At 67.3% G+C, this 114,960-nt stretch carries 97 protein-coding genes and 1 riboswitch (2 of these 98 running past the window's edge); of the genes, 45 read left to right on the top strand and 52 right to left on the bottom strand.

Annotated elements, in window-relative coordinates; genetic code table 11:
- The 8 genes from hflK to WFQ67_RS16830 form a co-directional block, all read right to left on the bottom strand.
- On the bottom strand, positions 1-225 hold the beginning of the coding sequence (gene hflK, locus WFQ67_RS16865; RefSeq protein WP_173171387.1) for an FtsH protease activity modulator HflK. It extends 933 nt beyond the left edge of the window; 225 of the gene's 1,158 nt are visible here — the first part of the coding sequence; its start codon is at positions 223-225; the stop codon falls past the left edge of the window.
- A 98-nt stretch (positions 226-323) separates the two neighbouring features.
- Entirely contained in the window at positions 324-1,625 is a 1,302-nt protein-coding gene (hflX, locus tag WFQ67_RS16860; protein WP_337057606.1) for a ribosome rescue GTPase HflX, read from the bottom strand.
- Positions 1,626-1,637: 12 nt separating this feature from the next.
- Positions 1,638-1,892 carry an RNA chaperone Hfq gene (gene hfq, locus WFQ67_RS16855; protein WP_111259888.1) on the bottom strand — a complete coding sequence of 85 codons (255 nt, stop codon included), beginning with the start codon at positions 1,890-1,892 and terminating at the stop codon, positions 1,638-1,640.
- Between the two features lie 98 nt (positions 1,893-1,990).
- The gene (gene miaA / locus WFQ67_RS16850; RefSeq protein WP_337057605.1) at positions 1,991-2,965 is read right to left on the bottom strand and encodes a tRNA (adenosine(37)-N6)-dimethylallyltransferase MiaA; all 975 of its coding nucleotides are present in this window, start codon (positions 2,963-2,965) and stop codon (positions 1,991-1,993) included.
- A gap of 1 nt (position 2,966) precedes the next feature.
- On the bottom strand, positions 2,967-4,853 hold the full coding sequence (mutL, locus tag WFQ67_RS16845) for a DNA mismatch repair endonuclease MutL (protein WP_263151430.1): 1,887 nt from the start codon (positions 4,851-4,853) through the stop codon (positions 2,967-2,969).
- Entirely contained in the window at positions 4,850-6,286 is a 1,437-nt protein-coding gene (locus WFQ67_RS16840) for an N-acetylmuramoyl-L-alanine amidase (protein ID WP_213626575.1), read from the bottom strand. Before WFQ67_RS16840 ends, mutL begins: the two co-directional genes overlap by 4 nt.
- A gap of 8 nt (positions 6,287-6,294) precedes the next feature.
- A complete protein-coding gene (gene tsaE, locus WFQ67_RS16835; protein ID WP_442969597.1) occupies positions 6,295-6,723 on the bottom strand; it encodes a tRNA (adenosine(37)-N6)-threonylcarbamoyltransferase complex ATPase subunit type 1 TsaE in 429 nt (142 codons plus the stop codon).
- Positions 6,724-6,749: 26 nt separating this feature from the next.
- Complete coding sequence (locus WFQ67_RS16830; protein WP_337057604.1) at positions 6,750-8,249, bottom strand: NAD(P)H-hydrate dehydratase; 1,500 nt, start codon at positions 8,247-8,249, stop codon at positions 6,750-6,752.
- A gap of 67 nt (positions 8,250-8,316) precedes the next feature.
- Here WFQ67_RS16830 and queG point away from each other — a divergent pair, with 67 nt between their 5' ends.
- The gene (queG, locus tag WFQ67_RS16825; RefSeq protein WP_337057603.1) at positions 8,317-9,381 is read left to right on the top strand and encodes a tRNA epoxyqueuosine(34) reductase QueG; all 1,065 of its coding nucleotides are present in this window, start codon (positions 8,317-8,319) and stop codon (positions 9,379-9,381) included.
- 5 nt (positions 9,382-9,386) lie between these two features.
- On the opposite strand, the gene orn is transcribed toward queG, so the two are convergent.
- A complete protein-coding gene (orn, locus tag WFQ67_RS16820; RefSeq protein ID WP_111259881.1) occupies positions 9,387-9,929 on the bottom strand; it encodes an oligoribonuclease in 543 nt (180 codons plus the stop codon).
- Positions 9,930-10,027: 98 nt separating this feature from the next.
- On the opposite strand from orn, the gene rsgA reads away from it, so the two are divergent.
- Positions 10,028-11,059, top strand: a complete 1,032-nt coding sequence (rsgA, locus tag WFQ67_RS16815) for a small ribosomal subunit biogenesis GTPase RsgA (RefSeq protein ID WP_213626583.1) — start codon at positions 10,028-10,030, stop codon at positions 11,057-11,059.
- A gap of 70 nt (positions 11,060-11,129) precedes the next feature.
- Here the strand turns inward: rsgA and motB are convergent, their stop codons facing one another.
- Together motB and motA are read right to left on the bottom strand one after the other, a co-directional pair.
- A complete protein-coding gene (gene motB, locus WFQ67_RS16810) occupies positions 11,130-12,191 on the bottom strand; it encodes a flagellar motor protein MotB (protein WP_213626585.1) in 1,062 nt (353 codons plus the stop codon).
- Between the two features lie 10 nt (positions 12,192-12,201).
- Entirely contained in the window at positions 12,202-13,053 is an 852-nt protein-coding gene (motA, locus tag WFQ67_RS16805; protein ID WP_173171367.1) for a flagellar motor stator protein MotA, read from the bottom strand.
- Between the two features lie 115 nt (positions 13,054-13,168).
- Between motA and WFQ67_RS16800 the strand changes: the two genes are divergently transcribed.
- From WFQ67_RS16800 to WFQ67_RS16780, 5 genes are all read left to right on the top strand, one after another.
- Positions 13,169-14,692, top strand: a complete 1,524-nt coding sequence (locus WFQ67_RS16800) for an HDOD domain-containing protein (protein WP_337057601.1) — start codon at positions 13,169-13,171, stop codon at positions 14,690-14,692.
- Positions 14,693-14,738: 46 nt separating this feature from the next.
- Positions 14,739-15,554: a thiosulfate sulfurtransferase gene (rhdA, locus tag WFQ67_RS16795; protein ID WP_213626589.1), complete on the top strand. Its 816-nt coding sequence runs from the start codon at positions 14,739-14,741 to the stop codon at positions 15,552-15,554.
- Positions 15,555-15,578: 24 nt separating this feature from the next.
- Positions 15,579-16,442, top strand: coding sequence for an archaetidylserine decarboxylase (gene asd, locus WFQ67_RS16790; protein WP_213626591.1), 864 nt, complete (start codon positions 15,579-15,581; stop codon positions 16,440-16,442).
- Positions 16,443-16,644: 202 nt separating this feature from the next.
- Positions 16,645-18,468: a molecular chaperone gene (locus WFQ67_RS16785; RefSeq protein ID WP_173171359.1), complete on the top strand. Its 1,824-nt coding sequence runs from the start codon at positions 16,645-16,647 to the stop codon at positions 18,466-18,468.
- Between the two features lie 63 nt (positions 18,469-18,531).
- Entirely contained in the window at positions 18,532-20,601 is a 2,070-nt protein-coding gene (locus WFQ67_RS16780) for an EAL domain-containing response regulator (protein WP_173171357.1), read from the top strand.
- A 64-nt stretch (positions 20,602-20,665) separates the two neighbouring features.
- On the opposite strand, the gene serB is transcribed toward WFQ67_RS16780, so the two are convergent.
- Positions 20,666-21,880 carry a phosphoserine phosphatase SerB gene (gene serB / locus WFQ67_RS16775; protein WP_337057600.1) on the bottom strand — a complete coding sequence of 405 codons (1,215 nt, stop codon included), beginning with the start codon at positions 21,878-21,880 and terminating at the stop codon, positions 20,666-20,668.
- Positions 21,881-22,013: 133 nt separating this feature from the next.
- Between serB and WFQ67_RS16770 the strand changes: the two genes are divergently transcribed.
- Positions 22,014-23,549 carry a histidine kinase gene (locus WFQ67_RS16770; protein ID WP_337057599.1) on the top strand — a complete coding sequence of 512 codons (1,536 nt, stop codon included), beginning with the start codon at positions 22,014-22,016 and terminating at the stop codon, positions 23,547-23,549.
- A 24-nt stretch (positions 23,550-23,573) separates the two neighbouring features.
- Positions 23,574-24,113, top strand: a complete 540-nt coding sequence (locus WFQ67_RS16765; protein ID WP_213626597.1) for a metal-dependent hydrolase — start codon at positions 23,574-23,576, stop codon at positions 24,111-24,113.
- 87 nt (positions 24,114-24,200) lie between these two features.
- Here the strand turns inward: WFQ67_RS16765 and WFQ67_RS16760 are convergent, their stop codons facing one another.
- The 9 genes from WFQ67_RS16760 to WFQ67_RS16720 all read right to left on the bottom strand — a co-directional run bounded on the left by WFQ67_RS16760 (position 24,201) and on the right by WFQ67_RS16720 (position 33,428).
- Positions 24,201-24,905: a PqiC family protein gene (locus WFQ67_RS16760; protein WP_173171349.1), complete on the bottom strand. Its 705-nt coding sequence runs from the start codon at positions 24,903-24,905 to the stop codon at positions 24,201-24,203.
- A 165-nt stretch (positions 24,906-25,070) separates the two neighbouring features.
- Positions 25,071-27,335 (bottom strand): DNA topoisomerase IV subunit A, encoded by a 2,265-nt coding sequence (gene parC, locus WFQ67_RS16755; protein WP_213626599.1) that lies wholly within the window; start codon positions 27,333-27,335, stop codon positions 25,071-25,073.
- A 7-nt stretch (positions 27,336-27,342) separates the two neighbouring features.
- Positions 27,343-27,867 (bottom strand): retropepsin-like aspartic protease family protein, encoded by a 525-nt coding sequence (locus tag WFQ67_RS16750; RefSeq protein ID WP_263151446.1) that lies wholly within the window; start codon positions 27,865-27,867, stop codon positions 27,343-27,345.
- Positions 27,864-28,847: an esterase-like activity of phytase family protein gene (locus tag WFQ67_RS16745; protein WP_337057598.1), complete on the bottom strand. Its 984-nt coding sequence runs from the start codon at positions 28,845-28,847 to the stop codon at positions 27,864-27,866. The genes WFQ67_RS16750 and WFQ67_RS16745 overlap by 4 nt, the downstream gene beginning before the upstream one ends.
- On the bottom strand, positions 28,844-30,742 hold the full coding sequence (gene parE / locus WFQ67_RS16740) for a DNA topoisomerase IV subunit B (RefSeq protein ID WP_111259866.1): 1,899 nt from the start codon (positions 30,740-30,742) through the stop codon (positions 28,844-28,846). The genes WFQ67_RS16745 and parE overlap by 4 nt, the downstream gene beginning before the upstream one ends.
- 12 nt (positions 30,743-30,754) lie before the next feature.
- Positions 30,755-31,372 (bottom strand): YqiA/YcfP family alpha/beta fold hydrolase, encoded by a 618-nt coding sequence (locus WFQ67_RS16735; RefSeq protein WP_337057597.1) that lies wholly within the window; start codon positions 31,370-31,372, stop codon positions 30,755-30,757.
- 60 nt (positions 31,373-31,432) lie between these two features.
- The gene (gene cpdA, locus WFQ67_RS16730) at positions 31,433-32,248 is read right to left on the bottom strand and encodes a 3',5'-cyclic-AMP phosphodiesterase (protein WP_213626605.1); all 816 of its coding nucleotides are present in this window, start codon (positions 32,246-32,248) and stop codon (positions 31,433-31,435) included.
- A 119-nt stretch (positions 32,249-32,367) separates the two neighbouring features.
- Positions 32,368-32,820: a DUF1249 domain-containing protein gene (locus WFQ67_RS16725; protein ID WP_173171337.1), complete on the bottom strand. Its 453-nt coding sequence runs from the start codon at positions 32,818-32,820 to the stop codon at positions 32,368-32,370.
- Positions 32,811-33,428, bottom strand: a complete 618-nt coding sequence (locus tag WFQ67_RS16720; protein ID WP_337057596.1) for an NUDIX domain-containing protein — start codon at positions 33,426-33,428, stop codon at positions 32,811-32,813. The genes WFQ67_RS16725 and WFQ67_RS16720 overlap by 10 nt, the downstream gene beginning before the upstream one ends.
- A gap of 188 nt (positions 33,429-33,616) precedes the next feature.
- Between WFQ67_RS16720 and WFQ67_RS16715 the strand changes: the two genes are divergently transcribed.
- Positions 33,617-34,351, top strand: a complete 735-nt coding sequence (locus WFQ67_RS16715; protein WP_337057595.1) for an RsiV family protein — start codon at positions 33,617-33,619, stop codon at positions 34,349-34,351.
- On the opposite strand, the gene cytX is transcribed toward WFQ67_RS16715, so the two are convergent.
- Together cytX and thiC are read right to left on the bottom strand one after the other, a co-directional pair.
- Positions 34,308-35,606 carry a putative hydroxymethylpyrimidine transporter CytX gene (gene cytX, locus WFQ67_RS16710; protein ID WP_337057594.1) on the bottom strand — a complete coding sequence of 433 codons (1,299 nt, stop codon included), beginning with the start codon at positions 35,604-35,606 and terminating at the stop codon, positions 34,308-34,310. The two genes, WFQ67_RS16715 and cytX, sit on opposite strands and share 44 nt — an antisense overlap.
- A 75-nt stretch (positions 35,607-35,681) precedes the next feature.
- Positions 35,682-37,565, bottom strand: a complete 1,884-nt coding sequence (thiC, locus tag WFQ67_RS16705) for a phosphomethylpyrimidine synthase ThiC (protein WP_173171331.1) — start codon at positions 37,563-37,565, stop codon at positions 35,682-35,684.
- A 93-nt stretch (positions 37,566-37,658) separates the two neighbouring features.
- Positions 37,659-37,765, bottom strand: a riboswitch (TPP riboswitch).
- A 218-nt stretch (positions 37,766-37,983) separates the two neighbouring features.
- On the opposite strand from thiC, the gene WFQ67_RS16700 reads away from it, so the two are divergent.
- Positions 37,984-39,423, top strand: coding sequence for a TolC family outer membrane protein (locus tag WFQ67_RS16700; protein ID WP_213626611.1), 1,440 nt, complete (start codon positions 37,984-37,986; stop codon positions 39,421-39,423).
- A 151-nt stretch (positions 39,424-39,574) separates the two neighbouring features.
- Here WFQ67_RS16700 and WFQ67_RS16695 read toward each other — a convergent pair whose 3' ends face one another.
- Both WFQ67_RS16695 and WFQ67_RS16690 read right to left on the bottom strand, forming a co-directional pair.
- Entirely contained in the window at positions 39,575-40,366 is a 792-nt protein-coding gene (locus tag WFQ67_RS16695; RefSeq protein ID WP_213626613.1) for a class II aldolase/adducin family protein, read from the bottom strand.
- A 79-nt stretch (positions 40,367-40,445) separates the two neighbouring features.
- Complete coding sequence (locus WFQ67_RS16690) at positions 40,446-41,507, bottom strand: ABC transporter substrate-binding protein (protein ID WP_213626615.1); 1,062 nt, start codon at positions 41,505-41,507, stop codon at positions 40,446-40,448.
- Between the two features lie 154 nt (positions 41,508-41,661).
- On the opposite strand from WFQ67_RS16690, the gene WFQ67_RS16685 reads away from it, so the two are divergent.
- Both WFQ67_RS16685 and WFQ67_RS16680 read left to right on the top strand, forming a co-directional pair.
- Positions 41,662-43,611 carry an oxidoreductase gene (locus WFQ67_RS16685; RefSeq protein WP_213626617.1) on the top strand — a complete coding sequence of 650 codons (1,950 nt, stop codon included), beginning with the start codon at positions 41,662-41,664 and terminating at the stop codon, positions 43,609-43,611.
- Between the two features lie 84 nt (positions 43,612-43,695).
- Positions 43,696-44,292: a cupin domain-containing protein gene (locus WFQ67_RS16680; RefSeq protein ID WP_173171319.1), complete on the top strand. Its 597-nt coding sequence runs from the start codon at positions 43,696-43,698 to the stop codon at positions 44,290-44,292.
- A 30-nt stretch (positions 44,293-44,322) separates the two neighbouring features.
- Here the strand turns inward: WFQ67_RS16680 and waaA are convergent, their stop codons facing one another.
- Positions 44,323-45,591: a lipid IV(A) 3-deoxy-D-manno-octulosonic acid transferase gene (gene waaA, locus WFQ67_RS16675; RefSeq protein ID WP_337057593.1), complete on the bottom strand. Its 1,269-nt coding sequence runs from the start codon at positions 45,589-45,591 to the stop codon at positions 44,323-44,325.
- A 33-nt stretch (positions 45,592-45,624) separates the two neighbouring features.
- Complete coding sequence (locus tag WFQ67_RS16670; RefSeq protein WP_213626621.1) at positions 45,625-46,509, bottom strand: LysR family transcriptional regulator; 885 nt, start codon at positions 46,507-46,509, stop codon at positions 45,625-45,627.
- An 86-nt stretch (positions 46,510-46,595) separates the two neighbouring features.
- Here WFQ67_RS16670 and WFQ67_RS16665 point away from each other — a divergent pair, with 86 nt between their 5' ends.
- The 4 genes from WFQ67_RS16665 to WFQ67_RS16650 all read left to right on the top strand — a co-directional run bounded on the left by WFQ67_RS16665 (position 46,596) and on the right by WFQ67_RS16650 (position 49,923).
- On the top strand, positions 46,596-46,928 hold the full coding sequence (locus tag WFQ67_RS16665) for a DMT family transporter (protein WP_213626623.1): 333 nt from the start codon (positions 46,596-46,598) through the stop codon (positions 46,926-46,928).
- 65 nt (positions 46,929-46,993) lie between these two features.
- Positions 46,994-48,166 (top strand): NAD(P)/FAD-dependent oxidoreductase, encoded by a 1,173-nt coding sequence (locus WFQ67_RS16660; protein ID WP_337057592.1) that lies wholly within the window; start codon positions 46,994-46,996, stop codon positions 48,164-48,166.
- Positions 48,163-48,975, top strand: a complete 813-nt coding sequence (locus WFQ67_RS16655; RefSeq protein WP_173171309.1) for an aldo/keto reductase — start codon at positions 48,163-48,165, stop codon at positions 48,973-48,975. The genes WFQ67_RS16660 and WFQ67_RS16655 overlap by 4 nt, the downstream gene beginning before the upstream one ends.
- A gap of 42 nt (positions 48,976-49,017) precedes the next feature.
- A complete protein-coding gene (locus WFQ67_RS16650; RefSeq protein WP_173171307.1) occupies positions 49,018-49,923 on the top strand; it encodes a metal ABC transporter ATPase in 906 nt (301 codons plus the stop codon).
- 110 nt (positions 49,924-50,033) lie between these two features.
- Here WFQ67_RS16650 and WFQ67_RS16645 read toward each other — a convergent pair whose 3' ends face one another.
- The 6 genes from WFQ67_RS16645 to msbA all read right to left on the bottom strand — a co-directional run bounded on the left by WFQ67_RS16645 (position 50,034) and on the right by msbA (position 58,483).
- Complete coding sequence (locus tag WFQ67_RS16645; RefSeq protein WP_173171305.1) at positions 50,034-51,242, bottom strand: acyl-CoA dehydrogenase family protein; 1,209 nt, start codon at positions 51,240-51,242, stop codon at positions 50,034-50,036.
- 152 nt (positions 51,243-51,394) lie between these two features.
- Complete coding sequence (locus tag WFQ67_RS16640; RefSeq protein ID WP_337057590.1) at positions 51,395-52,684, bottom strand: acyl-CoA dehydrogenase family protein; 1,290 nt, start codon at positions 52,682-52,684, stop codon at positions 51,395-51,397.
- Positions 52,685-52,795: 111 nt separating this feature from the next.
- Complete coding sequence (gene hldE, locus WFQ67_RS16635) at positions 52,796-54,217, bottom strand: bifunctional D-glycero-beta-D-manno-heptose-7-phosphate kinase/D-glycero-beta-D-manno-heptose 1-phosphate adenylyltransferase HldE (protein ID WP_213626631.1); 1,422 nt, start codon at positions 54,215-54,217, stop codon at positions 52,796-52,798.
- 72 nt (positions 54,218-54,289) lie between these two features.
- Entirely contained in the window at positions 54,290-55,708 is a 1,419-nt protein-coding gene (locus WFQ67_RS16630) for a PIG-L deacetylase family protein (protein WP_337057589.1), read from the bottom strand.
- Positions 55,709-55,712: 4 nt separating this feature from the next.
- Positions 55,713-56,609, bottom strand: coding sequence for a GNAT family N-acetyltransferase (locus WFQ67_RS16625; RefSeq protein ID WP_337057588.1), 897 nt, complete (start codon positions 56,607-56,609; stop codon positions 55,713-55,715).
- A 59-nt stretch (positions 56,610-56,668) separates the two neighbouring features.
- On the bottom strand, positions 56,669-58,483 hold the full coding sequence (gene msbA, locus WFQ67_RS16620) for a lipid A export permease/ATP-binding protein MsbA (protein WP_213626637.1): 1,815 nt from the start codon (positions 58,481-58,483) through the stop codon (positions 56,669-56,671).
- Positions 58,484-58,605: 122 nt separating this feature from the next.
- On the opposite strand from msbA, the gene WFQ67_RS16615 reads away from it, so the two are divergent.
- Together WFQ67_RS16615 and WFQ67_RS16610 are read left to right on the top strand one after the other, a co-directional pair.
- Positions 58,606-59,778: an O-antigen ligase family protein gene (locus WFQ67_RS16615; RefSeq protein WP_337057587.1), complete on the top strand. Its 1,173-nt coding sequence runs from the start codon at positions 58,606-58,608 to the stop codon at positions 59,776-59,778.
- Positions 59,775-60,437 (top strand): lipopolysaccharide kinase InaA family protein, encoded by a 663-nt coding sequence (locus WFQ67_RS16610; RefSeq protein WP_285960628.1) that lies wholly within the window; start codon positions 59,775-59,777, stop codon positions 60,435-60,437. The genes WFQ67_RS16615 and WFQ67_RS16610 overlap by 4 nt, the downstream gene beginning before the upstream one ends.
- Here the strand turns inward: WFQ67_RS16610 and WFQ67_RS16605 are convergent.
- From WFQ67_RS16605 to glnE, 13 genes are all read right to left on the bottom strand, one after another.
- A complete protein-coding gene (locus WFQ67_RS16605) occupies positions 60,434-61,303 on the bottom strand; it encodes a glycosyltransferase (RefSeq protein ID WP_337057586.1) in 870 nt (289 codons plus the stop codon). The genes WFQ67_RS16610 and WFQ67_RS16605 overlap by 4 nt on opposite strands.
- Positions 61,296-62,438, bottom strand: coding sequence for a glycosyltransferase (locus WFQ67_RS16600; protein ID WP_337057585.1), 1,143 nt, complete (start codon positions 62,436-62,438; stop codon positions 61,296-61,298). The genes WFQ67_RS16605 and WFQ67_RS16600 overlap by 8 nt, the downstream gene beginning before the upstream one ends.
- Positions 62,435-63,355 carry a glycosyltransferase family 2 protein gene (locus WFQ67_RS16595; protein WP_337057584.1) on the bottom strand — a complete coding sequence of 307 codons (921 nt, stop codon included), beginning with the start codon at positions 63,353-63,355 and terminating at the stop codon, positions 62,435-62,437. The genes WFQ67_RS16600 and WFQ67_RS16595 overlap by 4 nt, the downstream gene beginning before the upstream one ends.
- Complete coding sequence (locus WFQ67_RS16590; RefSeq protein ID WP_337057583.1) at positions 63,339-65,096, bottom strand: carbamoyltransferase family protein; 1,758 nt, start codon at positions 65,094-65,096, stop codon at positions 63,339-63,341. The genes WFQ67_RS16595 and WFQ67_RS16590 overlap by 17 nt, the downstream gene beginning before the upstream one ends.
- A gap of 113 nt (positions 65,097-65,209) precedes the next feature.
- Complete coding sequence (locus WFQ67_RS16585; protein ID WP_337057582.1) at positions 65,210-66,646, bottom strand: lipopolysaccharide kinase InaA family protein; 1,437 nt, start codon at positions 66,644-66,646, stop codon at positions 65,210-65,212.
- Positions 66,643-67,398 carry a lipopolysaccharide kinase InaA family protein gene (locus WFQ67_RS16580; RefSeq protein ID WP_173171280.1) on the bottom strand — a complete coding sequence of 252 codons (756 nt, stop codon included), beginning with the start codon at positions 67,396-67,398 and terminating at the stop codon, positions 66,643-66,645. Before WFQ67_RS16580 ends, WFQ67_RS16585 begins: the two co-directional genes overlap by 4 nt.
- A complete protein-coding gene (locus WFQ67_RS16575; protein WP_263151472.1) occupies positions 67,395-68,132 on the bottom strand; it encodes a lipopolysaccharide kinase InaA family protein in 738 nt (245 codons plus the stop codon). The genes WFQ67_RS16580 and WFQ67_RS16575 overlap by 4 nt, the downstream gene beginning before the upstream one ends.
- On the bottom strand, positions 68,129-68,944 hold the full coding sequence (gene rfaP, locus WFQ67_RS16570) for a lipopolysaccharide core heptose(I) kinase RfaP (protein ID WP_213626652.1): 816 nt from the start codon (positions 68,942-68,944) through the stop codon (positions 68,129-68,131). Before rfaP ends, WFQ67_RS16575 begins: the two co-directional genes overlap by 4 nt.
- Positions 68,941-70,062, bottom strand: a complete 1,122-nt coding sequence (locus WFQ67_RS16565) for a glycosyltransferase family 4 protein (protein ID WP_337057580.1) — start codon at positions 70,060-70,062, stop codon at positions 68,941-68,943. The genes rfaP and WFQ67_RS16565 overlap by 4 nt, the downstream gene beginning before the upstream one ends.
- Positions 70,062-71,123, bottom strand: coding sequence for a lipopolysaccharide heptosyltransferase I (gene waaC / locus WFQ67_RS16560; RefSeq protein ID WP_263151475.1), 1,062 nt, complete (start codon positions 71,121-71,123; stop codon positions 70,062-70,064). Before waaC ends, WFQ67_RS16565 begins: the two co-directional genes overlap by 1 nt.
- Positions 71,120-72,157, bottom strand: a complete 1,038-nt coding sequence (gene waaF, locus WFQ67_RS16555; protein ID WP_337057579.1) for a lipopolysaccharide heptosyltransferase II — start codon at positions 72,155-72,157, stop codon at positions 71,120-71,122. Before waaF ends, waaC begins: the two co-directional genes overlap by 4 nt.
- A gap of 94 nt (positions 72,158-72,251) precedes the next feature.
- Positions 72,252-73,175: a branched-chain-amino-acid transaminase gene (gene ilvE, locus WFQ67_RS16550; protein WP_213626660.1), complete on the bottom strand. Its 924-nt coding sequence runs from the start codon at positions 73,173-73,175 to the stop codon at positions 72,252-72,254.
- Between the two features lie 54 nt (positions 73,176-73,229).
- Positions 73,230-76,178, bottom strand: a complete 2,949-nt coding sequence (gene glnE, locus WFQ67_RS16545) for a bifunctional [glutamate--ammonia ligase]-adenylyl-L-tyrosine phosphorylase/[glutamate--ammonia-ligase] adenylyltransferase (protein ID WP_213626662.1) — start codon at positions 76,176-76,178, stop codon at positions 73,230-73,232.
- Between the two features lie 238 nt (positions 76,179-76,416).
- Here glnE and aceE point away from each other — a divergent pair, with 238 nt between their 5' ends.
- Complete coding sequence (gene aceE / locus WFQ67_RS16540; protein ID WP_263151477.1) at positions 76,417-79,062, top strand: pyruvate dehydrogenase (acetyl-transferring), homodimeric type; 2,646 nt, start codon at positions 76,417-76,419, stop codon at positions 79,060-79,062.
- A gap of 11 nt (positions 79,063-79,073) precedes the next feature.
- The gene (gene aceF, locus WFQ67_RS16535) at positions 79,074-81,053 is read left to right on the top strand and encodes a dihydrolipoyllysine-residue acetyltransferase (protein ID WP_337057577.1); all 1,980 of its coding nucleotides are present in this window, start codon (positions 79,074-79,076) and stop codon (positions 81,051-81,053) included.
- 203 nt (positions 81,054-81,256) lie between these two features.
- Here the strand turns inward: aceF and WFQ67_RS16530 are convergent, their stop codons facing one another.
- Positions 81,257-81,736 (bottom strand): hypothetical protein, encoded by a 480-nt coding sequence (locus WFQ67_RS16530; protein WP_228723506.1) that lies wholly within the window; start codon positions 81,734-81,736, stop codon positions 81,257-81,259.
- Between the two features lie 129 nt (positions 81,737-81,865).
- On the opposite strand from WFQ67_RS16530, the gene WFQ67_RS16525 reads away from it, so the two are divergent.
- Both WFQ67_RS16525 and msrA read left to right on the top strand, forming a co-directional pair.
- Positions 81,866-84,571, top strand: a complete 2,706-nt coding sequence (locus WFQ67_RS16525) for a putative bifunctional diguanylate cyclase/phosphodiesterase (RefSeq protein WP_337057575.1) — start codon at positions 81,866-81,868, stop codon at positions 84,569-84,571.
- Positions 84,572-84,659: 88 nt separating this feature from the next.
- Positions 84,660-85,307: a peptide-methionine (S)-S-oxide reductase MsrA gene (msrA, locus tag WFQ67_RS16520; RefSeq protein WP_337057573.1), complete on the top strand. Its 648-nt coding sequence runs from the start codon at positions 84,660-84,662 to the stop codon at positions 85,305-85,307.
- A 175-nt stretch (positions 85,308-85,482) separates the two neighbouring features.
- Here msrA and WFQ67_RS16515 read toward each other — a convergent pair whose 3' ends face one another.
- Complete coding sequence (locus WFQ67_RS16515) at positions 85,483-86,322, bottom strand: 23S rRNA (adenine(2030)-N(6))-methyltransferase RlmJ (RefSeq protein WP_285960616.1); 840 nt, start codon at positions 86,320-86,322, stop codon at positions 85,483-85,485.
- A 139-nt stretch (positions 86,323-86,461) separates the two neighbouring features.
- On the opposite strand from WFQ67_RS16515, the gene WFQ67_RS16510 reads away from it, so the two are divergent.
- The 4 genes from WFQ67_RS16510 (at position 86,462) to selO (ending at position 95,314) form a co-directional block, all read left to right on the top strand.
- The gene (locus WFQ67_RS16510; RefSeq protein WP_337057572.1) at positions 86,462-88,264 is read left to right on the top strand and encodes an acyl-CoA dehydrogenase; all 1,803 of its coding nucleotides are present in this window, start codon (positions 86,462-86,464) and stop codon (positions 88,262-88,264) included.
- A gap of 352 nt (positions 88,265-88,616) precedes the next feature.
- Complete coding sequence (locus tag WFQ67_RS16505) at positions 88,617-90,365, top strand: potassium/proton antiporter (RefSeq protein WP_213626678.1); 1,749 nt, start codon at positions 88,617-88,619, stop codon at positions 90,363-90,365.
- Positions 90,366-90,444: 79 nt separating this feature from the next.
- Entirely contained in the window at positions 90,445-93,783 is a 3,339-nt protein-coding gene (gene mscK / locus WFQ67_RS16500) for a mechanosensitive channel MscK (RefSeq protein ID WP_337057570.1), read from the top strand.
- A 70-nt stretch (positions 93,784-93,853) separates the two neighbouring features.
- Positions 93,854-95,314 (top strand): protein adenylyltransferase SelO, encoded by a 1,461-nt coding sequence (selO, locus tag WFQ67_RS16495; protein WP_337057568.1) that lies wholly within the window; start codon positions 93,854-93,856, stop codon positions 95,312-95,314.
- A gap of 22 nt (positions 95,315-95,336) precedes the next feature.
- On the opposite strand, the gene WFQ67_RS16490 is transcribed toward selO, so the two are convergent.
- Together WFQ67_RS16490 and WFQ67_RS16485 are read right to left on the bottom strand one after the other, a co-directional pair.
- Positions 95,337-96,794, bottom strand: coding sequence for an alpha/beta hydrolase (locus WFQ67_RS16490; RefSeq protein WP_337057565.1), 1,458 nt, complete (start codon positions 96,792-96,794; stop codon positions 95,337-95,339).
- A 27-nt stretch (positions 96,795-96,821) separates the two neighbouring features.
- Positions 96,822-97,520 (bottom strand): aspartate/glutamate racemase family protein, encoded by a 699-nt coding sequence (locus tag WFQ67_RS16485; RefSeq protein ID WP_213626686.1) that lies wholly within the window; start codon positions 97,518-97,520, stop codon positions 96,822-96,824.
- A gap of 243 nt (positions 97,521-97,763) precedes the next feature.
- Here WFQ67_RS16485 and WFQ67_RS16480 point away from each other — a divergent pair, with 243 nt between their 5' ends.
- The 3 genes from WFQ67_RS16480 (at position 97,764) to trxC (ending at position 100,647) form a co-directional block, all read left to right on the top strand.
- Positions 97,764-98,741, top strand: a complete 978-nt coding sequence (locus tag WFQ67_RS16480; protein WP_337057564.1) for a sulfite exporter TauE/SafE family protein — start codon at positions 97,764-97,766, stop codon at positions 98,739-98,741.
- A gap of 130 nt (positions 98,742-98,871) precedes the next feature.
- Complete coding sequence (locus tag WFQ67_RS16475) at positions 98,872-100,149, top strand: bifunctional O-acetylhomoserine aminocarboxypropyltransferase/cysteine synthase (RefSeq protein ID WP_337057563.1); 1,278 nt, start codon at positions 98,872-98,874, stop codon at positions 100,147-100,149.
- Between the two features lie 63 nt (positions 100,150-100,212).
- The gene (gene trxC, locus WFQ67_RS16470) at positions 100,213-100,647 is read left to right on the top strand and encodes a thioredoxin TrxC (RefSeq protein WP_337057561.1); all 435 of its coding nucleotides are present in this window, start codon (positions 100,213-100,215) and stop codon (positions 100,645-100,647) included.
- A gap of 24 nt (positions 100,648-100,671) precedes the next feature.
- On the opposite strand, the gene WFQ67_RS16465 is transcribed toward trxC, so the two are convergent.
- Positions 100,672-101,115 carry a VOC family protein gene (locus WFQ67_RS16465; RefSeq protein ID WP_337057560.1) on the bottom strand — a complete coding sequence of 148 codons (444 nt, stop codon included), beginning with the start codon at positions 101,113-101,115 and terminating at the stop codon, positions 100,672-100,674.
- 214 nt (positions 101,116-101,329) lie between these two features.
- On the opposite strand from WFQ67_RS16465, the gene WFQ67_RS16460 reads away from it, so the two are divergent.
- A complete protein-coding gene (locus tag WFQ67_RS16460) occupies positions 101,330-101,773 on the top strand; it encodes a YiiD C-terminal domain-containing protein (protein ID WP_173171232.1) in 444 nt (147 codons plus the stop codon).
- Positions 101,774-101,853: 80 nt separating this feature from the next.
- Positions 101,854-102,672, top strand: a complete 819-nt coding sequence (locus WFQ67_RS16455) for a universal stress protein (protein ID WP_337057558.1) — start codon at positions 101,854-101,856, stop codon at positions 102,670-102,672.
- 46 nt (positions 102,673-102,718) lie between these two features.
- Here WFQ67_RS16455 and WFQ67_RS16450 read toward each other — a convergent pair whose 3' ends face one another.
- Complete coding sequence (locus WFQ67_RS16450; protein ID WP_337057555.1) at positions 102,719-103,486, bottom strand: ParA family protein; 768 nt, start codon at positions 103,484-103,486, stop codon at positions 102,719-102,721.
- 254 nt (positions 103,487-103,740) lie between these two features.
- Between WFQ67_RS16450 and WFQ67_RS16445 the strand changes: the two genes are divergently transcribed.
- From WFQ67_RS16445 to WFQ67_RS16385, 13 genes are all read left to right on the top strand, one after another.
- Complete coding sequence (locus WFQ67_RS16445) at positions 103,741-104,463, top strand: beta-ketoacyl synthase chain length factor (protein WP_337057553.1); 723 nt, start codon at positions 103,741-103,743, stop codon at positions 104,461-104,463.
- Positions 104,436-105,248 carry a lysophospholipid acyltransferase family protein gene (locus tag WFQ67_RS16440; protein ID WP_337057551.1) on the top strand — a complete coding sequence of 271 codons (813 nt, stop codon included), beginning with the start codon at positions 104,436-104,438 and terminating at the stop codon, positions 105,246-105,248. Before WFQ67_RS16445 ends, WFQ67_RS16440 begins: the two co-directional genes overlap by 28 nt.
- Complete coding sequence (locus WFQ67_RS16435; protein ID WP_021219835.1) at positions 105,229-105,489, top strand: phosphopantetheine-binding protein; 261 nt, start codon at positions 105,229-105,231, stop codon at positions 105,487-105,489. The genes WFQ67_RS16440 and WFQ67_RS16435 overlap by 20 nt, the downstream gene beginning before the upstream one ends.
- Positions 105,490-105,502: 13 nt before the next feature.
- The gene (locus tag WFQ67_RS16430) at positions 105,503-105,757 is read left to right on the top strand and encodes an acyl carrier protein (protein ID WP_021219836.1); all 255 of its coding nucleotides are present in this window, start codon (positions 105,503-105,505) and stop codon (positions 105,755-105,757) included.
- Entirely contained in the window at positions 105,754-106,299 is a 546-nt protein-coding gene (locus WFQ67_RS16425) for a hypothetical protein (RefSeq protein WP_213626702.1), read from the top strand. Before WFQ67_RS16430 ends, WFQ67_RS16425 begins: the two co-directional genes overlap by 4 nt.
- Positions 106,296-107,957, top strand: a complete 1,662-nt coding sequence (locus WFQ67_RS16420; protein WP_337057544.1) for an AMP-binding protein — start codon at positions 106,296-106,298, stop codon at positions 107,955-107,957. The genes WFQ67_RS16425 and WFQ67_RS16420 overlap by 4 nt, the downstream gene beginning before the upstream one ends.
- A gap of 402 nt (positions 107,958-108,359) precedes the next feature.
- Positions 108,360-109,100 carry a glycosyltransferase family 2 protein gene (locus WFQ67_RS16415; RefSeq protein ID WP_337057542.1) on the top strand — a complete coding sequence of 247 codons (741 nt, stop codon included), beginning with the start codon at positions 108,360-108,362 and terminating at the stop codon, positions 109,098-109,100.
- On the top strand, positions 109,097-110,029 hold the full coding sequence (locus WFQ67_RS16410; RefSeq protein ID WP_337057541.1) for an LpxL/LpxP family acyltransferase: 933 nt from the start codon (positions 109,097-109,099) through the stop codon (positions 110,027-110,029). Before WFQ67_RS16415 ends, WFQ67_RS16410 begins: the two co-directional genes overlap by 4 nt.
- The gene (locus WFQ67_RS16405) at positions 110,010-111,551 is read left to right on the top strand and encodes an HAL/PAL/TAL family ammonia-lyase (RefSeq protein ID WP_337057539.1); all 1,542 of its coding nucleotides are present in this window, start codon (positions 110,010-110,012) and stop codon (positions 111,549-111,551) included. Before WFQ67_RS16410 ends, WFQ67_RS16405 begins: the two co-directional genes overlap by 20 nt.
- Positions 111,544-111,969 (top strand): acyl-CoA thioesterase, encoded by a 426-nt coding sequence (locus tag WFQ67_RS16400; RefSeq protein WP_337057537.1) that lies wholly within the window; start codon positions 111,544-111,546, stop codon positions 111,967-111,969. Before WFQ67_RS16405 ends, WFQ67_RS16400 begins: the two co-directional genes overlap by 8 nt.
- Positions 111,966-112,565, top strand: a complete 600-nt coding sequence (locus WFQ67_RS16395) for an outer membrane lipoprotein carrier protein LolA (RefSeq protein WP_337057535.1) — start codon at positions 111,966-111,968, stop codon at positions 112,563-112,565. The genes WFQ67_RS16400 and WFQ67_RS16395 overlap by 4 nt, the downstream gene beginning before the upstream one ends.
- Positions 112,525-114,885: an MMPL family transporter gene (locus tag WFQ67_RS16390; RefSeq protein ID WP_337057533.1), complete on the top strand. Its 2,361-nt coding sequence runs from the start codon at positions 112,525-112,527 to the stop codon at positions 114,883-114,885. Before WFQ67_RS16395 ends, WFQ67_RS16390 begins: the two co-directional genes overlap by 41 nt.
- A protein-coding gene (locus tag WFQ67_RS16385) for a sodium:proton antiporter (RefSeq protein ID WP_213626716.1) crosses the window boundary here: on the top strand, positions 114,882-114,960 show its beginning. The gene runs 1,079 nt beyond the window's last position; only the first 79 of its 1,158 coding nucleotides appear in the window; its start codon is at positions 114,882-114,884; the stop codon falls past the right edge of the window. Before WFQ67_RS16390 ends, WFQ67_RS16385 begins: the two co-directional genes overlap by 4 nt.

Below are 114,960 nucleotides of genomic sequence, written 5' to 3'. Positions count from 1 at the left end.
GACCATGGCGAGCAGGAAGAGAGCAATGCCGATCAGGCCGAAGCCGCCGCCTTTGCCACCACCATCGCCACCACCACGTTTCTTGCCGCCGAACAGCCCATTGAGACTGTCCTGCAGTTTGCGGAAGGCTTCGTCGAGATCCGGCGGTCCCTTGCGATCGCCACCACGGCGTCCACCCCAGGGGTCCTGATTGTTCGAGTTGCCACCCGGCTCATTCCAAGCCATAGCGCTCTCCATACTGATAAAGCAAAGACGCACCCACGGCACGCCCGCCAATGCTACCGAAAGCCCGCCACCCGCGGCAAAAAGCGCACCTGCGGGCTTTATTGCAAAGTGTGTTGCTCCAGGAACTCCTGCGGCTTCCAGCCTTCACGGCTGACCAGACGGTTGAGCTCCACACGCGGCAATCTGACGGCAAGGAGGAACTCCCCGGCCTCGTCATGCTTCTCGCTCTGCACGGCACCGAGGGCGAAGAACTGCGCTCTCAGCCTGCCAAGTTTCTGCGGCAACTTCAGGGTTCCCACGAAGAGATCATCCCCCAACAGCTCGGCGATCGCCTGCTTGAGCAGGTCGAGTCCGAGGCCGTCGCGGGCGGAAAGCCATACCCGCTCAGGCTTGCCCTGCTCGTTGCGCTGGATCTGTGGCTCCATGCCCTCGAGCAGGTCGATCTTGTTGTACACCTCGAGCATCGGCAAGCCATCTGCGCCGATTTCGTTCAGCACCGCCATGACCTGCTCCATCTGCGCCATGCGCTCAGGCTCATGGGCGTCGATCACATGCAGCAGCAGGTCGGAGTTGCTGGACTCCTCAAGGGTAGCCCGGAAGGCCTCGACAAGCTTGTGCGGCAGGTGCCGGATGAAGCCCACGGTATCGGCCAGGACGATAGGCCCGAGATCGTTGAGTTCGAGACGGCGCAAGGTCGGGTCCAGCGTGGCGAACAACTGGTCCGCAGCATAGACCTCGGACGAAGTCACGGCATTGAACAGCGTGGACTTGCCGGCGTTGGTGTAGCCGACCAGCGAAACGGAGGGAATATCGGCGCGCTTGCGGCCACGTCGAGCCTGCTCGCGCTGGCTACGCACCTTCTCGAGGCGCTGCTTGATCTGTCGGATGCGCACGCGCAGCAGGCGACGGTCTGTCTCGAGCTGGGTTTCACCCGGCCCACGCAAGCCGATACCACCCTTCTGCCGCTCGAGGTGAGTCCAGCCACGAACCAGCCGGGTGCTCATGTGTTCGAGCTGGGCGAGCTCCACCTGCAACTTGCCCTCATGGGTGCGGGCGCGCTGGGCGAAGATGTCGAGAATCAGCCCGGTGCGATCGAGAACACGGCATTCGAGCGCTCGCTCGAGGTTGCGTTCCTGACTGGGCGTGAGGGTGTGATTGAAGATGACCAACTCGGCCTGTTCAGCCTTGACGAGGTCGTGAAGCTCTTCGACCTTGCCGCTACCGATCAGATATCTCGCTGTTGGCTGGTGGCGCGACACGGAGATGAAAGCTGCCGTGTCGGCGCCAGCCGACCGAGCCAGTTCCTGGAATTCCTGCGGGTCTTCTCGCGCCTCGGGATCGTGGCCGTCCAGATGAACCAGGATGGCCCGTTCACCACCACCAGGGCGTTCGAAAAACAATGCAGACTCCTATCAGGCGTTACCAGGCTCGGGGGTTTCTTGCTCGGTGGCACTCGGCAGACGCACGGGGCGGCTCGGTACCACGGTGGAGATTGCGTGCTTGTAGACCATCTGGCTGACAGTGTTCTTCAGCAAAATCACGAACTGGTCGAAGGACTCGATCTGGCCCTGCAGCTTGATGCCGTTGACCAGATAGATGGAAACCGGTACGCGTTCCTTACGCAAGGTATTCAGGTAAGGGTCTTGTAGCGAATGCCCTTTTGACATATGCCGCACTCCTGTAGGGATATAAATCGTTTTAGTTGTCAAATGACGAGAAAGTTAGGCCGCCCTACCCCCAAGGATAGACGGTAACTGGTGAGGTCTCAGCCCAATATGGAGACCGACTCCAGGTATTTCAAGGTACGCGGCAGATTGTCGCAAGCCAGGCTGTCCAGCCAGTGTAAATCAGCCCAACCCCGTAACCAGGTGAATTGCCGCTTGGCCAATTGGCGCGTGGCGATGATGCCCCGCTCTTCCATTTCGACCCGCGTCAGGTCGCCGTCCAGGTATTCCCATACCTGGCGATAACCGACAGCTCTTATAGACGGCAGTCCGGCGTGCAAGTCACGTCTTTCGCGCAGAGCTTCGACCTCTTCGACAAAGCCCTGTTCCAGCATCAGATGAAATCGTTGCGCGATACGCGCGTGCAAAACCTGGCGTTGCGCCGGAGCGATCGCCAAGTGGGCGACAGTATAAGGCAAATGTCCCCGGCCAGAGGGCCCCGAGTCGGGATTTTGCAACGCCTGTCGCTGACGATGTGCAGTCATCGTCAAACCGCTCACGCGGTACACCTCGAGGGCGCGGGTGAGCCGCTGGGGGTCGTTGGGATGGATGCGCGCGGCCGACTCGGGGTCCACCTCCGCCAGCTCGCGATGCAGGACATCCCAGCCCTCGCGCTGCGCCCGCGCTTCCAGTTCCGCACGTACGGCCGGGTCGGCGCTGGGCATGTCCGCCAGGCCCTCCAGCAGCGCCTTGTAGTAGAGCATGGTGCCCCCGACCAGCAGCGGGATGCGGCCCCTGGCGGTGATCTCGGCCATGGCCTCCAGGGCGTCGGCGCGAAATTCAGCGGCGGAATAGCTCTGGGCCGGATCGCGGATGTCGATCAACCGATGCGGGAAGGCCTCGAGCACGGACTTGTCAGGCTTGGCGGTGCCGATGTCCATGCCGCGATAGACCAACGCCGAGTCGACGCTGATCAGATCGCAGGGCAGGTGGCGCGCCAGGTCCAGGGCGAGGTCGGTCTTGCCGGCAGCGGTGGGGCCCATCAGGAAGATGGCCGGTGGCAGGCGCTCGCCCATGTCAGCGGCCACGCAGGAACAGCTTGTCCAGGTCGTCCATGCCCAGTTGCGTCCAGGTCGGACGGCCATGGTTGCACTGGCCGCTGCGCTCGGTGTGCTCCATATCGCGCAGCAAGCCGTTCATTTCGGGCTGGGTGAGGCGGCGATTGGCCCGCACCGCACCGTGGCAGGCCATGGTGCCGAGCAGCTCGTTCAGATGGGCCTGGATGCGGTCGCTGGTGCCGTACTCCAGCAGGTCGGCCAGGACGTCACGCACCAGCTGGGTCGCTTCGGCCTGCTTGAGCAATGCCGGGATCTGGCGGATGGCCAGGGTTTCCGGACCGAGCCGCTGCAGCTCGAAGCCCAGGCGCTGGAACCAGCTCCCATGCTCTTCGGCACAATCGGCCTCGCGCTGGCTGACCGCCACCGACTCGGGCACCAGCAGCGGCTGTCCCTTGAGCCCCTCGCTGGCCATCGCCACCTTCAGGCGCTCGTAGGTGATGCGCTCGTGGGCCGCGTGCATGTCCACCAGCACCAACCCCTGGGCGTTCTCGGCGAGGATGTAGATCCCCTTGAGCTGCGCAAGGGCGTAGCCCAGCGGCGGGATATCCCCCTGGCTGTCCGGCAGCGCCGCCGCAGGCTGATTGGCCATCGGAGCGAAGTATTCGCGGTAGGCGCCCTGGGCCTCGGCGGTGGCGAGCACAGGAGATGGGCGCGGCGCCTGGTAGCCGGCACCGGCGCCGCCATGGGATGGCGTCCAGGCGGGCTGGCTGACGGGCTGCTCCAACACGGTCGCCGCCAGGCTCATTTCGCCCTGGGGCCCGAACTCGCCCGCCTCGATGCCGGTGGCGCGAACCATGCCGCCGACCGCGGCGGGAGCGGCGAGCTGGTCCTCGGGCCGCACCTCGCCAAGAGCGCGGTGCAGGGTGCCATAGAGGAAGTCGTGGACCATGCGGCTTTCGCGGAAGCGCACCTCGTGCTTGGTCGGGTGGACGTTGACGTCCACCACCGCCGGGTCCACTTCCAGGAACAGCACGAAGGTCGGGTGCCGGCCGTTGTAGAGCACGTCGCGGTAGGCCTGGCGCACCGCGTGCACCACCAGCTTGTCGCGCACCATGCGGCCGTTCACATAGAAATACTGCAGGTCTGCCTGGCTGCGGGAGAAGGTCGGCAACCCGACCCAGCCCCACAGGTGCAGGCCGTTGCGCTCCACCTCGATGGGCAGGGCCTGCTCCAGGAAGGCCGGGCCGCAGACGCTGGCCACGCGCCGCGCACGTGATATCTCGTCCTTCGCCTCATGCAGGGCGAAAACCGTCTTGTTGTTGTGGCGCAGGTGGAAGGCGACATCGAAGCGGGCCAGGGCCAGGCGCTTGATCACTTCCTGCAGGTGGTCGAATTCAGTCTTCTCCGCACGCAGGAACTTGCGCCGCGCCGGCGTATTGAAGAACAGGTCGCGGACCTCCACCGAGGTGCCCACGGGGTGGGCGGCGGGCTGCACCCGCGCCTCCATGTCACGCCCCTCGGTCTCGACCTGCCAGGCCTGCTCGGCATCAGGGGTACGCGAGGTCATGGTCAGGCGCGCGACGGAACTGATGGACGCCAGCGCCTCGCCCCGGAAGCCCAGGCTCATCACCCGCTCCAGGTCTTCGAGGTCGCGGATCTTGCTGGTGGCGTGGCGTGCCAGGGCGAGCGGCAGGTCGTCGGCCGGGATGCCGCCGCCGTCGTCACGGACACGCAGCAGCTTGATCCCCCCCTGCTCGACTTCGACGTCGATGCGCCGGGCGCCCGCGTCGAGGCTGTTCTCCAGCAGCTCCTTGATCACCGACGCGGGGCGTTCGACCACCTCGCCAGCGGCAATCTGGTTCGCTAGCCGGGGGCTGAGCAGCTGGATGCGACGCAACTCGGTCATGGCTGGGCTGCCAGGGCGGTCGCCGGGATATCGAGGGTCTGGCCGACCTTGATGTTGTCGTTCTTCAGGCCATTGGCGCTACGCAGAGCGGCCAGGCTGACCTGGTAGCGCTGCGCGATCAGCGCCAGGCTCTCGCCGGAGGTGACCAGATGCTCGCGCGGGCCAGCCGCGATCTTGCCCTGGTCACGCTGCGAGGCGATGTAGGTGCCGGGTGGCGGGTTCTGCTGGAAGAACTGCTTGATGCCGCCCTGGATGGAACGCGCCAGCGCCTGCTGGTGGCTCGCGCTGGCCAGCTTCTGCGACTCGTTGTGGTTGGAGATGAAGCCGGTCTCGACCAGGATCGACGGGATGTCCGGGGACTTCAGCACCATGAAGCCCGCCTGTTCCACGCGGCGCTTGTGCAGCGGCGTGACACGGCTGATGTTGGTCAGCACCTTCTGCCCGACGTTGAGGCTGGAGGACAGCGAAGCGGTCATCGACAAGTCCAGCAGCACACCGGCGAGCATGCGGTCCTTGTCGTCCAGGCTGACGCTGCCGACACCACCGATCAGGTCGGAGCGGTTCTCGTTGTCCGCCAGCCAGCGCGCGGTTTCCGAGGTGGCACCACGGTCCGACAGGGCGAACACCGAGGCGCCGAAGGCGCTGCGGCTGGGCGCGGCGTCCGCATGGATGGAAACGAACAGGTCGGCGCCCTTCTTGCGGGCGATCTCGGTGCGCTTGCGCAGCGGGATGAAGTAGTCGCCAGTGCGCACCAACTCGGCCCGGAACCCCTTCTCCTGGTTGATCTGGCGCTGCAGTTCCTTGGCGATCGCCAGGGTCACGTCCTTCTCATGCTGGCCCTTGGGCCCCAGCGCGCCCGGGTCTTCGCCACCGTGGCCGGCGTCGATGGCAACGATGATGTCGCGATTGCCACCCGGTACCGGCGGCAGCTTGTTGGTGGACGGCTGGGTCGGCGAGACCGGCGGCTGCGGCGAGCTCGGCGCTACCGCCACTTGAGGCGAGGAGGCTTCGTTGGCGGCGGCTTCCTGGTCGAACAGGTCGACCACCAGACGGTTGCCGTACTGCTGGTTGGGCGCCAGGGAGAAACTCTTGGGCACGACAGCAGCGGAAACGTCGATCACCACACGCAGCTCGGTCGGGCTGCGCTGGGCCGATCGCACGCTGGTGATGGGCGTATTGCTGAGCGACAGCTGCTCCAGCTTGGTGGCCAGTTGGGCACCAGTAATATCGATGACGATACGGTTGGGCGCGGCCAGGGTGAACACACTGTGCTGCACGGGGCCGGAGAGGTCGAACACCAGCCGGGTATTGTCGGGGGCGCGCCAAAGCCGAACGCCACGGACCTCCGCAGCGGCCAGGACATCGGCGGCAAACGCCGCAAGCAGAACCCCAATCCCGGCTAACAGCGCGCGCGAGCGCATACCCCACCCCATTCTCTTGTTCATACTCCCGTGGCCAAGGCGGCGCACCAGGACTCGCCGCGCTCGGAATGCGGCGACAGATGCAGCGTACGGCCGCCTGCATGGGGGCTAATGGTAATGTCCATGTCGGCCTTTGGCAAAATGCCGCTGCCCCTTTCCGGCCACTCGATCAGGCACAGGGCGTCGCCCTCGAAATAGTCGCGGATACCCAGGAATTCCAGCTCTTCGGGGTCGGCCAGGCGATAGAGATCGAAGTGGAAAGCACGCAGTTCACCGATCTCGTAGGGCTCGACCAGGGTGAAGGTCGGGCTCTTCACCGCCCCGCCGTGGCCCAGCCCGCGCAGGATCCCGCGCGACAACGTGGTCTTGCCCGCCCCCAGGTCACCGTGCAGGTAGATGACGCCGCGACCACCCGCGGCCTGCGCCAGGCGCGCGCCCAACGCCAGCATGGCGCCCTCCCCCTCGGCGAAAAGACTCAACTCCGGCACGGTGAACACTCCTCAAGCAGCTGACGAATGGTAGGAATAAGATCACTGGCCGCCAGCCCGCGCCCCTGGGCGCCGAGCTGCTGACCCGCACTGGCGTGCAGCCAGACGGCAAGGCAGGCCGCATCGAACGCCGCCATGCCCTGCGCCAACAGGGCGCCGATGACACCGGCCAGGACATCGCCCAGCCCGGCACCCGCCATAGCCGGATGCCCCCGGTCACAGAGCGCCAGGCGACCATCGGCACTCGCCACCAGGCTGCCGACCCCCTTGAGCACCACGGTCGCGTTGTAGCGACGGGCGAGCGCATGGGCCGCAGCGGGGCGATCCGCCTGGACCGCAGCGGTATCGATTCCCAGCAGGCGGGCGGCTTCTCCAGGATGCGGAGTGATGATGCAGCCGGCAGGCAGTGCCACCCGACCGGCCGCCAGCAGGTTCAGGGCATCGGCATCCCACACCTGCGGCACTTCGTGCGCCACCACCGCGCTCATCAGGCTGCGCCCCCAGGCGTTCTGCCCGAGCCCGGGGCCGACCACCAGCACACTGGAGGCGGCGGCCAAGCCACGCAATTGATTGGCGGACGCCACGCCGACGCTCATCACCTCGGGCATCCGCGCCAACGCCGCGGCGACGTGCTCGCCACGGGTCGCCAGTGAAACCATGCCGGCGCCACTGCGCAGGGCGCTTTCGGCACTCAGCAGGGCCGCGCCGCCGGTCCCGAGGTCACCGCCGACGACCAGCAGACGCCCGTAGCGCCCCTTGTGCGCGGTGGCCGGACGCGGCCCTGGAAGCGCCATGCCCTCGACGGCCAGGCGACGGGCGGCGACAGGATGGGCAGCGACCAGCCCGTGGTCCGCCTGCAGTCCGTCGAACGCCAGTTCGCCCACCAGCTCGGGCGCATCGCCCGTGAACAGGCCGAGCTTGAGGCCGATGAAGGTCACCGTCAGGTCGGCGCGCACCGCGACACCCAGTACAGCGCCGCTGTCCGCGCTCAGGCCGGACGGAATATCCACTGCCAGCACGGGCAGGCAACTGGCGTTGATGCAGCGGATGGCCTGCGCGTAAGGCTCGCGCACCGCCCCGGCAAGGCCCGTTCCCAGCAGTGCATCCACCACCACGCCGCGCAGCTCCGCGTCCTCGCTCCAGATCTGGATGGCCACGCCGGCCGCATGCGCCTCATCGCGGGCCAGGGCAGCGTCGCCCTGCAAGGCCGAACTGTCGCCGACCGCCAATACACTGGCCCGCCATCCGGCACGCAACGCGAGGGCGGCGATCAGGTAACCATCGCCAGCGTTGTTGCCGCGACCGGCGAGGACCGTGACTTCCCCCGCATTGGGCCAGCGGCGACGCAGCGCGCGCCACGCGGCGTGGGCGGCACGCTGCATCAGCTCGAAGCCCGGGGTTCCGGCAGCGATCAGGCGCGCATCCAGCTCGCGCACCTGGGCGGATGAATAAAGGGCGAGCGGCAGGTCATCGATTCGATCGGGCATGCGATTCGGTGTTCAGGGCTAGGTCTGGCAGAATTATACGCACCTCGTTTCCGGTTTCCCTCCCAGCATGTCCTTCTCCCCCGATCAACTCGCCACCCTCGCGCAGTCCATCAAGGACTGGGGCCGCGAACTCGGCTTCCAGCAGGTGGGCATCACCGGGGTGGATCTGGGCGAGCACGAGACGCACCTTCGACGCTGGCTGGAAGCGGGCTACCAGGGCGAGATGGACTACATGGCCGCCCACGGCAGCAAGCGCTCCCACCCGGACGAACTGGTCCCCGGCACGCTGCGGGTGGTATCGCTGCGCATGAACTACCTGCCCGGCGACACGCGCATGGCCCAGGTGCTGGGCCAACCGGAGAAGGCCTATGTCTCGCGCTATGCACTGGGCCGCGACTATCACAAGCTGATCCGCAAGCGCCTGCAGCAACTGGCCGAGCGCGTGCAGCAAGCCATCGGCCCCTTCGGCTACCGCGCCTTCGTCGACAGCGCGCCGGTACTGGAGAAAGCCATCGCCGAGCAGGCGGGCCTCGGCTGGATCGGCAAGAACACCCTGGTGCTCAACCGCAAGGCAGGCAGCTATTTCTTCCTCGGCGAACTGTTCGTCGACATGCCCTTGCCGGTGGATGCCCCGCACGGCACGGAACACTGCGGGCGCTGCACCGCATGCATGGACATCTGCCCCACCGCCGCCTTCGTCGCGCCCTACCAGTTGGACGCACGGCGCTGCATTTCCTACCTGACCATCGAGCTCAAGGGCTCGATTCCGGAAGAGCTGCGCCCGATGATCGGCAACCGGGTGTTCGGCTGCGACGACTGCCAGATGGTCTGCCCCTGGAACCGCTTCGCCCGCCCCACCGACCAGGGCGACTTCCAACCGCGCCATGGCCTGGATAACGCCGCCCTGGCAGAGCTCTTCGGCTGGAGCGAGGAGGAGTTCCTCACCCGCACCGAGGGCTCGCCGCTACGTCGCGCGGGCTACGAACGCTGGCTGCGCAACCTGGCGGTCGGCCTGGGCAACGCGCCCTCGACCATCCCTGTGGTGGAGGCCCTGCGCGCCCGGCGCGAGCACCCCTCGGCACTGGTGCGCGAGCATGTGGAGTGGGCGCTCGCCCGGCACCAGGCGGCCTGACGGGCTCAGGCCTTGATGAAGTGCTCGCGGTAGTGGCGCAGTTCGGCGATGGAGTCGCGGATATCGTCCAGGGCCAGGTGGGTGCTGCTCTTCTTCACACCGTCACGCACATGGGGTGCCCAGCGCGCGGCCAGCTCCTTGAGGGTGGAGACATCAAGGTTGCGGTAGTGGAAGTAACCTTCCAGCTTCGGCATATGGCGGTAGAGGAAGCGACGGTCCTGGCAGATGCTGTTGCCGCAGATCGGCGACTTGCCCTTCGGCACCCACTGCTCCAGGAAAGCCAGGGTCTGCGCCTCGGCCTCGGCCGCGCTGATGCGGCTTTCCCGCACGCGCTGGGTCAGGCCGCTCTGCCCGTGCTGGCGGGTATTCCACTCGTCCATGCCGGCGAGAATCTCGTCGCTCTGGTGCACGGCGATGGTCGGGCCCTCGGCGAGCACGTTGAGGTCGCTGTCGGTGACGATGGTGGCCATCTCGATGATGACGTCGTTATCAGGGTCAAGCCCGGTCATTTCCAGGTCGATCCAGATCAGGTTCTGTGCGTTCTGCATGTTCGCTCTCCAAGGCAAGGCGCGCATTCTAGCTTAGAGCCCGGCGCGCCGGGCCGCCCGTGCTAAACTCGCCGCCGTTTTCAACCAGTGGAAGTTCCATGGCCAAACGCCACCTCAGTCGCCGGCAAAGCTGGCGCATCGAGAAGATCCAGGAAGAGCGCGCCGCACGTGCGGCAAAGCGTGAATCGCGTGCGCTCGACGAGCTGGAAGGCGGCGACCTCGGCCCCGAACAGACAGGCCTGGTGATCGCCCACTTCGGTGTACAGGTCGAGGTCGAAGCGCTGGAGGGCGAGATCGCCGGCCAGGTATTCCGCTGCCACCTGCGCGCCAACCTGCCGGCGCTGGTCACCGGCGACCGCGTGGTCTGGCGCTCGGGCAACCAGGGCAGCGGGGTGATCGTCGCCCAGCTGCCACGTACCAGCGAGCTGTGCCGCCCGGACATGCGCGGCGTGCTCAAGCCGGTGGCGGCCAACGTCGACCTGATCGTCATCGTCTTCGCCCCCCTGCCCCATCCGCACGCCAATCTCATCGACCGCTACCTGGTGGCCGCCGAGCACGCCGGCATCCAACCGCTGCTGCTGCTCAACAAGGCCGACCTGGTGGACGAGGACAACAGCGCGATGCTCGACGCCCTGCTGGGCGTCTACCGCCAGCTCGGCTACCCGCTGCTGGAGGTCTCGGCCCACGGTGGCGGCGGCATGGAGGATCTGCAGATGCGCCTCGACGGCCACGTCAGCGTCTTCGTCGGCCAGTCGGGCGTCGGCAAGTCGTCGCTGGTCAACAGCCTGCTGCCTGGCGTCGACACCCGCGTCGGCCCGCTGTCGGAGCTGACCGGCAAGGGCACCCACACCACCACCACCGCGCGTCTGTTCCACTTCCCTGGCGGCGGCGAGCTGATCGACTCCCCCGGCATCCGCGAATTCGGCCTCGGCCATGTCAGCCGTGACGACGTGGAGGCGGGCTTCATCGAGTTCCGCGACCTGCTCGGCACCTGCCGCTTCCGCGATTGCAAGCATGACCGCGAACCCGGCTGTGCCCTGCTCAAGGCGCTTGAGGACGGACGCGTCCAGCCACAGCGCATGTCGAGCTACCGACACATCCTCGAAAGCCTGCCCGAACCCGACTACTGACAGGCAGGGCACCAACGAAAAGGCCACGCGATTGCGTGGCCTTTCTCATTACGGGCGGTTCTGCCGTCGATCAGGGCTGCTTGTTCTCTTCCATCTTCAGCACGCCGTCTTCGAAGATATTCAACTTCTGCTGCAACTCCTGGGGCTGCAGCGGTGCGGCGCCAGCGGGCGGCGTAGCCTGGGTGCCCGACACTGCACCGGGAAGGGCCGGCTGGGTGCCACTGGCGGGCAGGGCATCGCCTTCGGCAGGCGCATTCTGGTCGCCATGGGAGCCTTCGATGTCCCGCTGCGCCTTCTTGGTCAGCACGATGATGTCGATGCGGCGGTTCACCGGATTGAAGGGGTCCTCGCGATCGAACAGCGCCGAAGAGGCGTAGCCGACCACCCGCGCCACCTGATCGTCCGGGTAGCCACCGGCCACCAGTGTGCGACGCGCGGCGTTGGCGCGACTGGCGGAAAGCTCCCAGTTGCCGAAGTCCCCGGTGCCGGCGAACGGCTTGGCATCGGTGTGGCCGCTGATGCTGATCTTGTTCGGCACGGCCTTGATGGTCTCGGCCATGATCAGCAGGATGTCTTCGAAATAGGGCTGCAGGCGGGCGCTGCCGAGGTCGAACATGGGGCGGTTGGCAGCGTCCATGATCTGGATGCGCAGGCCGTCCTGGGTGATCTCGAAGAGGATCTGGTCCTTGAACTTGCGCAGCTCGGGGTTCTCGTCGACCTTGTTCTGCAGTTCCTGCAGCAGCATCTCGAGACGTTCCTTCTCGATCTGGTCGGCCAGGGTCTCGACCTGCTTGGCGTCGACCTGCTGGTTGGTCGAATCGATGGCCGCTTCCTGCGCGTCGGGTGCGTCCTTGAGTTCCGGATTGAGCGTACGGTCCGGTGCCGGCGTCGGCGTGCCGCCGAGGTCGATCACGTAGGGGCTTGCGCTTTCGGTGAACCCGATGGGGTCCTGGAAGTAGCCGGAAATGGCCTTCTTCTGCTCGGGCGTCGCCGAGGACATCAGCCAGAGCACCAGGAAGAACGCCATCATCGCCGTGGCGAAGTCGGCGAACGCGATCTTCCACGCACCGCCATGGTGCCCCGCAGCGTACTTCTTGACGCGTTTGACGATGATCGGCTGGTTGTTGTCCATGACTCAGTCTTCAGCTACCGCGCACGGCCTGCTCGAGCTCGCTGAAGCTCGGCCGGTGCGCAGGAAACAGGACCTTGCGCCCGAACTCCACCGCCAGCGAGGGCGGCATGCCGGAAGCCGACGCCACCAGGCAGGCCTTGATGGCTTCATAGACGTTGAGTTCTTCCTTGGCGTCGTGCTCCAGGGACACGGCAAGGGGGCCGAAGAAACCATAGGCCGCGAGAATACCGAGGAAGGTACCCACCAGGGCCGCACCCACGTGCTGCCCCAGTGCAGACTGCTCGACCTGGCCGAGCAGCGCCATGGTCACCACGATGCCCAGCACCGCCGCCACGATGCCGAAGCCCGGCAGGCCGTCGGCGATGCGGTTGACCGCATGGGCCGGGTGCTCGAACTCCTCCTTCAGGCTGCCCAGCTCCATGTCGAACAGGCCTTCCAGTTCGTGCGGCGCCATGTTGCCGGAGGACATGATGCGCAGGTAATCGCTGATGTAGGCGACCATGCCCGCGTCCTTGAGGATCGCCGGGTACTTGCTGAAGATCGGGCTGGCCGCCGGGTCCTCGATGTCGGCCTCGATGGCCATCATCCCTTCACGGCGGCTCTTGTTGAGGATTTCGTAAAGCAGGCGCAACACTTCCAGGTAGAACGCGTGGGTGAAACGCGAGCTGAACATCTTCAGCGACTTTTTCAGTACATGCATGAAGGTGCTGCCCGGGTTGGCCTGGAGGAAGGCCCCGAGCGCCGCGCCACCGATGATCAACACCTCGAAAGGCTGTATCAGGGCACCAATCTTGCCGTGGGAAAGGACATATCCGCCGAGAACGGTGGCGAATACGACGATGATGCCGATTATTTTTGCCATAAAGTGAGACTTGAAGGGTCAGTAATAGGGTTATGAAAACAACCCTTCTAATTATCGGAACTTATGCGCCAGACTATAGCCAGTTAAGGCGAAAAGCCAGTTTGGCTCAACCCGCATGAAGACGCAGATGGCCCTACCACGCACCCTCGACGCCTGGATCAAGCAACTGGATGGCGTCCGTCTACCGATCCCGGCCGAGAGCCACGAACGGGTGCGCAGGGCGCTGGGCGACAGCCGCCGTTCCATGCGCGAGATCGCCGACCTGATTCAGGATAGTCCCGCCCTGGCCCTGAGCATCATGCGCGAGGCGAACCGCTCCGGTTCTTCCCTCGACAGCCCGGCGGAAAGCCTCGAAGTGGCCCTCACCCGCCTTGGCCTGAAACGCTCGGAAGAGCTGCTTGCACGCCTGCCCGCCGTCGACGAAGCCAACATTCCCCTGGCACTGCGCCAGTTGCAGCTCATCAGCCAGCACGCCTCGCAGCAGGCCAGCGGCCTGTTCGCCGCCCGCCTCGCACGCCTCTGGCAGGAAATCCACTGGAACAGCCTGCTCTTCCTCTCACCGCTGTGGCCGCTGCTGGCGCTGCACCCGCAGTTGTTCGCCGCCTGGGAAACCCGCGTCATCGTCCGAGGCGAGCCGGCGCTCAAGGTGGAGGTCGAACTCCTCGGCGTGCCGCTGCTCAAGCTGTGCCAGGCCCTGGCCGAGCACTGGAAGCTGCCGGACTGGATCACCTACGGCTACCGCCTGCTCAATGCCGACCGGCGCATGCTGGTCAAGGCCCTGCACATCGCCCGCGACAACGAACACCCGTTGCACCAGCAGCAACTGCTCGACGCCGATCCAGCCCTGCGCCGCTGGCTCACCCAACCCGGCAACACGGTCCTGCTGGCCAACGGCCTGGCCGTCTCCGCCCACGACTCCTGGGCCTGCGACCACAGCCTGCGCTGGCAGCGACTGACCGGCCTCTATATGCAGCTGCCGCTGACCGAGCTGCAGCAGCTCATCCACCAGCACGCCGTGGACAGCGCCCGCAAGCACGCCCGCAGCGACCTCTGGCACCCCGCACAAGCGCTGATCTGGCCCTGGGACTGCAGCCGCTGGCCAACCGAGGAAGTGAAACCGACGCCGCCTCCTGCCGCCGCGCTCACCGAGTGGCGCCAGCATTGCGGCCTGTTGCTCAAGGAGCCCAGCGCCTTCGCCAACATCGTCCAGCTCACCGCCTGCGCCCGCGATGCGCTCGCTGCCTGCGGCATGCGCCGCAGCCTGATCCTCCTCGCCGACCGCACCCAGAGCAGGCTGATGGTGCAACAGAGCGCCGGCCTGCCCAAGGAAGCCGCCAGCCTGGCCCTGGACCCCGCGCAGAGCCAGGTGCTGCGCCGCCTGCTCGCGCAGCCCGGACAACTGCGTCTCACGCCGGAGAACGCCGCGCAGTACTCGGCGCTGTTTCCCGGCAACCTCAAGGCCTTGTTCCCCGCCGACCACCTGCTGCTGCGCTCCATCCCCGCCAATGGCCGGGTCGCGCTGCTGGTGATCGCCGACCAGGGCGGCCAGCCCTTCGCCGACGTGAGCCTCCAGGCATTCGGAAAGACGGTGCAATGCATCGAGCGCGCCCTGGCCAGCTTTGCCACGCGCGGCCGCTGACCTTTCCGCTACAATCCGCCTTTTTCACCCATCCCCGGAGTCTTCAATGTCCGCCTTTTCCGGCTTGCCGCTGGTCATCGAACCGGCCGACCTGGCAGCGCGACTCGATGCGCCCGACCTGATACTGGTGGACCTGACCAGCGCCGCGCGCTATGCCGAAGGCCACATCCCCGGAGCCCGCTTCGTCGACCCCAAGCGCACCCAGCTCGGCCAGCCCCCAGCGCCTGGCCTGCTGCCTGCCAAGGCCGACCTGGAGACCCTGTTCGGTGAACTGGGCCAGCGCACCGATGCCACCTACGTCGTCTATGACGACGAGGGCGGCGGCTGGGCCGGCCGCTTCATCTGGCTGCTGGATGTGATCGGCCACCGCCGCTACCACTACCTGAACGGTGGCTTGCACGCCTGGTTGGCCGATGGCCGCGAGACCTCCACCCAGGTCCCGGATGCGGCCGGTGGCCCGCTGCCGCTGGTGATCCACGACGAACCCACCGCCACCCGCGATTACCTGCAAGGCCGTCTCGGCGCCGCTGACCTCGCCATCTGGGACGCCCGCGGCCCCGGCGAATACGCCGGCACCAAGGTCCTGGCGGCCAAGGGTGGCCACATCCCGGGGGCGGTGAACTTCGAATGGACCGCCGGCATGGACCCGCAGCGCGCCCTGCGCATCCGCGAGGACATCGCCGAGATCCTGCAGTCGCTCGGCATCACCCCGGACAAGGAAATCGTCACCCACTGCCAGACCCATCATCGCTCCGGCTTCACCTACCTGGTGGCCAAGGCGCTGGGCTACCCCCGCGTGAAGGGCTACGCCGGCTCCTGGTCGGAGTGGGGCAACCACCCGGATACCCCTGTCGAGGCCTGAGCCTCCGGTAAACAAGGAACACCCATGAAAGAACGCCTGTTCATCATCAGCCAGTACCTGCTGCCCCATCACCTGCTCTCGCGCCTGGCCGGTTGCGTGGCGGAATGCCGCGTGCGCTGGTTCAAGAACGCCTTCACAGCCTGGTTCGCCCGCCGCTACCAGGTGAACATGAGCGAGGCCCTGGTCGAGGACCTCACCGCCTACGAGCACTTCAACGCCTTCTTCACCCGCGCCCTGAAAGACGGCGCCCGCCCGCTCGACCCGACCCCCGGCGCCATCCTCTGCCCCGCCGACGGTGCGGTCAGCCAGCTCGGCCCCATCGAGCACGGCCGCATCTTCCAGGCCAAGGGCCACAGCTTCAGCGTCCTCGAACTGCTGGGCGGCGACGCCGAGCGAGCGGCGCCCTTCATGGGCGGTGACTTCGCCACCATCTACCTGTCGCCGCGCGACTACCACCGTGTGCACGCCCCGCTCGGCGGCACCCTGCGCGAGATGGTCTACGTACCGGGCCGCCTGTTCTCGGTGAACCAGAGCACTGCCGAGAACGTGCCCGAGCTGTTCGCCCGCAACGAGCGCGTGGTCTGCCTGTTCGACACCGAGCGCGGCCCGATGGCCGTGGTGCTGGTGGGCGCGATGATCGTCGCCTCCATCGAGACCGTCTGGGCCGGCCTGGTGACACCACCCAAGCGCGAGCTGAAGACCTTCCGCTACGACGAGGCCGCACGGGCACCGATCAGCCTGGAAAAAGGCGCAGAACTGGGTCGATTCAAGCTGGGCTCCACCGCCATCGTGCTCTTCGGACCGCAGCAGATCCGCTGGGCCGAAGGCCTCGCAGCCGGCAGCGCGGTCAGCATGGGCGAGCTTCTCGCCCTGCCTGCAGAGGCCTGATGAACCGGGCGGGCCGGGTGGAACGCAAGTCTGCGACCGAATGTCCAACCGTGCAGGGCAGCCATCCCGGCCCGTCGCCCATCCACTGGCAGCACTTCGCCACACCAGCCCCGCGATGGGCTGCGATGGGCGAGGGATGCTGCTAGAGTGCGAGTGAATTTACCGTACGTCTCGCCCGGCGCAGTTGGAGCATTCGAGCTACATGGACAAACAGAGTCCCCACCTGTTATTGCGTGTTCCTACTCCGAACAAGCAGAACCTGTCCTTCTGCGACGCCACCCCGCGTGACCTAAAGCGTTGGATATCCGGCCTGCCCAAGGCCAACCTCGGCGAGACCGCACGCCAGCTCTACCAGGCCCTGGTGGAACTCAACCAGCTCGTCACCGCCAGCGACAACCGCCTGCAACTGCTCGAGTTGCTGCGCCCCGAGGTGTACTACGTCTGCCAGCACCTGGAGCGCCACTTCCTCAACCAGGCCATCGTCCTCGACGAACGCCCGCGCAAGGTCGCCAACCTCTGCCAGGCCCTGCAGAACCACCTCGCCATCGGCTACAAGCAGATCGTCGCCCATGAGTCGGCGCGCCAGTCGAAGGAAGGCGCGCAACTGCTGACCATCGCCCTGCAACGGGCCATGCACAGCCTCAATGGCGCACTGATCCGCGCCAGCCAGCTCTACTGCCCGGTGCCCGAGGGGCTATGGCTGGAGCTGCACCAGCTCTATCAGATCGCTGCATCCCGCCAGGCCCAGCGCGCCATCATCCGCGACAACCTCGCCCGCCACACCGACGGCCTCAGCGTCGAGCAGACCTACCTGGTCGCGCTGCTGCTGGGCTGTGCGCGCTGCAACCAGATGCGCCAGAACAACATCGCCCGCCTCGCCGAAGTGCTAGAGCCCTGGAGCAGCCTGGTGCGCCTGCAGCCCGGCGACGCCCCCTCGACGCTGTTCGCCGTCGCCACCCAGGTGGATGGTCCGCCGCGCTACAAGTCGCTGTTCCAGGACAACGAGCTGCACAACCTGCTGGGCATCGACCCGCTGCCGCTGGTGGATGCGATCAAGGAATACCTGCTGCTGCCCAGCGAGAACCGTGAAAAAGCCCGCCTGCTGCTGCCGGAAGGCATCAGCCTCGACCTGCTTCAGCACCTGAGTTCGGCCTGGGGCGATATCTCCGAGCGCACCTTCCAGCGCAACCCGGGCCGCGGCAACCTCACGCTGTGCATCGGCATGAGCGCCCTGCACTTCTTCATTTCCGGCAGCAAGCCGTTCAGCGAGATCCTCAAGCTGCCGGTCGAGATCGGCCAGGCCGTGTTCAAGCCGATCAACAAGGACGAGGGCGATGTCTGGGGCAATGCCTTCGACGCGCAGCCCAACCAGAACTGGGAAGCCGGCCTGCCCTACGAGGAAATCCAGTACAGCAAGCCCGTGGTCAGCGGCGACACGTCGCCGCAGCACGCGCCCGCCGCCCCCAGCGCGGAAAGCTACCCGACCTTCGCCCTGTCGATCGTCAACCACAGCCCCGGCGGCTACTGCCTGAGCTGGCCCAAGGAAGTCCCGAGCCAACTGCAGGCTGGTGAACTGCTGGGCATCCAGGACGGCCCCGGCCAGGGCTGGAGCGTCGCCGTGGTGCGCTGGATCCGCCAGGTACGCGGCGGCGGCACGCAGATGGGCATCGAGCTGATCGCCCCCCACGCCCAGGCCTGCGGCCTGCAGCTGCTGCGCAAGGCCGACCAGCACAGCCACTACCTGCGTGCCTTGCTGCTGCCTGAAATCAGCGCCATCTCGCGCCCCGCCACCCTGATCACGCCGCGCCTGCCTTTCCAGGAGGGCAACAAGGTGCAGATCAATATCCACGGCAAGGAGCGTCGCGCCGTGCTCACCAGCCGCCAGACCACCACCGGCAGTTTCAGCCAGTTCGAATACCGCGCGTTCGAGCAGGAAAACGAGAATCCCGGGAAGCCCGTCACAGCTTCCAGTGAGCAGAGCCCGGCTGGGGAGGAAGATTTTGACTCCCTCTGGAAGTCGCTGTAGATTCCCGTGCCATCACCATTTGTCGCCTATTAGCGCCCGTTCGGCGCGGTCTAAGCACACGCCATGGCAATCGAAAAGAAAACCATCCGTCTGCTGATCCTGGAAGACTCGCAGAACGAAGCCGAGCGCCTGGTCAGCCTGTTTCGCAACTCCGGTCGCGCGACCCGCGTTCACCGCCTCGTCTCCAGTGACGACCTCGCCGAGGTCCTCCAGCAGAGCTGGGATCTGCTCATCGCCGCCCCCGAGAGTGACAACCTCTCCCCTGGCGAAGCCCTCAACGCCATCCGCCGCCAAGCCAAGGACATTCCGTTCATCCAGCTGGTAGCGGAGAACGATTCCGACCTGATCACCGAAGCCCTCGCCCTCGGCGCCCAGGATGCATTGCCCCAGGGCGAGGACGAGCGCCTGGTGCTGGTGGCCAACCGCGAGCTGGCCAACCTCGAGGAACGCCGCTCCCGCCGCGCCGCCGAAGTCAGCCTGCGCGAGGCCGAGAAGCGTTGCCAGTTGCTGCTGGACAGCTCGGTGGACGCCATCACCTACGTCCACGACGGCATGCACATCTATGCCAACCGCGCCTATGTCGAGATGTTCGGCTACGAGGATGCGGAAGAACTGGAAGGCATGCCGATGATCGACCTGATCGCCGGCAGCGACCAGAGCGCGTTCAAGGACTTCCTGAAGAACTACCGCAGTGGCGACGGCAGCGCCGAACTGACCTGCTCCGGCGCCAAGGTCGACGGCCAGAGCTTCCAGGCGCGCATGAGCTTCTCGCCCGCCACCTATGACGGCGAGCCCTGCATCCAGGTGGTGATCCGTGCGGAAACCGCCAGCGCCGAGCTGGAAGAAAAGCTGCGCGAGATCAGCAGCCAGGACCTGGTCACAGGCCTCTACAACCGCAACCACTTCAGCGAGCTGATGGACGCCGCTGCCGACCGCGCGGTGAACGCCGGCCAGCCCGCCTCCCTCGCCTACATCCGCGTCGACCGCTATTCCGGCCTGCAGGCGGACGTCGGCATCGCCGGCAGCGACCTGCTGCTCACCGACCTGGCCAACCTGCTGCGCGCCCACTTCCCGGCCGATGCCCAGCTGGCTCGTTTCGGCGACGACGTGTTCAGCGTGCTGCAACCCGGCCAGACGCCGGAGCAGGCCCGCGAAGGCCTGAACACCCTGCTGAAGAAAGTCGAAGGCCACCTGTTCGACGTCAGTGGCCGCACCGTACAGATGAGCCTGTCCATCGGCGTCGCCGGCCTCAACGAGACCACGCCCAAGGCCCAGGAAGTGATCGATCGCGCCCATCGCTGCGCCGACGAAATCACCGACGGCAACGAGGTGCGCCTGTACAACCCGGCCAGCGAACTGGCCGCCGCCGCCAACCGCGGCAGCCTGGTGGCCATGGTCCAGCAGGCCCTGGAGAACAACAGCTTCCGCCTGCTGTTCCAGCCGATCATCAGCCTGCGCGGCGACAACTTCGAACATTACGAAGTCCTCCTGCGCCTGCTCAGCCCCCAGGGCGAGGAAGTGCCGCCGGCCGATTTCCTCGGTGCCGCCAAGGACGCCGGGCTGGCCGAGAAGATCGACCGCTGGGTGATCCTCAACTCCATCAAGCTGCTCTCCGAACACCGCTCGAAGGGCCACAGCACGCGCCTGTTCGTGCACCTGTCCGGCGCCAGCCTGCAGGACCAGACCCTGCTGCCGTGGCTCAGCGTCGCCCTCAAGGCCGCCCGTCTGCCGTCCGACGCGCTGGTCTTCCAGTTCAGCGAACCGGACGCCATCGCCTACCTGAAGCAGGCCAAGGCATTGACCCAAGGCCTCGCCGAGCTGCACTGCCAGGTCGCCCTGTGCCAGTTCGGCTGCGCGCTCAACCCGTTCAACACACTCAAGCACCTGACCATCGACTTCGTGAAGGTCGACGGTTCCTTCACCCAGGACCTGAGCAAGGCCGAAAGCCAGGAAGCCCTGAAGACCCTGCTTGCCAGCCTGCACTCCCAGGCCAAGCTGACCATCGTGCCCTACGTCGAGAGCGCCAGCGTGCTGGCCACCCTCTGGCAGGCCGGGGTCAACTACATCCAGGGCTACTACCTGCAGGGCCCGAGCCAGTCGATGGACTACGACTTCTCGTCAGGCGACGAGTAAGCCGCTCACGGCGCTCCAAAGAAAAAGCCGCCCTCGGGCGGCTTTCTCGTTTCCGACGTGCCGATCAGTCCTGGCCGTCGCGGTCGCGGAAGCCCAGCAGGTAGAGGATGCCGTCCAGGCCGAGCGTGGAAATGGCCTGCTTGGCCGATTGCTTGACCAGCGGCTTGGCGCGGAAGGCCACGCCCAGCCCGGCCAGGGCCAGCATCGGCAGGTCGTTGGCGCCATCCCCCACGGCGATGGTCTGCTCCAGGCGAAGCCCTTCCTTCTCCGCCAGCTCGCGCAGCAGGTCGGCCTTGCGCTGGGCGTCGACGATCGGCTCGACGGCGACGCCGGTCAGCTTGCCGTCCTCGATCTGCAGCTCGTTGGCGAACACGTAGTCGATGCCGAGCCTGGCTTGCAACTGCTTGGCGAAGTAGCTGAAGCCACCGGAGAGGATGGCGGTCTTGTAACCCAGGCGCTTGAGCTCGGCGAACAGGGTCTCGGCACCCTCGGTCAGGCGCAGGGAGGCACCGATCTCTTCCAGCACGTCTTCGGAGAGGCCCCGAAGCAGCGCCAGGCGCTCCTTGAAGCTGGCACGGAAATCCAGCTCGCCGCGCATCGCCCGCTCGGTGATCTCCGAGACCTGCTCGCCGACGCCGGCAGCCTTGGCCAGCTCGTCGATCACCTCGGCCTCGATCAGCGTGGAGTCCATGTCGAACACCGCCAGGCGGCGGTTGCGGCGGAACACCGAGTCGCGCTGGAAGGCGATGTCGACGTTCAGCTCCTGGGCCACGCTGAGGAACTCGGCCCGCAACGCCGCCGGGTCGGCCGGCTCGCCGCGCACGGAGAACTCGATGCAGCCCTTGCCCTGGCTGGCCGGCATATCGAGCGGCATGCGCCCGGAGAGACGATCGATGTGATCGATGTTCAGGCCGTACTTGGCGGTGATGGCGCTGACGCGCTGCAACTGCTCGGCGGTGACCTTGCGGGTCAGCAGGGTCACCATGTGGCGGGGCTTGCCCTGGCCACCGACCCACACCTGGTAATCGCTCTCGGAAACCGGGGTGAAACGCACCTGCTGGTCCAGCTTGTAGGCGGTGAAGAGCACGTCCTTGAGCACGGACGATGCCTGCTCGTTGTCCGGTATCTCCACCAGGATGCCGAAGGACAGCGTGTCGTGGATGACCGCCTGGCCGATGTCGAGGATGTTCACCCCGCCCTGTGCGAGAACACCGGTGATCGCGGCGGTGAGGCCGGGACGGTCTTCCCCAGTGATGTTGATCAGGACTATTTCGCGCAAGGCGCACCTCCCGCAGTGGAAAAGGCGCACATTCTACCCACTTTCACGGTCTGACGAGCATGCCGGGCGCTTTGCCCTGTTAGGGGGCGCCGTTATACTGCGCCACAATTCCGTCCGAGAAGAGCCGAGCTCTGTGAACCGGCCTACGCCCGTCAAACCCGACAACTTCTTCCTGCTGATCTACCACGCCCTGCGCCAGCGCCGTGTGCCGATCGCCTTGCGCATCGCCAGCCACAGCCTCCTGCTGGTCGCCCTGGCCCTGGTGATCTACGCCTGGGTGATGGGCATGCAGTTCAAGCAGGCGATGCAGCAGCAGGCCGACGCCCTGGGCCAGAGCCTGACCGCGCAGACCGCCGCGTCCGCCACCGAGTTGTTGGTGTCCAACGACATCCTCAGCCTCAACGTGCTGCTCAACAACCTCGTGAAGAACCCCCTGGTGGCCCATGCCGCCATCTACAGCGTGGACAACCGCATCCTCGCCGAAGCCGGGTCGCGCCCCAAGCAGGGCCTCCTGGGCGAAGTCGAAGGCCTGTACTCCACGCCCATCACCTTCCAGGAGGTGATCGCCGGGCACCTGCGCCTGAGCCTGGACATGCAGCAGTTCCAGCAGCCCATGACCATCAGCCTGCAGAGCATGGGCCTGCTCAGCCTGATCCTCCTCGCCCTGGCGCTGTCCCTCAGCCTGCGCCTCGGCCGCCACATCTCCACCCCGCTGCTGCAATTGCGGGTCTGGCTGCGCGATCCGGACGACCCCGCCCCCGGCGCCGGCCGCCAGGACGAGATCGGCGACCTCGCCCGCCAGTTGCAGGCGCGCCTGGTGCCGGAGAAGCCCGAACCTGAGCCCGAACCCGAGATCGAGGAGGCTTACCTGGACGAAGAAGAGGACTTCCTCGAAGACGACCAGGACCACGTGGAAGAAGGCTTCGAGATCCGCAACCTGCGCGATGACAGCTTCGACGGCGACAGCGCCGAGGAAAGCCCGAGCCGCCTGTTCACCCCGGACGAGGACGACCCCTTCGCCGACCTGCGCCCGCGCGAGGAAGAACCGCCCGCCGCAGCCCCGGCCCTCGTGCCCGAGGAGAACGAGGACGACCTGCACCGCAGCGCCGTGCTCGCCGTGCAGCTCGGCGCCCAGGACCAGCTGCGCCGCCTGCCCCGCAGCCGACTGCTGGACCTGCTGCAACGCTATCGCGACTGCCTCGACCAGGCCGCCGAGCTCTACCAGGGCGAGCTGCACACGCTCAACGACGGCAGCAGCCTGATGCTTTTCCACAGCGCCGACAGCGGCGAGGACCACCTGACCCATGCGCTCTGCTGCGGCGAGCTGCTGCGCGCACTCGGCCATGCCCTGCAGATCGAAGTGGCCGACAGCGGCATCACCCTGCAGCTGCAACTGGGCCTGACCCTCGGCGACAGCCTCGCCGGCCTGGGCCAGGGCGACCTGCTGCTGGACGACACCACCCAGAGCGCCCTGGCGCTGAGCCAGCACAGCCGCAACCTGTTGCTGGTGGAGCGCGCCATCGCCGACGACGCGCTGGTGCGTCAGCGCGCCCGCGTACGCCCCATCGCCAGCCCGGAAGGCGCCTGCTGCGTCGAGCGCCTGCTGGAACCCTACCCCTCGCTGCTGGAACGCCAGCTGGCCCACATGCACGACGCCGGGCGCCACTGAGCCCGGCAGCCAAGGACAGGCGCCATGACCACCCTCATCACCCATCCCCTGCCCGTCCTCGCGGTGGGCATCGCCCTGGGCAGCCGCGTCATCCCACCATGGCTGCTGCTGGCGGGGCTGTTCTTCGCCTGCCTGCCCGACGCCGATGTCGCCGCCTTCAAGCTCGGCATCGCCTACGCCGACGCCTTCGGCCACCGGGGCTTCAGCCATTCACTGCTGTTCGCCGCCTGCTGCGGCCTGTTCGGCGCCCTGGTCCATCCGCTGCTGCGCTGCGGCCCCCTGAAGGCGGGCCTGTTCATCGGCCTCGCTACCCTCAGCCACAGCCTGCTCGACGCCATGACCGATGGCGGCCTGGGCGTGGCCTGGTTCTGGCCCTGGGACATGCAGCGTCATTTCCTGCCCTGGCGCCCCATCGAGGTGTCCCCCTTCATTGGCGGCTTCTTCACCCAGCGCGGCATCGACGTGCTGCTCTCCGAAGCCCGCTGGGTCGGCCTGCCCTGCCTGCTGCTGGCACTCGGCGGCCTCAGCGTACGTCGCCTGCTCGCCAGGCGCGCGGCCACCTGAAGCGTCGCCACCCGCGCATCCGAAGGCGAATCGCGATACCAATGAAAAAGCCCGCATCAAGCGGGCTTTTTCGTCGATCGGCAGCGATCAGAAGCGGAACACTTCCACATCGGTACGCACCGGGGCGGCCAACGGGATCTTCGGAGGCGTCGGTCCGCGCGAGCGCGCCGGGGCGGCATTGGCCTTGCGCGGTTCCTCGGCGGCTGCCGTGGGCTGGCCGGCGAGCGGCTTGACCGCACCCGCCAGTTGCTCGGCCAGTTGCTGGAGCAGCTGGCTCTGGGCGCGGACCTGGTCGGCCGCAGTGCCGCTGTGGGGTTGTTCCAGGCGTACCAGGCGGCTGTCACGCAGCTGACCGGCCTTGTCCAGCAGGCGCCACTGGGCCTCCAGCACGGCAGGCCGCTGGGGGCCGGAGTCGAGGCGGCTGATGGTCAGCAGGACCTGGATCTCGGGGGTGAAGCCGGGGGTGGACGGCGCCAGCACCAGGCGCTGGCTGTCCAGGCGCCAGGACAATTGGCGCAGCAGCAGTTGATCGATATCGCCCGCCAGGCTGCCGGCCCAGCGGCCATCGGTGGAAGCCGTCAGGCTGCCGTCGGGCTGGCGCTGCAGCAGGGTTTCGCGCTGCAGGTAGTCGGCAACCGAAACCGGCCCCAGCAGGACGGCCATGCCGGCGGACTGGTCCGGCAGTTCGGCGGTGCCGCTATCGAGCTGGTACATGGGTACCGGTGCATTGTGAACGCAGCCACCCAGGCCCAGAAGGCTGGTGAACAGCGCCAACAAAGGAAGACGTTTCATCTCTCTCACCCAGGGCCGCCACACGGCAACCCGCAGTCGGATTCATTGATGTTCGGAGCGTTCGCCACAACCGCGCGCGGCCCGAGGGGACATATCATCCGCCAATGTGATGGATGACTCCAGCCTCGGGCGTCGAATGGCAACCAACGGGCGGCGAACGCCGATTCAGCCCTGGACTTCGACCAGCAGCGCGTCGACGCGCTGGAAACCGCGCGGCAGCTTGTTGCCACGTCGGCCCCGTTCGCCCTTGTAGTGCTCCAGGTCGTCGGCCTTGAGCGACAGGGTGCGCTTGCCGGCCTGGAGCACCAGGGTGGCACCGGCCGGCAACACGGCCAGGTCCGCCAGGTACTCCTCGCGGCTGGCGACGCGGTCGCCGGGGATGCCGATGATCTTGTTGCCCTTGCCCTTGGCCAGTTGCGGCAGGTCGGCCACCTTGAACAGCAGCAGTCGCCCTTCGGTGGTAACCGCCGCCAGCCAGTCCTCCTCCAGGCTCGACAGCGGCCTTGGCGGCACGACACGGGCGCCATTGGGCAGGCTGACCAGGGCCTTGCCGGCCTTGTTCTTGGCCTGCAGGTCCTCGCCCTTGACCACGAAACCGTAGCCGGCGTCCGAGGCGATCACATAGAGCGCATCGTCCTCGGGCAGCAGCACGCATTCGAAGGTCGCTCCCGGCGGCGGGGCCAGGCGGCCGGTCAGCGGCTCGCCCTGGCCACGGGCCGATGGCAGCGTGTGCGTCGCCAGCGAATAGCTGCGACCGGTGGAGTCGATGAACACGGCGTACTGGTTGGAACGGCCGGGCGCGGCGGCCTTGAACTCGTCGCCGGCCTTGTAGGAAAGGCTGGTGGCATCGATATCGTGGCCCTTGGCGGAACGCACCCAGCCCTTCTCCGACAGCACCACCGTGACCTTCTCGTTCGGCAGCAGGTCGTGTTCGGTCAGCGCCTTGGCCTCGGCACGCTCGACGATCGGCGAGCGGCGGTCGTCGCCGTATTTCTCGGCGTCCTCGAGGATTTCCTTGCGCACCAGCTTCTTCAGCTTGGCTTCGCTGCCCAGCAGCGCCAGCAGCTTCTCGCGCTCCTTGGCCAGCTCTTCCTGCTCGCCACGGATCTGCATCTCTTCCAGGCGGGCCAACTGGCGCAGGCGGGTCTCGAGGATGTACTCGGCCTGGACCTCGGTGAGGCCGAAGCGCTCCATCAGCACCGGTTTGGGCTGGTCCTCGGTGCGGATGATGCGGATCACCTCGTCGAGGTTGAGGAAGGCGATCAGCCGGCCTTCCAACAGGTGCAGGCGGTGCTCGACCTTGTCCAGGCGGAACTGCAGGCGGCGGCGCACGGTGCCGACGCGGAAGGTCAGCCACTCGGTGAGCAGGGTGCGCAGGTCCTTGACCTGGGGCTTGCCGTCCAGGCCGATGATGTTGATGTTCACCCGGTAGGTGGACTCGAGGTCGGTGCTGGCGAACAGGTGCTGCATCAGCGCCGCGTGGTCGACGCGGCTGCTGGTCGGGATGATCACGATGCGGCAGGGGTTCTCGTGGTCCGACTCGTCGCGCAGGTCGGCGATCTGCGGCGCCTTGGAAGGCTTGGCCTGCATCATCGCGGCGATCTGCTCCAGCACCTTGGCGCCGGAGACCTGGTGCGGCAGCGCGGTGACGACGATGTCGCCATCCTCGACGTGGTACACGGCGCGCATGCGCACCGAGCCACGGCCGGTCTCGTAGATCTTCAGCAGGTCGGCGCGCGGCGTGATGATCTCCGCCTCGGTCGGATAGTCCGGCCCCGGGATGTGCTCGCAGAGCTGCTCGACGGTCGCCTTGGGCTCGTCGAGCAGGCGCACGCAGGCGTTGGCGACCTCACGCAGGTTGTGCGGCGGCACGTCGGTGGCCATGCCCACGGCGATGCCGGTGGTGCCGTTGAGCAGGATGTTCGGCAGGCGCGCCGGCAGCACCAGCGGCTCTTCCAGGGTGCCGTCGAAGTTCGGGCCCCAGTCCGCGGTGCCCTGGCCCAGCTCGCTGAGCAGCACCTCGGAGTAGCGCGACAGGCGCGCCTCGGTGTAGCGCATGGCGGCGAAGGACTTGGGATCGTCCGGCGCGCCCCAGTTGCCCTGGCCGTCCACCAGCGTATAGCGGTAGCTGAAGGGCTGGGCCATCAGCACCATGGCTTCGTAGCACGCCGAGTCGCCATGGGGGTGGAACTTGCCGAGCACGTCGCCCACGGTGCGCGCGGACTTCTTGTGCTTGGAGTCGGCGTCCAGGCCGAGCTCGCTCATGGCGTAGACGATGCGCCGCTGCACGGGCTTGAGGCCGTCGCCGATATGCGGCAGGGCGCGGTCCATGATCACGTACATGGAATAGTTGAGATAGGCCTGTTCGGTGAACTCGGCGAGGGAGCGGCGCTCCACGCCTTCCAGGCTGAGATCGAGGGATTCGCTCATGCGTGCCTCACGGTGACATGTGTTGGCGCAGCACCAGGGTGCCGTCGCGCTGGGTGAATTCGAGTTGTTTGAGGGCGCTCATGCCGAGCAGCACCTCGTCGCCATCCATGCCGGGCGCGATGATCGCGGGCACGTCGGCGAGGACGATCTCCCCCAGCTGCAGCTCGCGCAGCCGGGTGCGATGGCCATTGCTGCGGCCATTAGCGGTACTCAAGGTAATGGGCTCGCCCGGTACCAGGCCCAGTTCGTCGGCCAGGGCATCGGGAACGGCCACGGCGGTGGCGCCGGTGTCCAGCAGGAAGGTCACCTGGCGGCCATCGATGCGCCCGTTCATCAGGTAGTGCCCCTGCCGGCTGCTGGCCAGGCGCACCTCCACGTAGCCGTCGCCGCGCCGGGATTCCGGCACCTGGTTGGGGTTGCGCTGGCCGTCCTCCCAGCGACCGAAGAAGTGCGTGGCCAGGAGCATGGCGATGCCCCAGGCGAGGATCAGCATGACCCTGCCCGCGCGCTTGCCCGGCGCCTGCTCGCTCATGGCTGCTCCCAGCCGCCGCTCGGTTTGGCGAAGCGCCAGACGATCGGTCGCAGCTCGCCATCGGCCCGGGCCTTGTTGCCGTTGTCGAGCACGATCCAGGCACCCTCGGCATCGACCCAGAGGCCTTCGGCCATGCCCCAGTCGACGTCGTAGCGACGCGGCTCGGCCAATGCCTCGGCGGCGAAGGACCAGCAACGCTCGACGCTGCCCTTGCTCGGGTCGCGACGGCAGATGCGGTGGGCATGACGCTCCAGGGTGTACAGCTTGCCGTTGTGGAAGGCCAGGTCGGAGAAATCCCTGGACATCGGCACGCCACGACCCAGGCCGGGCGGCGGGGCATCCTCGCCGGCTTCGCTGAAGAGCACGCAGCCGCCGGAGCAGCCCCAGGTGGACTGCTTGCGGTGCAGCACCATCAGGCCGCGCCGTTCGCGCTCGGCGCCGAGCCACAGGCGTTCGCCGGAGGGCTCGACGGCGATGCCTTCCAGCAGGGCGTTGAAGTGCAGCAGCATGCCGCTGGCGCGGGCCTGGCGGACCAGGCTCTCCGGCAGGCGCAACCAGTCGGCGCTGCCGGCGTGCGGTACCTGCAGCACCGCCGCATGGGTTTCGCTCACCAGGTAGCGGTTGCCGGCGGCGTCGCAGGTGATGCCTTCGAAGTCCAGTTCGTTGCCGCGCACCATGCTCATCGCCCAGTTGCGCACACGAACGCCCCACGGCAGGCCGCTGGGTGGCGGTGGCGGGGCAACGAAGCGCTCGGCCTCGGCCTTGAGCACGCCTTCCGACGGCACCAGGCGGAACAGGCGGTCATCGACCCGGTCGGAGACCACCAGCAGCTCCTTGCCACAGAGGGCGATGCCGGAGAGGTTGCCCTCGGCGACGCCGTCCACCGGGTACTCGGCGCCGAGCTTGAGTTCCTCGACCGGCGGGGCGGCCCACAGAGGCGAGGCGGTCAGCAGCAGGGCGAGAAGGACGCTCGCCCTCACACCAGGACCTCGGCCAGGTTGCCCTTGGACTCCAGCCAGGACTTGCGGTCGCCGGCGCGTTTCTTCGCCAGCAGCATGTCCATCATCTCGTGGGTGCCTTCGCCATCTTCCAGGGTCAGCTGCACCAGGCGCCGGGTGTTCGGGTCCATGGTGGTTTCGCGCAGTTGCAGCGGGTTCATCTCACCCAGGCCCTTGAAGCGGGTGACCTGCGGCTTGCCGCGCTTCTTCTCGGCCGCCAGGCGATCGAGGATGCCATCGCGCTCGGCGTCGTCGAGGGCGTAGTAGATCTCCTTGCCCAGGTCGATGCGGTACAGCGGCGGCATCGCAACGTAGACATGCCCGGCTTCCACCAGCGGGCGGAAGTGACGGACGAACAACGCGCACAGCAGGGTGGCGATGTGCAGGCCGTCGGAGTCGGCGTCGGCGAGGATGCAGATCTTGCCGTAGCGCAGTTGCGCCACGTCGGGGGTGCCCGGGTCGACGCCGATGGCGACGGCGATGTCGTGCACTTCCTGGCTGGCGAGCACTTCGCCGCCGTCCACTTCCCAGGTGTTCAGGATCTTCCCGCGCAGCGGCATGATCGCCTGGAACTCCTTGTCACGCGCCTGCTTGGCCGAACCGCCGGCGGAGTCACCCTCCACCAGGAACAGCTCGGAACGCATCGGGTCCTGACCCGCGCAGTCGGCCAGCTTGCCGGGCAGCGCCGGGCCCTGGGTGATCTTCTTGCGCTCGACCTTCTTGCCCGCCTTGAGGCGGCGGCCGGCGTTGCTGATGGCCAGCTCGGCCAGTTGCAGGCCCATGTCGGGGTGCGCGTTGAGCCAGAGGCTGAAGGCGTCCTTGGCGACGCCGGCGACGAAGGCGGCCGCCTCGCGGGAGGACAGGCGCTCCTTGGTCTGCCCGGAGAACTGCGGGTCCTGCATCTTCATCGAGAGGACGAAGGCGATGCGTTCCCAGACGTCTTCCGGAGCCAGCTTGACGCCACGGGGCAGCAGGTTGCGGAACTCGCAGAACTCGCGCATCGCATCCAGCAGGCCCTGGCGCAGGCCGTTGACGTGGGTGCCGCCCTGGGCGGTGGGGATCAGGTTGACGTAGCTTTCCTGCAGGGACTCGCCGCCCTCGGGCAGCCACAGCAGGGCCCAGTCGACGGCCTCCTTGTTGCCGGCCAGGCTGCCGACGAAGGGCTCGTCCGGCAGGCGCTGGAACTCGCTGACCGCGTCCACCAGGTAGGAACGCAGGCCATCCTCGTAGTGCCACTCGATGCGCTCGCCGCTGGCCTTGTCCTCGAAGCTGACCAGCAGCCCCGGGCAGAGCACGGCCTTGGCCTTGAGCACATGCTTGAGCCGACTGACGGAGAACTTGTGCGAGTCGAAGTACTTGGCGTCGGGCCAGAAATGCACGCTGGTGCCGGTGTTGCGCTTGCCGACGGTGCCGATCACTTCCAGGTCGCTGGACTTGAAGCCATCGGCGAAGGTCATGCGGTATTCGTTGCCATCGCGCTTGACGCGCACCTCGACCAGAGTCGAGAGGGCGTTCACCACCGAGATGCCCACGCCGTGCAGGCCGCCGGAGAACTGGTAGTTCTTGTTGGAGAACTTGCCGCCCGCGTGCAGCTTGGTGAGGATCAGCTCGACGCCGGGCACCCCCTCTTCGGGGTGGATGTCCACCGGCATGCCGCGGCCGTCGTCGATCACCTCCAGCGAATTGTCCTCGTGGAGGATCACCTGCACGCTCTTGGCATGGCCGGCCAGGGCTTCGTCGACGCTGTTGTCGATGACTTCCTGGGCCAGGTGGTTGGGCCGGCTGGTGTCGGTGTACATGCCCGGGCGCTTGCGCACCGGGTCGAGGCCGGAAAGGACTTCGATGGCGTCTGCGTTGTAAGCGTTCTGCTGGGCCATGGGGTCTCTTCGTCAAAGGGTGGAAAAGTCGATATCCTGCCACAGGCTGGCGGGAAAACCGGCGTACGCCAGCAGGGCCGGCAGGTGGGCAGGGAAATGCTGGAAACCATGGTCGCCACCGGCCTCGATGCGCAGGGCGCAGGCACGGTAGTAGCGCTCGGCGTGGCGGTAATCCAGGGTTTCATCGGCCGTCTGCAGCCAGACCTGGTAGCGGGCCGGGTCCTGCGGGGGCGGAACCTCCAGCTCGGCCAGGGCATCCACGTGCGCCTGCGTCAGCTCCCAGGTCTCGCCGCTGTAGTAGTTCTTCTGCGCTCCCAGTTGGCCGTCGAACAACCGGTGCGGGGCCACCGCAGGGTTGATCAGTACGGCCCTGAGCCCGTGCCGCTCGGCCAGGAGGGTCGCATAGTAGCCGCCCAGTGAGCTGCCGACCAGCACCGGCCGCCCCAGCTCGGCGAGGGCCGCTTCGAGCTGGGCGATAGCCTCACGCGGGTGGTGGTGCAGCGCCGGGACGAGCAGTCGCCCGGCCAGGCCCAGGCGCTGCATGAGCGCGGCGAGCTGGCGCGCCTTCTGCGATTCGGGCGAGCTGTTGAAGCCGTGGATATAGAGAAGGGAGGGCTGTTCGGTCGACACGCGGCATCCTGGCAAGTCTGGCGGGCAAGCTGTACTTCTTGCCGTGCCGCAACGCGAAGGTCAATAACCTTTGACGCTGTAATCCACTTCGAAGTCGATACCGGTGACCCGCGATACGCCGGTTTCCAGCGCGCCATCGGCTTGCAGGCGCAGCCAGCGGTAACCCGGCGCCTCGGTGTCGACCTGGAACTCCTCGCTGCCCGGCGCGAACTGCACGCAGGTGGAGGGCGAGGCCAGCAGGCGCACGCCATTGCGCATCTGGTCGAACTCCTGGTGCACATGGCCCCAGAGCACGGCGCGCACCTGGGGGAAACGGTCCAGCACGGTGAACAGGGCGTCCGGGTTGCGCACGCCGATGGGGTCCATCCAGCGGCAGCCGATCGGGACCGGATGATGGTGGAAGCTGATCAGCACGTGCTTGTCCGACGCCTCGCTCACCGCCTGCTCCAGCAGCGCCAGCTGTTCCGGCGGAAGGTGGCCGGGAACGGCGCCACCGATGGTGGAGTCCAGCAACACCACGCGCCAGGCGGGGAAATCGATGATCGGGTCGAGCAGCCCGGTGCCGGCACAGACCTGCTCCATCACCTGGACTTCGTCGTGGTTGCCCGGGAACCAGCGGCTCTCGGCGGGGATCACCGCGCAGAGGTCGCGGAAGCGCTCGTAGGACTCGACGCTGCCATCCTGGGACAGGTCCCCGGTGGCCAGCACCAGGTCGATATGCGGCTGCTCTTCCAGCACCCGCTCGATCACCCGCTGCAGGCTGTCGGCCGTGTTCATGCCCAGGAGTCGTCCGTCCTCTTCGGCAAATAGATGACTATCGGACAGCTGCACCAGCAGCACCGATGAATCAAAGGCGAGAGTGGACGCGCTCGACAAGGCGGTCTCCTTGGGCGGAATGAGATGAATTATGGTGGTTCAGGCGTGAAACGGTAAACCCGAGAAGCGGGACTGGATCACATTCGCGAGCGCCAGGAAATCGGCAGGAAGCGGATTTTCTAGAGCACGGGCTCCAGTTCGTGGCCACAGGCCAGGCAATGGCTCAGCCATTCGCCGAGGAAGACATTGAGCTGGCTCTTCTCGTCGGGCTGGTGCATGTCGGCGTTCGGATAGGGGTAGAAGCTGCGCAGCCGCCGTGCATTCTCGGCCCCGACCACCTCGGCCATGCGCGCATCGTGGTAGACGCGCACCTCCAGCTGCGGCGAGGGCAGCCAGGGCAGGCTGAGCTCCTGGCGCACCTTCAACGTGGTGGTGTACGGGCAGGCTTCGACCACGTCCAGCGCCAGCACGCCCACCAGGCGCTCGCCCTGGCTCAAGGCCACGCGGCGCGAGGACTGGACCTCGCGCATCTGCGGCAGCAATCGCATCAGCCGGGCGTAGTTCGCCTCGCAGGCCGCTTGCAGCCCGACGAGGTCCACCCGGTAGCGATCGCGCAACAGATTCACGTCCACATCCCCCGTACTTCATCCCGGTTCAGTGCCAGCCATTGCAGGGCGATGATGGCGGCGGCGTTGATGATGCGGCCGTCACGCAACGCAGCCAGCGCATCGGCGAAGGACAGCACGTGGACGCGGATGTCCTCGCCCTCCTCGGCCAGCCCGTGCACCCCACCGGCGCCGCCGCTGTCGCAACGTCCGACGTACAGGTGCACGTATTCGTCCGATCCCCCTGGAGAAGGATAATAGGCGGTGATCGGCCACAGCGACGTCAGCGTCAGGTCGGCCTCCTCGACGGCCTCACGGCGCGCCACCTCGTCCGGCTCCTCGTCCTTGTCGATCAGCCCGGCCACCAGCTCCAGCATCCAGGGGTTGGCGCTCTTGTGCATGGCACCGACGCGGAACTGCTCGATCAGCACCACCTGGTCGCGTTGCGGATCGTAGGGCAGCACGCACACGGCATCATGGCGCACGAACAGCTCGCGGCTGAGCGTCGGCCCCATCTCCCCGGAGAACTGGCGATGACGCAGGTGCAGGCGATCCAGGCGGTAGAAGCCACGGAAGCACTCCTCGCGCTCGATGATCTCGACCGCGTCCGGCCCGGGTTTGAAGGTATCTATCATCTACGCCTCACTCGATCTGATGGTCCCGCGTTTCGCGCATCCTACTCTGGCGATTCGCCTCGCGCAGCCTCTTTGCAGATGGATTTGCGGCTGGGATCATGCGCTTCTGCGAGCGAACTCGAACCGCCACCGGCAGTCGAAGCACGCAATCCATAACGACTCCCCACCCGATGACGAATTCAATCCCGATGCACAAGAAACTGCTCCTCCTCGGCTGCGCCCTCCTCCTCGGCGCCTGCCAGGCGCTTACGCCCGGCGACAAGGGCCTGGCCGTCAAGCGCGATGCCTGGGAACACCTCAAGCCCGGCTGCCAGGGCGATAGCTGCCCGTTGGTGAACATCGACGTCATCAGTTTTCCCGACCATCCGCAGCTCAGCGAACGGGTGACCCAGCGCCTGCTGCGCATGACCGCCGACGCACCGGACGCGCCGTTGCCGGCCTCGCTGCAGTCCTACGAGAAGGACTTCCTGCAGCGCGCCGAGCCCGGCTGGGCCAGCTACCTGCAGGCCAAGGTACGCGAGCAACGTGACCAATTGACCATCATCGAACTGTCCAGCTACCTGGCCACCGGCGGTGCCCACGGCATGCCCGGGCGCGGGCTGATCAACTACGACCGCACGCAGGACAAGGTGCTGACACTGCGCGACATGCTCATCCCCGGCCAGGAAGCCGAGTTCTGGAAGCTCGCCGAGCAGGCCCACCAGCGCTGGCTGGCCGCCAACAAGCTGGACCAGGACCCGGAGTACGCAAGCACCTGGCCCTTCCAGCGCACCGAGCACATCGCCCTCGGCCGTGGCGCGCTGCTGCTCAAGTACGACGTCTACAGCATCGCGCCCTACGCCGGCGGCCACCCCGAGCTGACCATCCCCTATCCGCAGCTCAACGGGATACTGAAGCCCCAATACTTCCCCGGCCGCGGCTGAGGGACCCCAGCAGCACCTGCAACCCGCCGGCCAGCAGCAGCGCCGGCAGGGTGGCGCCCACCTCGGGCATGAAGTTCGCCAGCAGGTGGTACACCGCGACGCCACAGAACCAGGCGGCCAGCGTGTCCCAGCGCAGTGCGCGGCGCGGCGCCAGCTCCTCGCGGCGGCGGCGCAGGACGAAGTGGTCCACCAGCACCACGCCGAACAGCGGTGCGAACACCGAGCCGATCAGCAGCAGGAAGTTCTGGTACTCGGCCAGCGGCGCGAACCAGGCGATCAGCGTGCACAGGGCGCCGATGGCCAGGGCCAGGCGCTCCACCTTCACCGACACCAGGATGCCGCTGGAAACCGCCGCCGAGTGGATGTCGGCGAAGGCGTTCTCCGACTCGTCCAGCAGGATCAGCAGCAGCGGGATACCGAGCCCGGCACCGGCCAGTGCCAGCAGCAATGCGTTGACCTCACCGCTCGGCGCGAAGGCCAGGGTGTAGGCGACGCCCAGGCTCATCAGCCAGAAATTGCCGAGGAAGAAACCCACCGCGGTGCCGCCGAACACGCTGCGCGCACGCTTGCCGAAGCGCGAGTAGTCGGCGATCAGCGGCAGCCAGGACAGCGGCATGGCGATGGCGATGTCGAAGCCCAGGGCGAAGGGCAGCGAGCCGTCGCCGTCACGGGCCCAGATCGCGCCCAGGTCGGCCTTGTCGAACAGGTTCCAGGTCAGCCAGATGCAGGCGCCCAGCAGCAGCCAGATGCCCCACTTGCGCAGCACGCGGCGCACGAAGGTGAGCGGGCCGGTCACCGCCAGCAGGGTCGCCAGCGCGCCGAAGAACAGGGTCCACAGCGCCGGCGAGGCCAGCGTGCTGCCTTCGCCCCAGGCACGGGTGGCCAGCAGGCTCGCGGCGTCACGCATGACGATGATCTCGAACGCGCCCCAGCCCACCAGTTGCAGGAGGTTGAGCAGCGCCGGCAGCACGGCGCCGCGCCGGCCCAGGGCCAGGCCGAGGGTGCCCATGGCCGAGAGGCCGGTGTCGCTGCCGATCACCGCCGCGGCGCCGAGCAGCAGCACGCCGACGGCGGTGCCGCAGGCGATGGCCGCCAGCGACCCGGCCAGGCCGAGCCCGGGCGCCAGCAGCGCACCGAGCTGCAGCACCATCAGGCCGACGCCGAGGGAGAACCAGAGGGAGAAGAGGTCGCGCGCGCCGAAAACGCGCTGGCCGGCGGGAACCGGCAGGGACGGCGAGTAGCTGGGGGTGGTCACGCTAAAGGCCCTGGAGAGTGGACGAAGAAGGCCCGGCGCAGTGCGCCGGGCCCGTGGGTGCAGCCGCGAGGCCGGTCAGACCTGCTTGTAGATCACCGAGCCTTCGTCCTTGAAGCGCGCCGCCTGCTCCTGGAAGCCGGCCTCGATGGCCTGGCTCTCCTCGGAGAGGCCGTTTTCCTTGGCGTAGTCGCGCACCTCCTGGGTGATCTTCATGGAGCAGAACTTCGGCCCGCACATGGAACAGAAGTGCGCCACCTTGGCCGAGTCCTTCGGCAGGGTCTCGTCGTGGAAGGCGCGGGCGGTGTCGGGGTCGAGGCCGAGGTTGAACTGGTCCTCCCAACGGAATTCGAAACGCGCCTTGGACAGGGCGTTGTCGCGGATCTGCGCCCCCGGGTGGCCCTTGGCAAGGTCGGCGGCGTGGGCGGCGATCTTGTAGGTGATGATCCCGGTCTTCACGTCATCCTTGTTCGGCAGGCCCAGGTGCTCCTTGGGCGTGACGTAGCAGAGCATGGCGCAGCCGAACCAGCCGATCATGGCGGCGCCGATGCCGCTGGTGATGTGGTCGTAGCCGGGGGCGATGTCGGTGGTCAGCGGGCCCAGGGTGTAGAACGGTGCCTCGTCGCAGCACTCCAGCTGCTTGTCCATGTTCTCCTTGATCAACTGCATGGGCACGTGGCCCGGGCCTTCGATCATGCACTGCACGTCGTGCTTCCAGGCGATCTTGGTCAGCTCGCCGAGGGTCTCCAGTTCACCGAACTGCGCAGCGTCGTTGGCGTCGGCGATGGAGCCCGGACGCAGGCCATCGCCCAGCGAGAAGCTGACGTCATAGGCCTTCATGATTTCGCAGATTTCCTCGAAGTGGGTGTAGAGGAAGTTCTCCTGGTGATGCGCCAGGCACCACTTGGCCATGATCGAACCGCCGCGGGAGACGATGCCGGTGACGCGCTTGGCGGTCAGCGGCACGTAGCGCAGCAGTACGCCGGCATGGATGGTGAAGTAGTCGACGCCCTGCTCGGCCTGCTCGATCAGCGTGTCGCGGAACAGCTCCCAGGTCAGGTTCTCGGCGATGCCGCCGACCTTCTCCAGCGCCTGGTAGATCGGCACGGTGCCGATGGGCACCGGCGAGTTGCGGATTATCCACTCGCGGGTCTCGTGGATGTGCTTGCCGGTGGACAGGTCCATCACCGTGTCCGAGCCCCAGCGGATGCCCCAGGTCAGCTTGGCCACCTCTTCCTCGATGGAGGAGCCCAGGGCCGAGTTGCCGATGTTGCCGTTGATCTTCACCAGGAAGTTGCGGCCGATGATCATCGGCTCCAGCTCGGTGTGGTTGATGTTGGCGGGGATGATGGCGCGGCCGCGGGCGATCTCGTCACGCACGAACTCGGGGGTGATCACCGCGGGGATGCTGGCGCCGAAGCTGTGCCCGGCGTGCTGCTCCTTGAGCAGGCCGGCGGCGCGCGCCTCGGCCAGCTTCATGTTCTCGCGGATGGCGACGAACTCCATCTCCGGGGTGATGATCCCCTGGCGGGCGTAGTGCATCTGGCTGACGTTGCGCCCGGGCTTGGCCCGGCGCGGGTTGCGCACGTGGGCGAAGCGCATGGCGGTCAGCTCGGGGTTGGCCAGGCGCTCCTGGCCGAAACTGGAGGACAGGCCGGCGAGCAGCTCGGTGTCGCCGCGGTCCTCGATCCACTGCGAGCGGATGTCGGCCAGGCCCTTGCGCACGTCGATGGTGACGCTCGGGTCGGTGTAGGGGCCGGAGGTGTCGTAGACCATCACCGGCGCGTTGATCTCGCCGCCGAAGGCGGTGGGGGTCACGTCCAGGCTGATCTCGCGCATCGGCACGCGGATGTCCGGGCGCGAGCCCTGCACGTAGACCTTCTGGGAACGGGGGAAAGGCTGGATGGATTGCTGATCGACCTGGGCGCTTTCGCTCAGGTTCGCTTGTTGTTTTGCAGTCATCGGCTAGCTCCTGGGTGATGTCGGAGCGAACCTGAGGGGCAGAGTGCACCGGGACCGGTGCCGAGAGGAGCCTCCCAGGAATGCCGCAAGGCGCGGGAGGCGCATCTTGTTCCCTACGCAGGCCTTAACCTGATCAGGTTCAACGGGATCCGGAACTTTCCGATCTCAGCCTCCGATTCGAGGCACCCCGACAAGAACGCGGCCAGTCTAAACAAGCCCCTTCCACAAAACCAACCCCAAGGTCAGAAATAAATGACCAGCCCGTCCGAAACCGACGCCCGGACCGCGTCATGCATTCATTGTTCCCGGCAAGCAACATAACGTGTTGCAAACTACACTGACCCCGCCATGGGCCCGTCTTGACCGCGTATCACGGCAGCCGTAGCCTTGCCCGACTTCACTGAATCTAGGATTGATCATGCTGCGCAGACTCTCACTGGCTGTTGCCGTGGCCTCCGCTTTCGCGGGTAGTGCCTGGGCAGCAGAGGCCCCGCTGTCAGCCAAGACGGATCTCGTGACCGTCTACAAGGACGCCGTAGACAACAACGCCGATCTCGCCGCCGCGCGCGCCAACTTCGAGGCCGTGCGCGAGGCCGTGCCCCAGGCCCGTTCCGGCCTGCTGCCGCAGATCAACGGCGGCGCCACCGCCAACGACACCCGCACCAAGCTCGACGAGCCGTCGGCCACCAGCTCCCGCAGCGGCATCGCCTACCAGGCCAGCCTGAGCCAGCCGATCTTCCGCGCCGACCGCTGGTTCCAGCTGCAGGCTGCCGAGGCCAGCACCGAGCAGGCCTCCCTGGAATTCTCCGCGACCCAGCAGAACCTGATCCTGCAGACCGCCGAAGGCTATTTCGCGGTACTCCGTGCCCAGGACAACCTGGCCTCCACCAAGGCCGAGGAAGCGGCATTCAAGCGCCAGCTCGACCAGGCCAACGAGCGCTTCGATGTCGGTCTCTCCGACAAGACCGATGTGCTGGAAGCCCAGGCCGGCTTCGACACCGCCCGCGCCAACCGCATCATCGCCGAGCGCAACGTTGATGACGCCTTCCAGGCACTGATCACCCTGACCAACCGCGAATACACCTCCATCGAAGGCATCCAGCACACCCTGCCGGTGGTCGTGCCCGCGCCGAACGACGCCAAGGCCTGGGTCGACACCGCCGCCCAGCAGAACCTCAACCTGCAGGCCAGCAACTACGCCGTCGACGCCGCCGAAGAAACCCTGCGCCAGCGCAAGGCCGGCCACGCGCCGACGCTGGACGCCGTCGCCCAGTACCAGAAGGGCGACAACGATAGCCTCGGCTTCAGCAATACCGGCGCAAGCCCCGTACGCTACGGTAGCGACGTCGAGCAGCGCACCATCGGCCTGCAGCTCAACATCCCGATCTACAGCGGCGGCCTGACCAGCTCCCAGGTGCGCGAGTCCTACCAGCGCCTCAACCAGACCGAGCAGCAGCGTGAAAGCCTGCGTCGCCAGGTGGTGCAGAACACCCGCAACTACCACCGTGCGGTGAACACCGACGTGGAGCAGGTGAAGGCTCGCAAGCAGTCGATCATCTCCAACCAGAGCGCCCTGGAAGCCACCGAGATCGGCTACCAGGTCGGTACCCGCAACATCGTCGACGTGCTCGATGCCCAGCGCCAGCTGTACAGCTCGGTGCGCGACTACAACAACGCGCGCTACGACTACATCCTCGACAACCTGCGCCTGAAGCAGGCGGCCGGCACCCTGAGCCCGTCGGATCTGGAAGCCCTCGCCAGCTTCCTCAAGTCCGACTACGACCCGGACAAGGACTTCCTGCCCCCGGACCTGGCCAAGGCTGCGGAAGCCAGCCTGAAGAACAAGAGCAACTACTGAGTAGTGCTCGCGACATGAAAAAGCCCGGCTCTTGCCGGGCTTTTTCATGCCTTTACAGGCGCATGCAGGGCGGGTGAAACCCGCCGAATGACGACGGAACGAGGGCACTGCGGGTTGCACTCGACCTACGGCTCACCCGTGCCGCATGCATTCAGTCCCGATAATCCGGCGCCACGCGCTGCAACAACCTCAATAGCGCCTGCCAGGCCAGGTCCATCGCATCCGGGTCGGTCAGTTCACCCTCCGCCACCGGCCGTGCGGGCTCGTTGAACTGGCGCTGGGTGTGCTCGCAGACCTCGTGGGGCGGCAGCAGCAGTTCGCCACCGGCCTGGGCCGCCACCTGGATGTCGCAGGCCTTCTCCAGGTAGTACATGCGCAGGAAGGCCTGGGCCGGCGTCTCACCGACCGTGAGCAGGCCGTGGTTGCGCAGGATCATCACCGGCTTGTCGCCCAGGTCCGCCACCAGGCGCTTCTGTTCGTCGAGGTTGAGCGCCACGCCCTCGTAGTCGTGGTAGGCGACGCGGCCGTAGAACTCCATGGATATCTGGTTCACCGGCAACAGCCCGGCCGGTTGTGCGGCCACCGCGCAACCGGCGCGGGTGTGGGTGTGCAGCACGCACCAGGCATCCTCGCGAGCGGCATGGATGGCACTGTGTATGACGAATCCTGCCGGGTTGACCTTGTAGCGGGTGGGCTCCACCGGCCGCCCCAGCAGGTCGATCTTCACCAGGTCGCTGGCGCGGATCTCGTCGAACATCAGCCCATAGGGATTGATCAGGAAATGGTGCTCCGGCCCCGGCAACCGCGCCGAGATGTGGGTGAAGATCAGGTCGGTCATGCGGAAATGGGCGATGAGCCTGTAGCAGGCTGCCAGCTCCTGGCGCAGGGCGCGCTCCTCTGGGGTGCAGGACGAAGGCGGAAGCGGGGCGTGCAGGGGCGTCATGGCGATCTCCGTGGGAACTGGCGCAGGTTCGGCCGCCAGCGATGGCGGCCGCGGGAATGCAGGCAAGTATCGCGCCGACCTAGCGCACCGCCCAGGCATTGAAACGCTCTTCGAGTTCCTCGCCGTGATCGACCCAGAACTCCACATCCATCGGCAGGCTCGCCGCCAGGGCCTGCGGGGTCGCCGGTATCCAGCGGGCCTGCTCCGCGTCCAGCGCGGCGGCGGCATCCCGGTTGGTCGGCCCGTAGGGAATGCGCTGGATGTACGCCAGCTGGGGCTCCTTGCGATTGGCGAAGGCGATCAGTCGCTCGGCCCGCTGCGCATGCCGGGAGCCCTTGATGATCGCCCAGTAGTCCATGCCGTAGAGGCTGCCCGGCAGGACCAGATCGAGGTTGCGTCCTGCCCGGTGAGCCGCCGCCACGCGTCCCGAGTAGGACGAGGTCATCACCACATCACCCGCTGCCAGCCACTGGGCGGGCTGGGCGCCGGCCTCCCACCACTGGATCTGCGACTTGATCTGGTCGAGCTTGGCGAAGGCCCGGTCGACGCCACCCGGGCTGGCCAGCACCTTGTAGACCTCCCCCACCGGCACGCCGTCGGCCAGCAGGGCGAACTCCAGGTTGTAGACCGCACGCTTGCGCAGCCCGCGCTTGCCGGGGAATTTCTCAAGGTCCCAGAAATCGGCCCAGGAGGTCGGTGGGGATTGCAGCCGGTCGGCGTCATAGGCCAGGGCGACACCCCACACCAGCGCGGCGGAACCACACTCCTGGGCGGCATCGTCGACCAGCCGGTCGCGCCCGCCGATACGCTGCCAGTCCAGGCGCTCGAACAGACCGCTCTCACAGCCCCGCACCAGGTCAGGCCCTTCGATCTGCACCAGGTCCCAGTCGACGTGGCCGGTATCGGCCATCACGCGGATGCGCGCCATCTCGCCGTTGTATTCGCTCTGGATGATCGGCTTGCCGTCCTCGGCCGCGAAGGGTTTGAAGAAAGCCTCGTCCTGGGCCTTCTGGCCATCACCGCCATAGCCGACCACCACCATGTCGGGGGCACCCTGAGCCACGAGGGCGGGCGCCAGCAGGGCGATGAGGAGGAAAAGGCGAGGCAGGCCGGTCGAGTGACGCGGAGAATCGTAGCGCATGGTGTTTCTCCCATTGTTCTTGTTGTACGGGGATGGCCCGTCGAGGGGCAGGGATCACGCTAGATGCGCATCAGTAAAAAAACAAGTTGATTTTTTACCATGGATAAACAAGTAATGAATTCATAAGAACTCCAGCAACCCTGCGAGGATTGCCATGCACGCCTTCCCCCACCTGTTCGAGCCCCTGCAGATCCGTGGCAAGCGCCTGAAGAACCGCATCATGTCCAGCGGGCACGACACCAGCCTGCCCACCGACAACCGGGTCAACGATGCCCTGATCGCCTACCAGCGCGCCCGCGCCGAGGGTGGCGTGGGCCTGATCGTGCTGCAGGTGGCGGGCGTTCATGACAGTGCCCGCTACACCTCGCACGTGCTGATGGCCACCGAGGACGCCTGCATCGCGGGCTATCGCGAACTGGCCGAAGCCTGCCATGCCCACGGCACCCTCGTGCTGTCGCAGCTGTTCCACCCGGGGCGCGAGATCATGGAGACCGCCAGCGGCCTGCTGGCGGTGGCCTACGCCCCTTCCGTCTCCCCGAACGAGCGCTTCCGCGTCATGCCCCGTGCGCTCGACCAGGGGATGATCGACGAGATAGTCGCAGGCTACGGCGCCGCCACCCGCCGCCTGCGCCAGGCCGGCCTGGACGGGGTGGAAGTGGTGGCCAGCCATGGCTACCTGCCCGCGCAGTTCCTCAACCCCCGGGTCAACCGCCGCGAGGACGGCTACAACGGCGACCTCGAGGCACGCCTGCGCTTTCTTCGCGAGATCCTCGCGGCAGTGCGCCTGGCCGGGGGCGAGGACTTCATCGTCGGCCTGCGCATCTCCGCCGACGAGCGCGACCCCCAGGGCCTCGGCGAAGACGAGACACTGCAGGCAGTGCTCGCCCTGGAGCCCGAACTGGACTACGTGCACCTGGTGGCCGGCACCTCCGCCTCCTTCGGCGGCGCCGTGCACATCGTCCCGCCCATGGCGGTGGAGCCGGCCTACCTGGCACCGACCGCCGGCGGGTTCAAGGCGCGCCTGGGCATCCCGCTGTTCGTCACCGGGCGCATCAACCAGCCCCAGGAGGCGGAACGGATCATCGCCAGCGGCCAGGCCGACGTCTGCGGCATGACCCGGGCACTGATCTGCGACCCACTGATGCCGGAGAAGAGCGCCAGCGGCCGGGTCGACGACGTGCGCGCCTGCATCGCCTGCAACCAGGCCTGCATCGGCCACTTCCACAAGGGCTACCCCATCTCCTGCATCCAGCACCCGGAAACGGGGCGCGAGCTGCGCTACGGCCAGCCAACCATCACCAGCCGGGCACAGCGGATCATGGTGGTCGGCGGCGGCCCGGCGGGCATGAAGGCCGCTGCAGTCGCCGCGCAACGGGGCCATCAGGTGACCCTCTACGAAGCGAGCGCGCAGCTCGGCGGCCAGGTGCTGCTGGCGCAACTGCTGCCCCGGCGCAGCGAGTTCGGCGGCGCGGCCACCAACCTGCAGCGGGAGATGGAGCTGGCGGGCGTGAAGGTGGTGCGCAACACCCGCGTCGACCGCGCGCTCGTGGAGCGCGAGCGGCCGGACCAGGTGATCATCGCCACCGGCGCACGGCCCTACTGGCCGGATATCGAGCGCGGCGGTGAACTGCAGGTGGTGGATGCCTGGCAGGTGCTGAAAGGTGAGGTGCAGGTCGGCCGCTCGGTGCTGGTGGCCGACTGGCGTTGCGACTGGATCGGCCCCGGCATCGCCGAGCGACTGACCCGCCTGGGCCACTCGGTGAGGCTGGCGGTGAATGGCACCCATTGCGGCGAAAGCCTGCCGCTCTACGTGCGCGACCAGATGGCCGGGGAACTGCACCGCCTCGGTATTCCGATCACCCCCTACGCGCGCCTCTACGGCCACGACGACAGCACGGTGTACATGCTGCACGCGGCCAGCGGCGAGCCGCTGCTGTTCGAGGATGTCGACACCCTGGTGCTGTGCCAGGGCCACCAGCCGCTGGACGAGCTGGGCGCGACGCTTGAAGGCCTGGTGCCCTTCCAGCGCATCGGCGACTGCCTGGCCGCGCGCACGGTGGAAGAGGCGATATTCGAGGGGCTGCAGGCGGCCTGGGAAATCTAGGGCGCGAGGGGGCACGCCGCTGCTTTACAATGCCGCGTTCGCGCGGGGCCAGCCCTCCGCCCAGCCCCAAGGACCGGAGGGATCATGAGCCCCAGCCTGCCGCCGCCCGGCACCGCCAATGCGCCCGAGAGCCAGTTCCTCGGCACGCGCATCCGCGCCTTGCGCAAACGTCGCGACATGACCCTCGCCGAGCTGGCCGAACAGAGTTCGCTGACCGCCGGCTACATCAGCCAGCTGGAACGCAACCTGGCCTACCCTTCGATCCCCGCGCTGTTCAACATCGCCCGCAGCCTGGGCGTCACCATCCAGTGGTTCTTCGCCAGCGAAGCGCCCACGGCAGAAGCGGACAAGGGCTACGTGGTGCGCAAGAACAGCCGCATGAGCGTGCACTACGATGACGGCATCATCGACGAGCTGCTCAGCCCGCAGCCGAGTCGCTCGCTGGAGATCCTCCATTCAAGATTCCCTCCCGGCACCTACAGCGAAGAGAGCTACAGCCACGAAGGCGAGGAAGCCGGCTACGTCCTCAGTGGCGAATTCGAGCTCTGGGTCGGTGAGCGGCATTTCCGGCTGGCCGAAGGCGACAGCTTCTCCTTCTCCAGCCAGGAACCCCACCGCTACGGCAACCCTGGCGACAGGGACACGCTGATCATCTGGATCATCACCCCGCCCACGTTCTGACCCCCTCCGGGCGATCGCCAGAGCCCCGAGTCACCCCAGCTCGCGCGCGAGCCCGGCGAGCAACCGCTCCAGGGCTCCCTGATTGGCCTCGAGCACGGCGAGCCCGGCATCGCGCATGCGGGCGGCAGTGGCGCTGTCGTGCCAGAGGCCGGCGACGGCGCCGCGCAACGCGCAGGCGTCGGCCACTTCGACCAGCGCACCGTTGTCGCGCAACTGCGCGGCGATATCGAGGAAGTTGAACAGGTGCGGGCCGCTCAGCACCGGCTTGCCCAGCGCGGCCGGTTCCAGCAGGTTGTGCCCACCGTTGGGCACCAGGCTGCCGCCGACGAAGGCGATGTCGGCCAGGGCGAAGAGGAACAGCAGCTCGCCCATGGTGTCCCCCACCAGCACCGAGTCGCTGGCCGTCACCGCCTCGCCGCTGGAGCGGCGCACGGCGGCGAAGCCCTCGCGGCGGCACAGCTCGAACACTGGGCTGAAGCGCTCCGGATGGCGCGGCACCAGGATCAGCAACGCGTCGGGGCGCTCGGCCAGCAACTGGCGGTGAGCCGCGAGGACGATCTCGTCTTCGCCCGCGTGGGTGCTGGCGGCGATCCAGACCGGGCGCTGCATCGCGCCCCACTGCTCACGCAGGGCGGCAGCACGGACGGGCAGCTCCGGGTCGATGCGCAGGTCGAACTTGATCGAGCCGGTCACCGTCACCGCCTCGGGGCGGGCGCCCAGGTTGCGGAAGCGCTCGGCCTCGGCCTCGGTCTGCACGGCCAGCCAGCTCAGCTCGGCAAGCATGGGCGCGGTCAGCTTGTGGAAGCGCGCGTAACCCCGTGCCGAACGCTCGGACAGCCGCGCATTGGCCAGCACCACCGGCACGCCGCGCACGTGGCACTGGTGGATGTGGTTGGGCCACAGCTCGGTTTCCATGATCACCGCGAGCTTCGGTTTCAGCAGGCGCTGGAAGCGCGCTGCCGCCCAGGGCAGGTCATAGGGCAGGTAGCAGTGCTGCACCTGGTCGCCGAACATCGCGCGTATGCGTTCGGACCCAGTGGGCGTCATGCAGGTGACGGTGATCGGCAGCATCGGGTGGCGCTCGCGCAGGGCACGGATCATCGGCGCGGCGGCGATGCTCTCGCCCACGGATACGGCATGCACCCAGATGCCGCCCGGCCGCAGCGGCGGCAAGCCGAAGGCGAAGCGCTCGGCGATGCGCCGTGCATAGGCCGGAGCGCGCCAGGCGCGCCAGGCCAGGCGCAGGGCGATGAGGGGCAGGCCGAGGTGGAACAGCAAGGTATAGAGGGTGCGATTCATGGGCGCGGAGCTTATCAGAGCGACGGCCCGGGATCAGCCGATCGCCTTGAGGTGCTCGGCGAAGCAGTCGGCCAGCCACAGCGCCGCCGGGCCCAGCGCCTCGTCGCGGCGGCAGACCAGCTCCACCACCAAGGGCGGCGGCGTCCAGTCGCTGCTCAGCTCCACCAGTTGGTTCTGGTAGGTCGGGTACTGCACTACATGGCGCGGCAACCAGGCCCAGCCCAGGTTGCGCATCAGCAGCTCGGCCATGGTGTAGAAACTGTCGGTGCGCCAGATCGAGGGGCTGATCTGCTCGCCGCCGGGGTAGCGGCTGTCCTGCGGCGCCATCAGCAACTGGCGGTGGCGGGCCAGCTCGCGACGGTCGACATGCGCCACACCCGACAGGGGATGGCCTACGCCGCAGACGGTGACCATCTCGATGGTGCCCAGGCGCTGGCGCTCCAGCGCCTCGGGCATCTGCTCGTGGTGGAACAGCAGGCCCAGGTCGGCGCGGCGCTCCAGCAGCTTGCGCGCCACGTCACCCTGGGCGCCGCTGGCCAGTTGCACTTCCAGCAGGGGGAACGCCTTGGCCAAGGCCTCCAGGCTGTCGAGCACCGGCTGGTAGGGCATGGCCTCGTCCTGGGCCAGGCGCAGGCGCACCTCTTCACCCCGCACCAGCCCGAGCGCGCGCCCCTCCAGGCGCTGGCACTGGCGCAACACCTCGCGGGCCTCCTCCAGAAGGGTGCCGCCGGCTGCGGTCAGGCGCGGCTGGCGGCCGCTGCTGCGCTCGAAAAGCGTCACCCCGAGATCGGCCTCCAGCATGGCGATGGAACTGCTGACCGCCGACTGCGCCCGGTTGAGCCGACGTGCCGCCGAGGAGAACGACTGGCCTTCGGCGACGCTGACGAATAGGCGGATCTGCTCAAGGTTCCACTGCATGACCTATCTCCACTACAGATGGGTAATCACTTTATCCCATCATTGCGACGGCTAGAATCGGCAGCCGGAAAACCCAGGAGGCCACCATGACCGGCTATCTCTACCTCGCTATCGCCATCACCGCCGAAGTGATCGCCACCACCTCGATGAAGGCCCTCGACGGCTTCAGCAAACCCCTTCCGCTGCTCCTTGTGGTGGTCGGCTACGGCATCTCCTTCTGGATGCTCAGCCTGGTGGTCAAGAGCATCCCGGTCGGTATCGCCTATGCGATCTGGGCGGGCCTGGGCATCGTCCTGGTGAGCATCGCCGCGGTCTTCCTCTACCAGCAGAAGCTGGACATCCCGGCCATGCTCGGCATGGGCCTGATCGTCTCGGGCGTCATGGTGATCCAGCTGTTCTCCAGCAGCACCGGCCACTGATCCACGTCAGCCCCGCCTCACCGCGCGCGTTATACTGCGCGCCGGTTTTCTTCGAGGCAGCTTCCATGTCCCAGGTTCTCAACACCGACGTCCTCATCGTGGGCGGCGGCGTCGCCGGCCTCTGGCTCGCGGCACGCCTGCGCAGCCAGGGCTTCGCCACCCTGCTGGTGGAGAGCGCCAGCCTCGGCGGCGGGCAGAGCGTGAAGTCCCAGGGCATCATCCACGGCGGCGCCAAGTACGCCCTGCACGGCGCGCTGACCGGCGCCTCCGAAGCCATCGCCGACATGCCGCGCCGCTGGCGCGAGGCCCTGGCCGGCAACGGCGAGCTGGACCTGCGCCCGGTGCGCCTGCTGTCCGACGCCCACTACCTGTGGTCGCCCGGCTCCCTGGCCGGCAACATCACCAGCTTCTTCGCCAGCAAGGCGGTGCGCGGCCGCGTCGACCAGGTCAAGGGCGACGCCCTGCCCCCGGCCCTGCAACACCCGAAATTCAAGGGCAAGGTCTATCGCCTCGCCGAACTGGTGCTGGATGTGCCGAGCCTGATCCAGCGCCTGGCCGACCTCGCCGGCGACGGCCTGCTGGCCGGGCGCAGCATCGAACCGCTGCGCGAGGGGGATGAGCTCGTCGGCCTGGTGGTCGACGGTCGCAGCATCCGCGCCCAGCGCATCGTGCTCAGCGCCGGCGCCGGCAACGAGGCGCTGCTGCAGGCCCTCGGCATCCAGCAACCGGCCATGCAGCGCCGCCCGCTGCACATGGTGATGGTCAAGGCGCCCGGGCTGAAACCGCTCTACGCCCACTGCCTCGACGGCGGGCCCAAGCCGCGCGTCACCGTCACCACCCATCCCGCCGCCGATGGCCAATGGGTCTGGTACCTGGGGGGCGAAATCGCCGAAGCCGATGGCGTGGCGCGCAACGAGGCGGAGCAGATCGCCGCGGCGGAGAAGGAACTGCGCGACCTGCTGCCCTGGATCGACCTGGCCGCCGCCCGATGGGCGACCCTGCGGGTGGACCGAGCGGAGCCGGTGCAGAACGGCCTGGCGCGCCCGGACAACGCCTTCCTCGCCGACCAGGGCCGCCTGCTGGTGGGCTGGCCGACCAAGCTGGCACTGGCCCCCGACTTCGCCGACCGGGTGATCACCGCCCTGGAACGCGACGGGATACGGCCGACGCAGCCGGCGCCCCTGCCCGAGCTGCCGCGCCCGAGCCTGGCGCAACCGGTCTGGGAGGAACTGCTGTGAGCCGGAGCCTGCACCACCTGCACCGCCCCCTGGGCGACACCGGCCTGATCGTCTCCCCCCTGGGCCTGGGCACCGTCAAGCTGGGCCGCGACCAGGGCGTCAAATACCCCTCGGGCTTCACCATCCCCGATGACGACGAAGCCGGCCGCCTGATCGGCCTGGCACATGAGCTGGGCATCAACCTGATCGACACCGCGCCGGCCTATGGGCGCAGCGAGGAGCGCCTCGGCCCGTTGCTGCGCGGCCGGCGCCAGGACTGGGTGATCGTCAGCAAGAGCGGCGAGGAGTTCGAGGCGGGCCGCTCCAGCCACGACTTCAGCCCGGCGCATACCCGCCGCTCCGTGGAGCGCAGCCTGAAGCGCCTGGAGACCGACTACATCGACCTGCTGCTGCTGCACTCCGATGGCGACGACCTGCGCATCCTGCGCGACAGCGGTGCCTACGAGACCCTCGCCGAGCTCAAGCGCGAGGGCAAGATCCGCGCCTTCGGCCTTTCCGGCAAGACCGTGGAAGGCGGCCTGCTGGCGCTGGAGCGCGGCGACTGCGCGATGGTCACCTACAACCTCGCCGAACAGGGCGAGAAGCCGGTGCTGGACTATGCTGCCAGTCACGCCAAGGGCATCCTGATCAAGAAGGGCCTGGCCAGCGGCCATGCCTGCCTGGGGGCCGGCGTCGACCCGGTGAAAGCGAGCTTCGAGCTGATCTTCGGCCACCCCGGAGTCGGCAGCGCCATCATCGGAACCATCAATCCGCTGCATCTGTCCCATAATGTCGCGACGGCCGCCGAGGTGCTGCAAGGCCGTCCCTGAGCGCCGCAACAGCGGCCGACCCCGACGCAAGAAGGAGCCGACATGCCGCGAATCCTGGCCCGTAAAGACCCGGGGGCCTTCAAGACCCTGCCCCTCCACGTGGAAGCCACCCCCGACGGCCTGACCTACCAGGCCCTTGGGTTGCCGCTGAACTTCACCCAGATGCTGGAACGCCGCCGACGCCCGGTGGAGGTCGCCGACAGCCAGCGCTTCGCCGTCGAGCTGGCCAACCTGGGCGTCTCCGTGCGCCTGACCCTGGAGCTGCAGGGGCGCGAGTACTGGGTGCTGGTGCGCCAGCGCCGGCTGGACCGCGGCGACACCGTGCTCAAGCTGATCTCCGGCTACGTACCGGCCCATGAACTCAACCTGCCGCTGCTCACCGCCATCCAGGAAGTGGCCGAGGAGTGCCTGATCGAGACGCCGGACGGCTGGCTCGGCGGGCGCTTCGCCGATACCTGGCTGCCCACGCCCTACCAGCGCCAGCTGCACTATCGCGAAGCCAGCCACTTCCGCCTGAGCCCCTTGTCAGGCGCAGCACGCCCGGTGCAGAGCGGCAGCCTGACGCTGCTGGAGCGCCCGCGTGCCTACGTGCACCTGCCCACCGCTTCGCTGCAGCTGGTGTACGACATGAGCCTGGAGCTGCCGCGCGATGCCCGCCAGGTGAGCTTCTTCCACGTTGACGAAAGCCTGCACGACGGCGAGCTGGTTGCCGCCCTCGAACGCCGCCGTCCGGACATCTACCTGCTGCCTCGCGACCATGGCAAGCCCACCGGCGAGCTGCTGACCCTGCGTAACGGCGAGTTCAAGCCGGCCAGTACGCGGGGCGTCTGGCTTTCGGAAAGCTTCGCCGAACAGGACGGCTGGCTGGTGCGTGACGAACGCATCCGCTGGAAGGACTGGCTGGCCCGTGTCGGCACCGCCGAACGGAGCAGGCGCCTGGCCTGCTGAAAGTCCGAAGAATGCCCCCGCGTAGGTGGGCGCGCGCACCGGGGCGGGTGTCGCAGGCGCCGCAAAAAAGAACCCCGCCGGAGCGGGGCCAATCGGGCACTACAACAGAATCACTTGAGTTCGCTGGAGCTCTTGCCGAGCAGGCGACGGGCGACGATCAGCAACTGGATCTGCTGCGTCCCCTCGAAGATGTCGAGGATCTTCGAATCCCGCGCCCACTTCTCGAGCAGCTCGTCCTCGCCATACCCCAGCGCGCCGACCAGCTCCACGCACTTGAGCGTCACCTCGTTGGCCACGCGCCCGGCCTTGGCCTTGGCGATGGAGGCCTCCTTGGAGTTGGGCAGCTTGTTGTCCGCCATCCAGGCAGCCTTGAGGGTCAGCAGGCGCGCCGCCTCCCACTCGGCCTCCAGCCGGTAGAGGGTGGCTTCGGCGTGGGTCACGCTGAGCAACGGCTTGCGGTAGTCGAACCTGCAACCGGCCTTCTTCAGCAGCTCACGGGTGCGATCCAGCGAAGCCTTGGCCACGCCGATGGCCATGCCGGCCACCAGCGGACGGGTGTTGTCGAAGGTCTCCATGACCCCGGCGAACCCCTTCTGTACATCGATCTCCGCGTTGCCCAGCAGGTTGGCCGCCGGCACCCGGCAATCGCTGAAGCTGATGGACGCCGTGTCGGACGCCTTGATGCCCAGCTTCTTCTCCAGGCGGGTGACGCTCATGCCCGGCGTGCCCTTCTCCACCACGAAGGACTTGATCGCCGCACGCCCCAGGCTCTTGTCCAGGGTCGCCCAGACCACCACCGCATCGGCGCGCTCGCCGGAGGTGACGAAGATCTTCTCGCCATTGAGCACGTAGTGGTCGCCATCCTTCACCGCCGTGGTGCGGATGGCGGCGGAGTCCGACCCGCAGCCCGGCTCGGTGATGGCCATGGCCGCCCAGGTGCTGCCGAAGCGCTTGAGCTGCTCCTCGTTGGCCACCGCCGCGATGGCGGCATTGCCCAGCCCCTGGCGCGGCATGCCCAGCAGCAGGCCGACATCGCCCCAGCAGAGTTCGATGACCCCGAGCAGCGCCGAGAGGTTGCCGCCGTTGCGCACGCCCTCCTCCACCTGGCCGCTGCCGCGCTTGCTGGCGGACGTGGCGCCGACGGCGTCGGGGGAACCGGCGTTCATGCCGTCCAGCAGGGCGGCGAGCAGGTCCAGCTCCTTGGGATAGGCGTGCTCGGCCTTGTCGTACTTGCGGGAAATGGGGCGGAAGTAGTTGGCCGCCACCTGGTGCGCCTGATTGGCCAGGCCACGGAATTTCTTCGGGGTTTCAAGGTTCATCACAAAGTCCTCAGAATCGGATTTCGATCGTGCGAGCTAGAGGCATGCAAGGCGAAAACCGGCGAGAAAGCGCAATTTACGCGCTGTAAATGAGCATTCCGAGCCGGCTTTCAACGCTGCAGGCCCGACGCGCAGCCGATCAAAACCGGTTCTCACAGGTGGAGGCCGCCGGACATAAGGGCCACGGCGCGGAGGTCGCGGTACCAGCGCTCGGCCGGGTGCTCCTTGGTGAAGCCATGGCCGCCCAGCAGTTGCACCGCGTCGGTGCCGATCTTCATCGCCTTCTCGGCGCAAAGGAGGCGCGCCAGGTAGGCCTCGCGCTGGAAGGGCTCGCCACGCTCGGCCCGGGCGCAGGCGCGCCAGACCATCATGCGCATGGCGTCCAGCTCGATGGCGATGTCCGAGACCATGAAGGCGACACCCTGGCGGTGGCTGATGGGCTCGCCAAAGGCGACGCGCTCGTTGCAGTAGGTGACGACGTAGTCCAGCGCCGCCTGGCCGGTGCCCAGGGCCAGGGCACACCAGGCGAGGATGGTGAAATCGAGGAAGCGTGGGTAATCGAAGTCGGCGGCGGCCAGGCGATTCTCCGTCGGCACCTTGACGCCCTTCAGCAGCACGCGCGCCGTCGAACAGGCCTTGAGTCCCATGGCGGGTTCGGCCTGGCGCTCCAGCCCCCTGGCACCGCCCTCGACGAGGAACAGCGCCGGGCCATTCTCGGCCTCGGCGGCGACGATCAGCTGGCTGGCATTGAGCCCCTCGAGCACCAGGCATTTCTCACCGGTGAGCTGGTAGTGCTTGCCCTTGCGCCGGGCCTTGGTGGCCAGGCGGTGGGGGTCGGCCAGCACGCCGGGTTCGCTGACGGCGATGGCCACCAGCGGTGGACGTTCCTCGCCGACGAAGGCCGGCAGCCAGCGCGCCTGCTGCTCGGGCGAGGCCCAGCGGCGGATGCAGTTGGCGGCGGACAGCGGCACCAGCAGCGAGGCGGCCAGGGACAGGTCGCCCTGGCCCAGCGCCTCGGCGATCAGCGCGTTGCTGACGGTGGTGCGCTCGCCGGCCATGCCGCCGTGCACCTCGCCGACGCCGTAGTGGGCGAGGCCCAGTTCCAGCGCCTGGTTGAGCAGGTCGGCGGGGATGGCACCGCGCGCATCGGCGTCGTGGGCGGCCGGGCGCAGCACTTCCAGGGCGAAGCCCTGGAGCATCTCCCTGATCATCTGCTGCTCGTCGCTCAGGGACAGGTCGAAGAGCGCATCCGGGTCAGCCTTGCGCGGCGTCTTGGCGGCCTTGCCGGAACGCTCGGCGACCATCTGGAAGCCGGCGCGGCTGCCGGTGTAGAGAAGCTTCTCGAAGGGCTTGCGCAGCTTGAACCGGTCCGGCCAGTCGGCCTGGGCGACGCGGTTCAGCATGGACAGGGCGCGTCCCTGTGCATCGGTACTCATGGGCATCTCGCTCCACGCGGGGTGAGGATGCCTGGATGATGCGCGCCGGAAACAAGCGCGCCTATGACCGACGGGACGCGGGCGAGTGGCACGACGGCCACCCGCTCGGGGGGAGGATCAGCGGCTGCGGATCTTCTCGACGATGGCGGTGGTGGAGCTGTTCTCCACGAGGCCGAGGACACGCACTTCGCCGCCGTAGGCCTTGACGATGTCGGCGCCCACCACCTGCTCGATGCCGTAGTCGCCGCCCTTGACCAGGATGTCCGGCTTGACCTGGCCGAGCAGGCGCTCGGGGGTGTCTTCGCTGAAGCTCACCACCCAGTCGACGGCGCCGAGGCCGGCGAGCACGGCCATGCGCCGGTCCACCGAGTTGATCGGACGGCCGGGGCCCTTGAGGCGGCTGACCGAGGCGTCGTCGTTGACCGCCAGCACCAGGCGGTCGCCCTGGGCGCGGGCCTGCTCGAGGTAGGTCACGTGGCCGGCATGGAGGATGTCGAAGCAGCCATTGGTGAAGACGATCTTCTCGCCATGGGCGCGGGCGTCCTCGATGGCCAGCAGCAGTTGGTCGAGGCTCAGCACCCCACGCTCGGAGCCCTGCTCGCGCTGCACGGCGCGGCGCAGTTCGGGGGCGCTGATGGCGGCGGTACCCAGCTTGCCGACCACGATGCCCGCGGCCAGGTTGGCCAGGGCCACGGCCTGGGGCAGCTCCTCGCCGGCAGCCAGGCTGGCGGCCAGGGTGGAGATCACGGTGTCGCCGGCACCGGTGACGTCGAACACCTCTCGGGCGCGCGCCGGCAGGTGCAGGGCGGGCTGGTCGGGACGCAGCAGGGTCATGCCGTGTTCGCCACGGGTCACCAGCAGGGCGCCGAGGTCCAGTTCGCGCATCAGTTGCGCGCCCTTGGCGACCAGGTCGGCCTCGTCGGCGCAGCGTCCGACTATGGTTTCGAATTCGTTGAGATTGGGGGTGATCAGGCTGGCGCCGCGGTAGATGCCGAAGTCCTTGCCCTTGGGGTCGGCGAGCACCGGGATGCCCTTGCGCCGGGCGGCCTGGATCAACGCCTGGTGGTTCTTCAGCGCGCCCTTGCCGTAGTCGGATAGCACCAGCACCTTGACCCCGCCGAGCAGGCGCTCGACCTCGACGGCCAGGGCCTCGGCATCGGTCTCGAAGGGCTCTTCGAAATCCATGCGCAGCAACTGCTGGTGGCGGCTCATGACCCGCAGCTTGACGATGGTCGGCTGCGTGGCGATGCGCTGGAAGCGTGCGTCGACGCCGGCAGCACCCAGGCTGGCGAGCAGGCTGGCGGCAGCCTCGTCTTCACCGGTCACTCCCACCAGGGCGGCGGGAGCGCCAAGGGCCGCGATGTTCAGCGCCACGTTGGCGGCACCGCCCGGGCGGTCTTCGATCTGGTCGACACGCACCACGGGCACCGGCGCCTCGGGGGAGATGCGCGAGGTGCCGCCATGCCAGTAACGGTCGAGCATGACGTCGCCCACCACCAGAACGGGGGCCAGATCGAAACGGGGCATGGTGAGCTTCATGAAGACTCCAGAGCATGAAAAAACGGCGCGGATCATAACATAGCAGCTGACCCGCCCCGTCGCCGGAGGCCGTCAATCGGAAAGGCGTCTCACCCAGAAAAGCTCGTGGCGGCGCACCGCCTTGCGGAAGAAGTCGTCCTCGCCACTCTCCGGCCAGCGACGGGCGGCGAGCAGCCACTGGATGGTCCGGCGCAGGCGCTTCTTGAACGACAGCGGCACCTGCAGGTCATGCTGCATGGCCAGCGCCTGGGCCTTGTCCAGGCGCGCCTGTTCGCACAACACGGGACTCCACAGGTCATCCGCCGGCAGCGGCTCGATGCACGGCGGCAGGGCGATGCCGCCCCCGGCCGGGCCCATGGGCCAGCGGTCGTTGTCGACAAGGTGGTTGGCATAGAGCAGTTGCACCGAAGGGGTCCAGCCACTCTTGCAGATGGCCTGGTCGAGGGCGCGACTGGCCTGGACGTGATCCGGATGCGGGTCGAGCTGCGGATGCGGCACCACCACCACGTCGGGCTGTAGGCGGGCCAGCAGGGCCGCCAGGTCACCCACCAGGTTGTCCCAGGTCGGTGCACCATCGAGATCGCCAGGCAGTGCCAGGGCGTTGAAGCGGCGGACGCTGCGGATGTCCGCCTCCCCGGATTCCAGCGAGGCGAAAGGCTTGTCCGGCTCGGCCTCCATGGCTTCCAGGCGCAGGCAGTAGTAGCCCAGCTGCAGGCACCGGGTAGCCGGTACGCCGCCCCAGAGCGGCACCGCCAGGCTGCTCCAGCTGCGCAGGCGCCCCTTGAGGCGTGCAGCGGCAGCGGCATCCAGCCCAAGGCGACGATAGACCTGGGCCTCGATCTCGCCCTGGGTCAGGGTGACGATGTGCACGTCGCTGCAGCGGCTGTAGAGCCCGAAGGCCGCCAACTCGGCATCGTCCGCATGAGGCGCGATGACCAGCACCTTCTTCCTGGCGTAGTCGGGGTTGCTGAAGGCATGCAGCGTGGCGGTCGGCGCCAGCCGGCAGAAACGCCCTCGCAGGCGCAACGTGCCGGCGGCCAGGGCCGCCTGAGCCCCGGAAAGGTTGATATAGCGGCGCCCGTTCACGCCCCGCTCGAAGTCCTGGCGGTCGATACCTTCGCCACATTCGACCAGCACATGCGGGTCGAGCCAGCGACCGAGCCAGCGGCTGCGGATCACCACTTCCAGCACCAGCGTCTCCGCGTCCTCGGGCCAGGCGGCGCCGCCCGGGTCCAGGCGCCCATCCACCAGGCTCACGGGCAACGCCCGGGCGCTGCCGGGGAAGCGGTACTGGTAGTCATCCCGCGGTGAATAGAAGAGATGATCGGCGAACCAGGCCTCGTGGGCGATCCAGCCGAGCACGAGGAGCACCGGGGTGGTGCTCCAGGAGCCGAACCAGTCCAGCGCCATGAGCACCAGCAAGGCACCGAGCATGAACAAACGCTTGTGGCGCCGATGGCGGCGCAGGAGCAGCTGCTTGCGTGTTTCCATTCACTCACACCCGAAAGACGGGAACCTTGTTGCACCAACGATCCTTGTATTCCACATCTGCGCGCCCGAACGAATAGCGCAGGGCCTTGCCTCTGGCCCGGGCATCTTCCCAGGCGGCCTGCGTATTGACGAAGCTGAGGACGCTGCCGGGGCTGAAGTCCCGGCTTTGTGGATCGACGCCGCCGTTGATGTATTCGGCGCTGATCCATTCTGGAGATTCGACCCTGTACACCACCTGAACGGCGATGGGTGCTCCCTCCAGCAACAACAGGCTGCCGCTGAGGAATTCCCGCAGCAGCCCGAACACTTCTTCCAGATGCCCCTTGCCGGGCACATCGAAGCCCCAGCGACGCTCGAACAGTTCGGTATAGACGGCCGCCAGTTCGGCGGGAGCGAGTTCCGCGATCGGCCTCAGGGTGCCACCGGCCTCTTCCAGCAGGCGCAGCTCGCGGCGCTGGTTGTAGCGGAACTTCTTGGAGAATTCCTCGGGCGCACGGCACAGCGCCAGCGCGTCCTTCTGCAGGCGCAGCCCCTGCAGGCGGCTCTGGTTGGGTTCGCCCAGGTAGGCGCCGCGATGGCGCAAGACCGCTCCACTGTCCGGTCGCGCCGGCAGGAGCACCTCGGCATTGCCGAGATCGAACAGATGCCGCTTGCCGGCACGCTTGAGGGCATCCCTCGACAAGGCGAGGTGGCGACCCCAGGTGGGAGCGGCGGCGACCGGCTCGTCACCCTCGAACCAGCCGAGGTAGCGCACCGGGATGCCGGCCATCGCGGACAGGCGCTCCACCACATCCGGGTGGGTCACCAGGCTGCCGCCGAAACGTGACCAGACGGCGGCATAGTCGGCGGCATTCAGTGGGCGCCAGCCGCGTTCTCGGCAGGCGCGTATCAGGTTCAGCACCGCCCGGTCCCTGGGATTGAACGTCTCATCGTCATGTACATATCAGGCACATGTACCGCTCAGCCGCGCTCCGCCACGTGGGCCTTGTCCTCGGCGAACTGGTTGGCGTGCAGGCGCGCGTAATAGCCATCCAGGGCGATCAGCTCGGCGTGGTTGCCGCGCTCGACGATGCGGCCCTGGTCCATCACCAGGATCAGGTCGGCCTTCTCGATGGTGGACAGACGATGGGCGATGACCAGCGTGGTGCGGCCATCCATCACCCGGTCCAGCGCCTTCTGGATGTGCCGTTCGGACTCGTTGTCCAGCGCCGAAGTGGCTTCGTCCAGCACCAGCAGCGGCGCGTTCTTCAGCAGCGCGCGGGCGATGGCCAGGCGCTGGCGCTGGCCGCCGGACAACAGCACGCCGTTCTCGCCGACCTCGGTGTCCAGGCCCTGGGGCAGCTTCTCGATGAATTCGCTGGCATAGGCGGCCTCGGCCGCTCGCTCGATGTCCGCGCGCGGCGCGCCGGCGAGGTCTCCATAGGCGATGTTGTTGGCCACCGAGTCATTGAACAGATTGACCTGCTGGGTCACCAGCGCGATGTGTCGGCGCAGGTTGCGCAGGCGGTAATCCTGGACCTCGACGCCATCGAGGAGGATCTGCCCTTCGCTGTGCTGGTAGAAGCGCGGGATCAGGTTGGCCAGCGTCGACTTGCCACTTCCGGAACGCCCCACCAGGGCAACCATCTGCCCGGGTTCGGCCGTGAAACTGATGCCATCGAGCACGGATTTTTCGGTACCGGGGTAGCGGAAGGTCAGGTCGCGCACCTCCAGCCTGCCCACCACCCGCTCACGCTCGACGGTGCCGGTATCGGTCTCCGGCACCTCGTCCAGCTGCTCGAAGATGCTCTCGGCACCCGCCACGCCCTTCTGCACCGTGGAGCTGACCTCCGACAACTGGCGGATGGGCTTGGGCAGCATGCCGGCCACGGTGATGTAGGCCACCAGCTCGCCCGCCGATGCATCACCGCGCAGGAACAGCACGAGGAACATCAGCACCGCCATGGCGGAGAAGATCACCAGTTGCAGCATCGGCGTGTAGACGGCACCGGTCTTGGTCATGCGCAGCTGCTTGTCGGTATTGCTCTGGCTGGCGTCGAGAAAGCGCGCTTCCTCGTAGGGCTCGCCACCGAAGCTGCGCACCACGCGATAGCCCTGGATGGTTTCGGACGCCACGTGGGTGACATCCCCCATGGCCACCTGGATCTTCTTGCTCTGCTTGCGGAACTTGCGGCTGGCCGTGGTCACCATGAATGCGATCAGCGGCAGGATCGCCACCATCACCAGGGTCAGGCGCCAGTTCATCCACAACAGGTAGGCGAACAGGCAGACCACCGTCATCCCCTCGCGGATCACCACCTTGATGGCATCGGTCGCGGCCCCCGTCACCATGGTGACGTTGAAGGTGATGCGCGAGATCAGGTGCCCCGAGTTGTGGTTGTCGAAATAGCGGTTGGGCAGCACCAGCAGGTTATTGAACAGCGCCACCCGCAGGTCATGAACGAGTCCGAGGGAGACCTTGGCCAGGTAGTAGTTGCCGAGGAAGGAACCAACGCCCTGCCAGGCGGCGATCAGCACGATCAGCAGCGGCACCATCTGCAGCAGCTGCAGGTCCCGCAGCACCGGCACATTGGGGAAGAGCACCACGCTCGGGTCGTTCAACCCATCGACGAAGTACTGCAGGATCGCACCCAGCATCGGCTGGGTCGTGGCGAAGATCACGAAGCCGACGATGCTCAGCACGAACTGCCAGATGTATGGGCGGACATAGCTCAGCAGCCGCAGATAGATCTTCAGGCTGGACGGCTGGGATTGCGTCGGATGTTGCTCGGTCATTCGCTCGGCCTGGGGGTGGCAGAAAAGGCGGAGAGCTTACCACAGCGTGCCTAGCCACCGTTGTTGGACTAAGATGCAGCCCTTTTCACGGATATAGACCTTCTCAGGTGCAGGCGTCTTTCATGCTCTCACAGTCCCGGTGGCAGTCTCTTAGCTTTTTCATCGTCAAGCGCTGGCTGGTGCTCGGCTATCTGGTACTGCTCACCGGGCTGTTCTGGCTGCCCAATGGCAGTGTCTACACCAAGGTGTTCTATGCCCTGGTCGCCTTCCCCGCGCTTCTGGCCCTGATTCTGGCGCCCCGTCGCTGCAAAGACCTGCTGCATGAACCCATGGTGCTTGTCTTCCTGGCCTTCTCGGCCTGGATGCTTATCACCCTCGGCTGGTCGGGTACTGACGATAGCGTTGGCGGGCTGGCCAAGCGGCCACTGTATCTGCTTCTGTTTATGGCTGCCTGCAGCCTGATCGCCCTGGAAAGCCGCGAATTATTGCTGCGCACCTTGCGCACCGCAGCCGTGCTCGCCGCCTTTGCCGCACTCGTGAACCTGGTCTTGTTCCTGCTGGACCCGCCCCCCGAGAACCGCCTGATAGGCAGCGGCGCCCTGCGCAACCCGCTGCTCACCTCTCATGTCCTGGGCATGTTCTGCACTTACTGGATCGCAACCTGGCTAAGCCGCGATATTCGCCAAGAGTGGCTAGCGCCACTCATGACTCTGCCGATATTGCTGGCCCTGCTCGCCACTGGCTCACGCACGCCACTGATGGCACTGGTTGTAACCAGCCTCTGGATGCTGCTTATAACACCCCGCCGCGCCACCTTGCTGATACTCACCATTGCAGTGACAGGTGGGCTCTGCCTGGCCTTTTTCCCCGATCTGCTGCTGCAGCGCGGTGGCTCCTTCCGCCCCCAAATCTGGGCAGACGCCCTGCGTCAGGCCCAAGATCACCTCTGGCTCGGACATGGCTACGACCACCGCTTCGTCTTCATAATCGAAGGTCTCAGCACCATACTGAGCGACCCACACAACGTTGAACTCGCGGTACTTCTCGAGTTGGGCCTCGTGGGGCTGGGTTTCTGGCTTGTGCTGCATGGCCTCGGCCTCTGGCACTGCCTGCGCCAACGCAACGACAAGGGCTTCCAGGTCGCCTCAGCGCTGGTGGTCTACGGCTTGGCAGCAGGCCTGACCGAAGGCAGCAGCTTCCTGTCTCGCCCTAACGAGAGCTGGTTCCTTATCTGGATTCCGCTGAGCCTGGTGATCGCCCTGGCTATCCAAAAGCGAGGCCTGGGTAAGGAATGAAAAACCTGAGCGCATCAGAACTGCAGGAACTACTGACCGACTCGACAGCCATTGAAGGTGATGGCCATGGCCTGAAGGTAGCACGCCTGAAAAACGGGGACTTCCTCAAGCTGTACCGACGCAAGCGCATGCTCAGTTCTGCACTCTGGTCTCCGCCATCTCGGCGTTTCGCGAACAATGCCGAGCGCCTTCGCGAACTCGGCATCGTCAGCCCGGAGATCCAACAACTGCTGCTGATCCCGGAACTGCAACTGAACGCCGTGATCTATCGCCCTTTGCCCGGAGATACGCTCAGGAACCGCTGGCGCCACCTTGATACGGCGAGCCGGGAGCAGGAAGTCGAGTTATTCGGCGCCTTCCTGGGCAAGCTGCACCAGTTGGGGGTGTACTTCCGATCCCTGCATCTGGGCAACGTGCTGCAACTGCCCGACGGCGAGTTGGGCCTGATAGATCTATCAGACATGAAGATTGCCAATCTACCGCTAGCGAGGTGGAAGCGCCGGCGTAACCTGCAACACATTCTTCGTTACAAGGAAGATGCCGGCTGGTTGCTTAGCGAACATCGCCAGGCCTGGATTCGTGGCTACGCGGCGAGCTGCGGCCAGACGGCCGCAGTACGTTTCGAACGTGACCTGTCCAAGGCGACTCTGCCCGGCTAGCCCAGGTACAGGCGGCCGAGTGCATTGAGGGTCTTGCCGTTCCAATAGCGCAACGGCAGGCGCCCCAGCAGTTCACGGGCCAGCGGCTTGTCATCACGCGCGGTCTTCAGCAGCATCGAGTTGATAAAGCGTGCACAAACCTCGGCATGGTTCGGGTGGTCACCAAAGTGGGCATAGGTGGCCATCACGGCGTCGATCATCATGCGCCGGTTCTTGTAGGTATTGGTGTCGTGCACCCGGTAGAGAGCCAGCACATCGGGCAAAATATCAATGAAGTAGCCTGCATGGGTAATCTTCAACTCGATCAGTAGGTCTTCCAGGCGTATCGCTGGATCGAACCCGCCTACCGCATCTAGCGCATCGCGACGAAACAGCAGTGTGGGTGCCGGAGCCCCGTCCTTCCTGGCGTTGAAAAGATCCTCGAAATCCAGGCGACGCAGGGGACGATTGCGATCCTTTCCAGGAATCGCTCGGCCCTGCTCATCGATGGTGCGTATATTGCCGGCGCAGATACCCACTTCCGGCTTGTCCTGCATGTAAGCCACCTGCAGCGCCAGACGCTCGGGCAGCATCACGTCATCGGAGCCGAAAGGAGCGACCAGGCTGCCCTTCGAACGCGCCACCAGCTCGTTGAGGGTACGGGCAAGCCCCCTGTTCTCACGAGCGACGAAGTCGAAGCCGTGCTCCTCTTGCATTCTGCGGATGCGTGCAACGCTGTCATCGCTAGAACCGTCATCTACTACCAGTAACTCGATGCCAGGGTAGGTCTGCGCCAGCACGCTATTGATACAGGCCTCGATGTACTGGCCATGGTTGTAGGAGGAAATGATCACACTGACCAGAGGCAAATCCTGGGTATCAGTCATGGCGATCCCCTTCCAGCAGCCCCGCCAACAACTCTCGATACTGGCGACGGAAGTCCTCGATCGAATGGGCGCGGCGGAGGTAGCCATAAGCCCGCTCGCCCTCCTCGATGCGTTCCGCGTCAGTGAGTGCCATCACCGCCCGCAAGTGTTTTGCCAGCGCAGCATGCTGACCTGATGGGAAAATGCGGCCACCACAGTCCTCCAGAATCGGCTTGAGGCTGGGAATATCCGAGCCAATAACGGGCAAGCGGCCACTCATGCCTTCCAACAGCGCCAAGGGTAGGCCTTCGCTGAGGGACGGCATGACAAAGCTGTCGAATGCCCGCACGTACTGCAGCGCATCGTCCTTGGCACCCAGCAGTCGAACGCACCCTTCAAGCTCCAGCTCCGCAATCACGGCCTCCAGGTCGGCACGCGAACGGCCTTCACCGATGATTGCCAGCAGCGCTACGGGCCATTCATCCTTGATTTCGGCGAAAGCGCGCAGCAAGTGGATATGGCCCTTGACCGGCACCAGACGACCAATGGCCCCGAACACAAAAGCGTCCGCCGGCAAGCCAAGCAGCTCGCGCGCACTCGCGCGGGGTAGCTGCAGACTTTCTGCACGGTCGATGTCGATGGCGTTGTTGATCTGGCAGGTGTTGGCCGAAGTGAAACCGGCACCGGCCTCGACCAGATAGTTGCGCACGGCACGAGATACGCCCACCAGGCGCCAGTTCGATGTCACCAACTGGCGCACAGTCCAGCAACGGAAGGAGCGGTCGTACTCGCCGAAGCCATGGGCGACGCCGATGCAGGCACGAAAGCCAAGCAGCTTGTTCAGCAGCATCAGCATATTCACCGGCTTGAAACGGTGGCCAATTACCGCGTCGTATTTCTCTTCACGACAGTGTTTGTAGAGCGCCCAGAGGGCACGCAGGCGCAGCCCGCTAACCTGAGACTGACGGTAGCCAAAATAGATGGAACGGCCGGCCTTGCTCACAGGCTCGCCGGGGCCAGGACGACCGCGCAGGAATGCTGTAGTGACCTCATAGCACTCGGCCGGCAAGGCCTGGACAATCTGCTCGGCAAGGTCCGAGGCGTTGACGTTGTAGTAGTTTTGCAACTGTAGAACTTTGATACGGCGCTGACTCATACCGACTTCTTGGCTCCCAGCCACAAGCGCAAGGCCTTGCGGCTGTATGAAAATTTGAACAGTACGCGCCAGTCGACTCGCAGCGCCTCACCATAGTAGTAGCGGGCACCGTCCTGGTCGCCGGCCAGCATGCAAGTACGAAACAACGACAGGCAGCGTTGCGCCTTGTAGCGGTGACGCAGCGCCTGCGCAGCGGCGGGCAGCCTGTCGAATACCTCGTCCACCAGCTTCAGATCCACCTTACGTGCGGCCTCGGCGTTGTGCCGCAAGCTGCCGGAGTGCTTGTGGACGCGCGCGAGGGAGAAATCCAGGCGACGTACCGGACCATGAGCCAGGGCGTAGGCGAACACGGGGATATCTTCGCTGTGGCGCAGGTGCTCCGGATAGGGCCGCTGGAGCAGCAGGTCGCGCCTGAATAAACAGGCGCCGTGGCTGATGGCGATGGTCTTGTCCAGCAAGTAGGCGGAAAGGCGCTCGGCAATACCGTCTGGAAGCGGTGAAGCGGGGTGTTCGCGCTCACGGCCGTCGGGCTGCACCGCGACATGTCCGGCCAGCCACAAACCGATGTCGGGCTCGGCACGCAACTGCTCGCACAGGCGGGGCAGCATGCCAGGTACCAGTTCATCATCGGCGTCCAGGAGCAACACATGGCGCCCGCCAGCCAGCCGCACACCGTGGTTGCGGGCGGCAGAGGGGCCGGCGTTGTCCTGGCGTACCCCCCGGAAGCGCTCGCCATGGCGGGCCGCCAGGGCTTCGAACACCGCAGGGGTGTCATCACTGGAGCCGTCGTCGACGACCCACAGCTCCACATCATCGCCGGCCTGGGAGAGCACCGACTCGACCGCCCGCGGCAGCACCCTGGCGTAGTTGTACGCCGGGATGACGACGCTGAGCAGCGGGCTATCCGACACTGTCATACCAGTCCACGCCATCCTTGACGACCAACACGTCTTCCATGATCAGGTACTGCAGGTCCGAGCCGTAGAACATGTTCAGCGCGTCGGTGGGCGAGCAGATCATCGGCTCGCCACGACGGTTGAGGGAGGTGTTCAGGGACACGCCGTTACCGGTCAGTTTCTCCAGTTCGAGCATCAGGTCGTACCAGCGCGGATTGTGGCGGCGCTCCAGGACCTGGGCGCGGGAGGTGCCGTCCTCGTGCACGACTTCGGAAACGCGCTCCTTCCACTCGTCGTTGACCTCGAAGGTGAAGGTCATGAACGGGCTCGGGTGATCCACCTTGAGCATCTTCGGCGCCACGGTGTCGAGCATCGACGGGCAGAAGGGCCTCCAGCGCTCGCGGAACTTGATCTGCTCGTTGATGCGGTCGGCGACGCCGGGGATGCTCGGGCAACCGATGATGGAGCGGCCACCCAGGGCGCGCGGACCGAATTCCATGCGGCCCTGGAACCAGGCCACCGGATTGCCGGCGACCATGATGCTGGCGATGCGCTGCGGGGTGTTCTCGATGCGCTTGAACACCGGCTTGTTCGGATGTCTGGCGCAGGCGGCGATGACGTCCTCGTTGGAGAACGACGGGCCGAGGTAGACGTGTTCCATCTTCTCCACCGGCACGCCGCGCTTATGCGAGACGTAGGCGGCGGCGCCGACGGCGGTGCCGGCGTCACCGGAGGCGGGCTGGACGAACAGCTCCTTCACGTCCGGGCGGGCGATGATCTTCTGGTTCAGCTTGACGTTCAGTGCGCAGCCGCCAGCGAAGGCGATCTTGCCGGTCTCGCGCAGGATGTCGCCGAGGTAGTACTCCATCATCTCCAGCGCCAGCTTCTCGAACAGCGCCTGCATGCTGGCGGCGTAATGGATGTAGGGGTCGTCGGCGATGTCGCCCTGGCGTTTCGGGCCGAGCCATTCGATCAGCTTGGGCGAGAAGTAGTAGCCCTTGCCGTTCTCCTTGTAGCGGCGGAAGCCGATGACGTTGGCGTACTCGGTGTTGATCACCAGCTCGCCGTTCTCGAACTTGGCCAGGCGGGAGAAATCGTACTTGGCGGCGTCACCGTAGGGCGCCATGCCCATGACCTTGAACTCGCCGTCGAGCATCTCGAAGCCGAGGTACTCGGTGATCGCGCCATAGAGGCCGCCGAGGGAGTCCGGGTCGAAGAATTCCTTGATCTTGTGGATCTTGCCGTTCTCGCCCCAGCCGAAGAAGGTGGTGGCGTACTCGCCCTTGCCGTCGATCCCGAGGATGGCGGTCTTTTCCTTGAAGCCGGAGCAGTGGTAGGCGCTGGAGGCGTGGGCCAGGTGGTGCTCGACCGGCTCGATCTTCACCTTCTTGGCGTCGAAGCCCAGTTGCTCCAGGCACCAGACGATCTTGTTGCGGTAGCGCTTGTAGCGACGGTTGCCCATGAGGATCGCGTCGAGGGCGCGGTCCGGTGCGTACCAGTAGCGCTTGGCGTACTGCCAGCGGGCCTTGCCGAAGAGGCTGATGGGCGCGAAGGGGATGGCCACCACGTCGACGTCGGACGGCTTGATGCCGGCCTGCTCCAGGCAGAACTTGGCCGATTCGTAGGGCATGCGGTTCTTCGCGTGCTTGTCGCGCACGAAGCGCTCTTCTTCAGCGGCCGCGATCAGCTTGCCGTCGATGTAGAGCGCAGCGGACGGATCATGGCTGAGGGCGCCGGAAAGGCCGAGAATCGTCAGTGCCACAGTGTTAAGCCTCTTCAAAGCAGCTGAAAGCCCGGAGCGGGAAGCGCAAGCCTGCAGCGGTCATAGGGTTCACGCCCCGTAGGGCTCTTTCTTCCAGCTTCAAGCTCACGGCTTCAAGCTGTCTTGGGTAAACGTCGGTCCAGCAACTGGTACAACGCCGAGTCGGCAGGCCAGTTGCGCAGGAAGCGGGTGCGATCACGGGCATAGGCCTTGGCGAAGCTGCGCTCGCTGCGGTGCTGCTGCACGGCGTCGAGATCGATGAGGCACCAGGCGCCGTCCTGCCAGAACAGGTTGTGTCCCTTGAGATCGCCATGGCTGATGCGCTCGCGGATCAACGCGGCGAACAAGCGGTCCAGCGCCTGCAGATCGGACTCTGCCGGCAGGCCATTGCCCTGCGGATCGACCTGGGCGTCTCGAAAACGGGCGATTATATCGTGCCCGGACAGATATTCGGTAATCAGGTAGGCACGGCCCCGTAGCCAGCACCAGCGGCGCTCGATCATCGCCAGCGGGCGCGGCGTGGCGATGCCGAGGAAGGCCAGGCGATTGCCCTCCTTCCAGCTGTGCCAGGCGCGGCTCGGGCGCCAGAAGCGCTTGAGCCAATGCAGCGGGCCCTTGATGTTGTAACGCTTGAGCAACACCGGCCGCCCATCGATTTCCACCTGCGCCACGGTGGCGGTGCCGCCGCCCTTGAGCAGGCGACCGGCGGCGATGGCCGCATCGGGATCGGCCAGCACCGGCGCCAGGGCATCCAGCGAATCACGCCGGGCAGCGCGCAAGCCGAAGGCCGAGCCGATCACGCTGAACAGGCTGCAATCGCGCCCGACCTTGCCGAGGAAGTCGCGCAGGCGCCAGCGGCGTACCCGGGCGATTTCCTGCTGCAGCATCTCCAGCGGCAGCGCATGTTCGCCGTTGGCCAGCAGGTAATGCACCAGCAGTTCTTCGAGGAAGGGGTCGAGGCTCGCCGGCAACTGGGCGAAGAACACGCCGAGATTGGCCAGTACCTTGTCCCGCGACAGGCTCTGCCCGGGGGACTCGCCACGCACGCCGCCGCCATCGATCAGTTGCAGCGCACCCTGGTGGCGGAGGATGTTGTCCAGGTGCAGGTCTTCCTGGACCAGGCCCTTGCCGTGCAGTTGGCCGACCAGCGCCAGGGCCTCGCCCAGCACGGCCTGCTGGCCATCGGAGAGCGGCGCCTCGGCTTCCACCGCGCGCCAGTCGTCCCACAGGCTGCGGGCACCTTCCAGGTAATCGAACAGCAGCCAGCCGCCCTGCCCTGCGGCAAAGCCTTCGGCCAGCAGCGCCGGCGTCGGCAGGCCCTGCTCGGCAAGCAGCCGCGCACCGGCCAGTTCGCGCTGGTAGTGACGCTCCGCCTTGGCGCCCACCACCAGCTTGACGAGCACGTCGCGCTCCTGCCAGCGGGCGCGCCCTACATAGCGCTGCCCGGGCAGCACGCGGAACAGCTGGATCAGCTCCAGGCCGCCCTCGGCGTCCACGAGCAGCGGCAGGGTCGGCGCACGACCGGCGCCCGTGAGTTCAGCCAGCTTCAAGCGCGGCGCTCCTTGTTGCGACGGCGCGCACCGAGGCGCCGGACCCAGGTGTCGACATCGCTGCTGGAGTGCCCGGCGCCCAGGTAGGCCACCAGCAGCTCGCGCAGCTCGCTCTCGCCCCAGGGGTTGGCCCGGCGCACCAGCGGCTCGAGGTCCTTGACCCGGTCACGACGGCCCAGCAGCAGCGGCCGGGTCTTCTCCAGGTCGATCAGGCAGCTCTCGTAATGCCCGCCGATCTCGCGCAGGAAGATGTGCTTGGGATAGAAGCAGCCATGCACCTGGCCGGCCGCATGCAGCCGGTGTGCAAGGGTGCCCACGGCGAGGATGATCGCCGCGCGCTGGTCCTCGCCCAGGGAGGGCCAGCGATCCAGCAACTCGGCCAGTTCGGTCCAGCCGTCCAGTGCGCGGGTCAGCAGGATGGCCCGGCGCTCGCCGTGCACCTCCCGCTCGGCGAAGAACGCGGCGCGCAGGGCCGGCACGTCCAGCGCCTGGTAGCGCTGGATATTGCGGAACTCACGGGCGAAGGTGGGCTCGCCGAAGGGCCGCGCCAGGCTGCGGCTGAGGTAGTTGCTCTGCCGCTTGAGGTAGTAGGCGGCATCGCCCAGGTCGAGGCGGAACACGCTGCTCCAGCCTCCCCGGCCGGTGTTGGGGGCGTCCACGGCCTCGAGCTGCAGGTTCCACAGCGCCTCGAAACTGTCGAGACCATGGCGGGCCAGGATGTCCCGGTCGCTGGTGGCGATGAAGTCGCTCATTCGCGTCCCTCGAAGAAACCGATGATCTGCCTGATCCGCCGCTTGTCGCCGACGTTCAGGCGCTGGCGCCCGCGGTACTGCAGGTAGAAGCGCAGGCGCTGGGTGCGGCTCAGCTTGTACTTGGCGACCTTGTCCAGGCAGGCCAGGTCCTTGACGATGCGGCGCCGCAGGAAGGGGCCGAACCAGAATGCGCCGGTGGGGCAGTCGATGAGGAACAGCTCGCCCTCGTCGTTGACCAGCAGGTTGCGCCACTTCAGGTCGTTGTGGGCGAAGTGATGGTCGTGCATGGCGCGGGTGGCACGGGCCAGCTGGCGGCTGACGCCATCGACCCAGGTCGCGTCTTCCAGGCGGGCGTCGTCGCGCTGCGCCAGGGCCGCCATGTCGGAGGTGCGCTCCAGCTCGCGGGTGATCAGCGCGCCACGGTGGAAGCGGCCGAAGCGGCGCTCCAGGCCCCAGCCCACCACCGGAGCCGTGGGGATGCCCCACTTGCTGAAGTTCTTGAGGTTCTGCCACTCGGCCTTGACCCGTGGCCGGCCGATCCAGCGGCGCAGGCCCTTGCCCGCGCCCCAGTAGCGCTTGACGTAGTAGCGGATGCCGGCGTGCTCGACCCGCAGCACCTCGGAGAGCGGGTCACCGGTGATCCAGTCCCCTTGCAGGGCGAACACCGCGTCGAGATCGGCGAACAGCCGGGCGACATCGGCGTCGAGCCCGGGCGCCAGTTTCCAGTCACTCAATCCGCTGCTCCTTCCACGTACTTGCGCTGGTAGCGCGCCAGCAGGCGTGCGGCCTTCTGCTCCATCCAGGCCAGCAGGCCGATCTCCTCACGCAGCACCTGGCGCAGGGGCTGCTGGAAGTAGACCTTGAGGAAGCGCAGCTTGTCGTGCCGGGTCAGGCCGATGTTCAGCGCGGAGAAGTACAGCGCCGCCAGGTCCTTGTCGCGCCAGCGGCGCGGCGTGCTCTCGCGCACCTGGGCGCGGTGCAAGTCGATCACCGAGAGACGGAAGTCCCCCGCCGTGACCGGCTTGTCGGTGTGCAGGAGGAAGTGGCAGATGTAGCAGTCGCGGTGGTTGACCCCGGCGCGGTGCATCTCGCGCACCATGCGCGCGACCTCGTCGATCAGGGCGCGCTTGAGCGCCGGGGCCGGCGGGTTCTGTACCCAGTCGAGGCTGAAGTCCTCGAGACTGATGGTCGGCGCCAGCTCCTCGGTGATGATGAAGGAATGCTGCTGCGCGGGGTTGCTGCCGCGCTCGCCGAAGGCCGCCGCGGTCATCGTCGGCACCCCGGCGCGCTGCAGGCGCTGGATGGCCGCCCACTCCAGGCCGGCGCCCAGCACCGGCGCCTTGGCGGTGACCAGGTTCTTGAAAATCTCGCCCCAGCCGATGCCACGGTGGATCTTCACGAAGTAGCCGCGCCCGTCGACCTCGGTGCGCAGGGTGCGCCGGGCCTCCAGCTCGCGGAACACCTCGCCCTGCAGCTTCTCCACCTCGGCGAACGGGTCACGCCCGGCCCAGAGGTCCTTGAAGGGTTGTTCCAGCATCAGCTTCATGGCCGTGCCTGCAGGATCACGTCGGCCGCGCGCTGCGGCATGCTGTAGAGGTCCGCCGTGTCGGCGAACGCCAGGCCGTTGCGGGCCCATTCGGTGCGGGCGTTATCGTCGTCGAGCATTTCGGCCAGCATGCGGTTCAGCTGCTCCTGTTCGAAGGGGCTCGGCACCACGCGGCCTGCCCTGGCCTCGTCGATGTAGTGGGCGTAGCCGCAGACGTCGGTCACCAGCACCGGCAGCCCGGCGACCAGCGCCTCCAGCAGCACGGTCCCGGTGTTTTCGTTGTAGGCGGGGTGGATCAGCAGGTCGGCACCCAGCAGGAAGCGCGGGATGTCGCTGCGCCCCTTGAGGATCTCGACCTGGTCGGAAATGCCCAGTGTCTTCATCTGCAGGATGAAGGGCTTGGGGTCGTCCTGGCCGATGACGATCAGCCGGGTACGCTTCTTCAGTGCCCTGGGCAGCGCGGCGAGCGCACGCAGGCTGCGGTCGAGGCCCTTGGTCTTGAAGCCGGAGCCGATCTGCACCAGCAGCAACTGGTCGTCCGCCAGCTTGAACTCGCGACGGAACTCGGCGCGGATCTCGGCGGCGTTGGCCGGGGCGCGGCGGTCAGGGGCGATGCCCGGCGGCAGCAGGTGGAAGCGCTCGGCCGGCGTGGCGTAGTGCTTCACGAACAACGGCTGCTGCACCTCGGAGATCATCAGCACCTCGGTCTTCGACTCGGGGGCGAACACCGCGCGCTCGTAGTCGGAGAAATGCTTGTAGCGACCCCACTTGCGATACAGGCCGTTGCGCAGGGTCTGCGCCTTGTCCTCGAAGCAGGGATCGGCGGCGTAGTAGACGTCCAGGCCCGGCATCTTGTTGAAGCCGACCACCCGGTCCACCGGGCGCCTGGCCAGGTCGGCCCCGACCCAGGCGGTGAATTTCTCGTTGCGCTTGTGGTTGAACAGCGCCTTGACCGGCGCGATCAGCACCTCGAAACCGTCCGGGATGTCGCCTTCCCAGATCATGGTGTAGACGCGGATGGCGTGCCCACGGCACTGGCAGTCCTGGGCGATGCGCATGAAGTCACGCTGCAGGCCACCGAACGGGAAGTACTTGTAGAGCACGAATGCCAGTTGCATCAGTGTGTGTCCTCGGTCAGCAGCAGGGCCTCCAGCTGGGTGGCCACGCGCTGCGGGTTCAGCCGGGTGAAGCACAGGGGCTGCTCGCGCTTGAGGTCGAAGCGACGCCTGTCGTCCTCGGTCGGCTGGTAGGTGCAGGTCTTCTTCAGGCACGGCGCGCAAGGGAAGTCGCTGCCCAGGTGCACCTGCGAACGCCCATAGGCACCGGTGAAGCCGGGATTGGTCGGCCCGTAGAGCGACAGGGTCGGCACATCCAGCGCCGCCGCCAGGTGGCCCAGGCCGGTGTCCACCGCCACGCAGGCACGCGCGCCGGCCAGTACCTTGGCCATCCCCGCCAGGGACAATCTGGGGAGCACCGCGGCGTTTTCCAAGCCCTCGGCGATGCGCTCGGCCCGCGCCTTCTCATTCGGGTTGCCCCAGGGCAGGCGCAAGTTCCAGCCGTGCTCGCAGACCCGCTCGGCGAGGTCGCGCCAGTAGGCTTCGGGCCAGTGCTTGGTATCCCAGGTGGTGCCGTGGAGGAACAGCAGGTACGGCGCGCCACCCGGCGCATCGGCCAGTTGCGCACGGTTGAGGCCGTAATCGCCGGTGGTCGCCGGCAGCGGGTAGTCCAGCGCCTTGGCGAACAGCTGGCGTACCCGTTCGACGGCGTGCTGCCCCCAGGCCACCGAGTGGGCCTGGTCGTAGAAGCGCGCGGCGACGGGCTCGCGGGCGGACTCGCGATCCAGCCCGGCCACCGGGGCCTTGGCGTAACGGGTCAGCCAGGCGCTCTTGAACAGCCCTTGTGCGTCGATCACCAGGTCGTAGCGGGTCTCGCGCAGGCGCGCCTTGAAGCGCTTCCACTCACCGCTGCGGATGGTCTGCACGACGTTCTTGCGCCAGCGGCGGATGGCCACCGGGATGACCTGGGCCACGGCCGGGTGCCAGGCGGGGATCTCGGCGAACCCCTCCTCCACCACCCAGTCGAACTGGATGCCGGGAATGGCACGGGCGGCATCGGTGATCGCCGGCAGCGTATGGATCACGTCACCCAGGGATGAGGTCTTGACCAGCAAAACCCTCATTCAGCGACCTCGGCCGGGTCCGCCACCAGGCGCCCCAGGGCATCCATCACCGGACGCGGCTTGAGTTGGCGCAGGCAGTTGTAATGGCCGAAGCGGCAGGTGCGGTCGAAGCAGGGGCTGCACTCCAGGCCCAGGCGCACCACTTCCACCTGTTCCGCCAGCGGCGGGGTGAACAGCGGCGAGGTGGAACCATAGACGGCCACCAGCGGGCGGTTGAGCGCGGCGGCCACGTGCATCAGGCCGGAGTCGTTGGAGACCACGGCACCGGAACAGGACATCAGGTCGATGGCTTCGGCCAGGCTGGTCTGCCCCGCGAGGTTGATCACCTCTTCGCGCAGGCCGGGGATCAGGCGCATGCGGATGTCTTCGCCGCCGGGGTGGTCGTTCTTCGAGCCGAACAGCCAGACCTGCCAGCCATCGCGCACCTTCAGCTCGGCGACCTTGGCGTAGTGCTCGGCCGGCCAGCGCTTGGCCTCGCCGAACTCGGCGCCGGGGCACAGGGCCAGGACGGGGCGATCGAGACTCAGGCCGAACTTGTCCAATACCGCGTCGCGGCTCGCCGGGTCGATTTCGAGGGTCGGCCGCGGGTAGGGCTGCGGCAAATCGGCACCGGGCTCGTAGGCCAGGGCCATGAAGCGCTCGATCATCAGCGGGTAGCGGGACTTGTCCAGCTTGCGGATGTCGTTGAGCAGGCCATAGCGCAGCTCACCCTTCCAGCCCGTGCGCCTGGGAATCCCGGCGAAGAAGGGCACCAGCGCCGACTTCAGCGAGTTGGGCAGGAGGATCGCCTGGTCATAGCGACCGGCGAGGGATTTGCCGATGCGGCGGCGCGTGGCCAGTTCCAGCGCGCCGTGGCCGAGCGGGAAGCTCAGGGCCTGGCGCACTTCGGGCATGCGCTCGAGGATGGGCCGGCTCCACTCGGGTGCCAGGACGTCGATCTGGCAGTCGCCATGGCGGGCTTTCAGGCACTGGAAGAGTGTCTGCGCCATCACCATGTCGCCCACCCAGGAGGGGCCAACGATCAGAATATTCATAAAGGCAGCTTCGGGGCCTCAAGCGACAAGCCGCAAGCGCCAAGCAGTACCCACTGCTCGCGGCTTGCGGCTTGCACTTTGCAGCCTTGTCTATTTATTTGACCAGGGTACGCCACTCGGCGTGCGCGGCGGTCTTGCCGGTCACCAGGTCGAAGTAGGCCTTCTGCAGCTTCTCGGTCACCGGGCCACGGCTGCCGATGCCGATCTTGCGGCCATCGACTTCGCGGATCGGGGTCACTTCGGCGGCGGTGCCGGTGAAGAAGGCCTCGTCGGCGATGTACACCTCGTCACGGGTGATGCGTTTCTCGACCAGCTTCAGGCCCTGTTCTTCGGCCAGGCGCAGCACGGTGTTGCGGGTGATGCCGTTGAGGCAGGCGGTCACCTCGGGGGTGTAGAGCACACCGTCCTTGATGATGAAGATGTTCTCGCCGGAACCCTCGGCCACGTAGCCTTCCGGGTCCAGCATCAGGGCCTCGTCGGCGCCGCCGGAAATGGCTTCCTGCAGGGCCAGCATCGAGTTGATGTAGGCACCGTTGGACTTGGCGCGGGTCATGGAGATGTTCACATGGTGGCGGGTGAAGGAGCTGGTACGCACCTTGATGCCCTTCTGCAGCGCTTCCTCGCCCATGTACGCGCCCCAGTTCCAGGCGGCGACGATGACGTGGACCTTGAGGCCGGTGGCGCGCAGGCCCATGCCTTCGCTTCCGTAGAACACCATCGGGCGGATGTAGGCGCTTTCGAGGTTGTTCTCACGCACGGCGGCTCGGGTGGCCTCGTTGATCTCGTCCTTGGTCCACGGGATCTGCATGTTCATGATGTGAGCGGAGTCGAACAGGCGGTCGGTATGCGCCTGCAGGCGGAAGATCGCCGTGCCGTCGGGGGTGTTGTAGGCGCGCACACCTTCGAACACGCCCATCCCGTAGTGCAGGGTGTGGGTGAGCACGTGAGTGGTCGCTTCGCGCCACGGCACCAGTTCGCCGTCATACCAGATCACGCCATCACGATCGGCCATCGACATATTTGCCAGCTCCTCAAAGGTTCGATTGATTCAGCACGGCGAGTTAGCAGGCTGTCAGCTCAAGCCCAACTCGCGCCAGATCCGCATCACGCCTTGGCGCTCCGCGTGGAACTGGTCACCACTCACTACGCCCGGCTGCTTCTGCAACGCCTGCCGGTGGGCGGCGGAGCGATAGGCCTTGTAGGCCTCCTGCAGCAGGCTGACCGCTTCACCGGACAGCAATCCCACCTGCTCGAGACCATCGAGAATGCGGATGTTATCGGTGTAGCGCACCAGCTCAGGGTGCTGTCGCGACCAGGCAAGGGCCGCATATTGCACCATAAATTCGATATCGACGATACCGCCGGCGTCCTGCTTCAGATCGAAGGGAACGGTGCTTTCGAAGGCGTTCGCAGCGGTTCCCGCCGCAGTCTCGCGCGTTCCCAGGGTGGTACGCATCTTCGCCCGCATCTCGCTGACGTCCTGCTGCAGGGTGGCCAGCTCGCGCTCGCGCCCCAGCACCGCCAGGCGTACCGAGTCGAACGCCGCGGCTACGCGCTTGCAGCCCACCAGCACGCGGGCGCGCACCAGCGCCTGGTGCTCCCAGGTCCAGGCCTCGTTCTCCTGGTAGCGCTGGAAGGCCCCCAGCGAGCTCACCAGCAGGCCGGACGCGCCGGAAGGGCGCAAGCGCATGTCCACTTCGTAGAGCGAGCCGGAGGTGGTCTGGGTGGTGAGCAGGTGGATGATGCGCTGGCCCAGGCGGGTGAAGAACTGCGCACCGTCGATGGGCTTGGCGCCGTCGGTCTCCGCCTGCGGGTCGCCGTCGTGGATGAACACCAGGTCGAGGTCGGAACCATGGCCGAACTCGAGCCCGCCGACCTTGCCGTAGCCGACGATGATGAAGTCCGGGTCGCAGGCGCTGCCGTCCGCGCGACGCGGCGCACCATGGCGGGCCACGGTGTGGCGCCAGGCCAGGGCCAGCACCTGGTCGAGAATGGCTTCGGCCAGCCAGGTCAGGTAGTCGCTGACCTTCATCAGCGGCAAGGTGCCGGCGATCTCGGAGGCCGCCACCCGCAGGCTGTGGGCCAGCTTGAAGTGACGCAAGGCCTCCATCTGCTGCTCGAGGTCGTCCTCGGGAATGCGGGTCAGCCGCTCACGCAGCTCGGCGGCGAGTTCGGGGGCCAGTGGCGGATGGTAGAGGCGGCCTTCGTTGAGCAGTTCATCCAGCAACAGCGGGTAGCGCGCGATCTGCTCGGCGATCCAGGGGCTGGCGGCGCAGAGGGTGATCAGGCGTTCCAGGGCACCGGGGTTCTCGCTGAGCAGCACCAGGTAGGCCGAGCGCCGGGCCACCTTCTCCACCAGCGGCAACACGCGTTCCAGCACCAGGTCGGGCTTGCCGTGCTCGCTGGCCATGTTCAGCAGGCGCGGGATGAAGGCATCCATGCGCTCGCGCCCGAGGCGCTGCATGGCGCGCAGCTGGGGGCCGTTGCGCAGGTCGACCAGGCGCTTGAGGGCGGCCAGCGGGTCGAGGAACCCGGCCTCGCTCAATTGCCGGCAGGCACTCTCCTCGTCCAGGGCGTCTTCCCACAGCGACAGCCACTCGCCGCCGACGCAGGCGTCCTGCAGGCCCGCCTCCTCGTCCTGGTCGGGATCGGCGATGACCTGGTGGAAATGCCACTCGATGCGACCGCGCCAGTACATCAGCCGCTCATGGAAGGCCGACCAGTCGTCGAAGCCCATGATGAAAGCGACGCGGGCGCGGTCCAGGTCGTTGTCCGGGAGCATCTGCGTCTGCCGGTCGGCGATGGCCTGCAAGGCGTGCTCGGTGTAGCGCAGGAAGGCATAGCCGTCGCGTAGCTCGGCCACCACCGCCGGCGGCAGATAGCCCTGCCCCTCGAGCGTCGCCAGCACCTTGAGCAGCGGGCGCTGCTGCAGGCTCAGGTCGCGACCGCCGTGGATGAGCTGGAAGGCCTGGGCGATGAACTCCACCTCGCGGATACCGCCGGAGCCGAGCTTGACGTTCTCGGTCATGCCCTTGCGGCGCACTTCCTGCTGGATCAGCTGTTTCATCGAGCGCAGCGCCTCGATGGCCGAGAAGTCCAGATAGCGGCGATAGACGAAGGGTCGCAGCATTTCCAGCAACTGCGCGCCGGCCTGCTGGTCACCGCCGACCACCCGTGCCTTGATCATCGCGTAGCGCTCCCAGTCGCGCCCCTGGTCCTGGTAGTACTGCTCCAGCGCATTGAAGCTGAGCACCAGCGCGCCGGACGAGCCATAGGGGCGAAGGCGCATGTCGACGCGGAAGGCGAAACCGTCGACGGTGATGGCGTCCAGCGCCTTGATCAGCTTCTGGCCCAGGCGGATAAAGAACTCCTGGTTATCCAGCGCACGCTTGGCACCTTCGGTCTCGCCGCCCTCGGGGTAGCCGAAGATCAGGTCGATGTCAGAGGACAGGTTCAACTCATGGGCGCCCAGCTTGCCCATGCCGAGGATGACCAGGTGCTGCGGCTGTCCGGAGCGGCGCCCGGTGGGGGTGCCGAACTGCGCGCAGTGGCGGCTGTAGAGCCAGTGGTAGGCGCCGTCGATGCAGGCGTCGGCAAGATCGGAGAGATCGCGGCAGGTTTCCGCAAGGTCCGCCTGGCGGGTCAGGTCGCGCCAGATGATGCGCACTTGCTGGCGATTGCGAAAACGCCTCAGGTGGTGCGCCAGCTCGTCCTCACTCGCACAGGTGGAGAGGATTGAATCCAATTTTGTACACAATTCACCATTTTTAAGTGTACATTCCAACTCGCCCGATTCCGCCAGCTGCATGAGCATCGCCGGGTCGCGCCGCGTCTGCTCGGCCACGAAATCACTGGCTGCGCAAACCCGCAGGAACGCCTGCTTCCGTTCGTCGGGCCAGCCGTCGAATGCCGCACGCAGGGATTCCGGAAGGCCCTCCTGATCGGAGGTGAAGGCCTGGCGCGCACGGTCGGCGAGCGATTGCAGTTGCGGAGGGAGGGCGACAAGCGGGGGCAGGCTCATGGTCTATCCTGTGATCGGCGTACGCCGGGCCTGTGGTTGCTGGCCTCGCGCCGCCCATCTGTAGTTTTACTACGAAAGATTGTGTCCAGAGTGCTGAAACGGCCGTCGAAATGTAGTAAAACTACACAAGGCCGGTTCGACCCCCGGTAAATCCAAGAATTAGCAATCTGCCAGCCCATAAGGCTGTCAGTGAACATAGGCGTCCGATTCTGGAAGCCTTTCCGCCCTGGAGCAAGCCATGCAAGACCTCGATCCCGTCGAAACCCAGGAATGGCTGGACGCCCTGGAATCGGTTCTCGACAAAGAAGGCGAAGACCGCGCGCACTACCTGATGACCCGTATGGGTGAACTCGCTACCCGTAGCGGTTCGCAGCTTCCCTATGCCATCACCACGCCGTACCGCAACACGATCCCCGTCACCCACGAAGCACGCATGCCTGGCGACCTGTTCATGGAACGCCGCATTCGCTCGCTGGTACGCTGGAACGCGCTGGCAATGGTCATGCGCACCAACCTGAAGGACTCCGACCTGGGCGGTCACATCTCCAGCTTCGCGTCCTCGGCGACCCTCTACGACATCGGTTTCAACTACTTCTTCCAGGCCCCGACCGACGAACACGGCGGCGACCTGATCTACTTCCAGGGCCACGCCTCCCCCGGTGTCTACGCCCGCGCCTTCATGGAAGGCCGCATCACCGAAGAGCAGATGAACAACTTCCGCCAGGAAGTCGATGGCAACGGCCTGTCGTCCTACCCGCACCCCTGGCTGATGCCGGACTTCTGGCAGTTCCCCACCGTTTCCATGGGCCTCGGCCCGATCCAGGCGATCTACCAGGCACGCTTCATGAAGTACCTGGAAAGCCGCGGCTTCATCCCCGCCGGCAAGCAGAAGGTCTGGTGCTTCATGGGCGACGGCGAGTGCGACGAGCCCGAATCCCTGGGCGCCATCTCCCTGGCCGGCCGCGAGAAGCTCGACAACCTGATCTTCGTCATCAACTGCAACCTGCAGCGCCTCGACGGCCCGGTACGCGGCAACGGCAAGATCATCCAGGAGCTCGAAGGCGTATTCCGTGGCGCCCAGTGGAACGTCAACAAGGTCATCTGGGGCCGCTTCTGGGACCCGCTGCTGGCCAAGGACGTCGACGGCATCCTGCAGCGCCGCATGGACGAAGTCATCGACGGCGAGTACCAGAACTACAAGGCCAAGGACGGCGCGTTCGTCCGTGAGCACTTCTTCAACACGCCCGAACTCAAGGCCATGGTCGCCGACCTGTCCGACGACGAGATCTGGAAGCTCAACCGTGGCGGCCACGACCCCTACAAGGTCTATGCGGCCTACCACCAGGCGGTCAACCACAAGGACCAGCCCACCGTCATCCTGGCCAAGACCATCAAGGGCTACGGCACCGGTGCGGGCGAGGCGAAGAACACCGCGCACAACACCAAGAAGGTCGACGTCGACAGCCTGAAGTCGTTCCGCGACCGCTTCGACATCCCGGTGAAGGACGACGAGCTGGAGAACCTGCCCTTCTTCAAACCCGAGGAAGGCAGCGCCGAAGCCCGTTACCTGAGCGAGCGTCGCGCCGCCCTGGGTGGCTTCGTGCCCCAGCGCCGCGCCAAGAGCTTCAGCATCCCCACCCCGCCGCTGGACACCCTCAAGGCCATCCTCGACGGCTCGGGCGACCGTGAGATCTCCACCACCATGGCCTTCGTGCGGATCCTCTCGCAACTGGTCAAGGACAAGGAAATCGGCCAGCGCATCGTCCCCATCATCCCGGACGAGGCCCGCACCTTCGGCATGGAAGGCATGTTCCGCCAGCTGGGCATCTACTCCTCCGTCGGCCAGCTCTACGAGCCCGTCGACAAGGACCAGGTGATGTTCTACCGCGAGGACAAGAAGGGCCAGATCCTCGAGGAAGGCATCAACGAAGCGGGCGCCATGAGCTCCTTCATCGCCGCCGGCACCTCGTACTCCAGCCACAACCAGCCGATGCTGCCGTTCTACATCTTCTATTCGATGTTCGGCTTCCAGCGCATCGGCGACCTGGCCTGGGCCGCTGGCGACAGCCGTACCCGTGGCTTCCTGATCGGCGGCACCGCCGGTCGTACCACGCTCAACGGCGAAGGCCTGCAGCACGAGGACGGCCATAGCCACATGCTGGCCGGCACCATCCCCAACTGCCGCACCTTCGACCCCACCTACGGCTATGAACTCGCGGTGATCATCCGCGAAGGCATGCGCCAGATGACCGAAGAGCAGCAGGACGTCTTCTACTACATCACCGTGATGAACGAGGCCTACACCCAGCCCGCCATGCCGGCCGGTGTCGAGGAAGGCATCATCAAGGGCATGTACCTGCTCGAAGAGGACAAGAAGGAAGCCGCGCACCACGTGCAACTGCTGGGCTCGGGCACCATCCTGCGCGAAGTCCGCGAAGCGGCGAAGATCCTCCGCGACGAGTTCAACGTCGGCGCCGACGTCTGGAGCGTCACCAGCTTCAACGAACTGCGCCGCGACGGCCTGGCCATCGAGCGCCACAACCGCCTGCACCCGGGCCAGAAGCCCAAGTCGACCTACGTCGAGCAGTGCCTGAGCGGCCGCAAGGGCCCGGTCGTGGCCTCCACCGATTACATGAAGCTGTTCGCCGAACAGATTCGCCAGTGGGTGCCGAGCAAGGAATTCAAGGTCCTGGGAACCGACGGCTTCGGCCGCAGCGACAGCCGCAAGAAGCTGCGCCACTTCTTCGAAGTGGACCGCTACTGGGTCGTCCTGGCGGCGCTGGAAGCCCTCGCGGATCGTGGCGACATCGAACCGAAAGTGGTGGCCGAGGCCATCGCCAAGTTCGGCATCGACCCCGATAAGCGCAACCCCCTGGACTGCTGAGGAGACGCATTGTGAGTGAGTTGATCCGCGTACCCGATATCGGCGGCGAAGGCGAAGTGATCGAGATTCTGGTCAAGGTCGGCGACCGCGTCGAAGCCGACCAGAGCCTGGTCACCCTGGAATCCGACAAGGCCAGCATGGAAGTCCCCTCGCCCAAGGCCGGCGTAGTGAAGAGCCTAAAGGTGAAGATCGGCGACCGCCTCAAGGAAGGCGACGACCTGATCGAACTGGACGTCGAGGGCGCCGCCGCTGCGGCACCCGCGCCCCAGGCTCCGGCCGCTGCCCCCAAGGCGCAGGAGAAGCCCGCTGCCGCACCGGCACCGGCGGCCCCCGCCAGTGAAAGTGTCCAGGACGTGCACGTCCCGGACATCGGTTCCGACAGCAAGGCCAAGGTCATCGAGATACTGGTCAAGGCCGGCGATCGCGTCGAAGCCGACCAGAGCCTGATCACCCTGGAATCCGACAAGGCCAGCATGGAGATCCCCTCGCCCGCCGCAGGCGTGGTCGAGAGCGTCGTGGTCAAGCTGGATGCCGAAGTCGGCACCGGCGACCTGATCATCAAGCTGCGCACCGCAGGCGCCGCCCCGGCTGCCGCCAAGGCCGCCGAAGCACCTGCCGCCGCACCGGCACCGGCCCCCGCCGCCGCTGCCCCGGCCGCTCCGGCTGCCGAAGCGGTACAGGACGTCCACGTCCCGGACATCGGCTCCGACAGCAAGGCCAAGGTGATCGAGATCCTGGTCAAGGCCGGCGATCGCGTCGAAGCCGACCAGAGCCTGATCACCCTGGAGTCCGACAAGGCCAGCATGGAGATCCCCTCGCCCGCCGCAGGCATCGTCGAGAGCGTCGTGGTCAAGCTGGATGCCGAAGTCGGCACCGGCGACCTGATCCTCAAGCTGCGCACCGCAGGTGCCGCCCCGGCTGCCGCACCAGCACCCGCCGCGCAGGACAGCCAGCCGGTGCATCGCGTCCCGGCGGGCGCCAGCCCGGCCGTGGCCGCCGAAGTCAACGCCATCGCCTCGCTGTCGGCCGCTGCCGCCGGCAGCCCCGGCGCACCGGCTCGCTCCGACGGCGCCAAGGTCCATGCCGGCCCGGCCGTGCGCCAGCTGGCCCGCGAGTTCGGCGTCGAGCTGAGCGCGGTCACCGCCACCGGCCCGCACGGCCGTGTGCTCAAGGAAGACGTGCAGGCCTACGTCAAGGCCGTGATGCAGAAGTCCAAGGACGCCCCGGCAACTGCCGCGGCTGCCACCGGTGGCGCCGGCATCCCGCCGATCCCCACCGTCGACTTCAGCAAGTTCGGTGAGATCGAGGAAGTGGCGATGACCCGCCTGATGCAGGTCGGCGCTGCCAACCTGCACCGCAGCTGGCTCAACGTCCCGCACGTGACCCAGTTCGACTCCTCCGACATCACCGAGCTGGAAGCCTTCCGCGTCGCCCAGAAAGCCGTCGCCGAGAAAGCCGGCGTCAAGCTGACCGTGCTACCGCTGCTGCTCAAGGCCTGCGCCTACCTGCTCAGGGAAATGCCGGACTTCAACAGCTCCCTCGCCCCCAGCGGCAAGGCGCTGATCCGCAAGAAGTACGTGCACATCGGCTTCGCCGTGGACACCCCGGACGGCCTGCTGGTCCCGGTGATCCGCAACGTCGACCAGAAGAGCCTGCTGCAACTGGCCGCCGAAGCCGCCGCCCTGGCAGAAAAGGCGCGGACCAAGAAGCTCTCGGCGGACGACATGCAAGGCGCCTGCTTCACCATCTCCAGCCTCGGCCACATTGGCGGCACCGGCTTCACGCCGATCGTCAACGCGCCGGAAGTGGCGATCCTCGGCGTGTCCAAGGCCACCATCCAGCCGGTCTGGGACGGCAAGGCCTTCCAGCCGCGCCTGATGCTGCCGCTGTCGCTGTCGTACGATCACCGCGTGATCAATGGCGCCGCCGCCGCGCGCTTCACCAAGCGCCTGGGTGACGTGCTGGCGGATATCCGCACCATGCTGCTGTAAACCTTTGCTTCATCGCGAGCACGCCACGCTCGCACCTCGACCCCGCCCCCTTAGGCGGGGTTTTTTTGCCCTGGATCCACGCACGGACTCGCCCGCTGACGCCCACGCCCGGCCCTGCGGTGGCCCGCATCGCGTTCATCGAAGGAAGGAGGAAGGAGAGCGGTGCCCACCCGCGCCGGCGGGTGGGTCCGGTCGCAGCCGGGTCAGCCCTTCTGCAGGTTGCGGATCAGGAAGCTGAACGCCTTGGCCAACTGCCCGGCACCGTCCAGGTCGCGCACGATGGTCAGCATCGGCTCGCTGGAACCCGGCACGTTGAGCACGCAGGCCTGGCCCTCGCGCGGGCAGGCATAGCTGATGCTCGGATCGACGCCGAACACCGGCAGCAGCCGGTTGCGCACCGCGACGCCGGTCCCCGTCGTGGCCCGGACCTCCTCGCGCAGCATCAGCTCGCCCGGCCGCGCCAGGCTCACCTGGTACTGCAGGTCACGCCGATCGCTGGAGCCGACCTGGTAGCCGGCGCTCAGGGCATAGGTCTTCAGCAGCGCATTGGTGTGCGCGAACAGGGCCTTGCGCTCGTCATCGGTCAGGTAGAGACGCTTGATCTCGGCCAGGTAGCGGGTCTGCTCAGCGCTGCTGAGAACCGGCTCCGAACCGGCCGCCGAGGCCGGTGATAAAAAAAACATACCGCACAGCACCAAAGCCCCACCAAGTTGTCTTGTCAGCCCCATCCGCATGATGCACCCTTGCCCGACGCCATATTAAGAAGTGGGCCGAGGCCCGACTCGGTCAGCATACTGGAACCCCCCCGCCCGATGAAAAGCCATCCCGATGCCGCCAGCCGTACGGTGGCCGAGGTTGTGACGCAGTTGCCAGTCCCTTCGCGGCTTGGCCTCATGCGTTTCGAGCGGATCAACGAGGCCAGCTGGGCGCTGCTGTTCCTCGACCCCAATTGCGAACGCCATATCGGCATGCCGGCCACCGAGCTCTGCGCCCTGGTCGGCTCGCCCTACGCCAGCCTGATGTCCCCCGAAGCGCGCTACCGCCTTCACGACGAAATCCAGCGCCAGCTGGCCGGCAGCGCCAGTTACCAGGTGCAGTACAGCCTGCACACGACCGACGGCGTGCGCACCATCCTCGAGCTCGGCGAAGCCTTCCAGCAGCACGGCCGCAGCCTGCTTCGCGGCTACCTGCTGCCGGTGGATGCCGAGGACGGCGACACGGATGAAGACACCGACCAGCGCCTCAGCGAACTCGAAGCCCAGAACACCCGTCTCAAGAGCTCCCTGGACCTCTATCAGCGTTCCCAGGAAGACCACCTGCAACACCTGATCCGTTCCCGCGCCCAGCAAAGCCTCATCGTGCGCCTGGCCCGCCACCGCTACGGTGCCGGCGACCCCGCCCTGGAGGCGGCCAAGCTGATCACTCAGGCCGCTTGCGAAGCCTACGAAGTGTCCCGCGCCTCCCTGTGGATGTTCGACGGCGACCTGTTGCGCGCCATCAACCTCTACCGGCGCGACCAGGACCACCACGAGCACCCCGACGCCATCGACGTCAGCCGCTACCCGCAGTACCTCGAAGCCCTGCACAGCGGGCGCGCCATCGACGCCCACAATGCCCAGCGCGACCCCCGCACCAGCGAGCTGGTGAACGACTACCTCAAGCCCCAGGGCATCGTCGCCCTGCTCGATGCCAGCGTGCGCATCGGCGGCGACGTGGTCGGCGTGCTGTGCCTGGAGCACACCGGCGGCCAGCGCGTCTGGCAGACCGACGAGATCGCCTTCGCCGGCGAGCTGGCCGACCAGTTCGCCCAGGTCCTGGTCAACCAGCAACGCCTCGACGCCACCAACGCCCTGCACCTGTTCCAGCGCGCCGTCGAGCAGAGCGCCAGCGCCTTCCTGCTGGTGGACCGCGACGGCCTGGTGGAGTACGTCAACCCCAGCTTCACCGCCATCACCCAGTACAGCTCGGATGAGGTCCATGGCCGCCGCCTGTCCGACCTCCCGGCCCTGGAGAACCTCAGCGACCTCTTGTTCGACGCCCGCTCCAGCCTCTCCACCAGCAACAGCTGGCAGGGCGAGTTCCGCAGCCGGCGCAAGAACCTGGAGCCCTACTGGGGCCAGCTGTCCATCTCCAAGGTATTCGGCGAGAACGGCGAGCTGACGCACTACATCGGCATCTACGAGGACGTCACCCACAACAAGCTGGCCCAGCAGCGCATCGAGAAGCTGGCCTACACCGACAACCTCACCGGGCTGGGCAACCGCCCGTACTTCATCCGCAGCCTGGAGGAGCGCTTCCAGAGCGACCTCGAATCGCCCCTCTGCCTGCTGCTGGTGGACATCGACAACTTCAAGCGCATCAACGACAGCCTCGGCCACCAGACCGGCGACAAGCTCCTGGTCAGCCTCGCCCGCCGCCTGCGCAACACCCTCGGCCAGGGCGACATCCTCGCGCGCTTCGCCAGCAACGAGTTCGCCGTGCTGCTCGACGGCGCCGACCTGGAAAGCGGGCAGAGAACCGCCGGGCAGATCCTCCACACCCTCGACAAACCGCTGTTCGTCGACAACCAGCTGATCAGCGTCACCGGCTCCCTCGGCCTCGCCTGCGCACCGCAGCACGGGCGTGACCCGCAGACCCTGATGAAGCATGCCGGCCTTGCCCTGCACAAGGCCAAGGCCAACGGCAAGCACCAGCTGCAGCTATTCACCGAGACCCTCAACGCCGAGGCCAGCTACAAGCTGTTCGTCGAGAACAACCTGCGCCGCGCCCTGGCGCAGAACGAGCTGGAAGTCTTCTACCAGCCCAAGCTCTGCCTCAAGACCGGGCAACTGCTGGGCATGGAGGCGCTGCTGCGCTGGCAACACCCGGAACGCGGCATGATCCGCCCCGACCAGTTCATCAGCGTCGCCGAGGAAACCGGGATGATCATCCCCATCGGCAAGTGGGTGATCCGCGAAGCCTGCCGCATGAGCCGACGCCTCAGCGCCTCGGGCATGGGTGATGTGCAGGTGGCGATCAACCTCTCGCCCAAGCAGTTCAGCGACCCGGACCTGGTGGGCTCCATCGCCGCCATCCTCCACGAGGAACAGCTGCCCTCGGGGCTGCTGGAACTGGAGCTGACCGAAGGCCTGCTGCTGGAAGCCACCGACGACACCAAGCACCAGCTCAACCGGCTCAAGACCCTCGGCCTGACCCTGGCCATGGACGACTTCGGCACCGGCTATTCCTCCCTGAGCTACCTGAAGAAGTTCCCGATCGACGTCATCAAGATCGACCGCAGCTTCATCAAGGACATCCCCGACAACCAGGACGACATGGAAATCACCTCGGCGGTGATCGCCATGGCCCACAACCTCAAGCTCAAGGTCGTCGCCGAAGGCATCGAGAGCGCCCAGCAGTTGGCCTTCCTCCGTCGCCAGCGCTGCGATGTCGGCCAGGGCTACCTGTTCGACCAGCCCATCCCCGGGCACCTGCTGGTGGAAAGCCTGCGCCGCTACCCCTGCCGCCCGCAGCCCTGAGCCCTGAGCCCTGAGCCCTGAGCCTGCTGTAACATCGGCCATTCCCGCAGGTCTATCGACCAGCCAGCCACCCTTCGAGGAGAACGCCATGGTCCTGCGCTCGCAGATCCTTGCCCACAAAATCGAGCTGCCCACCGCGGCACAGGCATTGCCCGGCCGCGAATCGCCGATGCCGGTTCCCGATGCCCACTACGTCAATGGCCGCCCCCTGCAGGCGCCCTTCCCCGCCCACCTGCAGCAAGCGGTGTTCGGCCTCGGCTGCTTCTGGGGCGCCGAGCGGCGCTTCTGGCAACAGGAGGGCGTCTGGTCCACCGCAGTCGGCTATGCCGGCGGCCACACCCCGAACCCGACCTACGACGAAGTCTGCTCCGGCCTCACCGGGCACACCGAAGTGGTGCTGGTGGTGTTCGACCCACAGGTGATCAGCTACGAGAAACTGCTCTCGGTGTTCTGGGAAGCCCACAACCCGACCCAGGGCATGCGCCAGGGCAACGACATCGGCACCCAGTACCGCTCGGCCATCTACTGCAGCGACGCCACACAGCTGGAAACCGCCAGGGCCAGCGAAGCGCGCTTCCAGGCCGAGCTGAGCAAATCCGGCTTCGGCGCCATCACCACCGAGATCGACGAAGCCCCGACCTTCTACTACGCCGAGGCGTATCACCAGCAGTACCTGGCGAAGAATCCGGGGGGGTATTGCGGGTTGGGGGGGACGGGCGTTTGTATGCCGGCCTGACGGCCGGGAGAGGGGAGCTACAAGCTACAAGCTGCAAGTAAGAGCCAGAGCGGCCACTGCTTTTAGCTTGCGGCTTGCGGCTTGCGGCTTGCGGCTTGCGGCTTGCGGCTTATAGCTTGCCGCTCCCAACACTTGCCGCTTGCAGCTTGAAACTTGCAGCTGGCGCGCAGCGCCCCTACTTCTCCGCTATGAGCCAATCGAGCCGCCAGCTGCCCTGACTCTGCGCGAGCTTCTCGCTCAGCCAGGGCAGGAGCTGGCGCAACTCTTCTTCTATTCCCCACGGCGGGTTGGCGATGGCCAGGCCCGAGCCGTTGAGGCCGAGGGCGTTGTCCGCCGGGTGCACCATCAGCTCCACCCGCAGCAGCTTGGGCGCGCCGGAGGCTTCCAGGCCCTGGTAGAAACGCTTGAGCTGGCGCTGGTCCTTGATCGGGTACCAGATCGCGACGACGGTCTGGCGCATGCGGCCGATGGCTTCCTTCAGCGCGGTGACGCAGCGTTCCAGTTCGTCGGCTTTCTCGAAGGGCGGGTCGATCAGCATCAGCGCGCGCTTCTCCGCCGTCGGCAACAGCGCCCGGGGCAGGTGCCAGCCTTCGCCCAGGTGCACGGCGACGCGGCGGTCGCCGGCCATGTTCTCCTTCAGCGCCTGGCCGTCTTCCGGGTGTTTCTCGTTCAGGTGCAGGCGGTCCTGCGGGCGGGTCAGCTGGCGCGCCAGTTCGGGGGAACCCGGGTAATGACGAAGTTCGCCCTCCGGGTTCAGCGCCTGCAGCACGCCGAGGTAGTCCACCATCAGCGCCGGCAGGTCGGGCTGGCCCCAGAGCCGGCCGATGCCCTCCTCCCATTCCCCGGTGCGGCTGGCCTGGTCGCCCGCCAGGTCGTAGAGGCCGACGCCGGCGTGGCTGTCGAGGTAGGCGAAGGGCGCCTCCTTGCGTGAAAGCAGGGCGATCAGGCGGGCCAGGGTCAGGTGTTTGAGCACATCGGCATGGTTGCCGGCATGAAAGGCGTGACGGTAGTTCATAGTGTGGAAATCCTCGCGAGGCGCGCAGTTTAGCAGCCGCGACTCTGGCCGGGTTTTGCCGCTTTATCACCCTTATGGATGTTGCTAGGCGACCTTCATTCACCGTTCTAGACTCGGCCGATCCAACCGGAGATCCGACATGTCCGAGACCCTGCTCAGTTCCCGCAACCTGGCCTTCGAACTCTACGAAGTGCTGGACGCCGAAGCCCTGACCCAGCGCGAGCGCTTCGCCGATCACAACCGCGAAACCTTCGACGCCGCCATCGGCACCGCCCGCAGCATCGCCGAGAAATACTTCGCCCCGCACAACCGCAAGGGCGACGAGAACGAGCCGGAATACCACGACGGCGCTGCCACGCTGATCCCGGAAGTGAAGCCCGCCGTGGACGCCTTCCTCGAGGCCGGCTTCCTCAACGCCACCCGCAGCTTCGAGCAGGGCGGCATGCAGCTGCCCACCCTGCTGTCCCAGGCCTGCTTCGCCCACTTCCAGTCGGCCAACGTCGGCAGCTCCGCCTACCCCTTCCTGACCATGGGCGCGGCCAACCTGATCGAGAGCTTCGGCAACGACGAGCAGAAGCAGCGCTTCCTGCAGCCGATGATCGAGGGCCGCTTCTTCGGCACCATGGCGCTCACCGAGCCCCACGCCGGCTCCTCCCTGTCGGACATCCGCACCCGCGCCGAACCGGCCGGCGACGGCACCTACCGCATCAAGGGCAACAAGATCTTCATCTCCGGCGGCGACCACCCGCTGTCGGACAACATCGTGCACATGGTGCTGGCCAAGCTGCCGGACGCCCCGCCCGGGGTGAAAGGCATCTCGCTGTTCATCGTGCCCAAGTTCCTGGTCAACGACGACGGCTCCCTCGGCAAGCGCAACGACGTGATCCTCGCCGGCCTGTTCCACAAGATGGGCTACCGCGGCACCACCTCCACCGCCTTGAATTTCGGCGACAACGGCGACTGCGTCGGCTACCTGGTGGGCAAGCCCCACGCCGGCCTGTCCTACATGTTCCAGATGATGAACGAGGCCCGCATCGGCGTCGGCATGGGCGCGGTGATGCTCGGCTACGCCGGCTACCTCTACTCCCTGGATTACGCCCGCGAGCGCCCGCAAGGCCGCCTGCCCGATGGCAAGGACCCGACCAGCGCCCAGGTGGCGATCATCGAGCACGCCGACGTGCGCCGCATGCTGCTGACCCAGAAAGCCTACGTGGAAGGCGCCTTCGACCTGGGCCTGTACGCCGCGCGCCTGTTCGACGACACCCAGACCCTCGCCACCGAGGAAGAGCGCAAGCAGGCCCATGAGCTGCTCGACCTGCTCACCCCCATCGTCAAGTCCTGGCCCTCGGAGTTCTGCCTCAAGGCCAACGAGCTGGCGGTGCAGATCCTCGGCGGCCACGGCTACACCCGCGAGTACCCGGTGGAGCAGTACTACCGCGACAACCGCCTCAACCCCATCCACGAAGGCACCCACGGCATCCAGTCGCTGGACCTGCTGGGGCGCAAGGTGGCGCAGAACAACGGCGCCGGCCTCAAGCAGCTGACCCGCCTGATCAACGACACCTGCCGGCGCGCCGCCGCCCACGGCTCCCTCGACGCCCTGCGCCAGCCGCTGGAGCAGGCCGTTGCGCGCCTCTCCGCCGTGACCCTGGCACTGCTCGGCGACCTGATGCAGGGCAAGGTCAACCAGGCCCTGGCCAACTCCGCGCTCTACCTCAATGCCTTCGGCCACGCGGTGATCGGCTGGCGCTGGCTGGAGCAGGCGATCCGCGCCGAGGAAGGCCTGGCCAGCGGCAACCCCGCCGACGCCGACTTCTACAAGGGCAAGCTGCAGGCCGCGCGCTACTTCCTCACCTGGGAAGTGCCGAGCGTCCATCACGCCCTGGCCATCCTCGAGGCCCGCGACGACACCTGCCTGGAGATGCGCGACGCCTGGTTCTGATTCCAACGCTTTCAGGGTTTCCCTGCCCCGCGCACATGCGGGGCTTTTTTTGCCCCGCCGCTGCGCCGACGACGCTGCAAGGTGGAGGCGTCATCCCCGCGAACGGGGGACCCAGTTGCGCGCCCACCGGCACCGCCTCCCCTTCTCTTCGGCAAAGCGGGCTCGGACAACATCCTGACCGCCTGGTCGATTCCGTGAACCGGCGGCTCGGCTTCGTTCGAAAAAACCTGGGGATTTCTACCGATCAGCGCTTGCGGCGCGTTGCGGGTAGCAGGTTAGAATCCGGCTGGCATGCACGCTGCATGCATCCCTCCAGCGTCACCCCCGACATCGTCACCAGGAGCCTCAATACGTGGATGCAGCCACCATCAATAGCCTGTTCCTGATCGGCGCGTTGCTGGTCGGCGCAAGCATTCTGGTGAGCTCGGTTTCCTCGCGCCTGGGCATCCCCATCCTGGTCATCATCCTTGCCGTCGGCATGGTCGCCGGCATCGACGGCCCGGGCGGGATCGGCTTCAGCAACTACCCGCTGGCCTACCTGGTGGGCAACCTGGCGCTGGCCATCATCCTGCTCGACGGCGGCCTACGCACGCGGGTCTCCAGCTTCCGCGTGGCCTTGTGGCCGGCGCTGTCGCTGGCCACGGTCGGCGTGCTGATCACCACCGGGCTGACCGGCATGGCCGCCGCCTGGCTGTTCGACCTGGACATCATGCAGGGCCTGCTGATCGGTGCCATCGTCGGCTCCACCGACGCCGCGGCGGTGTTCTCCCTGCTCGGCGGCAAGGGCCTCAACGAACGGGTCACCGCCACCCTGGAGATCGAATCCGGCAGCAACGACCCGATGGCGGTGTTCCTCACCGTCACCCTGATCGACATGCTGGCCAAGGGGCAGACCGAGATCAGCCTGTCCTTCCTCGGCCACCTGGTCAGCGAGTTCGGCATCGGCGCGCTCCTCGGCCTCTCCGGTGGCTGGCTGCTGCTGCAACTGATCAACCGCATCAACCTGCCCAACGGCCTCTACCCCCTGCTGGTGGTGAGCGGCGGCCTGCTGGTGTTCGCCCTCACCAACTTCCTGCACGGCAGCGGCATCCTCGCCGCCTACCTCTGCGGCCTGGTGCTGGGCAACCGGCCGATCCGCTCGCGCCACAGCATCCTGCACATGCTCGACGGCATGGCCTGGCTGGCGCAGATCGGCATGTTCCTCGTGCTCGGCCTGCTGGTCACGCCCCACGACCTGCTGCCCATCGCCATCCCTGCCCTGGGCCTGGCGCTGTGGATGATCCTCTTCGCCCGCCCGCTGTCGGTGATGATCGGGCTGATCCCCTTCCGCGCCTTCCACGACCGCGAGAAGGCCTTCATCGCCTGGGTCGGCCTGCGCGGCGCGGTGCCGATCATCCTCGCGGTGTTCCCGATGATGGCCGGCCTGCCCCACTCGCAGCTGTACTTCAACCTGGCCTTCTTCATCGTCCTGGTCTCCCTGCTGCTGCAGGGCGCCAGCCTGCCGCTCGCGGCCAGGCTGCTGCGGGTGACGGTGCCGCCGGAGCCGGCGCCCATCTCCCGCGCCGGGCTGGAGATCCACCCCACCAGCGAATGGGAGCTGTTCGTCTACCGCCTGGGCGCGGAGAAGTGGTGCATCGGCGCCGCCCTGCGCGAGCTGAAGATGCCCGACGGCACCCGCATCGCGGCACTGTTCCGTGGCACCGAGCTGCTGCACCCTTCGGGCAGTACCGTGCTGGAGGCCGGCGACATCCTCTGCGTGATCGGCCATGAGCATGATCTTCCCGCCCTCGGCAAGCTGTTCAGCCAGGCGCCCCAGCGCGGCCTGGACCTGCGCTTCTTCGGCGACTTCGTCCTCGAAGGCGACGCCCAGCTTTCCGCCGTCGCCTCGCTCTACGGCCTGAAGCTGGAGAACGTCGATGGCAGCCAGCCGCTGGGACGCTTCATCTCCCACGAGATCGGCGGCGAGCCCATCGTCGGCGACCAGGTGGAATGGAACGGCCTGACCTGGACCGTGGCCCTGATGGAGGGGAACAAGGTGCGCAAGGTGGGCGTCAAATTCCCCGAAGGTCACGGACGTCCAGGTCCCGGACTGTTCCTCTGAAGGCGCGGCACATCCCAGCACGGGGCCGCGTCCTGACATATCATCAACCGCACTTTTTCCAGAGCCGCCCCACGCGACCATGTCTTTCCTGCGCCCCCTCCTCGCCGCCGCCCTCATCGGCTTCTGCCTCGGTGCCACGCCCGTGCATGCCGCCGAACCTCCGACCAGCGCCAAGGTCCAGCAGAGCCTGGACAACCTCGCCAGCCGCAAGCTGGCGGAAGCCGACCAGAAGGCCGTGCAGCAGGTGCTGGAGCAGACGCTCACGCAGCTGAGCAACCAGGCCGACAGCGAGAAGCGCCTGGCCGACCTCAAGCGCCAGCTCAACGATGCCCCCCGCCAGATCGCCGACGCCCAGCGTGAATTCACTCGCCTCAAGGCCAGCAAGCCGGTCGATGTCGGCGAGCGCTACGGCAGATCCTCCCTGGCCCAGCTCGACCAGTTGCTCAACCAGCGCAGCAGCCAGCTGGCCAACTGGCAGAAGGACCTGGCCGAAGCCAACAGCCTGATCATCACCGCGCAGACCCGTCCCGAGCGCGCCCAGGCCGAGATCAGCAGCAACCAGGTGCGCACCCAGCAGCTCAGCGCCATCCTCAAGGTCGGCAAGGAGACCGGCAAGGCGCTCACCGACGAGCAGCGCGACCAGTACAACGCCGAGCTGGCCGCCCTCGACGCCCAGACCCAGCTGCGCCGCCAGGAGCTGGCCGGCAACAGCCTGCTGCAGGACCTGGGCAACAGCCGCCGCGACCTGCTGGTCGAGCGCATCCACCGCCTGGAGCAGGAAACCCAGGCCCTGCAATCGCTGATCAACGACAAGCGCCGGGAAAGCTCCGAGCAGACGGTGGCCGAACTCTCCCGCGAGGCGCAGAACGCCACCCCCGACAGCCTGCTGGCGGCCGAGAGCTCCACCAACCTCAAGCTCTCCGACTACCTGCTGCGCTCCACCGACCGCCTCAACGAGCTGACCCAGCAGAACCTGCAGACCCGCCAGCAGCTGGACACCCTCAACCAGGCCGACCAGGCGCTGGAAGAGCAGATCAGCGTCCTCAAGGGCAGCCTGCTGCTGTCGAAGATCCTCTACCAGCAGAAGCAGGCCCTGCCGCACCTGAAGCTCGACGGCGACCTGGCCGACGAGATCGCCGACATCCGCCTCTACCAGTTCGAGCTCAGCCAGCAGCGCGACAAGCTCAACAACCCCCAGGCCTACGTCGACGACCTGCTCTCGCGCCAGCCCGCCGACCAGGTGACGCCGGAGCTGCGCGCCACCCTGCTCGACCTGGCCACCACCCGCACCGAACTGTTCGATCGCCTGAGCCGCGAGCTCAACGCCCTGCTCAACGAGTCCATCACCCTGCAGCTCAACCAGAAGCAGCTGCAGAGCACCTCCCAGGCGCTGCGCGCGACCCTGGAGGAGCAGATGTTCTGGATTCCCAGCAACAAGCCGCTGGACCTCGCCTGGCTGAAGAGCGCGCCGCACTACCTCAAGCGCCAGCTGATGGACGTGCCCTGGGGCTCGGGCGTCGCCGAGCTGGGTGAAGGCCTGGTCGACCGTCCCTGGCTGTTCATCCCCCTGCTGCTGATGATCGGCGCGCTGCTGTGGCGCCGCAGCTGGCTCTACGAGAAGCTCACCGAGCTGCACCAGGACATCGGCCACTACAAGCGCGACAGCCAGATGCACACGCCCCTGGCGCTGCTGCTGAACATCCTCCTGGCGATGCCGGTGACGCTGTTCCTGGCCCTCTGCGGCCTGGCCCTGCAGATCGACGCCCGTGGCCAGAACGCCACCCTCGGCGCCGCGCTGATGGAGATGGCCCAGGCCTGGCTGGTGTTCTACACCCTCTACCGCATCCTCGCCCCGGGCGGCGTCGCCGAGCTGCACTTCCGCTGGCCGCGCCCGCAGGTGGCGCTGCTGAGCAAGCAGATTCGCCGTCTCGGCATGGTGGTGATGGCCCTGGTGGCCGTCGTCACTGTGGCCGAGCACCAGCCCCAGGCGCTGGCCGAGGACGTCATCGGCATCATCGTCGTCATCACCTGCTACGCCCTGATGGCCCTGGTGCTGAGCAACCTGCTGCTGGCCGAACCGATGCGCGAGCACACCTCGCCCTTCCGCTTCCTCATCGGCCTGGGCTTCACCCTGCTGCCCCTGGTGTTCATCGTCGCCGTCGGCTTCGGCTACTACTACACCTCGCTGAAGCTCACCGACCGCCTGATCAACACCCTCTACCTGCTGATCCTCACCCTGATCATCGAGGCCGCCTTCGTCCGCGGCCTGGCCGTCGCCGCCCGGCGCCTGGCCTACGCCCGCGCGCTGGCCAAGCGCCAGGCGCAGACCAAGGAGAACGCCGAAGGCGAGGAAGTGGCGGTGGAAGAGCCGACCCTGGACATCGAGCAGGTCAACCAGCAGTCCCTGCGCCTGATCCGCCTGGCCCTGCTCGGCGTCTTCATCGCCTCGATGTACCTGGTCTGGGCCGACCTGATCAGCGTCTTCGCCTACCTCGACGAAGTGACGCTCTACCAATACGCCACCGGCACCGGCGCCGCCGCCACCCAGGTGCCCATCAGCCTGCTGGACGTGCTCGGCGCGCTGATCATCGCCGGCATCACCACCGCGCTCGCACGCAACCTGCCGGGCCTGCTGGAAGTCCTGGTGCTGTCGCGCCTGAAGCTGGCCCAGGGCAGCGCCTACGCCACCACCACGCTGCTCTCCTATGCCATCGCCGGCATCGGCTTCGTCAGCGCCCTGTCCACCCTCGGGGTCAGCTGGGACAAGCTGCAGTGGCTGGTGGCCGCGCTCTCGGTGGGTATCGGCTTCGGCATGCAGGCGATCTTCGCCAACTTCATCTCCGGCCTGATCCTGCTGTTCGAGCGCCCGGTGCGCATCGGCGACCTGGTGACCATCGGCACCGTCACCGGCACGGTGAACCGGATCCGCATCCGCGCCACCCACATCACCGACAGCGACCGCAAGGAAGTCATCGTCCCCAACCAGACCTTCCTCACCAGCCAGCTGATCAACTGGACGCTGACCGACACCGTCACCCGCATCGTGCTGGTCTACAACGTCAACCGCGGCGCCGACCTGGAACTGGTGCGCAAGCTGCTGCTGCAAGCCACCCAGGAGAACACCCGCGTGCTGCGCGACCCGGCCCCCAACGTCCAGCTGAAGACCTACGGCGCCACCACCCTGGAACACGAACTGAAGATCTACGTGCGCGAACTGGGCGATCGGGGCCTGGCCACCGACGAGCTGAACCGGCGCATCGACCAGCTGTTCCAGGAGCACGGCATCAACATCTCCTCGGTGCCGAAGATGGACGTCATCCTCAGCCGCAAGAGCGTCGAGCACGCACCCGCCGAGGAACAGGCGGCCGACGCCGCCGAGGAACAGGCGGCCGACGCCGCCGAAGAGCGCGCCAAGTAAGCCACCGCCACGCGGGGACCACCCATCCCCGCGATTTCCCCCGGCCCCGGCCGCGTGACAAGCTGAGCCCATGAAAAGACTCGACGACCTGCAGTTCGACAACCGCTTCGCCCGCCTGGGCGATGCCTTCTCCACCGAAGTCCTGCCCGACCCGCTGGACGACCCGCACCTGGTGGTGGCGAGCCCGGCGGCCATGGCCCTGCTCGACCTCGACCCGGCGCAGGCCGAGGAGCCCGTGTTCGCCGAGCTGTTCGCCGGGCATACGCTCTGGTCCGACGCAGCCCCGCGCGCCATGGTCTATTCCGGGCACCAGTTCGGCAGCTACAACCCGCGCCTGGGCGATGGCCGCGGCCTGTTGCTGGGCGAAGTGGTCAACCAGGCCGGCGAGCACTGGGACCTGCACCTCAAGGGCGCCGGCCAGACCCCCTACTCGCGCATGGGCGACGGCCGTGCGGTGCTGCGCAGCTCGATCCGCGAGTTCCTCGCCAGCGAGCACCTGCACGCCCTGGGCATCCCCAGCAGCCGCGCACTGTGCGTCACCGGCTCCAGCACCCCGGTGTACCGCGAGAAGAAGGAGACCGGCGCCATGGTCCTGCGCCTGGCGCCGAGCCACGTGCGCTTCGGCCACTTCGAGTACTTCTACTACACCCGCCAGCACGAGCAGTTGAAGACCCTCGGCGAGCACGTCCTGGCCTGCCACTTCCCCGCGTGCCTGGAAGCCGAGGAGCCCTGGCTGGCGATGTTCCGCGAAATCATCGAGCGCAACGCCGGGATGATCGCCCGCTGGCAGGCCTACGGCTTCTGCCACGGGGTGATGAACACCGACAACATGTCGATCCTCGGCATCACCTTCGACTACGGCCCCTACGCCTTCCTCGACGATTTCGACGCCAACCACATCTGCAACCACTCCGACGACAGCGGGCGCTACAGCTTCAGCAACCAGGTGCCCATCGCCCACTGGAACCTCGCCGCCCTGGCCCAGGCGCTGACGCCCCACATCACCGTGGAGGCCCTGCGCGAGGCGCTGGAGCTGTTCCTGCCGCTGTACCAGACGGCCTGGCTGGACCTGATGCGCCGCCGCCTGGGCTTCACCCGCGCCGAAGAGGGCGACGAGGCCCTGGTGCAGCGCCTGCTGCAACTGATGCAGACCAGCGCGGTGGACTACACGCTGTTCTTCCGCCGCCTGGGCGAGACCGCGCCCGAACAGGCGGTGGCGGTGCTGCGCGACGAGTTCGTCGACCTCGCCGGCTTCGATGCCTGGGCCGCGCAGTACGTGGAGCGCGCCACGCGCGAAGGCGCCGACCAGGAGGCCCGCCGCCAGCGCATGCACGCGGTGAACCCGAAGTACATCCTGCGCAACTACCTGGCCCAGCGCGCCATCGAGGCCGCCGAGCAGGGCGACTTCGGCGAGGTGCGCCAGCTGCACGCCGTGCTCGCCCGCCCCTTCGACGAGCAGCCCGGCATGGAGCGCTATGCCGAGCGGCCACCGGAGTGGGGCAAGCACCTGGAGATCAGTTGCTCCTCCTGAGCCCCACCGCGCGGCGAGGCCTTCAGCGCGCCAGCCCCTCCACCCGCTCCAGCCGCTGCAGCAGGTAGGGGAAGAAGGGATTGGACGTCGCCCGTTGCAGGGCGTCCATGTTCATCACCAGCACCCCGCGCTCACCCCGCAGCGACAGGTTGCCCAGGTGGATGCCGAAGTCGTCCGCCGCATCGGGGTGGCGGCCGTAGAGCCCGTCGCTGTCCGGGAACGGCAGCGCCACGTGGGACAGCGAGAACAGCTCGCGCGGGAAGGCCATGTCCAGGGGCCGGACCCACTCCTCGCGGCCACCGGCCTCGATCACCCGCTCGACCACCTCCCGGCTGCTCGCCGTGGCGTTGGTGATTACCGCCGTGCGATAGGCACGCGGTGGCGGCGGCAACAGCCGCGCCAGCGCCAGGCTGGCGTCCGGGCGCAGCAGCGGGCCGAAGTCCACCGAGCGGTTGATATCGAACAGCACCAGCTCGCTGCCGTTGTCCGGCACCAGGCGATAGAGCGACTCCACCACCGCCGAGGTGCTCACGGTCGCATCCACCACCGACTGGAAGGTCAGCAGCGGCGGCAGGCCCCGCAACCCGTCGCGCCGCGAGGCGTTCAGCAACTGCTCCTGCAGCGCGACGGTGAGCTGGTAGGACTGGCGCGCGCCGTTGACCGGGAAGGAGTTGTACTTGAAGGGGTTGTACTCGGGCAGCAGGTCGAGCCAGGCGGCCTTGGCGAAGGCCGGGAACACGGCGGGCAGGCCCGCCAGCCCGGCGAAACGCGCGTAGCCGGCGACCCCCAGCATGGGCGAGAGCAGCACCAGGCGCTCGGCGCGTGGCAGGGACGGGTCCTCCAGCGCATCCAGCGAATACTTCAACGCCAGCGCACCGCCGTTGGAGTAGCCCACCAGCCGCAGCGGCCGCTGTGCCCCCACGAGCCGCCGGGCCTCGCGCATCGCCAGGCGGGTGGCGGCCAGCCACTGCTCCCAGCTCACATCCGTCAGCGCCGCCGGCACCGTACCGTGCCCGGGCAGGCGCAGGCCGAGCACCACGAAGCCCGCCTGGCGATAACGCAGCGCCAGGTGGCGCAGGCTGTAGGGCGAATCGGTGAGGCCGTGCAGCATCACCACCGCGCCCACCGGCTCGCCCTCGGGGCGCAGCACATAGGAGCGGTTCCAGTCCTGGCTGAAACGGCCGGGGTACAGCGGGCTCCCCGGGAAATAGCGGTTGGCCGGCACCTGCTCCTCGGCTTCCAGCTGCTCGCTGACCTGTTCACGCACTTGCGCGAAGACGCGCGCCTCGGCGTTCATCCAGGCGCTCCAGTCGGCCTGGTCCAGCTCGCGCTCGTCGAGCTCCTCCGGCACGAACCTGTGCCAGGGCTCGAGTGACGGCTCGCCCTGGATGTCCAGCACCCGCACGGCGAAGACCAGCGACATCGCCAAGGCCAGCAGCAGCGCGCACCGGCCCGCCCAACGGATGATCCCGGTCCGCATCGTTCCCACTCCGTCATGCCCCATGGTTCAGCCTTCGGCCAGCATCCAGCGCAGGCCCATGCGTACGTGCTGCTCGGTGCTGTCCACCAGGGGCAGCGGCGAGTCGCAGCCCTCCAGCAGCAGGCCGATCTCGGTGCAGCCGAGGATCGCCGCCTGGGCACCCGCGGCTTGCAGCTGGCGCAACTGGTCGAGGTAGAACGCCCGTGCCTCGGGGAGGAAGCGGCCCAGGCACAGCTCCTGGAAGATCACCCGGTCGATCTCCGCCATCGCCGCGGCGTCGGGCACCTGCACCTGGATGCCGAAACGCTCGTCCAGGCGCCGCCGGTAGAAATCCTCCTGCATGGTGAAGCGCGTGCCGAGCAGCGCCGCCCGCTCGCAGCCCAGCGCCTGCAGGGCCTCGCCCACGCCATCGCCGATATGCAGCAGGGGGATGTCCACCGCCGCCTCGATCGCCGCCGCGACCTTGTGCATGGTGTTGGTGGCCAGCAGCAGAGCACCGGCGCCGGCCCGCGCCAATCCTTGCGCAGCGGCGGCCAACTGGAGCCCGGCCTCGTCCCAGCCGCCGGACTTCTGCAGCGCGGCGATGCCGGCGAAATCCACCGAATGCAGCAGCAACGGAGCCGAATGCAGGCCGCCGAGCTGGTCACGCACGCCCTCGTTGAGCAGCCGGTAATAGCTCAGGGTCGACTCCCAGCTCATGCCGCCCAGTACACCCAATGTCCTCATCGCCACCTCTGCGCCAAAAGCTCAAAGCCTAGCCCAGCCTCAGAGGGCGCCGGGCATACAGTTGCCGGGCAATCGGTGCGTACAGCCCCACGCGCCGAGCGCCATCCCGCGCCGCTTCCATCCAACGAAAATGGAATATGAACCTGCGGAAATCTTCTTAGACTCTCTAAGCAAAGGCGCTTATCTTCGCCGCCTGCTTATTCCGGCCTGTTCTACCACCCACTGTCAGGCGCCGTACCCCGCATGAAGATCCGCAACCTCGACCTCAGCCAGAGCCCGATCAACACCGAGCACGAGGCCCTGGGCATTCCTCCCGTCGAGGATTTCGTCAGCCACCCCGACAACCACCCGGTGCTGCGTGCCGCGATGTGGGCGGCCGTGCTGATCCTGGTGAGCCTGCTGGGCTTCCTCGCCTGGCGCCTGTTCTTCGGCGACCACGGCGGCGCCACCGGCCTCGACATCATCGAGCGCACCCTGAGCAGCCCGTCCTTCTGGAGCGCCGTGGCCGTGGGTTTCCTCGCCCAGGTGGTGGATGGCGCGCTGGGCATGGCCTACGGCATCACCGCGACCACCTTCCTGCTCACCGCAGGCGCCTCGCCAGCAGCGGCCAGCGCCAGCGTGCACATCGCCGAAGTCTTCACCACCGGCCTCTCCGGCATCTCCCACGTCAAGCTGGGCAACGTCAACAAGTCCCTGTTCCTGCGCCTGCTGCTGCCGGGCATCATCGGCGCCGTGCTCGGTGCGGTGCTGATCACCACCTTCGACGGCGCCGCGCTCAAGCCCTTCATCTCCGCCTACCTGCTGCTGATGGGCCTGTACATCCTCAGCAAGGCCTACCGCCACGTGGCCCAGCGCCGCGCGCCGAAACACGTGGCCAAGCTGGCGCTGTTCGGTGGCTTCGTCGATGCCGCCGGCGGCGGTGGCTGGGGCCCGGTGGTCACCAGCAGCCTGCTGGGCTCGGGCAGCGACCCGCGCACCACCATCGGCTCGGTGAACTTCGCCGAGTTCTTCCTGACCATCTCCAGCGCCACCTCCTTCATCCTCCTGGCGGGCGAGCTGAACACCTGGATGCTGGTGGCCGGCCTGGTCTTCGGCGGCCTGTTCGCCGCGCCCTTCGCCGCCATGCTGTGCAAGAAGCTGCCGGCACGCACCCTGCTGACCCTGGTGGGCACCCTGATCACCCTGATCAGCGCCTTCAACATCTACATGGCCCTGCGCTGATCGGCCGGTTCTAGCCACCTAACTTTTCGGTCTAGCCACGCGCCTGCGCGATTGCTTCAGGTCATTGACCTGGGCCCTTCCGCTTTCACATGCTGCGCTCCTCAATCAGCCCCGAAGGAACGCAGCCACGATGAAACCGGAAACCCTCGCCATCCACGCCGGCTACAGCCCCGATCCGACCACGCGTGCGGTGGCGGTACCGATCTACCAGACCACCTCCTACGCCTTCGACGACACCCAGCACGGCGCCGACCTGTTCGACCTCAAGGTCGCCGGCAACATCTACACCCGCATCATGAACCCCACCAACGACGTGCTGGAGAAGCGCGTCGCCGCGCTGGAAGGCGGCGTCGGCGCCCTGGCCGTGGCCTCCGGCATGGCGGCCATCACCTACGCCATCCAGACAGTCGCCGAGGCCGGCGACAACATCGTCTCGGTGGCCAAGCTCTACGGCGGCACCTACAACCTGTTCGCCCACACCCTGCCGCGCTCCGGCATCCAGGTGCGCTTCGCCGCCCATGACGACATCGCTGCCCTCGAAGCGCTGATCGACGAACGCACCAAGGCGGTGTTCTGCGAATCCATCGGCAACCCGGCCGGCAATATCATCGACCTCGCCGCCCTGGCCGCCGCCGCCCACCGCCATGGCGTGCCGCTGATCGTCGACAACACCGTCGCCACGCCCATCCTCTGCCGCCCCTTCGAGCATGGCGCCGACATCGTCGTGCACTCGCTGACCAAGTACATCGGCGGCCACGGCAACAGCATCGGCGGCATCGTCGTCGACTCCGGGAAGTTCCCCTGGGCCGAGCACAAGGCACGCTTCCCGCTGCTCAACACCCCGGACGCCTCCTACCACGGCGTGACCTACACCGAAGCCTTCGGCCCCGCCGCCTTCATCGGCCGCTGCCGCGTGGTGCCGCTGCGCAACATGGGCGCGGCGCTGTCGCCGTTCAACGCCTTCCTCATCCTCCAGGGGCTGGAAACCCTGCCCCTGCGCATGGAGCGCCACACCGAGAACGCGCTGAAGGTCGCCCACTTCCTCCAGGCCCACCCGCAGGTGGCCTGGGTGAAATACGCCGGCCTGCCGGACCACCCCGAGCACGAACTGGCCCAGCGCTACACCGGCGGCAAGCCGGCGGCGATCCTCTCCTTCGGCATCGTCGGCGGCGCCGAGGCGGGGGCACGCTTCATCGACGCGCTGAAGCTGGTGGTGCGCCTGGTGAACATCGGCGACGCCAAGTCCCTGGCCTGCCACCCGGCCTCCACCACCCACCGCCAGCTCAACGACGAGGAACTGGAGAAGGCCGGCGTACCGCGCGACATGGTGCGCCTGTCCATCGGCATCGAGCACATCGACGACATCCTCGCCGACCTCAGCCAGTCCCTCGAGGCCGCGCGGGGCTGATGCACAGGGGTTGATATTCGGCCGGTCGGCTCCAGATCAGGGAAACCTGATCCGGAGCCGACCATGACCGACCCCCTGATGATTCCCTGCGCCCACTGCGCCGGCCTCAACCGCATCCCCGCCAACCGCCTGGGCGACGCGCCCCGCTGCGGCCACTGCAAGGCTGCCGTGCTGCCGGCCAGCCCCTTCGACCTCAGCGAAGCCAGCTTCGCCAAGCAGCTGCGCGGCGACCTGCCGCTGCTGGTGGACGTCTGGGCCGACTGGTGCGGCCCGTGCAAGGCCTTCGCCCCCACCTACCAGCAAGCCGCCGCCCAGCTCCAGGGCCGCTGCCGCCTGGGCAAGCTGGACAGCGAAGCCAACCGCCAGCTGGCCGGGCAGCTCAACATCCGTTCCATCCCCACCCTGATCCTGTTCAAGGGCGGCGTCGAAATCGCCCGCCAGAGCGGCGCCCTGCCCCTGCCGCAGCTGCTGGGCTGGCTGAAGAGCCAGGGCATCTAGAAAGCCGGGCGGGCTCGGCTCCGGCTAGCCTTGCCCGGCGTACATCTCGTTCAGCGCCCGCTGCATCTCCTCGGCGGAGACCTGGCGCTTGTGGGTGGAGACGGTCCAGGTGTTGCCGAACGGGTCGATGACCCGACCTTCCCGCGAGCCGAAGAACATATCGGCCACCGGGCTCAGCTCCCGGGCGCCCTCGCGTATCGCCCGCGCGAAGGTCGCATCCGAGTCCGGCACGTAGATCTGCGCCAGCAAGGGCTGCTCCGGCCAGCCGTCCATCGCCTCCCCCAGGTTCACCCGCGAGTCGCCGAACCTCAGTTCGCAATGCACCACCTTGCCGTCCGGCGTCGTCAGGCGCAGCAGCTCCTCGGCGTCGAACACCGCCTGGTAGAACCTGACGGCGCTGGCCAGGTCGCTGACGATGCTGTTCGGGGTGATGGTGTTGAATCCCTGGGGCTTGAAGGTGGCGTTCATGGGCTTTCCCTGCTGGTTCGAGCGAGCGCGACATGCGCAGGCCATTTACTACCCTAGGCAATGAAGCGCGTCCGTTACAGGCTCGACCTCTCGGTGAAAGTCCCACCCAATGGCCGGGGCCTGATCGTTTCGGTCACCCGTGCTGGCCGTCCCGGTCATTGCCGGCGGCACGCATCCGGCTAGGCTCCAGGCATTCGCCCCGCCGGAGATCGTCATGCAATTCAGCGAAGAGATGGCCCGCCACTTCACCGAGGACAAGATCGCCTTCGTCCGCCGCATGGGCCTCAAGGCCGTGACCCTGGAACCGGGCCATGTGAAGCTGCTGGTCCCCCTGGCCGGCAACGAGAACCACATCGGCACCATGTACGCCGGTGCCCTGTTCACCCTGGCGGAGATACCCGGCGGCGCGCTGTTCATCACCAGCTTCGACACCCGCCGCTTCTACCCCATCATCAAGGACATGAGCCTGCGCTTCCGCCGCCCGGCCAAGGGCGACATCAGCGTCGAGGCGCGCATCGGCGCCGAGGAGATCGAGCGCATCCAGGCCGAAGCGAGCGCCAACGGCAAGGCCGACTACCTGCTGGAACTCGACCTGGTGGACGCCACCGGCGAGGTGGTGGCGCAGAGCCGCGGGCTTTACCAGCTGCGCGCCCACTGAGCCCGGGGGCGGATTGCCCTGGATCAAGTTGCCGCGCGGCGAATTGCCCCAGAGTGGCGCCTCACCCGGAGGTGCCATCCATGTTCAGCCATATCCTCATCGCCCATGACCTGAGCCGCGAGGCCGACCTCGCCCTGCAACGCGCCGTGGACCTCGCGCGCCAGTACGACGCCCGCCTGACCCTGCTGCACGTGCTCGAAGACCACCTGCCCAATGCGCTCCAGGAAAACCTGCGCGAAGGCGCCCAGCGCCTGTTCCAGCAGCGCCTGGAACAACTCGGCGCGCCGCCCACCCAGGTGCTGCTGCGCAAGGGCCGCCCGGCGCTGCAGATTCTCGAAGAGGTGGAAGAAAGCAAGGCCGACCTGCTGGTGATCGGCAACCACCACCACAACGCACCGGAGCTGTTCATCGGCACCACGCTGGAGCGTGTCGCCCGGCACATCGACATCCCCTTGCTGCTGGCGGTGGGCGAGAGGCCCGCCCCCTATCGCAAGGGCTTCACCGCGCTGGACTTCTCCCTCTGCGCCTGCGACGCCCTGCGCAGCGCCTGCAGCCTGCTGACCGCCGAAGGCCACCTGCAGGCGGTGAACGTGATGGAGGTGACCGGCCGCCTGCTGGCCAAGGCGGGCAGTGCCGGCGAATACCTCAAGACCCAGCGCGAGCTGCTGGAGCAATTGCTGAAGGATGAACTGGGCAACGTGAAGGCCGCCCCGACGATCAGCCTGGAGGTCACCCACGGCACCCTGCCGCGCGCCCTGGACGAGGCCATCGCCGCAAGCCAGCCGCAGTTCGTCACCCTCGGCAGCCACGGCCGCAGCATGATCTCCCAGGCGCTACTGGGCAGCCTGGCGCTGCACTATCTGCAGCGCCCGCCCTGTGATGTGTTGGTGGTGAAGTAGGCGGCAAAGCCGCAAGCGGCGAGCCGGAAGCCGGAAGCCGGAAGCTTCACGCTTCTAGAAGATTGTGCAGTTCGACGAATTGCTGGGTCAGCTTGTGGCTGCGGTCCAGATAGATCAGCGGGGTGCATGCCTGGTGGGACTCGCGCATCTTCACCGAGCTCATCAGGTTCACCGGCAGCACCGGCAGGCCCTCGGCGATCAACTCGTCCAGCAACTGCTGGGGCAGGCTGGCGCGGGGCTGGAATTGGTTGACCACGATGCCCTCGACCTCCAGGCCTTCGTTATGGTCCTCCTTCAGCTCCTCGATCTCGGCCAGCAGCCCGTAGAGGGCATTGCGCGAGAAACTGTCGCAATCGAAGGGTATAAGCACGCGATCGGCCGCGATCAGCGCCGAAACCGTATAGAAATTCAAGGCCGGCGGCGTATCCAGGTAGATACGGTCGTAATCCTCGGCCAGCTCGTCCAGCAGCTTCGCCAGCTTGTTGATCTTGTGCTTGGCCTCGAGCTTGGGCTGCAGGTCGGCCAACTCCGCCGTGGCGGTGATCACGTGCAGGTTGTCGAAGGGGGTCTCGTAGATATCGACCTTGCCCTTCTTGCCGAAGGGGCCGGAAGAGAGGGTCTGCTTGAAGAAATCGGCGATCCCCATGGGGATGTCCTCGCCGGTGAGACCCGTCAGGTAGTGGGTGGAGTTGGCCTGTGTGTCGAGGTCGATCAGCAGCGTGCGATAACCCTCCGAGGCACTGACCGCCGCCAGGTTGCAGGCGATGCTCGACTTGCCTACGCCGCCCTTCTGATTGAACACCACTCGCCGCATCGCACACCTCCCGGATCCCTTGGATAGCCCCGGATTCTATGCAAAGCCCGTGACAAGGGCGAGCACTGCCTGGGCTTTCTTACCGGCGGGAATTTATGTGCCTTACATCTGAAGATTGTGTCTGAAGTTTGCGAAGTAACCCGACGGTCGGGGATAATGCGGCACTTTGCTATGGCGTCATCGACAAGGCCTTTGTCGTTCAGGGATTGCCAGTCGACAAGGACGCCCGACAGGGGCCGAAAAGAGCTCTTAGCGTGACTCACTTCAGCATCGAACAATGGCGTGCCTGGGCCCCGGGCCTGGAAAGCGAGGACGACTGGCGCGCCTGGTGCAGGCAGCCGTTCGCGCCCGCCGACAGCGAAACCCAGCCCGATGTCTCCTTCCTCCCCGCCATGCAGCGCCGCCGCCTGTCGCGCCTCGCGCGCATGGCGATGAGTGTCGCCTGGCCCCTGGCCGCCGAGGGCGAGCAACTGCCCATGGTGTTCGCCTCGCGCCACGGCGAGACGCCGCGCACCCTGGCCCTGCTGCAGGACCTGGCACGCGGCGAGCCGCTGTCGCCTACCCAGTTCAGCCTCTCGGTGCACAACGCGATCATCGGCCAGTGGTCGATCCTGCGCGGCGACACCAGCGAGATGACCGCCCTGGCCGCCGAGGGCGACGGCCTGGAGCACGCCGTCCTGGAGGCCGCCGGCATGCTCGCCGAGGGTGCTCCTGCCGTGTTGCTGGTGATCACCGAGGAAAGCCCGCCGGATATCTACCGCCCCTGGGTGGAGGACGTGCCCTTCCCGTACGCCGTCGCCCTGAAGCTCGCACCTGGCGACCAGTGGCTACTGAAGCTGTCCCCCGAAGCGCCGGAACAGGCGCCGGAACCCTGGCCCCACGCACTGGGCCTGCTGCACGCACTGCTCAACGATCTGCCCCACCGTCAGCATCAATGGAAGAGCCGTAAATGGACCTGGCAACGCAACCGGCCCTGAACGCCCGCCCCAACGCCCCCTACTGGTGGCGCCTGATCGCCACCGCGCTGTCCTTCACCCTGTTCGGGGTCGGCGGCGTGCTGCTGCGCATCGTCGTGTTCCCGCTGCTTTCGCTGCTGCCGGGCGACGCTACCGACCAGCGTCGCCGTGCCCGCGCCACAACCAGCCGCTTGTTCTGGCTGTTCGTCCAGTTCATGTACCGCAGCGGCGTGCTCACCTACGAAGTGGAAGGTGCCGAACGCCTCGGCCGCCCCGGGCAGATGATCATCGCCAACCACCCCTCGCTGATCGACGTGGTGGTACTTATCGCCCTGATTCGCGACGCCAATTGCGTGGTCAAGCAAAGCCTCTGGGACAACCCCTGCATGCGCGGCCCGATCCGCGCCGCCCAGTACATCAGCAACAGCGGCAGCATGGACATGCTCGACGAGGCCGCCGCCGCCCTGCAGGAAGGCCAGACCCTGATCGTCTTTCCCGAAGGCACCCGCACCACACCGGGGCAGGCCCCGCAATTCCATCGTGGCGCGGCCGCCATCGCCCTGCGCGGCGCCCGCATCGTCACCCCGGTGACCATCAGCGTGACCCCGACCACCCTGACCAAGGCCGAGCCCTGGTACAGCATCCCGTCGCGGCGCTTCCACTTCCACCTGCGCGTCGGTCACGACATCGACCCGCAGAGCTTCGCCTCACAGGGGTCGGCACCCATCGCTTCGCGCCGCCTCAACGACCATCTGCATCAACATTTCATGAAGGAGCTCGGCCTGGATGAGCGCTCTGCAGCTTGAGATCAAGAACCTGATCATCGAGGCCCTGGGCCTCGAAGACATCGGCCCCGACGACATCGACGCCGAACAGACCCTGTTCGGCGAAGGCCTGGGCCTGGACTCGGTGGACGCCCTGGAACTGGGCCTGGCCATCCAGAAGCGCTTCGGCATCAAGATCGACGCCGATGCCAAGGACACCCGCAAACACTTTGCCAACGTGGCCAGCCTCGCGGCCTTCGTCTCGGCACAGAAAGCCGCCTGAGGAAAAGACCGCGATGCAAACCCGTGACGAGATCTTCACCACCCTGCGCGACGCCCTGGTCGAACTCTTCGAGCTGGACCCGGCGCAGATCAGCCTGGAATCCAATCTCTACGAGGACCTGGAGATCGACAGCATCGACGCCGTCGACCTGATCGACCACATCAAGCGCCACACCGGCCGCAAGATCGCCGCCGAGGACTTCAAGGCCGTGCGCACCGTCAGCGACGTGGTCGAAGCCGTGCACCGCCTGGTGAACGAGCCCGCATGAGCCGCCTGATCGGGCTGCTGCTGGTGCTGGCCGGCCTGGGCTACCCCTTTGCCGTGTACTACGGCATGGAGCACCTGTCGCCGCGCCTGTTCGCCCTGCTGCTGGGCGGCCTCTGGCTGGCCCGCAGCCTGAGCGCCGCGCAACGCCCCGGCAACCGCTGGACGGCCGTCGCCGCCCTGGGTTTCTGCCTGCTGCTGGGGCTGGTCAACCAGGCCGACCTGCTGCGCTGGTACCCGGTGCTGATGAGCGCCGTGCTGCTCGGCCTGTTCGGCGCCAGCCTGTTCCACGGCACCCCGCTGGTGGAACGCATGGCACGCCTGCGCGAACCCGAGCTGCCCGAGGTGGCGGTGCGCTACACCCGTCGCGTCACGGCCGTCTGGGCCTCGTTCTTCCTGGCCAACGGCCTGGTCGCCGCCGGCCTCACCCTCTGGGCGCCGCTGGGCTGGTGGACGCTCTACACCGGCTTCATCGCCTACCTGCTGATGGGCTTGCTGTTCGCCGGTGAATGGCTGGTGCGCCAGCGCGTACGGAGGTTCGCGTGAGCTGGATCGCCCTGCAGGACCTGCTGCTGCGGGCCGACCCGCGACGCCCGGTCACCCTGGCCCCGGCATTGGACCAGGCCGCCCTCGCCGAGCAGGCCCTGCGCCTGGCCGGCGCCCTCCGGGCCCTTGGCGCCCGGCGCGTGGCGCTGTACCTCGAGGACGGCGCCGAGCTGGCCACCGCCCTGCTGGCCGCCTGGCGCGCCGGCATCGAGGTGCTGTTGCCGGCCGACGCCCAGGCGCAGACCCGCAAGCGCCTGGCCGAACGCTGCGACCTCTGGCTCGACAGCCTCGACGGCCTCGATGGCGAGCCGCTGGCCCCCGCCGCGCTGGACCTGGACGCCTGCCGCCTGGTGCTGTGCACCTCCGGCTCCAGCGGCGAAGCCAAGCTGATCGACAAGACCCTGCGCCAGCTGGCCAATGAAGTAGAGGCCCTGGAAGCCCTCTGGGGCGCCGACCTCGCCGGCGCGACCCTGGTCGCCAGTGTCTCCGCCCAGCACATCTACGGCCTGCTGTTCCGCGTGCTCTGGCCGCTGTGCGCCGGCCGCCCCTTCGTGCGCCGGGCGCAGCCCTTCGCCGAGGACATCCAGCAGGCCAGCCTGGAAGCCGGCGACTTCGCCTGGATCGCCAGCCCCGCCCTGCTCAAGCGCATGGGCGACAACCTCGACTGGCCCGCCCTGCGCGGCGTGCGCCGGGTGTTCTCCTCCGGCGGCGCCCTGCCCGCCGATGCCGCAGCCGAGTTGCAGCAACGCCTCGGCCAGTGGCCCACGGAAATCTACGGCAGCTCCGAAACCGGCGGCATCGCCTGGCGCCAGGGTGGCGCCCTGTGGCAGCCCTTCGCCGGCGTCGAGCTGGGCCGGGACGAGGAAGGCGCGCTGAACCTCGCCTCGCCCTACCTGCCCGCCGGCCACCGCGAACAGACCGCCGATGCCGTGCGCATCGACGCCGACGGCCGCTTCGAACTGCTCGGCCGGCTCGACCGCATCGTCAAGCTGGAAGAAAAACGCATCTCCCTGCCCATGCTGGAACAGGCCCTGGGCGAACACCCCTGGGTGGCCGAAGCCCGCCTGGGCGTGGTGCAGGAAGGCCGCGCCTTCCTCGGCGCCCTGGTGGCCCTGAGCACCGAGGGCATCCATGCCCTGCGCAACCAGGGTCGGCGCACCGTCACCGAGACCCTGCGCCGCCACCTGGCCGGCCACTGCGAAACCATCGCCCTGCCGCGCCGCTGGCGCCTGCTGCGCCAGTTGCCCTGGAGCAGCCAGGGCAAGCTGCCCCAGGCGCTGGTGGAGAACCTGGTCAAGGCCCCTCGTCCGAAGACGGTGGAGCCACTGGCCAGCCGCGAAATCGACGGCGAATGGCAACTGGACCTGGAAGTGCCGCTGGACCTGGCGCACTTCTCCGGCCACTTCCCACGTACACCGGTCCTGCCCGGCGTGGTGCAGATCGACTGGGCCCAGCACCTCGCCCGCCAGGTCATGGCCCTGCCCCCGCGCTTCGCCGGCATGGAAGTCCTCAAGTTCCAGCAACTGGTCCGCCCCGGCGACCGCCTCCAACTGTCCCTGCGCTTCGACGCCGACAAGGGCAAGCTCTACTTCGCCTTCCGCAACGGCGAAGCCGCCTGCTCCTCCGGGCGCATCCTGCTGGTGGCCGACCATGCGTAAGGCCTTCAACGCCCTGAGCGGCGCGCGCGCCGGTTCCCACAGTGTTCAAGAACGCGTGCCGCAAGAGGTTCCTGCGCAGTACATGGCCCTCTCCAGCTCGGCGGGTGGGGCGGGGACAACGCCCCTTCAGGAGGCCGAGCGGAATCGTTGCAGAGGGAGTCGAGCGGCATGGATGCCGCGAGAGGCGCGATCTGGCCAGGGATGGCCTGTCGCGCCGGGCTCCCGGCGCAACGATGGGAGCGAGGGCACTCCGGCGCAGCCGGGGCCGGATGCAGGGGCAAGTTTTTTGGTTCCTTTTCAACGATTGGAAAAGGGACTCGCCCGGCAAGGCGAAACAGAGACTCGACGCACACTCGGCCACGAACCGGGCCACGAAACCCACCCGCACTGCCCGATGCCGACATGAACCCGTTCAAGCCCTGCGCCGTCATCCCCGTCTACAACCACGAGCACGCCCTGCCCCTGGTGGTCGACGCCCTGCGCCAGCACGGCCTGCCCTGCGTGCTGGTGGACGACGCCTCCAGCCCCGCCTGCGCCCAGGTGATGGACCAGCTGGCCACCCAGCCCGACGTCCACCTGGTGCGCCTGGCCATCAACCAGGGCAAGGGCGGCGCCGTCATGGCCGGCCTGCGCGAAGCCGGCCGGCTGGGCTTCTCCCACGCCCTGCAGGTGGACGCCGACGGCCAGCACGACCTCGCCGACGTGCAGCGCTTCCTCGCTGCCGCCCAGGCCCGCCCGGGCGAGCTGATCTGCGGCTACCCGCAGTACGACGAAAGCGTGCCCAAGAGCCGCCTCTACGCCCGCTACCTGACCCACGTCTGGGTGTGGATCAACAGCCTGTCGCTGTCGATCCGCGACGGCATGTGCGGCTTCCGCGTCTACCCCCTGGCGCCGACCATCGCCCTGATCGATTCCGCCCGCCTCGGCAAGCGCATGGACTTCGACCCGGAGATCCTCGTGCGCCTGGCCTGGCGCAAACAGCCCATGCACTGGCTGCCGACCCGGGTGCACTACCCGCTGGACGGGCTCTCGCACTTCCGCCTGTTCCACGACAACGCGCTGATCTCGAAGATGCACGCCAAGCTGTTCTTCGGCATGCTCCTGCGCGCACCACTGATCCTCTGGCGCAGGTGCCGACCATGAGCGAACGGCACTGGGCACGCCAGGACGAGCGCGGCAGCTTCCTGCTGATGAAGTTCACCGCCCTGGCGGTGCGCCACCTGGGCCGGCGCGTGCTCAGCCCGCTGCTCTACGTCATCGTCTTCTACTTCTTCCTCTTCGGCACCAAGGCCCGGCGCAGCGCCCGGCGCTACCAGGCCAACCTCGCCGCCTGGAGCGGCCGCCCGGAGCTGGCGCCCACCCTCGGCTCGGTGTTCGCCCAGTTCATGGCCTTCGCCGACGCCCTGCTGGACAAGCTCGACATCTGGCGCGGCCAACTGCCCCTGGAGCGCATCGAACTGGTGGACCCGACGGGCCTGCGCCAGCAGTTGCGCGGCGGGCGCGGCCAACTGCTGGTCGGCGCGCACCTGGGCAACCTGGAGGTGTGCCGCGCCCTGGCCGAGCTGGGCGAGAAGGTGCAGATGAACGTGCTGGTGCACACCCGCCACGCCGAGCGCTTCAACCGCCTGCTGGGCGAGGCCGGCGCGAGCCACCTGCGACTGATCCAGGTCAGCGAGCTGGACCCGGCGATCATGCTGCAATTGAGCGAACGCCTGGAGCGCGGTGAATGGCTGGCCATCGCCGGCGACCGCGTGCCGCTGCACGGCGGGCGCACCACCCAGGTCGATTTCCTCGGCCACCCCGCCGCCTTCCCCCAGGGCCCCTGGCTGCTGGCCGGGCTGCTCAAGTGTCCGCTCAACCTGATGACCTGCCTGAAGATCGACGGCCACTACAAGGTCTTCCTCGAACCCTTCGCCGAGCGCGTGCAATGGCGCCGCAGCGAGCGTGACGCGGTGATCGAAGGCTGGGTCCAACGCTATGCCCAGCGCCTCGGCGAGCTGTGCCTGAAGGCCCCCGAGCAATGGTTCAACTTCTACCCGTTCTGGAACGAACATGACGACACATCAGCCTGAACCCGTGGTCTTCGGCGAGCTGCCGCTGTCCATCGAGCAGGTCGTGGCCCTCTCCCAGCGCCGCGCCCCCGCCCTGCTGCAGGGCGACGCCGCCTGGCGCGAGCGCATCGCCAAGGGCGCGCGCTTCCTCGACACCCTGCTGGACAAGGAAGGCGTGATCTACGGCGTCACCACCGGCTACGGCGACTCCTGCGTGGTGGCCGTGCCGCTGGAGCAGGTCGAGGCCCTGCCGCGCCACCTGTTCACCTTCCACGGCTGCGGCCTGGGCAAGGTGCTGGACGAGGCCGCCACCCGCGCGGTGCTGGCGGCGCGCCTGCAGTCGCTGTGCCATGGCGTTTCCGGCGTGCGCGTCGAACTGCTGGAGCGCCTGCAGGCGTTCCTCGAACACGACGTGCTGCCGGTGATCCCGGAGGAAGGCTCGGTGGGCGCCAGCGGCGACCTCACCCCGCTGTCCTACGTAGCCGCCACCCTCTCCGGCCAGCGCGACGTGTTCTACAAGGGCCAGCGCCGCAGCGCCGCCGAGGTGCACGCCGAACTGGGCTGGCAGCCGCTGGTGCTGCGCCCCAAGGAAGCCCTGGCGCTGATGAACGGCACCGCCGTGATGACCGCCCTGGCCTGCCTGGCCTACGCCCGCGCCGACTACCTGCTGCAACTGGCCACGCGCATCACCGCGCTCAACGTGGTGGCGCTGGAAGGCAACCCGGAGCACTTCGACGAGCGCCTGTTCGCTGCCAAGCCGCACCCGGGGCAGATGCAGGTGGCCGCCTGGCTGCGCCAGGACCTGGCCATCGACGCGCCGACGCCGCCGCTGCACCGCCTGCAGGACCGCTACTCGCTGCGCTGCGCGCCCCACGTGCTGGGCGTGCTGGCCGACAGCCTGGGCCTGCTGCGGCAATTCATCGAAACCGAGCTGAACAGTGCCAACGACAACCCGCTGATCGACGCCGAGGCCGAGCGCGTGCTGCACGGCGGTCACTTCTACGGCGGCCACATCGCCTTCGCCATGGACAGCCTGAAGAACCTGGTGGGCAACGTCGCCGACCTGCTCGACCGCCAGCTCGCCCTGCTGGTGGACGTGCGCTACAACCACGGCCTGCCGAGCAACCTCTCCGGCGCGCCCCAGGCCACGGCGATGATCAACCACGGCTTCAAGGCCGTGCAGATCGGCGCCAGCGCCTGGACCGCCGAGGCGCTGAAGAACACCATGCCGGCCAGCGTCTTCTCACGCTCCACCGAGTGCCACAACCAGGACAAGGTGAGCATGGGCACCATCGCCGCCCGCGACGCCCTGCGCAGCCTGGAGCTCACCGAGCAGGTGGCCGCCGCCACCCTGCTGGCGGCCAACCAGGGCGTCTGGCTGCGCCAGCGCGAGAACCCGCGCGCACTGCCCGAGCCGCTCACCGCCATGCACCGGCAACTGGCCGGGGACTTCCCGCCGGTGATCGAGGACCGCGCCCTGGAAGGCGAGCTGCGCCTGTGCCTGGAACGCATCCGCGCCCGCCACTGGAGGCTCTATGCGTAGCGCCGGGGTGATCCAGGCCGAGGTCGAGATCCTCGTGCCCTTCTTCGACGTCGACATGATGGAAGTGGTCTGGCACGGCCACTACGTCAAGTACCTGGAAGTGGCCCGTTGCGCCCTGCTCGACAAGCTCGACCACAACTACTCGCAGATGCGTGACGCCGGCTACGCCTGGCCCATCATCGACCTGCAGCTGCGCTACATCCGTGGCGCCCGCTTCGGCCAGAGGATCGTCGTGCGCGCCGACCTGGTGGAGTGGGAGAACCGCCTGAAGATCAACTACCTGATCACCGACGCCGCCACCGGCGAACGCCTGACCCGGGGCAGCAGCGTACAGGTGGCGGTGGAGATCGCCACCCGCGAGATGCTGCTGGCCTCGCCGAAAGTGTTCCTCGAAGCCGTGGAGCGGGCGCTGCCATGATCCGCTTGCGCGCCCTGCTGCTGGTGCCGGCCCTGCTGGCGAGTTCGCTCGCCCAGGCCTTCGACCTCGACCAGCTCGCCGCGCAACTGGGCAAGCCCGCCGTGGTGCGCGGCCCCTTCGTGCAGGAGAAACACCTGCGCGCCCTGCCCAGGCCGCTGACCAGCGAGGGGCGCTTCGTGCTCTCCCGCGAGCAGGGGCTGCTCTGGCTGCTGGAAAGGCCGCTGAAGCAGGACTACCGCATCGGCGCCGCCGGCATCGCCCGTCGCGTCGACGGCCAGTGGCAGGCCCAGCCCGGCCAGGACGTCGCCGCCCAGCAGAGCCGCCTGTTCCTCGCCGTGCTCAAGGGCGATCACCAGGGCCTGGCCCGCGACTTCCAGCTGCAGCTCAGCGGCGATGCCGCGCACTGGCAGCTGCACCTGACGCCGAACTCCCTGCTGCTCAAGCAGATCTTCAGTGCCATCCGGATCGAGGGCGGCGCCCTGGTGGAGCGCATCGAGCTGCTGGAAACCCAGGGCGACAGCACCGTGCTGCGCCTGCCGGCGAGCGAAGCCGGCGATGCCCTCGCGGCCACGGAGGCGCGCGACCTTGCGCCCTGAACGCCTGCTGCCGCGCCTGTTCCTGCTGGGCCTCGTCGCCCTGCTGGCGCTGGCCGCCTGGCAATGGCGCAACGGCCCGCCGGTGGCCGCCGACATGCTCGCCCTGCTGCCCCAGGGCGCCGGGGATGCCTGGGTGCAACGTGCCGAACAACGCATGCAGGAGCCGCTGAACCGCGAGGTCCTGCTGCTGGTAGGGCACACCGACGCCGCACGCGCCCGGACCCTGGCCCAGCGTATCGCCGAACGCTGGCAGCAGGAGCCGCGCTTCGAGCGCGTGCAGTGGAGCCTGCAGGCCGACCTGCCGGCCCTGCGCCAGCAACTGCTGGACAACCGCCTGGCGCTGCTGCCCCGGGCCGATCGCGCGCTGCTGGAGCAGGAACCCGGGCGCTTCATCGCCCAACGCGCGGAACGCCTGTTCGACCCCTTCTCCGCCGTCGCCCTGGTGCCGACCGAAAACGACTGGCTGGGCCTCGCCGGCCTCGCGCAGAAGGCACTGGTGCCCGCCAGCCGGGTTCAGGCCGACCTGGCCAGCGGCGCCCTGCAGGTGCAGGACGGCGATACCACCTGGGTGCTGCTGCGTGCCCGCACCCGGGAAGGCGCCTTCGACATGCAGGCACCGCCCTGGCTCGCGGGCGAAGTCGCCCGCGCCCGCCAGGACATCGAAGCCGATGGCGGTCGCCTGCTCGCCGCCAGCGGCCTGCTCCACGCCGCCGCCGGGCAGGCCAAGGCCGCCCGCGAGATCAGCCTGATCGGCGGTGGCGCCAGCCTCGGCACCCTGCTGCTGATGCTGCTGGTGTTCCGCCGCCCGCGCACCCTGCTCAGCCTGTTGCCGGTGGGCCTGGCCCTGGGCGCGGGCTGTACCGCCTGCGTGCTGGTGTTCGGCGAGATCAACGCACTGACCCTGGTGCTCGGCGCCAGCCTCACCGGTGTCGCCGCCGACTACCCGCTGCACTACCTGAGCAAGAGCTGGACCGGCCAGCCCTGGCGCGCCTGGCAGGCGGTGCGCGAGACCCTGCCGGGCCTCAGCCTGAGCCTGGGCACCAACCTGATCGGCTACCTGGCCCTGGCCTTCACCCCCTTCCCGGCACTGACCCAGATCGCGGTGTTCTCCGCCGCCGGCCTGGTCACCGCCTACCTCTGCTCCGTGTGCCTGCTGCCGGCGTTGCTGGGCAGCCTGCGCCTGGCACCGCCGCGCGCACCGCTGCGCCTGGCCGAGCGCCTGCTGGAGCGCCGCGAGCGCCTGCTGGCACGCACCGGCAGCCTGCCCTGGCTGCTCGCCCTGCTGGTATTCAGCGCCGCCGGCCTGTGGCAGGTGCAGCCGCAGAACGACCTGCGCCAGTGGCTCGGTGCCGAGCCGCGCCTGCTCGACGAGGCCCGCGAGATCGCCCGCCTCACCGGCCTGCAGCCCACCAGCCAGTTCTTCCTGGTGCGCGGCGACAGCCAGGACCAGATGCTCCAGCGCCAGGCCGAGCTGGCCGAGCGCCTCGAACGCGCCGTGGCCGACGGCAACCTGCAGGGCTACCGCGCCCTCAGCCAACTGGTGCCGCCCGGCACCGAGCGCCAGGCCCTGCGTGACGCCCTGGCGCGCCTGCCGCAACACTGGCAGCCATTACTGGCGCTCGGCATCCCCGCCCAAGCGCTGGAGAACGAGATCGCCCAGCTGCGCACGCAGCCCGAGCAGGACCTCGACGCGGCCCTGGCGGGCACCCTGGGCGAGGCCTGGCGCCCGCTCTGGCTGGGCGTCGACACCCAGGGCCGCGCCGCAGGCATCGTCAGCCTGCAGGGCCTGGCCTCGCCCATGCTGATGGCCGACGCCGCCGAGGGCCTGGAAGGCGTGCAGCTGGTCGACCGCATCGGCGAGCTGAACCGCCTGTTCGCCGCCACCCAGCTCAGCGCTGCAGAACTCAAGCTGGCGTCCTGCCTGGCCATCCTCCTCCTGCTGTGCATCCCCTTCGGCTTCGGCGGTTCGCTGCGCATCGTGGCGCTGCCGCTGCTGGCGGCGCTGGCCGCCCTGGCGAGCCTCGGCTGGCTGGGCCAGCCGCTGACCCTGTTCAGCCTGTTCGGCCTGCTGCTGGTCACCGCCATCGGCGTGGATTACGCGATCCTCATGCGCGAGGCGATCGGCGGCGCGGCGGTGAGCCTGCTGGGCACGCTGCTGTCGGGCCTGACCAGTTGGCTCTCCTTCGGCCTGCTGCTGCTGAGCCAGACCCCGGCCATCGCCAACTTCGGCCTGACCATCAGCCTCGGGCTGTTCTTCTGCTTCCTGCTCGCCCCCTGGGCGCAGGCCGCGCCACCCCAGGGCAAGGAAGTGCCGGCATGAGCGTCGTCGTGTTCTGGATCGGCCTGCTGGCCCTGTTCGCCCTGGCCACCTGGCTGGGTCGCAGGCTCGGCCTGA

Origin of the sequence: Pseudomonas sp. USHLN015, assembly GCF_037153275.1 — a bacterium.
In the GTDB taxonomy this organism is placed as follows: Bacteria; Pseudomonadota; Gammaproteobacteria; order Pseudomonadales; family Pseudomonadaceae; genus Metapseudomonas; species Metapseudomonas tohonis.
Note: the sequence above shows the minus strand (reverse complement) of the source record. Positions and strands in the feature narration are given on the sequence as shown.

Coding starts and splice junctions, on each gene's coding strand:
- mutL (WP_263151430.1), bottom strand. CDS start 4,853: ATGACCGAGTTGCGTCGCATCCAGCTGCTCAGCCCCCGGCTAGCGAAC.
- WFQ67_RS16430 (WP_021219836.1), top strand. CDS start 105,503: ATGCAAACCCGTGACGAGATCTTCACCACCCTGCGCGACGCCCTGGTC.
- WFQ67_RS16405 (WP_337057539.1), top strand. CDS start 110,010: ATGACGACACATCAGCCTGAACCCGTGGTCTTCGGCGAGCTGCCGCTG.
- WFQ67_RS16685 (WP_213626617.1), top strand. CDS start 41,662: ATGCACGCCTTCCCCCACCTGTTCGAGCCCCTGCAGATCCGTGGCAAG.
- WFQ67_RS16695 (WP_213626613.1), bottom strand. CDS start 40,366: ATGACGCCCCTGCACGCCCCGCTTCCGCCTTCGTCCTGCACCCCAGAG.
- WFQ67_RS16450 (WP_337057555.1), bottom strand. CDS start 103,486: ATGCGGCGAGTGGTGTTCAATCAGAAGGGCGGCGTAGGCAAGTCGAGC.
- parC (WP_213626599.1), bottom strand. CDS start 27,335: ATGAGCGAATCCCTCGATCTCAGCCTGGAAGGCGTGGAGCGCCGCTCC.
- WFQ67_RS16530 (WP_228723506.1), bottom strand. CDS start 81,736: ATGTTTTTTTTATCACCGGCCTCGGCGGCCGGTTCGGAGCCGGTTCTC.
- WFQ67_RS16610 (WP_285960628.1), top strand. CDS start 59,775: ATGAAAAACCTGAGCGCATCAGAACTGCAGGAACTACTGACCGACTCG.
- WFQ67_RS16485 (WP_213626686.1), bottom strand. CDS start 97,520: ATGAGGACATTGGGTGTACTGGGCGGCATGAGCTGGGAGTCGACCCTG.
- asd (WP_213626591.1), top strand. CDS start 15,579: ATGAAAGAACGCCTGTTCATCATCAGCCAGTACCTGCTGCCCCATCAC.
- WFQ67_RS16490 (WP_337057565.1), bottom strand. CDS start 96,794: ATGCGGACCGGGATCATCCGTTGGGCGGGCCGGTGCGCGCTGCTGCTG.
- waaC (WP_263151475.1), bottom strand. CDS start 71,123: ATGAGGGTTTTGCTGGTCAAGACCTCATCCCTGGGTGACGTGATCCAT.
- WFQ67_RS16455 (WP_337057558.1), top strand. CDS start 101,854: ATGTTCAGCCATATCCTCATCGCCCATGACCTGAGCCGCGAGGCCGAC.
- WFQ67_RS16700 (WP_213626611.1), top strand. CDS start 37,984: ATGCTGCGCAGACTCTCACTGGCTGTTGCCGTGGCCTCCGCTTTCGCG.
- WFQ67_RS16615 (WP_337057587.1), top strand. CDS start 58,606: ATGCTCTCACAGTCCCGGTGGCAGTCTCTTAGCTTTTTCATCGTCAAG.
- rhdA (WP_213626589.1), top strand. CDS start 14,739: ATGTCCGCCTTTTCCGGCTTGCCGCTGGTCATCGAACCGGCCGACCTG.
- WFQ67_RS16840 (WP_213626575.1), bottom strand. CDS start 6,286: ATGGGGTGGGGTATGCGCTCGCGCGCGCTGTTAGCCGGGATTGGGGTT.
- WFQ67_RS16785 (WP_173171359.1), top strand. CDS start 16,645: ATGGACAAACAGAGTCCCCACCTGTTATTGCGTGTTCCTACTCCGAAC.
- selO (WP_337057568.1), top strand. CDS start 93,854: ATGAAAAGACTCGACGACCTGCAGTTCGACAACCGCTTCGCCCGCCTG.
- motB (WP_213626585.1), bottom strand. CDS start 12,191: ATGGACAACAACCAGCCGATCATCGTCAAACGCGTCAAGAAGTACGCT.
- WFQ67_RS16465 (WP_337057560.1), bottom strand. CDS start 101,115: ATGAACGCCACCTTCAAGCCCCAGGGATTCAACACCATCACCCCGAAC.
- motA (WP_173171367.1), bottom strand. CDS start 13,053: ATGGCAAAAATAATCGGCATCATCGTCGTATTCGCCACCGTTCTCGGC.
- ilvE (WP_213626660.1), bottom strand. CDS start 73,175: ATGTCGATGGCCGATCGTGATGGCGTGATCTGGTATGACGGCGAACTG.
- WFQ67_RS16830 (WP_337057604.1), bottom strand. CDS start 8,249: ATGCCCGATCGAATCGATGACCTGCCGCTCGCCCTTTATTCATCCGCC.
- WFQ67_RS16690 (WP_213626615.1), bottom strand. CDS start 41,507: ATGCGCTACGATTCTCCGCGTCACTCGACCGGCCTGCCTCGCCTTTTC.
- glnE (WP_213626662.1), bottom strand. CDS start 76,178: ATGAGCCTGCCCCCGCTTGTCGCCCTCCCTCCGCAACTGCAATCGCTC.
- tsaE (WP_442969597.1), bottom strand. CDS start 6,723: ATGCTGGCGTTGGGCGCGCGCCTGGCGCAGGCCGCGGGTGGTCGCGGC.
- WFQ67_RS16395 (WP_337057535.1), top strand. CDS start 111,966: ATGATCCGCTTGCGCGCCCTGCTGCTGGTGCCGGCCCTGCTGGCGAGT.
- rsgA (WP_213626583.1), top strand. CDS start 10,028: ATGGCCAAACGCCACCTCAGTCGCCGGCAAAGCTGGCGCATCGAGAAG.
- queG (WP_337057603.1), top strand. CDS start 8,317: ATGTCCTTCTCCCCCGATCAACTCGCCACCCTCGCGCAGTCCATCAAG.
- miaA (WP_337057605.1), bottom strand. CDS start 2,965: ATGGGCGAGCGCCTGCCACCGGCCATCTTCCTGATGGGCCCCACCGCT.
- WFQ67_RS16510 (WP_337057572.1), top strand. CDS start 86,462: ATGTCCGAGACCCTGCTCAGTTCCCGCAACCTGGCCTTCGAACTCTAC.
- trxC (WP_337057561.1), top strand. CDS start 100,213: ATGACCGACCCCCTGATGATTCCCTGCGCCCACTGCGCCGGCCTCAAC.
- rfaP (WP_213626652.1), bottom strand. CDS start 68,944: ATGAAGCTGATGCTGGAACAACCCTTCAAGGACCTCTGGGCCGGGCGT.
- WFQ67_RS16390 (WP_337057533.1), top strand. CDS start 112,525: ATGCCCTCGCGGCCACGGAGGCGCGCGACCTTGCGCCCTGAACGCCTG.
- WFQ67_RS16680 (WP_173171319.1), top strand. CDS start 43,696: ATGAGCCCCAGCCTGCCGCCGCCCGGCACCGCCAATGCGCCCGAGAGC.
- WFQ67_RS16650 (WP_173171307.1), top strand. CDS start 49,018: ATGCCGCGAATCCTGGCCCGTAAAGACCCGGGGGCCTTCAAGACCCTG.
- WFQ67_RS16720 (WP_337057596.1), bottom strand. CDS start 33,428: ATGATAGATACCTTCAAACCCGGGCCGGACGCGGTCGAGATCATCGAG.
- hfq (WP_111259888.1), bottom strand. CDS start 1,892: ATGTCAAAAGGGCATTCGCTACAAGACCCTTACCTGAATACCTTGCGT.
- WFQ67_RS16645 (WP_173171305.1), bottom strand. CDS start 51,242: ATGAACCTTGAAACCCCGAAGAAATTCCGTGGCCTGGCCAATCAGGCG.
- WFQ67_RS16410 (WP_337057541.1), top strand. CDS start 109,097: ATGAGCGAACGGCACTGGGCACGCCAGGACGAGCGCGGCAGCTTCCTG.
- WFQ67_RS16600 (WP_337057585.1), bottom strand. CDS start 62,438: ATGAGTCAGCGCCGTATCAAAGTTCTACAGTTGCAAAACTACTACAAC.
- WFQ67_RS16515 (WP_285960616.1), bottom strand. CDS start 86,322: ATGAACTACCGTCACGCCTTTCATGCCGGCAACCATGCCGATGTGCTC.
- thiC (WP_173171331.1), bottom strand. CDS start 37,565: ATGACTGCAAAACAACAAGCGAACCTGAGCGAAAGCGCCCAGGTCGAT.
- WFQ67_RS16640 (WP_337057590.1), bottom strand. CDS start 52,684: ATGCCCATGAGTACCGATGCACAGGGACGCGCCCTGTCCATGCTGAAC.
- WFQ67_RS16605 (WP_337057586.1), bottom strand. CDS start 61,303: ATGACTGATACCCAGGATTTGCCTCTGGTCAGTGTGATCATTTCCTCC.
- WFQ67_RS16750 (WP_263151446.1), bottom strand. CDS start 27,867: ATGAGCGAGCAGGCGCCGGGCAAGCGCGCGGGCAGGGTCATGCTGATC.
- aceE (WP_263151477.1), top strand. CDS start 76,417: ATGCAAGACCTCGATCCCGTCGAAACCCAGGAATGGCTGGACGCCCTG.
- WFQ67_RS16630 (WP_337057589.1), bottom strand. CDS start 55,708: ATGGAAACACGCAAGCAGCTGCTCCTGCGCCGCCATCGGCGCCACAAG.
- WFQ67_RS16595 (WP_337057584.1), bottom strand. CDS start 63,355: ATGACAGTGTCGGATAGCCCGCTGCTCAGCGTCGTCATCCCGGCGTAC.
- WFQ67_RS16780 (WP_173171357.1), top strand. CDS start 18,532: ATGGCAATCGAAAAGAAAACCATCCGTCTGCTGATCCTGGAAGACTCG.
- WFQ67_RS16525 (WP_337057575.1), top strand. CDS start 81,866: ATGAAAAGCCATCCCGATGCCGCCAGCCGTACGGTGGCCGAGGTTGTG.
- WFQ67_RS16580 (WP_173171280.1), bottom strand. CDS start 67,398: ATGAGCGACTTCATCGCCACCAGCGACCGGGACATCCTGGCCCGCCAT.
- WFQ67_RS16670 (WP_213626621.1), bottom strand. CDS start 46,509: ATGCAGTGGAACCTTGAGCAGATCCGCCTATTCGTCAGCGTCGCCGAA.
- WFQ67_RS16760 (WP_173171349.1), bottom strand. CDS start 24,905: ATGAAACGTCTTCCTTTGTTGGCGCTGTTCACCAGCCTTCTGGGCCTG.
- WFQ67_RS16765 (WP_213626597.1), top strand. CDS start 23,574: ATGACCACCCTCATCACCCATCCCCTGCCCGTCCTCGCGGTGGGCATC.
- WFQ67_RS16480 (WP_337057564.1), top strand. CDS start 97,764: ATGAAGATCCGCAACCTCGACCTCAGCCAGAGCCCGATCAACACCGAG.
- WFQ67_RS16800 (WP_337057601.1), top strand. CDS start 13,169: ATGAAGACGCAGATGGCCCTACCACGCACCCTCGACGCCTGGATCAAG.
- mscK (WP_337057570.1), top strand. CDS start 90,445: ATGTCTTTCCTGCGCCCCCTCCTCGCCGCCGCCCTCATCGGCTTCTGC.
- WFQ67_RS16425 (WP_213626702.1), top strand. CDS start 105,754: ATGAGCCGCCTGATCGGGCTGCTGCTGGTGCTGGCCGGCCTGGGCTAC.
- WFQ67_RS16665 (WP_213626623.1), top strand. CDS start 46,596: ATGACCGGCTATCTCTACCTCGCTATCGCCATCACCGCCGAAGTGATC.
- WFQ67_RS16460 (WP_173171232.1), top strand. CDS start 101,330: ATGCAATTCAGCGAAGAGATGGCCCGCCACTTCACCGAGGACAAGATC.
- msrA (WP_337057573.1), top strand. CDS start 84,660: ATGGTCCTGCGCTCGCAGATCCTTGCCCACAAAATCGAGCTGCCCACC.
- parE (WP_111259866.1), bottom strand. CDS start 30,742: ATGGCCCAGCAGAACGCTTACAACGCAGACGCCATCGAAGTCCTTTCC.
- WFQ67_RS16475 (WP_337057563.1), top strand. CDS start 98,872: ATGAAACCGGAAACCCTCGCCATCCACGCCGGCTACAGCCCCGATCCG.
- WFQ67_RS16435 (WP_021219835.1), top strand. CDS start 105,229: ATGAGCGCTCTGCAGCTTGAGATCAAGAACCTGATCATCGAGGCCCTG.
- WFQ67_RS16415 (WP_337057542.1), top strand. CDS start 108,360: ATGAACCCGTTCAAGCCCTGCGCCGTCATCCCCGTCTACAACCACGAG.
- WFQ67_RS16660 (WP_337057592.1), top strand. CDS start 46,994: ATGTCCCAGGTTCTCAACACCGACGTCCTCATCGTGGGCGGCGGCGTC.
- WFQ67_RS16565 (WP_337057580.1), bottom strand. CDS start 70,062: ATGCAACTGGCATTCGTGCTCTACAAGTACTTCCCGTTCGGTGGCCTG.
- WFQ67_RS16440 (WP_337057551.1), top strand. CDS start 104,436: ATGGACCTGGCAACGCAACCGGCCCTGAACGCCCGCCCCAACGCCCCC.
- hldE (WP_213626631.1), bottom strand. CDS start 54,217: ATGAAGCTCACCATGCCCCGTTTCGATCTGGCCCCCGTTCTGGTGGTG.
- waaF (WP_337057579.1), bottom strand. CDS start 72,157: ATGAATATTCTGATCGTTGGCCCCTCCTGGGTGGGCGACATGGTGATG.
- waaA (WP_337057593.1), bottom strand. CDS start 45,591: ATGAATCGCACCCTCTATACCTTGCTGTTCCACCTCGGCCTGCCCCTC.
- WFQ67_RS16400 (WP_337057537.1), top strand. CDS start 111,544: ATGCGTAGCGCCGGGGTGATCCAGGCCGAGGTCGAGATCCTCGTGCCC.
- msbA (WP_213626637.1), bottom strand. CDS start 58,483: ATGACCGAGCAACATCCGACGCAATCCCAGCCGTCCAGCCTGAAGATC.
- orn (WP_111259881.1), bottom strand. CDS start 9,929: ATGCAGAACGCACAGAACCTGATCTGGATCGACCTGGAAATGACCGGG.
- WFQ67_RS16715 (WP_337057595.1), top strand. CDS start 33,617: ATGCACAAGAAACTGCTCCTCCTCGGCTGCGCCCTCCTCCTCGGCGCC.